This window comes from Leucobacter chromiireducens subsp. chromiireducens (genome assembly GCF_016758255.1).
Classification (GTDB): Bacteria; Actinomycetota; Actinomycetes; order Actinomycetales; family Microbacteriaceae; genus Leucobacter; species Leucobacter chromiireducens.
On sequence record NZ_QYAD01000006.1, the window covers coordinates 1 to 114946 of the forward strand.

Below are 114946 nucleotides of genomic sequence, written 5' to 3' on the forward strand. Positions count from 1 at the left end.
TAAGGCTGACTGCGCCGATGGTACTGCACTCGGGAGGGTGTGGGAGAGTAGGACACCGCCGGACACCTTTTATAGGGGGTCGTATTCGAGGAAGAAGCACCAGTGATGGTGACTCGTTCCACGAATACGACCCCCTTTTTTGTTGTATAGAGTTTTTGCGAATAGCGCGCACCTGGAGGTAGCACATGAACGATCGGGACCGACGAGAGCGCCCGGACGACGGTGCACCCCGGCAGCGTCGCGAGGGCTCGCCGTACCGCGGTGACCGCAACGACGGGCCTCGCTCCCGCCGCGACGACTCCGGCGGGCGCTTCGAGCGTCGCGACGGTGGTCAGGGCCGCAGCGGCGGATACCGTGGCGATCGTGACGATCGTGGACCCCGCCGCGAGGGCGGTCAGCGTGAGGGCGGTTACCGTGACGGTGGTCAGCGCGATGAGCGTCGCCCGTACCGCGGTGACCGTGACGACCGTGGTGGCCAGCGGCCGCAGCGTGATGGTCAGCGCCCCCAGCGTGATGGTTACCGCTCCGATCGTCCGTTCCGTGGCGACCGCGACGACCGTGCGCCCCGCCGTGAGGGCGGCCAGCGCGAGGGTGGCTACCGTGGCGGTGGGCAGCGTCGCGAGGGTGGTTACCGTGATGGCGGGCAGCGCGATGAGCGTCGCCCCTACCGCGGTGATCGCGACGACCGCGGGCCCCGCCGTGAGGGCGGCCAGCGCGAGGGCGGTTACCGTGACGGTGGGCAGCGTCGCGAGGGTGGCTACCGTGATGGCGGGCAGCGCGATGAGCGTCGCCCCTACCGCGGTGATCGCGACGACCGCGGGCCCCGCCGTGAGGGCGGCCAGCGCGAGGGCGGTTACCGTGACGGCGGTCAGCGTCGCGAGGGCGGTTACCGTGATGGCGGTCAGCGTCGCGAGGGTGGTCAGCGTCGCGAGGGTGGTTACCGTGATGGCGGGCAGCGCGACGAGCGTCGCCCCTACCGCGGCGATCGCGACGATCGTGGGCCCCGCCGGGAGGGCGGCCGCGACGGTGGTCGTGATAGCGGCGGTCGTGGCCAGGGACCGCGCGAGACGTACGGCCGTGGTGGCACCCGTGGCGGCGGCCGGAGTGACCGCGGCGGCCAGGGTCGTGAGTACACCGAGGCCGAGCGTCTGCAGCACGAGCTGCGTCCCGTCCGCGCGGAGCACGACGATCCGATCCTTCCGGACGAGGTCAGCGCGAAGGACCTGCACCCGGCGGCTCGCAACGAGCTGAAGACCCTTCAGGTTGATCTGCAGGATCGTGTCGCACGCCACCTTGCGATGGTCGCCTTCCTCATCGACGATGACCCCGAGCTCGCACACCAGCATGCCCTCTCGGCAAGCCGTCGCGCGGGGCGCATTCCGGTGGCGCGCGAGACGCTCGCGATCACCGCGTACCGTACGGGCGACTTCGCCCTCGCCCTGCGCGAGCTTCGCACGCACCGCCGTTTGAGCGGCCGCGTGGAGCATGTGGCGCTCATGGTCGACTGCGAGCGCGGTCTCGGCCGCCCGGAGAAGGCGATCGAGACGGGCCTTGAGGTCGACACGAGCACGCTTGAGACGGAGGAGCGCGTGCTTCTCGCGATCGCGATGTCGGGTGCCCGCCTCGATCTGGGCCAGACCCAGCAGGCGCTCTTCGAGCTCGAGATCCCCGAGCTGAACCCGAAGAAGGGCTTCTCCTGGAGCCCCGACCTCTTTGCTGCGTACGCGGCGGTGCTCGAGGATCTGGGGCGCACGTCTGAGGCGAAGCAGTGGCTGGCGAACGCGGACCGTGCCGCGGCGGCGCTCGAGCATCACCACGGTGGACGCGACGAGCTCGAGGTCTTCGAGATTCTTGAGGAGGAGCCCGAGCCGGAGTACGACGCTGAGGCTGAGAACACGGTGTCCCCGGAACCCGAGGCGGAGCCCGCCGAAGCGGAGCCCGCCGAAGCGGAGCCCGCCGACACCGAGTCTGCCGACACCGAGGTTGCGGACGCCGCGGCCAACGCTGACGAAGTTCCGGCAGCTGACGATGCCCCGGCAGCCGACGATGCACCGGCCGCGCCCGAAGACCAGATGTCGTTTGCGGACGCCATCGAGGCCGAGGTTGATGAGCTGTTGGCCGAAGCCGGCATCACCGGCGGCGATGAAGACGCATCGGAGGAGAGCGCACAGTGAGCCTGTTTGGTCGGCGTCGGACGCCGATGGGTCCGGCGCCGATCGAGGGTCGCGACCTGTTGCTCGCCGACCTTGACGGCGTGGTCTACCGCGGCCCGGGCGCGATCCCGGGCGCGGTTGCGGAGTTGAATCGTGCCGCCGAACGCATGCCACTCGGCTACATCACCAACAATGCATCGCGCACCGACCACGCGGTCGCCGCGCACCTGCGCGATCTCGGCCTGAACGCTCAGCCGAACGAGGTGGTGACGTCCCCGCAGGCCGCCGTCACGCTCCTTCGAGAGACGATCGCCCCGGGCGCCACAATCCTCGTGATCGGCGGCGAAGGCCTGACCGACGAGCTCACGAAGGCCGGCTACATCGTGACCCGCAGCGCGGACGACAACCCCGCCGCAGTGCTGCAGGGCTTTGCGCCGGAGGTGGGCTGGACGGAGCTCGCCGAGGCCGCCTTCGCACTCGCGGAGGGCCCGAACGGTGAACAGCTGCCCTGGATCGCAACGAACACGGACTGGACTATTCCCGTCGCCCGCGGGCTTGCACCCGGCAACGGCACGCTCGTGTCTGCAGTGCACACCGCGGTGGCGCGCCTCCCGGTGTTTGCAGGCAAGCCGGAGACACCGATTTTCGAGACAGCGTTCTCGCGATTCGGCACCCGCAATGCGCTGATGGTGGGCGACCGACTCGACACAGACATGAAGGGCGCCCGCGCCGCGGGGATCCCGTCCGTGCACGTGCTCACGGGCGTGGACCGGCCGAAGCAGCTCGTGGCGGCTTCCCGGGACATGCACCCCGACTTCATCGTGGCAAGCCTCGCGGAGCTGCATGAGCCGTACCCCAGCACGGTGCAGTTGAAGGACGGCTCGATGCAGGTGGGCACCGCGCGCGTAGGTATGGATGGTCACATTGTGCGCATCGATGCGGAGGGCGACTCGCAGATCAACCTGTTGCGTGCCGGCTGCGCGGCGATCTGGAACTCTGGCCTGGCGATCTACGGTCTGAAGGTGCCTGAGGCGCTATACGCGGATCACTGGCGGTAACCCACAGATTGGGATCCCGGACGATGTCCGGAGTGCGGGCTAGGCTGGGAGACATGAGCAGTCCCGACACCCCTGTGCCCGGGGCCACGCCGGCCGCGAGTGATCCCACCGATGGCCTGCTGAGCCGCGTGGAGCTGATCGAGGCGCAGCCGCTGCCGGAGCGGGCCGCACGCTTCGAGCAATTGCACGACGAACTTCTGACGGACCTGCAGCGGGGCGACCTCGGTGACATCTGAGGACCAGCGCCGCGCCGCGCCGTGGCAGGGGAGCAGCGCGGAGCGGCTTGACCGCGTGCTGCCCGAGCTCGGCCTCGCGCGCTCACGCAGCCGTGCCGGCGAGCTTATCGCCGAGGGGCGTGTCAGCATCGACGGCCGTCCGGCGCGAAAGCCCGGCGTGAAGGTGAACGTGGGAGCGCTCGTCGAGGTGACTGGCGACGACCACTACGTGGGCCGCGCGGCGCACAAGCTGATCGCCGGTCTCGACGAATTCGGGATTTCCGCGGAGGGCGCCCTGGCGCTTGACCTTGGCGCGTCGACCGGTGGGTTCACACAGGTGCTCCTTGAGCGCGGCGCACGGCTCGTGCAGGCGATCGACGTGGGCCGCGACCAGCTCGCGCCGAGTCTCCGCGCGGACGACCGGGTGCGGCTCGTCGAGGGGCGCAACGCGCGAGAACTCACCTCCGAGAACCTTGCGGCAGACACGGGCATCGCGGAGCGGCCCACGCTCGTGGTGGCCGATCTCTCGTTCATCTCGCTCACGCTGATCCTGCCCGCGATTGCGCGGACCGTCGCCGCCGACGCGGAGCTCGTGCTGCTGATCAAGCCGCAGTTTGAAGTGGGCCGGGTGAAAGACGGGGTGGTGACCGATCCCAAGCAATGGGCCGAGGCGATCCGCCTCGTGCTGCGCGCGGCCGAGGCAAATGGCTTCGCCGCACGCGGGCTCGCAATCTCTCCCATCGCGGGAGGAACGGGGAACCGAGAATTCCTGGTGCATTTTGCGCGCGGCGCGGAACCGCTTCCGACAGAATGGGAGGAGCGGATCGCGGCCCTCACCGGGCCCGAAGCCCCGAACGAGCGCGCCGAGGCCGGCCCGCGGAAGGAGCGTGATGACCACGGTGCATGAGGAGGCCGCACGGCGGATCCTGATCGTCTCCCACACTCACCGCGACGAGGCGATCGCGGCGACCATTGAGGCGGTGGCTGCCCTGCAGGTCGCCGGCGTCACCCCGGTCTTCCACGCCGAGGACCGCGCGGAGTTCGCGCCGCACCTCGACGTCTCCCGTGTTGCGACGCTCGACGATGGCGTCATGCGCGATGAGCTCGAAGTGGCGATCGTGTTGGGCGGCGATGGCACGATCCTGCGCGCCGCGGAGCTGCTCCGCGGTTCCGAGTGCCCCATCGTGGGCGTCAACCTCGGCCACGTTGGCTTCCTCGCCGAGATGGAAAGCTACGATCTCGCGTCCACAATCGACCGCGTGCTCAAGCGCGACTACACGGTTGAGGAGCGGCTCACGCTCGAGGTGAGCGCGAGCCTGGACGGGGAGTCCATCGCCGAAACGTGGGCGCTTAATGAGGCGAGCGTCGAGAAGCGGCGCCGCATGCTTGAGGTCGAGATTGGGGTCGACGGCCTGCCTGTCTCCTCGTTCGCGTGCGACGGAATGGTCGTGGCGACCCCCACTGGGTCGACGGCGTATGCATTCTCTGCGGGGGGCCCTATCGTGTGGCCCGGCGTGCAGGCCATGCTCATGGTGCCCATCGCGGCGCACGCGCTCTTCGACCGGCCGCTCGTCACCGGCACCGACTCGGTGCTGAGCGTGCGCATCCTGCCCGAAAATGTGGGGCCCGGGGTGCTGTGGTGCGACGGTCGCCGCCGCACCGAATTGCCCGCCGGGGCGGTCGTTCGGGTGCGCCAGTCGCCACTCTCGGTGCGCTTGGCGCGCCTCAGCACCGCGCCGTTCTCGGACCGCCTCGTGAAGAAGTTTCACCTCCCGGTCTCGGGGTGGCGGGGCAACGGACGTGGAGGGCGCGCATGATTGACGAACTGCGGATCCGGGATCTCGGGGTCATCGCCGACGCCACCCTGCCGCTCGGCCCCGGCTTCACCGCGATTACCGGCGAGACCGGCGCGGGCAAGACGATGGTGGTGAGCGCGCTCGGCCTCCTCATGGGCGAGCGCAGCGACGCGGGCGCGGTGCGCACGGGGGCCGCGCAGGCCCGTGTGAGCGGTGTGGTTCGCACCGCGGACCCCGAGGCTGCCGAGCAGGTCGACGATCTCGGCGGTGACATCGAGGATGGCGAGCTGGTGCTCAGCCGCACCGTCAGCGCTGAAGGGCGTAGTCGTGCCAGTGTGGGCGGGGCGAACGCGCCCGTTGGCAGCCTCGGGCGGCTTGCCGAGCGGCTCTTTGCCGTGCATGGCCAGTCTGAGCAGTTGCGTCTCCGCTCGACCGTGGCGCAGCGAGAGACCCTTGACCGCTTTGGTGGGCCCGCGCTGGCAGCGGTTCTCACGAACTATCGCGACGCCCATCGAGCCCGGCGCGAGCTCGGCGAGCAGGTCGCCGAACTGACCGCCGCGCGCGACGAGCGCGCCGCCGAGGCCGCGCGTCTGCGCACTGAGCTCGACGAGATCGCCGGCGTCGACCCGCAGCCGGGCGAGGACGCCGAGCTGACCGCTCGCATCGAACTGCTCAGCAACGCCGAGGCTCTGCGCGCCGCGACCGCGACCGCGCACGAAGCACTCGCAACCGAGTCCGACGATCCAATGAGCCGCGACGCCGGCAGCCTCGTGGATGGTGCCGTGCGCGAGCTGGAGCGCGTTGCAGAGCATGATCCGCGACTCGCCGCCGTGCTCGACGCGCTGCGCAGCGTGAGCTTTCAGATCGCCGATGGGGCGCGCGAGCTCGCCGCGTACGTGGATGATCTCGACCAGGACGGGCCGGGGGAGCTGGCGCGCGCGAACGAGCGCCTCGCCGCTCTGAACGGCCTGTTCCGCAGCTATGGAGTGGACGCTGCCGCCGTGATCGACTATTCGTCAACCGCAGCGACCCGGCTCACCGAGCTCGAGGGAGACGACGAACGGATTGAGGAGCTCGCCGCAGAGCTTGAGACGGTCACCGCACGCGAGCGCGAGCTTGCGGCGGAGCTCACCGAGCTCCGCACGGCGGCCGCAGCACGGCTGTCCGAGCTGGTCACTGTCGAACTGCGGCAGCTCGCGCTGCCCGACGCCGAGTTCCTCGTGACCGTTGCCCCGCTCGATGCGCTCGGCAACGCGGGCGGCGATGAGGTGCAACTGCTCCTTGCCCCGCACCCCGGCGCTACGCCGCGGCCGATTGCGAAGAGCGCGTCCGGTGGCGAGCTCTCCCGCGTCATGCTCGCGCTTGAGGTGGTGCTCGCGGGCGTCGACCCCGTGCCCACATTCGTGTTCGATGAGGTCGACTCGGGTGTCGGCGGCGCCGCCGCGATCGAGATTGGGCGCCGACTGGGCCGCCTCGCGCGCACCTCGCAGGTGATCGTCGTGACCCACCTCGCGCAGGTGGCGGCGTTCGCGAACAACCACCTGCAGGTGGTGAAGGATTCTGCGGGCGGATTCACCGAGTCGAGCTGCCAGCGCTTGGACGGCGACGCGCGTCTCGCGGAAATGGCGCGTCTCCTCTCTGGGCTCAGCGATTCCGAGAGCGCGCTTGAGCACGCCGCGGAGCTGCTCGCGCTGCGCGAGGAAATCTAGCCGCGTCTCGCGCAAAGCGCTGTCACACGCAGGGAGGTTCCGCCCGGTGTCCACGGTGGGTGCTACGCTCCCACACATGGCGAAGATCTTCCGACGACGGCAGCAGGCTGCCCCGGTCACCCCTGATATTGGGGCAGGTGAGGCGGCGAAGGCTGCCTACCTCGACTCGCACCCGGCGGTGAAGCACGCGGACATCGAGCAGATGGATGCGGACACTCGGGAGATGTACCGTGATGCGCGCGAGGCCGCCCTCGACGCCCAGGAAGAGCGGGCGAAGAGCCCGGCCCGCGAATTCGTGGTGCGCGGCCCGTTCCAGCTCGGCTTCACGGTGACACTCGGCGTGCTCGTCGCCATGCTCTTCGGGGGCATGGTCGAGCAGCTCACCACCATCATCATGTACGTGGTGGCGGCGCTGTTCGTGGCGCTCGGCCTCGACCCCGTGGTGCGCTGGCTGGAACGGAAGAACATCAAGCGCGGGCTCGGCATCGGCATCGTGTTCGGCGGCTTCGTCGTCGTGATCGCATCGCTGCTCAGCATCGTCATCCCGATGATCGCGAACCAGATCTCGCTGCTCGTGAAGAGCGCGCCCACCCTGTTTAAGGACATCACCACGCAGGCGTGGTTCATCGACATCAACGACCGCTTCGGGCGCTTTGTCGACTTCGACGAGCTCCTCAAAACCGGGCAGGATCTGGTCAGCCGCCCCGAGAACTGGGCGCAGGTCGCCGGTGGGGTGTGGCAAGCCGGCGTTGGTATTGCCAACGGCCTCACGGCTGCACTTATCGTGCTGATCCTCACGCTCTACTTCCTCGCCTCCCTGCCCACCATCAAGCGTGCGTTCTACTCGCTCGTTGCGCGTTCCGGCCGCGCGAAGGTGATGGACATCACCGAGCAGGTCACGAAGTCGGTGGGTGGCTACATCAACGGCATGGTGGTGCTCGCGTTCGTGAACGCCGTGCTGGGCTTCATCATGATGTCGATCGTTGGCGTACCCTTCGCGAGCTTGGTCGCGGTCGGCGTGTTCTTCCTCGCACTGATCCCGCTCGTCGGTTCGGTCATGGCCACCGTTCTCGTCTCGGTGGTGGCGCTCTTCAACTCGCCCACCACCGCACTCATCGCCGCCGCGTACTACCTCGTGTACATGCAGATCGAGTCGTACCTCCTCACGCCGCGCATCATGAACCGCGTGGTGTCTGTGCCGGGCGCACTCGTGGTGATCGGCGCGCTCGCCGGTGGCACGCTGCTCGGCCTCCTCGGCGCGCTCATCTCGATCCCGGTCACCGCGATGGTGCTGATGATCATCAAGCAGGTGTGGGTCCCGCGGCAGGAGATCCGCTAGGGGAGAACACTTTCGCACCACGCACCCGGACACTACTGATAGGATCGAAGCCCGTGGGAACAGAGCAGCGCGCGGAACAGACCAGCATCACTAAGCACATCTTCGTCACCGGGGGTGTTGTCTCCTCTCTCGGTAAGGGCCTGACGGCGGCAAGCCTCGGCAACCTTCTGACAGCACGTGGTCTCCACGTGGTCATGCAGAAGCTGGATCCGTACCTGAACGTTGATCCGGGCACGATGAACCCGTTCGAGCACGGTGAGGTCTTCGTTACCGACGACGGCGCGGAGACCGACCTCGACATCGGACACTACGAGCGATTCCTGGGCATCAACCTGTCGCAGGCCGCAAACGTGACGACCGGGCAGATCTACCAGCAGGTCATCGCCAAGGAGCGCCGCGGCGAGTACCTCGGCCAGACCGTGCAGGTGATCCCGCACATCACGAACGAGATCAAGCGCCGCATGCGCCTGCAGGCTGAGCAGACGCCGCAGCCTGACGTGATCATCACCGAGGTTGGCGGCACTGTCGGCGACATCGAGTCGCAGCCCTTCCTCGAGGCCGCACGCCAGGTGCGCCACGAGCTCGGCCGAGGCAACGTGTTCTTCGTGCACGTGTCGCTCGTGCCCTTCATGGGTGCTTCGGGTGAGCAGAAGACGAAGCCCACGCAGCACTCGGTTGCGGCACTGCGCTCGATCGGCATTCAGCCCGACGCGCTCGTACTGCGCAGCGACCGCCCGGTCACCGAGGACAACCTCCGCAAGATCGCCCTCATGTGCGACGTTGAGGAGCGCGCCGTGGTGAACGCGATCGACGTGCCCAGCATCTACGACCTGCCGACCCTGCTGAACGATCAGGGCCTCGACAAGATCATCACCGAGACCCTCGGACTCGAGGAGCGCGCGCACGACGTCGACTGGACCGGCTGGCAGCCCGTGCTCGACGCGGTGCACCACCCGAAGGGCGAGATCACGCTCGCGCTCGTTGGCAAGTACATCGACCTGCCCGACGCGTACCTGTCGGTCACCGAGGCGCTCCGCGCAGGCGGCTTCGCGCACTCCACGAAGGTCAACATCCGCTGGGTGCCCTCCGACGACTGCGAGACGCCCGAGGGTGCGCTCGCTGCGCTCGGCGACGTGCACGGCATCTGCGTGCCCGGTGGATTCGGCATCCGTGGCATCGAGGGCAAGCTCGGCGCGCTCCGCTTTGCGCGTGAGAACGGGATCCCCACGCTCGGCCTGTGCCTCGGCCTGCAGTGCATGGTCATCGAGTACGCGCGCAACGTCGCCGGCCTCGAGGGTGCGTCCTCGACCGAGTTCGATCCCGAGACTCCGGTTCCCGTCATCGCGACGATGGCTGAGCAGGTCGATATCATCGACGGCGGCGACCTGGGCGGCACCATGCGCCTCGGCCTCTACGAGGCTGCGCTCGCGGAGAACTCGCTCGCGGCCGAGCTCTACGGGGCGCCGACCGCAACCGAGCGTCACCGCCACCGCTACGAGGTGAACAACCAGTACCGCGACGAGATCGCGGCCGCAGGCCTGTCGTTCTCGGGCACCAGCCCCGACGGATCGCTCGTCGAGTACGTTGAGCTGCCGCGCGAGAAGCACCCGTTCTACATCGCCACGCAGGCGCACCCCGAGCTCCGCTCGCGTCCCGGCACCCCGCACCCGCTGTTCGCGGGCCTCGCCGGTGCCGCGATTGAGCGCCGCGACGCTGCGCGCCTCTTCGAGGTCAACGGCGGTGAGTAACCAGCCTCAGCAGGCAGGCGCGCCCCTCGCGGACGCGCCTGCCGAGGTCGAGGTGCTCGCGAGCGAGCTGCTCGTCCAGGGGCATGTGTGGGATGTGCGCCGTGATCGCTTTCGCTTCGGCGATGGCGAGCTGGTGCGAGATTATCTCGATCACCCCGGCGCGGTCGCTGTCCTCGCGATCGACGACGCCAACCGTGTGCTGCTCATCCAGCAGTATCGCCACGCGATCGCGCACCGCGACTGGGAGATTCCCGCGGGGCTGATGGATATGCCGGGGGAGTCCGGGCTTGCTGGCGCACAGCGCGAGCTGGCCGAGGAGGCTGATCTCCAGGCTGAGCGCTGGGATCTGCTGCTCGACCTGTACCTCTCGCCGGGCGGCACGAGTGAGGCCATGCGCATCTTCCTGGCCCGTGGTCTGCGGCCCGCCGAGCACGACTACGTGCGCGGCGAAGAAGAAGCCGAGCTGGTGCCGCACTGGGTGCCCCTCGAGGAAGCGGTCGCCGCGGCACTCGATGGTCGGATCCAGAACGCCGTGACCGTGAGTGCGGTGCTTGCCGCCGAAGCCGCGCGCAGCCGCGGGTGGGCGACGCTGCGCGATCCCGAGCAGCCGTGGACCGCACGCGCCGCAGCACGCGGAGAGCGCTCGCGCTGATGGCACTTGGCGCAGCGCAGGGGGCCGAGCGGTTCCTGCGGCACGTTGCGCTCGAACTCGGGCTCTCCGCGAACAGCCAGGCCGCGTATCGGCGCGACCTCACCGCCTATGCGGGCTGGCTTGAGGGGCGCGGGATCGCGGACCTCGCACAGGTGACGCCTGCAACGCTCTCCGAGTACGTCGCCGAGCTGAGCGGTGTGCGCGATGCGCCGGGAAGTGATGCCGCACAGTCGGGCGATGGCGAGGCGGCCGCAGGCGCTGCTGCCGGACCGCAACCACTCGCGCCCGCCTCCATTGCGCGTCGCCTCTCCACCGTGCGGGGGATGCACCGTTTCCTGTTCGAGGAAGGCCTGCTCGACACCCACGCGGGGAGCGGCGTGCGCACTCCGAAGCGGGCCCAGCGCCTGCCCAAGGCGCTTCCCGTTGCAGACATCGAGGCGCTGCTCGCGGCGGCCGGCGGGGGAGACGAGGACAGCGCCGCGGATCCTGTCGCCCTGCGCGACCGTGCGCTGCTCGAGCTGCTCTACGCGAGCGGTGCGCGCGTCAGTGAGGTGTGCGCGCTCGATCTGGATGACCTGCTGATGACCACCGGTGGGGATGCGTGGACGGACCCCGTTGCCGCGCTCGGCGAGGGCGGGCTGCTGCAGGTGACCGGCAAGGGCGCGAAGCAGCGAATTGTGCCGTACGGCAGCTATGCGGGGCGCGCGCTCGCTGCATACCTCGTTCGTGCGCGCCCACACTTGGTTGCGGCGGGCCGCGGGACCCCAGCGCTCTTTGTTGGCCCGCGTGGTGGCAGGCTGTCGCGGCAGAGTGCGTGGTTGGTCATTCGCGCGGCCGCTGAGCGTGCGGGGATCACCGCCGAGGTCTCGCCGCACACGCTGCGCCACTCGTTTGCGACGCACCTGCTCGCCGGTGGCGCCGATGTGCGCACGGTGCAGGAGCTCTTGGGCCACGCGTCGGTGACGACGACGCAGATCTACACGCAGGTGACCGCGGACACGCTGCGCGAGCACTACCTGCTGGCGCATCCCCGGGCCCGCTAACCCCGCCGCCCACCCTTCGCCCACCCTTCGCCCCGCCTCCGCCCCCTCGGGATCGGGGTCACTTGGGCAGGGTGTCGCGTTCCCCGCATCCGCAACACCCTGCCCAAGTGACCCCGATTCGTGGGGGGAGGCGGGGTGCTCGGTTTTCGGGAGCGGGGTTGGCGTGCTACATTTTTGTCATTCGATCGATCGATCGATCGAATGACACGACGTTGGCCGAGCGGCCCGCGGGGGAGCGACCCCACTGACAAAGGAGTGAGTGAGATGACGAAGCACGCAACCACACGAATCGGCGCGATTGCCCTCGCGCTCGCCGCAGGCGCACTGGGCCTCACCGCCTGCAGCCCGGCGGCCGGGGCGAACACCGGATCGAGCGACGGGAGCGCAGGCGCGCTCCCCACGATCGAGGCGGGCAGCTTCACCTGCTCGATGAGCGGCGAGTACCGCCCCTTCAATTACTTCGACGAGACCGGCAAGGTTGTCGGCTTCGACGTCGACATGTGCACGGCGATCGCCGATGAGCTGGGCCTGGAAGCGAAGCCCGTCACAGCTCCGTTCAACTCGCTGATCGGCGGTCTGTAGGCGGACCGCGCCGACGCGATCATCGGCTCGCTCGCCGCGACCGAGGAGCGCAAGCAGCAGGTGCTCTTCACCGAGCCCTACTACGAGACCGGCGCCTCGCTGTTCGTTCCCGCCGACTCGACGGTCACCTCGATCGCCGACCTTGACGCTGCGAAGGTGGGTGTCACCCTCGGCACCACCTTCGAGGAGTACGCCCGCGAGCAGGCGAACATCGCCGAGGTGAAGACCTACCAGGCCGACCCCGACGCGCTGAAGGACCTCGAATCGGGCCGCATCGACGGTGTGATCACCCAGGGCTTCATCGGCAACTACCTCGCGAAGAACGCCGGCTTCAAGGTGAAGGAGGTGGGCGACGTGCTGATCCCCGACGTCGCCGCCATTGCGGTGGGCAAGAACAACCCCGAGCTGCGCGACGCGATCGACGCGGCCCTCGTCACGCTGCGCGACAACGGCACCTACGACGCGCTGAGCCAGGAATGGTTCGGGGAGAGCTTGGGCTAAAGCCCCAGCTCACACTACGAAACGAAAGAACGAGAACACACAGATGGAATTCCTCCAGTCGCTGCTGTCGAGCTGGCCGGTGTTCGTGCAGGGCCTCGGGGTCACGCTCGCACTCACGGTGCTGACCCTGATCTTCTCGCTGATCCTCGCGGTGCTCATTACCGCGATGCGGCTCAGCGGCAAGAAACCGCTCGTCTGGTTCGCGACGGCGTACCTGGCGATCATCCGCGGCGTGCCGCTGATCGCCCTGCTCTTCGTGATCTACTTCGGCATCGTCTCGGTGGTGAAGGTCGAGGCCTTCACCGCCGCCGTCGTCGGCCTGAGCATTCACACTTCGGCATACGTCTCCGAGATCCTCCGCTCCGGCCTCGCCTCGGTGCCGAACGGCCAGGTGGAGGCAGCGCGCTCGCTCGGCATGAGCCGAATGCGCACACTGCAGAAGGTCGTTGGGCCGCAGGCGATCCGCGTCGTGGTGCCGGCCCTCGCTAACCAGGCGATCATCTCGCTGAAGGACAGCTCGGTCGCCGCATTCATCACGGTTGGCGAGCTCTTCATGACCGCGCAGCGCCTGTCCGCTGCCTCGTTCGAACCGCTGACCTACTACAGCATCGTCAGCCTGTACTACCTCGCGATCGTGGGCCTCATGACCCTCGGTGTGAACCGCGTCGAGGCCTACTTCCGGAAGCGAGGATAACCCCGTATGCACACGACACTCCAGGCTCCCTCAGCCACCGACACCACCCCGCGGGTGCGCATTCGCGACGCGGTGAAGCGCTACGGCGACCACACCGTGCTCGACGGCGTCAACCTCGATGTCGCCTGCGGCGAGGTGACCGTGCTGATCGGCCCCTCGGGCGCCGGCAAGAGCACGCTGCTGCGCTGCATCAACGGCCTCGAGCGCCTCTCCGCGGGCTCGGTCGAGATCGACGGCGCGCACCTTGACTACCGAGAGCGCACGCTGAACTCGATGCGCCAGAACGTCGGCATGGTGTTCCAGTCGTTCAACCTGTTTCCGCACCTGACCGTGCTGCAGAACATCACGCTCGCGCAGCAGTGCGTGGCGAAGCAGGGCCGGGACGTCGCCGAGGCCACGGCGCTGGGGCTCCTCGACCGGGTGGGTCTCGCCGCGAAGAAGGATGCCTACCCGCGCTCGCTCTCCGGCGGGCAGCAGCAGCGCGTCGCGATTGCCCGAGCGCTCGCGATGAGCCCGAAGCTGATGCTGTTCGACGAGCCGACCTCCGCGCTTGATCCCGAGCTGGTGGGTGAGGTGCTCGCGGTGATGCGCGAGCTTGCACAGGACGGCATGACCATGGTCGCGGTGACGCACGAGATGCGATTCGCTCGGCAGGTCGCCGACACGATCGCGCTCGTCGCCGACGGGAACATTCAGGAGCAGGGACCGCCCGAGCGCGTGCTCGACGACCCCCAGTCGGACCGTGGGCGCGCCTTCCTGCGTCAGATCACGGAGGAGGGATGACCCCCGGCGCTGCGGGGGCGGCTGACCCCGGTCTCGATCGGGATCCCGACCCGGATCCCGGCGCGCTCTTCTCCGACGCCGCAGCGTACCCCGGGGCGAGCGAGCTCGTCACCTGCCGGATCGCGGGGGAGACTGCCCGGATCGAGCTGAACCGGCCCGAGCGGCTGAACGCAGCGTCGGCCGAGCTCATCTGGGGCCTCGCGCACGCGCTGCATCGCGTGCGCGAGGCGCGGTGCCGCGTGGTGGTGTTGAGCGGTGCCGGTCGTGCGTTTTGTGCCGGGCACGACCTCAAGGCGCCGCCCCTGCCGCGCCACTCGGAGGCCGCGTGCCGCCATCTTGATCGCCTGCAGTTCGTCAGTCGAGCGCTGCGCGATCCCGAGCTGGTGTCTGTGGCGAATGTGCACGGCTTCGCCTACGGGGCGGGCATCGAACTGGCCCTCAGCTGCGACTTTGTTGTGGCGGAGCGCGCCACCCTGTTCCGCTTCCCGGAGGTGTCGGTTGGCCTGTCGGTGACGGGCGGGATATCGTTCTACCTTCCGCAGGCAATCGGAATGCCGCGGGCAAAGGAGCTCATCATGCTGGGGGAACCGTTCGACGCGCAGACGGCACACACGCTCGGCATGATTACGCGCGTGGTCGATGGCGACGCGCGGCATGAGCTGAGCGCGCGCATCACCGGGCGGCTGCTCGAGCTGCCGCACGAGGCGCTCGCGCTCGCGAAAGGCACGATCGAGCGCGTGTTTGCTGACGTCGCCGCGCGCGCGATGGCGCTGGAGATCGAGAATGGGCTCGACACCGGCGGTGCCGCGGACGCGGAGGCAGCCCGAGCGCGGTTCAGCGGGCGCGCGTGAGCACCGCGCAGCTCCCGGCGCTCGCCACGCGGGTGGTGGAGGATCTCGCACAGCCCCCGCGTTTCGCCCGCGTGCCGCTCGATGAGGCTACTGACATCGGTGGCCTCATCGAGCGCGCCGCGCGCCTGTGGCCGGACCGCGTGGCCTGGCGGTTTGACCCGGGCGGCGATGCGCTGACGTTTGCCGAGGTGGAGACCCGCACGCGCGCCCTCGCCGCCGCGCTCGCCGCAGACGGGATCGGGGCCGGCGATCGGGTGGCGCTGCTCGCCCCGAACACCGCCGCGTTTCCGCTGTGCTGGCTCGCGCTCGCCCGGCTCGGCGCCACGACCGTGCCGGTGAATGTGCGCTATCGCCGGCGCGACCTCGCGCACGTGCTGCGCGCGAGCGCACCGAAACTGTTGCTTGCTGACCCGAGCGCGCTCACCACCGCGCACGCCGCGGCCGAGTACGCGGAGAGCCACGTGCGCGTGGTGGCGCTCGATGCGTACCTCGCCGCCGCAGCCGCGCAGTCAGGGCGCGAGCCCACGCTCGAGCTGCCGGCCGCACCCGGCCCCGACGCGGTCGCGAACATTCAATTCACCTCGGGCACCACTGGGCCGCCGAAGGGCTGCGTGCTGAGCCACCGCTATTGGCTTGCCCTTGCCTGGACGTTGATGCGAGAGGCGCCCGGCATCTCCGGATCGGATGTGCTGTTCACCGCGCAACCAATGTCGTACATCGACCCGCAGTGGAACGTGATTGTTGCGCTCGCGGCCGGCGCGGAGCTCGTCGTGGCCGACGGGTTCCACCCCACGACCTTCTGGCAGCGGGTGCGGCACTACGGCGTCACCTACTTCTACTGCCTCGGCCTCATGCCCGTGCTGCTCGAGCGCATGCCCGCCAGCCCACTTGACCGCGAGCATCGCGTGCGGCTCATCCAGGCCTCAGCGATTCCGCCCGCGCTGCACCGCACCCTCGAGGAGCGGTGGGGCGTGCCGTGGCTGGAGGCGTTCGGTATGACCGAAACCGGGTCTGACCTGTTCATGCCCGAAATCGAGGGCTCCCGCTTCGCCGCGAGCGCATGGATCGGCGTGCCCCGCGCGCACCGCGAGGCCGCCGTCGTCACCCCCGAGGGCGCGGTCGCCCGTGCGGGGGAACCCGGCGAACTGTGGATCCGGGGGGACGGCCTGTTCCTCGGGTACCTCGGGGAGGAGGATCGGAGCGGTGCTCCTGACACCTGGTTCCGCACGGGCGACATCGTGCAGCACGACGGCGCCGGCCGCATCGCGTACGTGGGGCGCACGAAAGACATGATTCGCCGGGCGGGTGAGAACGTCGCCGCGGTTGAGGTCGAGAGCGTCATCACCGCGCACCCGGCGGTGCAGGTGTCCGCCGTCACGGGACTGCCCGACGAACTGCGCGGTGAAGAGGTCGCGTGCTTCGTGCTGCGCGAGCCCGGCGACCCCCGCGACGACGACACGCTCTTCCGCGATCTTGTTGAATACTGCGCCGCGGAGCTCGCGAGCTTCAAGATTCCCCGATACTGGAAGTCGGTAACAAAGCTCCCGCGGACGGCTTCCGAACGCGTGGCGAAGCACAGGCTCGCAGAGTCGCTCGATCGATCGAGCTTCTGGGACCTGCGAGGCGAGAGGTAACCCGAGATGACCAGCACTGCCATGAATGAATTGCAGGAACTCGCCGTCCCAGCCCTGCCGACGGGCACGCATCTGCGTGTGCTTGAGGCCGCACTTCACCTGTTCGCGCGCAACGGCTACAACGCCACCGGCATTCGCGAGATCGCCACGCACAGTGGGCTCACCTCCTCGACTCTGTACCACTACGCGGGCACGAAGGATCAGCTGCTCGCCCAGATTCTCAGCGACTCGCTGGAACGCTACACGATCGCCTCCGAGTTCTTGAACGAGCACTGCGACGACCCGGCAGAGCTGCTTGCGCACCTCGTCTGGCTGCACGTCGTGACACACGCGATTCAGCGCGACTCGGCGCTCGTGGGCGACACCGAGATCGACAACCTCGGGCCGGCAGATCGCGAGCGCGTGGTGGCCCAGCGAGACCACTACGAACGGATCTGGCAGGATGCGATTCGCCGGGGCGTCGCGAGCGGCAGCTTCACGGTGCGAGACGAGCGGATTGTGCGCCTCGCGCTCTTGGAGACCTGCACGAGCGTGTCGCACTGGTTCTCGCGCGACGGCGAGCTCTCGGCGGCCGAGGTGGCCGACCGCTTCATCGACATTGCGTTCGCCATGCTGCGCCACGAGGCGAACGCAACCGAGATCCCCACGGGCGAGGATCATCTCGCGGGCGCGCTGGTGAGCCGCGTGTGGGGCATCAGCGCCGACGAGTACACGGGTCGGGCGGCGCCCGCCGGTACGACCACAACACACCCTGACGCGACCTCCGCACACTGACGCGACACCCAACGACGGGAGCTCCTCATGACACCTTCGACAGACTCCGCTGCAGGCCCCACCACCTCGGGCTCCACGACCTCGAGCCCTGCAACTCCGGCGGCGGCCGTCGCTGGCCCGGCTCCTGGCCGCTGCGCGCTCGTGACGGGCGGCGGGCGCGGGATCGGCCGCGCCACCGCCCGCGAGCTCGCCGCCCGCGGCTGGGCGGTGGCGCTCTTCGACCTCGACGCGGCGGCGCTCGCCGAGACCGCCGAGCTGATCCGTGACGCCGGCGGCACCGCGGCGGGCTACACAGTGGACGTGTCCGACGAGGCGAGTGTCGCCGAGGGCGTCGCAGCCGCGGCGGCGGAGCTCGGCGCCCCGCTCGTGCTCGTCAACAACGCGGGCGTGCTGCGCGATGACTTCCTGTTCCGGGCCACGCTCGACGACTGGGACCTCATCATGAACGTGCACCTGCGCGGCGCGTTCCTGATGAGCCGCGCCGTGCAGCGCTTCATGGTGGAGGCTGGCTGGGGGCGCATCGTCAACCTGTCGAGCACGTCCGCGCTCGGCAACGCCGGCCAGAGCAACTACTCCGCGGCAAAGGCCGGGGTGCAGGGACTCACGAAGACGCTCGCGCTCGAACTTGGCAAGTTCGGCATCACCGCGAACGCCGTGGCCCCGGGCTTCATCGCGACCGACATGACGCGCGCGACGGCTGAGCGGCAGGGCATCACGTTCGAGGAGCTCGCCGAGCGGGTGTCCGCCGCAACCGCCGTGCGCCGCATGGGCGACCCCGCGGATATCGCCAACGCGGTGGCGTTCTTCGTGGCAAACGAGAGCAGCTTCGTGTCGGGCCAGGTGCTGTACGTCTCCGGCGGCCCGAGTGTGTAGTGCGCAGGCGGCTCCGGATCCCACGCGAAATCTCAGTTCCACGCAAGAAACTGCGCGGGATCCGGGCCGCGCGCCGCTCGTGCTGCACGGCCTCGCCGGGGTGCGCGCGGCTGCCGGCGCAGAGCTCGGCCCCACAACGTGGTTCGAGGTCACGCAGGAGCGCGTGGACGATTTCGCCAGGGTCACTGAGGACTGGCAGCCCATCCACTGCGATCCGGAGCTCGCTGCAGCAAGCATGTTTGGCGGCACGATTGCGCACGGCTACCTGACGGTCGCGCTGCTCAGCCGTTTTGCGCGTGAGCTGTACCGCATCGAGGGCACCCGCACGGTGGTGAACTACGGGCTCGACCGGGTGCGCTTTCCCGCGCCGCTCCGCGTGGGTGGCCGCGTGCGTGCGCGTGCGCGAGTGGGGGAAGCGACGGCGCGCGGTGCCCTGCTCGACGTGCCCGTCACGTACACGCTCGAGGCGGAGGGGGAGGCGCGCCCCGTGCTCGTGGCGGAGACCCGCATCCTTGTCGACGCCCCGTAGCTCCGCCCCGCGCTCCGTCCCGCGCTCCGTCCCCGCGCCCCCGCCTCCCCAGCGGATCGGGGTCACTTGGGCAGGGTGTCGCTCCGCCCGCCCGCGCGACACCCTGCCCAAGTGACCCGAAACCGGGGGAGGGGTGGGGTCGCGGTGCACGATAGGATGGAGCGTTAGCGAGGCAGGCGAAAGGAGTCCGGGAATGGCGAAGCAACAGGTCGAGCTCGGTCCAACCGGCCGACCAGAGCGTGTCATCCCGGCACCCCAGAAGCTGGACCGCCACGGCCCCGCGCGCATCATCGCGATGTGCAACCAGAAGGGCGGCGTCGGCAAGACGACGAGCACCATCAACCTGGCTGCGGCGCTCGCGCGCTATGGCCGCCGCGTGCTGGCCGTCGATTTCGACCCGCAGGGGGCGCTCTCCGCGGGCCTGGGCGTGCCCGCGCATGACGTCGTGACGATCTACGACCTGATGCTTGGCAAGGAGAGGGATCCGCACACCGCGATCCAGCAGACCGCCACGCCCGGCCTCGACGTGATCCCCGCGAACATCGACCTGTCGGCGGCAGAGGTGCACCTCGTCACCGAGGTTGCCCGCGAGCAGATCCTCGGCGGCGTGCTCCGCAAGGTGGCCGACGACTACGACGTGATCCTCGTCGACTGCCAGCCGTCCCTCGGCCTGCTCACCGTGAACGCGCTCACCGCAAGCCACGGCGTGCTCATCCCGCTCGCGTGCGAGTACTTCGCGCTGCGCGGCGTCGCGCTGCTCGTCGAGACGATCGACAAGGTGAAGGATCGCCTGAACCCGGCCCTCGAGCTCGACGGCATCCTCGCAACGATGTACGACTCGCGCACGCTGCACGCACGGGAGGTGCTCGAGCGCGTCGTCGACACCTTCGGTGACAAGGTGTTTGACACCGTGATCGGCCGTACCGTGAAGCTGCCCGACGCGCAGATCGCCGCGCAGCCCATCCTCGACTACGCGCCCTCGAACGCCGCATCCGAGGCGTATCTGAAGCTCGCTCGCGAGCTCGTGCAGCGGGGCGTGGTCGCCTAACCACGATCATGGCAGCGCTCGACACGAACCAGGAGCCGGGCGTGCGCGATGCGCCCGGTGAGTCGAGCGCGCCCGGCACCGAGTTTCGAGTGTCGCTCGAGGTGTTCGATGGGCCGTTCGACCTGCTGCTCAACCTGATTGGCAAGCACGAGCTTGACATCACGGAGGTGTCGCTCAGCCTGGTGACGGACGAGTTCATTTCCTTCCTCTCCTCGTTCGAGGGGCAGGGGCTCATCGAGTTGGATCGCGCATCGGAGTTTCTCGTTGTCGCCGCCACACTCCTCGATCTGAAGATCGCCAGCCTGCTCCCGCAGGGCGAGGCGGTCGACGCCGAAGACATCGCGCTGCTCGAAGCGCGGGATCTCCTCTTTGCGCGCCTGCTGCAGTACCGCGCCTTTAAGCAGGCGAGCGCCTGGTTTCAGGAGCGACTGCTCGCGGAGGACGCGCGCCACCCACGCCTCGTGCCGCTCGACCCGAAGTATCGGGAGCGCGGGCCCGAGCTGCAGTGGACGCTGTCGGCGGCAGACTTCGCCGCGATCGCAACACTTGCTTTCGCGCCGCGTGAGCTGCCGATGGTCGGCCTCGACCACCTGCACGCTCCGCTCGTGTCGATCCGCGAGCAGGCGGCCATCATCGTTGCTGAGCTGCGCAATTCGGGTGCACGGAGCTTCCGCGAACTGATCGCGGGCGTCGACGAGCGCGGCGTGATCATCGCGCGCTTCCTCGCCATCCTCGAGCTGTACCGCCGCGCGGCGGTGCTCTTCGAGCAGGCCGAGCCGCTCGGCGAACTCATCGTGCAGTGGACGGGCGAGAACTGGTCAGATGACGAACTCGCGACCCTGGGGAGTGACTATGACTGAGCCAGACGCACAGCCCGGAAGCGCCGCGGAAGAGCTGGCCGCTGCCCGCGCCGACCACACGCTCGCGCAGCAGCTCGAGGCACTCCTCATCGTCGCCGACGAGCCGCTCAGCGCGGTCTCGCTCGCCGCCGCGACCGAGAAGCCCGTGCGCGAGGTGCGCGAGGCCGTCATCGCGCTCGCCGCGGAGTACGATGGGAGGGATGGGGCTCCCGGATCCCACGCCCGCGGTTTTGAACTGCGCGAGGTGGGGGGCGGGTACCGCTTCTACGTGCGTGCGAGCCTTGACCCGCTCGTGGCCGACTTCGTGCACCAGCAGACTCCGTCGAAGCTGTCGCAGGCGGCCCTCGAAACGCTCGCCGTGATCGCATATCGGCAGCCGATTGCGCGCGGCGCGATCGCGTCGATCCGTGCGGTGAACGTGGATTCCGTGGTGCGCACGCTGCTTGCGCGCGGACTCATCACCGAGGTGGGGCACGACCCGGAGACCACCGCAACGCTGTACGGGACATCCGAGTCACTGCTCGGTTATCTCGGTATCGGAGACATTTCGGAGCTGCCGCCTATCGCGCCGCTGCTCGACGATCCAATGGAAGGTTTTACACATGAAGAACTCTGATCAGGGAGCCGGCGGCTCGTTCTCCGTCGATGGCGGAGCCGCTGAGGTCGACCTCGCGGAGTTCGGGTGGGATCCCGAAGAGCGCGCACGCGTACTCGGCGACCGGGCTGAGAAGCCGGAGGATTTTGGCGATGAGCCCGGCCGCGGTGTGATCACCGAGAACGATGACGACGGCAGCGTGCGCCTGCAGAAGGCACTCGCGCACGCGGGGATCGCCTCGCGCCGAGCGTGCGAGACGCTCATCACGAGCGGCCGCGTGTGGGTGAACGGCAAGCCCGAGCGCGAACTCGGATCCCGCATCGTGCCGGGCACCGACGAGGTGCGCGTCGACGGGGTTGTCGTGCAGCTCGACGCGACAAAGCGCTACTTCGTGCTGAACAAGCCGACCGGCGTCGTCTCGACCATGAGCGACGAGCACGACCGCCCCGACCTGCGCGAGTTCACCGACCAGTTCGAGGACCGCCTGTACAACGTTGGCCGCCTCGACACCGACACGAGCGGTCTGCTCATCCTCACGAACGATGGCGAACTCGCGCACCGCCTGGCGCACCCGAGCTTCGGCGTGCAGAAGACCTACGTGGCGAAGGTGCGCGGTCAGGTGACCCCGGCCGTCATCCAGCAGCTGAAGGACGGCGTCGAGCTGAAGGACGGCCCGATCAAGGCCGACCGCGCGAAGCTGCTGCCGGGTGGCGCGGGTAAGTCGCACTCGCTTGTGGAACTCACTCTGCACTCGGGCAAGAACCGCATCGTGCGTCGCATGCTCGCTGAGGTGGGCCACCCCGTCGACGAGCTGGTGCGCCGTCAGTTTGGTCCGCTGCACCTCGGCACGCTGCGCGTGGGCGAGATGCGTGAGCTCGCAGCCGCTGAGCGCGGGGCGCTGCTGTCGGCTGGACCCGATGACTGGCAGGGCGACGACGCCGAGCAGGAGAAGAAGAAGCCGCGCTCGCGTGTGGGCTGGGCGAAGAGCTCGGTCACGGCGGGCCGTCCCGGCGACGGCAAGGGCGCGAAGGGCCTGCGCGGCGTTGCAGCGCGTGGCAACCCGCACGGGCGCCGTGCTGCGGACGCCGAGCGCGGCGGGGAGCGTCGCGGCGCTGACCGGGATCGGGATCAGCGTGGCGGTCGCGATCAGCGGGACAACCGTGGATACGACCGGAACCGTGACGACCGTGGCGGTCGCGATCAGCGGGATAACCGTGGGTTCGACCGGAACCGCGATGATCGTGGCGGTCGTGGTTTCGATCGGGATCGGGATCAGCGTGGCGGTCGTGACCAGCGGGATAACCGTGGATACGACCGGAACCGCGACGAGCGTGGCGGTCGTGGTTTCGATCGGGATCGGGATCAGCGTGGCGGTCGCGATCAGCGGGACAACCGTGGCTACGACCGGAACCGTGACGACCGTGGCGGTCGCGATCAGCGGGATAACCGTGGGTTCGACCGGAACCGCGACGAGCGTGGCGGTCGCGACGAGCGTGGCGGGCGTGGTTTCGATCGGAACCGCGATGACCGCGGTGGCCGTGGTTTCGATCGGGATCGGGATCAGCGTGGCGGTCGCGATCAGCGGGACAACCGTGGCTACGATCGCAACCGTGATGACCGTGGCGGTCGCGATCAGCGGGACAACCGTGGCTACGACCGGAACCGTGATGACCGTGGCGGTCGCGATCAGCGGGATAACCGTGGCTACGACCGGAACCGTGACGACCGCGGCGGTCGTGACCAGCGCGGCGGCGGGCCCCGCGGGTACCGAGGTCAGCGATGAGTGGCAACGGCACCCGCAACGGGCTCTACGGTGCGCAGCCCGCGGCGCGCACTCGTGGACCCGTGCACGTGATCGGTTCGGGGCTGCTCGGTGCGAGCGTCGGCCTCGGCCTGCGCGAGCGCGGCGTTGACGTGACCCTCGAGGACCTCTCGCCCACTACCGTTGCGCTCGCCGCAGACTACGGTGCGGGCCGGGTGCGCGCGGCAGACGACGCCGAACCCACCATCGTGGTCGTCGCGACCCCGCCCGATGTGACCGCCGACGCGGTCGAGCGGGCCCTCGCCACCTACCCGAACGCCGTGGTGACCGACGTGGCAAGCGTGAAGCTGGCCCCGCTCGAGGAACTGCAGCGCCGCGGCGTCGACCTCACGAACTACGTTGGCTCGCACCCGATGGCAGGCCGCGAGCGCGGCGGCGCGATCATGGCGCGTGCCGACCTGTTCACCGCCCGCCCGTGGGTGATCTGCCGCGACGCGGAGACCCCGGCCGAGGCGCTCGCGCACGTGGAAGACGTGGCGCTCGACCTCGGCGGCGTGCTGATCGAGATGACCCCCGAGGAACACGACCGCTCGGTGGGACTCGTCTCGCACCTCCCGCAGGTGGTATCGAGCCTGCTCGCCGCGCGTCTCGTGCCGGCAACCGAGCAGGCCATCGGCCTTGCGGGGGCGGGGCTGCGCGACACCACGCGGATTGCCGCGAGCGATCCCGAGCTGTGGATCCAGATTCTTGGCGCGAACCGCGAGCCCGTCACCGAGTTGCTCGACGCGCTTGCCGGCGACATCGCCGACTTTGCTGACGCCCTCCGGGATCCCGAGCGAGTCGGCACGAAGCGGCGCATCGCCGATCTGCTGTCGGCGGGCAATGCGGGTGTGGCGCGCATTCCCGGCAAGCACGGCTCCTCCGAGCGCTTCACCACGATCACGGTGCTCATCGACGATACGCCGGGCCAGCTGGCGCGACTGCTCACCGAACTCGGAGAACTGGGCATTAACATGGAAGACTTGCGTCTGGAGCACTCGCCGGGCGCGCAGATTGGTTTTGCGGAGATCGCGGTGCTGCCCGAGGTGGCTGAGCGCGCGGTTGCCGACCTCGTTGAACGCGGATGGAGGACGCTGTGATGAATGCTGAGCACGAGCCGGGCGCACCCGCACCCATCCTCGTTGCAATCGATGGGCCCGCGGGCAGCGGAAAGTCGAGCGTGTCACGCACCGCCGCCGAGGCTCTCGGCTTCGGCATCCTTGACACCGGCGCTGCCTACCGTGCACTCGCGTGGACGGCGCAGCGCATCGGCCTTGACCTCGATGATGCTGCCGCGATGGAGGTGCTGCTCGACAACTGGGTGTACCGCATCACGCTGCGCGGCACGCAGCAGGTGACGGTCGCCGTACCCGGTGGGGTGGGGGCTGCCGTGCCCGAGCTCGCCGAGGGGGTCGACGTGACCGCCGCGATTCGCGAGCACTCCGTCAGCGGCCAGGTGAGCCGCGTCTCGAAGCACCCCGCGGTGCGCGAGCGGCTCAACGAGATGTTCCGCCGCACGGTCGCCGAGTCGGGCCTGCCCGGCGTGGTGATCGAGGGCCGCGACATCACGACCGTGGTGGCGCCCGACGCGCCGGTGCGGATCCTCCTCACCGCGTCGCCGGAGGTGCGCGCCCAGCGGCGCGCGGGGGAGCTGCCCGGGCTCACGCCCGAGCAGGTGCTCGCCGATCTCACTGCGCGCGACGCAAAGGACGCCCTCGTGGTGGACTTCATCAACCCCGCACCCGGGGTGACGCTCGTCGACACGAGCGACCTGAACTTCGAGCAGTCGGTGCAGGCTGTCGTCGACATCGTACGAGCGGCGCAGGGCGCTGCGGAAGAGAGCAAGAAATGAGCACGGAACAGAACGGCGCACCAGGCGCCGCCGAGAACGAGACGGAGGTGTTCGACGTCTCGACCGTTGACTCCTCCGAGGTGATCGTGGGCGAGGGCTTCGACCCCGAGCTCGACGGGGTGACCGACGAGGAGCGCCTGCGCGCCATGCGCTCGAACCTCGACGGCTTCGACCTCGAAGACGACGACATGGTGCTCGTCAACGAGGACGGCGAGTTCCTCGGCTTCGCCGAGCCCGCCGCCGAGGCGCTGCCCGTCGTCGCGATCGTGGGCCGCCCGAACGTGGGCAAGTCCGCACTCGTCAACCGCATCCTGGGCCGCCGCGAGGCCGTCGTCGAGGACCTCCCCGGCGTCACCCGCGACCGCGTGAGCTACCCCGCCGAGTGGACGGGCAAGCGCTTCACGCTCGTCGATACGGGCGGGTGGGAGCCCGACGCGAAGGGCCTCGACGCCTCCGTCGCGCTGCAGGCCGAGGTGGCCATCGAGCTGTGCGACGCCGTCATGTTCGTCGTCGACTCGCGCGTGGGCCCCACCGCAACCGACGAGCGCGTCGTGCAGCTGTTGCGCCGCACCAACAAGCCCGTCTTCCTTGTCGCGAACAAGGTGGACGACATGGTGCAGGAGCCCGAGGCAGCCCAGCTGTGGTCACTCGGCCTCGGCGAGCCGCACGCGGTGTCGGCCCTCCACGGTCGCGGCGTCGCCGACCTGCTCGACAAGGTCATCGCTTCGCTGCCCGACGAGTCTGCCGTGGCGCAGCCGAAGCTCGCCGGCCCCCGCCGCGTCGCGCTGCTCGGCCGCCCGAACGTGGGCAAGTCGAGCCTCCTGAACAAGGCTGCGGGCGAAGAGCGCGCCGTCGTGTCTGACATCGCCGGCACCACGCGTGATCCCGTGGACGAGCAGGTCGAGCTTGCGGGCCGCGTGTGGACCTTCGTCGACACGGCAGGCATCCGCCGCCGAGTGCACCTGCAGAAGGGCGCCGACTTCTACGCGACGCTCCGCACCGCCGCCGCGCTCGAAAAGGCCGAGGTGGCCGTCGTGCTCATCGACGTCACGCAGGAGATCAGCGACCAGGATCTGCGCATCATCGACCTCGTTCTCGAGTCGGGCCGCGCGCTCGTGCTGGCCTTCAACAAGTGGGACATGCTCGACGACGACCGCCGCCGCTACCTGGAGCGCGAGATCGAGCAGGATCTCAGCCACGTCGACTGGGCACCCCGAGTCAACATTTCCGCGCGCACGGGCCGCCACCTCGAGAAGCTCGTCCCCGCTCTGGAGACCGCGCTCGAGTCGTGGGACACCCGTATTCCCACGGCGAAGTTCAACGCGTTCATCGCGGAGCTGGTGCAGGAGCACCCGCACCCGCTGCGCGGCGGCAAGCAGCCGAAGATCCTGTTCGGCACGCAGGTGCAGAACCGGCCGCCCACGTTCGTGCTCTTCACCTCGGGCTTCCTGGATCCCGGCTACCGCCGCTTCATCCAGCGCCGCCTGCGCGAGACGTACAACTTCGAGGGCAGCCCCATCGTGCTGAACATGCGCATCCGCGAGAAGCGTCAGCGCGTGTAACGACGCCGGGTTCTTGCCTCGCGCAAGGAATTCAGCGAACCGCAGCGCCCCTCCCACGGGAGGGGCGCTGCGGCGTTTTCGGGGACTGCCACGGCCGCGATCCCGCGCGAAAATCCCAGCCGCGCTGCCCTACGCTAAACGGATGCACGAAGAATCCGGCGCCGAACGCGGCCTGACACCGCTTGAGCGGGCCATCGATCGGGCGGCGAACCGGCTGCTCGAGGGGGCACCCGCGCGCGGGGCCCGGGCCGTGCTCGTCGAGTGCGCGGTGTTCGTGATGAAGCAGGCGTGGGCGTGCGTGTTCGGTGCGCTGCTGCTCGCCGTCATCGTCGCGGCACGGCTCTGGTACCCGGACGACGCCGCGCTGGCGCGCAACGACGCCCTCACGATCGCGGCGATCCTCATCCAGATCGGCATGCTCGTGTTCAAGCTCGAGACCGGGCGCGAGCTGTGGGTGATCATCCTCTTCCACATCACGGGCACGGTGATGGAGCTCTTCAAAACCGATGTGGGGTCGTGGTCGTACGAAGCCGCGGGCGTGCTGCACATTGGCGCCGTGCCGCTCTTCAGCGGTTTCATGTACGCGGCCGTCGGCTCCTACATGGTGCGCGTGTACCGGCTGCACCGGCTGCGCTTCACCAACTATCCGCGGGTGTGGCTCACCACGATCGTTGCGGCCGCGATCTACGTGAACTTCTTTTCGCACCACTTCATCGTCGATTTGCGGTGGGTGCTGCTCGTCGCCGTGGTGGTGCTCTGGTGGCGCACGACCATGCACTTCCGCGTGTACCGGGTGACGCTGCGCGCGCCCCTCCTGCTCGTGTTCTTCGGCGTTGCCGTGTTCATCTGGTTGGCTGAGAATATCGCGACGTGGGGTGGGGCGTGGCTGTACCCGCATCAGGAGGGCGGCTGGGAGCTCGTCTCGCCGCAGAAGCTGATCGCCTGGTTCCTGCTTATGATCATCTCGGTCGTCATGGTCACGTGGGTGTACCCGCCGCGCGACGTGGATCCCGCTCCCGATGGCGAAGCTGATCCGGATCCGGACATCGAGCCCGAGCGAGACGCTGCGCCGAGCCCGGGTCCCGCGGCGTGAGGCGGGTGTTCAGCTCGGCCGGTGGCTGGGCGCTGATCACGGGTGCGGTCGCGGTGCTGTGGGCGCTGCTTGGTGACGGGACCGCGTTCGGGCCGATGGTCTTCGCGCTCGTCGCCGGGTTCTTCCTCGGCTACGTGGTGCTCGGTGCGTTTCGCCGAGGCCTGTCTGCGCGGGCGGATCTTCTGCTGCACATCCTCCTCGCGGCGCTGCTCGGCCTCGTGGGAATGTTCATCGTGCCGCGCTTGGCGGAGATCATGCCCTGGCTGCGCAGCTGGGCGCCGCAGCCGGTGCTTGCACTCGTGCCCGTTGTCGGTATGGTCGTGGTGAGCTTCACCGCTGTGGTGTGGTTGTTGCTCCTCTCGCGGGCGGTGGCGGCGATTCCGAACCGCGACCCGCGGGATCGCCCGGCGCCCGAGTGGGAGGTCCGCACCTCGTCAGGCACCGAAGCGTGGGTCACCGCGGTGCCCATGACGCGCCGCGCGTACGGCTGGGTGGTCGCGCTGGTCGGTGTGCTGATCGGGCTCGCGCTGTGGGCGGTGTTCGCGCTGGGGTCGCCGAAGATCTGGTGGTGGCCGCCGAAGCTCGTGTTGCTGGCGCTCGGGATCGGGATCGCGCTGCCGATCGTGCTCGCCGCCCGCGCAGCCCTGCGCGCACGCACGCGCCAGTGCCGTGTGGAGTTTGCGGGCTCCCGCGTGACGCTGTGGGTCGCGGCGCGACCGGGCGCGTGGCGCGGAGAAGAGTTCGCCAGTGCCAGTGCCAGTGCCAGTGCCAGTTCCAGTGCCAATGCTGACGCCAGCGCCAACACGGTGGAGCGCACTTCGTTCGCGTTTCGTGAACTTGATGAGTTCGTCTGGTGTGCAACGGGCGACGGTGCCCGACTCGAACTTCGTTCGGGGGAGCGTCACACTTCGTTGCTCGTGGGTATCGCGCGGCCGCGACCCGGACTGAGCGCGGCGCTGCCCCCGCTCTCGCGCCGGGTACGGGCGGAGCTCGCCGAAGCAGGGCTCGCGGAGGTCTCGCCTCGCACACCGGGCCGCGCTCGCGTCCAGCCAACGCCGGCCCGACCTCACCCCGTGCTGCGCTTTATCCGAGACGCCGCGCCAGCAGCCTCCGCACACGTCTGAGGCCCCCGGGAAATCCCGGGGGCCTCACACTCGCTGCCCGCTGAGCTGCATGCTGTGCGGGCGAGGCTCAGGCTAGAGCCACGCGAACGGCAGGGCGAGGAGCCCGGCGCCGAGCGCGACCGCACCGATCAGAATGCCGATCGCGGTGAACGCCAGCATGATGCTGTTCAGCCACACACCCCAGAGCGCCAGCGTGCGCTCGGTGGTGCCGCGACGCAGCGCGAGGATGCTGAGGATGAGGCCGGCGATGGGAGCGATGAACGTCCAGCTGCTCACGATCGAGGCGATACCGAGCACGAAGCCGACGATCGCGAAGACGCGGCTGTTCTCGCTCGGGGCAGCGGGGACCGGCTGCGGACCCTGCGCGGGAGTGCCCTGCGAGCCGTCAAAGCCGTACTGTCCGTACTGCGCGCCCGCCTCCCACTGTGCGCCGGGGGTGCCCTGTGGTGCCTGGCTGGGAACCTGCTCGCCCTGCATAGCGAAGGCCTGGGCGGAGGCAGCATCGTTTGTGATGGGAGCGGTGCCGGGGAGGATCGCGGTGGTGTTCATGGTGCTCTCCTTTCGAGCGTCGGCGGGTGATTCTGGTGTCGGCCCGTCCTGATGCTTCAAAGGTATGCCGGCACCCGGGTGCGGCGCGTCCTCCCGCGGTGCCGAGCGCCTCATACCCCGGTACTGCCCTGCCTGCCTTGCCCCTCAGGGTTCCCCTGACCCGCTCGCCCCAACGGTTCGGGGTCACTTCGGCAGGGTGTCGCGCGGTGCAGCGAGACGACACCCTGCCGAAGTGACCCCGATTCGCCGGGAGGCGGGGGGAGGCGGGGGATGCGGCTAGTGGGAGACCTCAGAGAGGTCCGTGCCCTTCGGGGCGAGGAGGAACACCGCCACAGCCACCGCGAACATGATGATGCCGCCCGCGATTCCCGTGGTTTGCAGCGAGTGCGTGAACGCCACCCCGGCCTCGTGCGCGAGATCGGGCAGGCGCAGCTCCTCAGCGATCGACACCGCGGCACCGAGCGACTCCTGCGCCTGCGCACCCAGCTCGGGATCGACGCCCGCGAGTGCGCCCGACTTCAGGAACTCCGCGCGGTACAGCAGTGCGGAGATGCTGCCCAGGATCGCGACACCGAGTACCGCGCCCAGCTCGTACGAAGTCTCCTCGATCGCGCCAGCGCTGCCCGCCTTCTCCTCGGGGGAGCCGTGCATGATCATGGCCGAGCCGATGGCCAGCGAGCCGCTGCCCGCGCCGACGAGCGCGAGTGCGACGATCACCGTGGTAGTCGAGAGCGTGCCCGGCTGAATGCCGACGAGCATCATGCCGACGCCCGCGAACGCAATGCCGCCCGCGAGGACGGTGCGCGCGCCGATGACCCGTGCCAGCGGGGGAGCCGCAAGCGACGCGATCGCGCCGGCGATGGCGATCGGGAAGAGGCGGATGCCAGCCTCGACTGGGGACGCGCCGTCGACGAGCTGCATCCACTGTGCGATGAGCAGCAGCGCGGCGATCATGGCGAAGGTGGAGCCGAGCGCGGCGAGAATGCCCGCCGAGAACTCGCGGTTGCGGAACAGCTTCAGCTCAAGCAGCGGCGCATCGCTCCGGATGCAGCGCACGACAAACCAGACGAGCAGCGCGGCGCCCGCGGTGAACGCGATAAGCGCCTCGGGCACGAGGAAGCTCGCCTCCTTGCCGAAGGTCTTGATCGCCCACACGAGCAGCGTCATGCCCACGAGCGAGAGCGCCGCCGCGAGCGCGTCCCAGCGGCCGGGGTGCGCAACACGCGACTCGGGCAGGATCAGGATGCCCGCGATCACGCCGGCGAGCATGAGCGGCACGTTGATGAGGAACGCCGCGTGCCAGGAGAAGTGCTCGAGCAGCACGCCGCCGATGAGCGGGCCGACGGCAGCGCCGAGGCTCGACACGGCGGCCCAGATGGACAGTGCGGTGGCGCGCTCCTTCGGGTTCGTGAAGATGACACGAATGAGCGACAGCGTGATCGGCATGATCATGGCGCCGCCGACGCCGAGCAGCGCGCGGATGCCGATCACGCCCTCGGCGCTGTTCGCGAAGAGGATGAGCAGCGATGCGCCGCCGAAGATGGCGTAGCCGAGGAGCAACATGCGCTTCCGGCCCCAGCGATCGGCGATCGCGGCGAACGACACGAGCAGGCCCGCGAGGACAAGGGAGTAAACGTCGATGATCCAGAGCTGCTGGTCAGAGCTCGGATGCAGCTCGGCCGACATCTCGGGCAGAGCAATGTTCAAGATCGTCATGTCCATGGTGATCACGAGCAGGCTGGCCGTGAGGACCGCGAGGGCAGCCCAGCGACGGCCGCGGCTGAACTGCTGCGGGGGTGCCTGGGGTGCGGGGAGGGTGGACATGTGTGGTGCCTTTCTGGGCGAGAGATGTGATGCGCGCCAGGGTTGGCGCGCAGGAAGCCGCGAAGTGCGGGGGCAGCGGCTCAGTGAGGGCGCGGCTACCGAGGGATCCTGGGGTGGGGCCGCCGCGCGGTGCTGGGTGCGTTCGGGTGTGTGAACGCCCAGCGCCTAGGAGTGCGCGGGGCCCGAAGTTCGTCGAAGCTCGGGAACGGCTTCGGGGGCGGGAGCTGCGGCCGTGGGGGCCGCCGACTCCGTCGGGAAGCTCGGAACTTCAGGGAGCTGGGAGAGCGCGAGGAACGCGCGGGTGAGGTCGTCGCGGGTGAGCGGCTCGTCGCGGAGGCTCGCGTGCACGGTTGCCCCGTCGAGGTAGACCGAGAGCGCAAGCGCAGCGGCGCGGCCGATGTGCTCGGTGAGCATTTCGATCAGGCGGTCGTTCCAGCGGGTCGCGAGTGCGCGCAGCCGCGGATCGGTGGTGCCGCTGGTGATCAGCGCGATTTCTGCCTGCACGGCGCGACGATCGCCGAGGAACGCGAGGATTTCGGTGACCGCACGGCTCGGATCTTGCGCCATGTCGGACACGAACGGCTCGATCGATTCGAGCGCCTTGTCGATCTCGTTGGCAAGCTGCTGGAGGGCTGCCTCCCGGAGCTCGTCGATCGAGGCAAAGTGCTGGGTGGTCGAGCCGAGGGGGACCTCCGCGCGTGCGGCGATCGCCCGATGAGTGAGCGCGGCGACGCCTCGCTCTGCCACGAGCGCGGTGGCCGCGTCGAGGATGGCGCGGCGCCGGCCCTCGGGGTCGCGACGGCGCGGGGTGGTGGCCGGGGCGGAGCCGGTGCTCGCGGGAGTGGGATCGCTTGACTGCGCGTGCGTGCTCGTCACGGTGTCCCTCCACTCCCCGGCGGGTGGCGCGAGGCCACCCGGTGATGTACTTCTGTACATGTACTTTTGTACATTACCGGGTGCACTTTTCGCAAGATGACAGTTTCGTGGGATCTCGCCCCGTTTGTCGGTCGATGCCGATAGCGTGGACGGTGCCCGGCCACCGCTCGGTAGCCCGGCCCCAAGGAGGAAACGCACAATGGCTCAGATCAGTACGGCAGACCTGTACGACGAGCGCGGTGAGGAGCTGCAGTCGGTTGCGCTGCAGTTCCAGAACATCGGCGGCATGAGCGGCTTCACCGGCGCGGTGCGCACGGTCCGCTGCTTCCAGGACAACGCACTGCTCAAGCAGATTCTCTCGACGCCCGGCGAAGGCGCCGTGCTCGTGATCGACGGCGGGGGATCGCTCGCCACCGCACTCGTGGGCGATGTGATCGCCGGCCTCGCGGTTGACAACGGCTGGTCTGGCCTCATCGTCAACGGCGCGATCCGCGACCGTGTGGCGATTGGCACGCTGCCGTTCGGCGTGAAGGCGCTCGGCTCGAACCCCGCAAAGTCCACCAAGACGGGCGCGGGCGAGCAGGATGTGCCCGTGGAGATCGCCGGCGTCACCTTCCGGCCCGGCGCGCAGGTGTGGTGCGACGAAGACGGGATCCTCGTCGAGCGTTAAGGTCGCCGTGTGAACACTCGACTGCGGGCGGCGTTGCCCTTCGTTCCCTACATCGTGGTGTCCATTGTGCACGTGACGGCTCGATTCCTCGAGCATCCTATCGATGCGCCAACGAAGCTGCTGCTCATGCCGGCGCTCGCGCTCGGCGTGCTGTGGGCGTCTGCGGGGATCCGGCCGTGGCCGCGCGGTGTCATTGTGCTGCTCGTCGCGTCGATCTTCTTCTCGTGGCTCGGCGATGGTTCGGCGACGTTCTTCCCCATGTTCGAGAGCGAGCTGCCGATGATGCTGGCCTGCTTCGGTCTCGCCCACGTGGGGTACGTGCTGCTCATGTGGCGCGCCCGCGGAGTGGCCGTGCGGCGGGTGCCGGCCTGGGCGCTCGTGTATGCGCTCGCCTACGTTGTGATGATCGCGCTCCTCGTGCCGCACACGGGTGCGCTCACCGTGCCCGTCATTGTGTACGGCCTGCTCCTCGCGGGCACGGCTGCGATGGCGTCGCGCTGCGGCCCCGTGATCGCGTGGGGCGGCGCGTGGTTCCTCGTCTCCGACGCGATCCTGTCGTTCCGCATCTTCCTGCCCGAGGTGATGCCCGACTGGACGAGTGGCATGGTGATGCTCACCTACACGCTCGGACAGGGGCTCATCGCCGCCGGAATTGTTACGGCGCTGCGGCGGCGGGCGGCGGGGTCGATGGCTGCTCCGGGAGTTCCGGGAGCACCCGCAGCAGCTTCTTCGCGCCCCGCGTAGTCGCCGCGCCAGCAACGCGCACGCGCACCTTCAGCTCGGCATCGCTCGTAACGACGGTCACGATGGCACCCTGCTCGGCGGCGCGATCCACCTCAGCGACGATCGCGTCGTCACCGACCTCCGGCGCATCGACGACGCGCACGTGGGCGCCATCGCCGATCCCGCGCGAGATGCCCTCCGTGACCATCACCCACTCGGGAAACGCCTGGGCGAGGCCCGCGACTCGGGTGTCGGGGAGGTCGAGGAAACCGGCGCGAATGCCGTTTCCGTTCGCGACGAAGGCGTCGAGCCGATCGCGTAGCCGAACGGCGGCCCCGCGACGGTCCTTCCACCAGCCGTCGGGCACGGCGCCCACCACGTTCGCCGCGTCAACGATGACCGTTGGGATGCCGCCCACGAGCGGTTTGAGTAGCGCCCAGCTGCTCGCGAATGCGGGGTGCAGCGTGAGCTTCTCGACCTCGGCGACCGGCACCCACTCGAGGGCGTGGCTCTCGGGGTCGGTGATCTCTGGCTCGAACGGAGTGGCAACGTCCGCGATGAGGGTCGTGTAGCTCCAGCCGCCGCGGTCGAGTACGTGCGTGAAGCGCGGGATCATCGAGTGATCCGGCACGCCCGCCTCCTCCTGCGACTCGCGGAGCGCCGCCTCGATGGGTGTCTCGTCGGAGTGCCGTGCACCGCCCGGGATGCCCCAGGTGTCGCCGTGGTCGCTCCACGTGACGCGGTGCTGCATGAGGATCGCGCCGCGCGCCCGGTCGAAGGCGAGCAGACCGGCTGCGCCGTAGCGGCCCCAGTAGCGGCCGCCGTCCTCGGCAGTGACCCACGCATCGCCAGAATCTCGGAGGTCGCTCATGCCTCCAGCGTAGTCGCGCGAGCTGCGTGCCCGCCCGGACTCATCCGAAACGCCGGCGCACCGGGATGTGCGAGGGCGGCCTCCCTGGCCCCGACTCTCTCTGTCCCGCTCCCTTTTCTTGCCGCCCACTCCCCGCAGGGTAGGTTCGCTGCGCGGGGGCAGGGTATCTCGCGCCGCAGGCTGCCCTTTCGTTGGCAAACTGCCCTCCGGGGAATGGGCTGACGCGCTGGACGAGGGGTGGGCGGGACAGACGGTGGGCGGACGGTGGATGGGCGGGGCGCCGGGGCTGAATAGGCTGGTCTCTATGACGGCAACTCTTGTGGCGCAGGGCATCGCGGGTGGCTACGCCCACCGCACCCTGTTTGAAAACCTCGACCTCACAGTGGCGCCGGGTGACGTGGTCGGCGTCGTCGGGGTGAACGGTGCGGGGAAATCGACCCTGCTGCGCATTCTCGCGGGCGAGCTCGCGCCCCAGGAGGGCACCGTGCACCTCGCGCCGCTCGACGCGTTTGTGGGCTGGCTGCCGCAGGAGCACGAGCGTGTGCCGGGGGAGACGGTGGCCGCCTACGTCGCCCGCCGCACCGGCTGCGCGCAGGCCACGCTCGAGATGGACGCCGCGGCGGCGGCGCTTGGCGACCCCGACGCAGTGGGGCCGGATGGCGCTGACCCCGCTGATGTGTACTCCGCGGCGCTCGAGCGCTGGCTCGCGAGCGGTGCGGCAGACCTCGACGACCGTCTGCCCGGCGTGCTCGCAGAACTCGGGCTCGACGGCGGGGCAGGATCAGGGCCCGCGAGCGTCTCTGCCGAGTCGCTCATGACCTCACTCTCAGGCGGGCAGGCTGCCCGAGTGGGGCTTGCTGCGCTGCTGCTGTCGCGCTTCGACATCGTGCTGCTCGACGAGCCCACGAACGACCTCGACCTCGATGGGCTGGAGCGGCTCGAGCGGTTCGTGCAGGGGCTGCGCGGCGGCGCCGTCCTTGTGAGCCACGACCGCGAGTTCCTCGCACGGTGCGTGACGCGCGTGCTCGAGCTCGACCTTGCGCAGCATTCGAACCGCGTCTACGGCGGCGGCTACGAGGCATACCTCGAGGAGCGCGAGATTGTGCGCCAGCATCAGCGCGACGCTTACGACGAGTTCGCCGAGACCAAGGCGGACCTCGTGGCTCGCGCACGCACGCAGCGCGAGTGGTCGAGCCAGGGCACGCGGAACGCGCTCCGCAAGGCCCCCGACAATGACAAGATTCGCCGCCGTGCCGCGAGCGAGTCGAGCGAGAAGCAGGCGCAAAAGGTGCGCCAGATGGAGAGCCGCATCCGCCGGCTCGAAGAGGTCGAAGAACCGCGCAAGGAGTGGCGCCTCGAGTTCACGATCGGCGCGGCGCCCCGATCGAGTGCAGTCGTTGCAACGCTCAACGAGGCGATTGCGCGCCAGGGTGACTTCACGCTCGGCCCCGTCTCATTGCAACTGAACGCGGGGGAGCGCGTGGGCATCACCGGGCCGAACGGTGCGGGGAAGTCGACGCTGCTGCGGCTGCTGCTCGGCCGCCAGGCCCCCGACGCGGGCACGGCGACGATCGGCACTTCCGTGGCGATCGGCGAGGTGGATCAGGCCCGCTCACTGTTCGACGGCAGTGCGCCGCTGGCCGACGCGTTCGAAGCGCTTGTGTCGGAGATGGCCTCTGCGGAGGTGCGCACGCTGCTCGCCAAGTTCGGGCTCAAAGCCGACCACGTGCTGCGCCCGTGCGGCGAGCTGTCGCCGGGGGAGCGCACGCGCGCGGGACTCGCCCTATTGCAGGCGCGGGGAGTGAACGTGCTCGTGCTCGACGAGCCGACGAACCACCTCGACCTGCCCGCCATCGAGCAGCTGGAGCAGGCGCTCGAGACGTACGAGGGCGCGCTGCTGCTTGTGACCCACGATCGCCGCATGCTCGAGACCGTGCGCCTCGACCGCCGCTGGCACGTCGAGGCGGGCCGCGTTACGGAGCGGTAGGCGGGTCCGCGGCGCAGCTGCCGGGCGCGGGTCGGGCGTCCTCCGTGGGTCGGGCATCTCGCGTGGGATCTGCTGCGCAGGCCGGCGCTGAGTTCGGCGTCGGCGCGGCCTGCGCTTCTGCAGTCGGGTCGAGACTCGTGAGGATCGCGTAACTCGTATCGGCGAGCTGCGCGACTCCGTCGCCTGGCAGGCGCGCGAGCCCGGGCAGGATCAGCTCGCGCACCGCGGCGGCGTAGGCCTCGCGGGATCGGGCGAGGGTCTCAACGCCCTGCGCGGTGAGCACGGCGTTGGTTGCGCGGCCGTCGAGCTCGCACGCGGCCCGCGCAATGAGCCCACGGCGCTCAAGCGCCGAGGCGACCCGGGAGAGGCGGGGGAGCGTGGCGTTGGTGCGGCGGGCAACAGCGCTGAGGCGTGCGCGCTGCTCCGGGCTCTCGGCGAGCGTTTCGAGCACCGTGTGCTCGAACGAGGTGACGCCAGCGTCTGCAAGACGCTGGTCGAGCGCGGTGGGGAGGAGCTCGAGCAGTGCGTGCAGGCGCGCGACGGCCACGCGCTCCGGGTGCGTCAGCTGAGAGGTCATGCAGCAATTCTCGCACATTACTTGCAGCTACAACTAAAGTGTGCCTATTATTTAGTTAAAGCTACAACCAATGCACCGCGGGTCCGTCCCACGGTCGAGAACGGAGAGCAGGATCATGGCGAACTACACGATTTTCGGAACCGGCAACATGGCGACCGCGATCGGCGGCGTGCTTGAGGCGGGCGGCGCCGCCGTTGACCACATCTCGCACGATCAGGGTGCGGGCGCCACGGTGGCGGGCGACGTGGTGGTGCTCGCGGTGCCGTACCCGGCCGTCGCTGAGATCCTCGGCGCATACGCCGATCAGCTCGCGGGGAAGACCGTGGTCGAGATCACGAACCCGCTGAACTTCGAGACCTTTGACGCGCTCGTGGTGCCCGAGGGAAGCTCCGCAACCGCAGAGATTCAGCGCGCCCTTCCCGACTCGGCCGTGCTGAAGGCGTTCAACACCAACTTCGCGGCCACCCTCGCGACCGGTGCGGTGGGGAATGCCACCACGACCGTGCTCATTGCGGGCGACTCGGGCGACGCGAAGGCCGCGCTCGCCGCAGACGTCGTCGCAGGCGGCCTCCGCGCGATCGACGCGGGCTCGCTGAAGCGCGCGCACGAGCTCGAGGCGCTCGGCTTCCTGCAGCTCACCCTCGCCGCGAGCGAGAAGATCGCGTGGACCGGCGGCTTCGCCGTCGCCGAGTAGGTCATCATGAGCGCGACACAGAATAGCTCGGTGGACGATCGGGTGCTCTCGGCTGATCTCGCGATGGACGCGGTGACGCTTCGTGTGGGGGATCTCGAGCTGATGAGCGGCTACTACGAGCAGGCGCTCGCGCTCGTGCCCATCGCCGAGCGCGCGGACCGCACCGAGGTGCACCGCGTGCTCGGCCGCGGCGATGTGCCGATGGTGCGGCTCATTCACACCCCGGACCTCCCCGCGGCGAGCCCGCGCGAGGCAGGTCTCTTCCACACCGCGTTCCTCTTCGACGACGCCGCGAGCCTCGCCGCCACCGTCTATCGAACAGCTCAGGATCAGCGCAGCCGCTTCGCGGGCTCGGCGGATCACCTCGTGAGCGAGGCGTTCTACTTCACTGACCCCGAAGGCAACGGCATCGAGCTGTACGTCGACCGGCCGCGCGACACTTGGCAGGTGGCGGACGGCCAGATTCGCATGGACACGCTGGCCCTGGATCCCAATCGATACCTCGCCGAGCACCTCGACGAACAGGTGCTTGCGCAGGTCGAGCGCCAGTCGGGCGGCGTGGGGCATGTGCACCTGCAGGTGGGGGATGTGGTCCGCGCCCGCGAGTTCTACGTCAACGCGCTGGGTTTCGAGGCCACCGCCAGCGCGCACCCGGGAGCGCTCTTCGCCTCCGCCGGCGGGTACCACCACCACGTCGCGATGAACACGTGGAACAGTCGGGGTGCGGGGCCGCGCGCCGCGGCGCTCGGGCTCGGCGACGTGGCGATCACGCTGCCCACGCGGGAGGATCTCGACGCGGTCGCTGCGCGCCTTGCCGGGCGTGGGATCGCATTTGCCGATACCGGGGCGGCGATCGAGGTCGCAGATCCGTGGGGCACCTCGGTGACGCTCGCGCTGCCGGGCGCGGGGGCCGAGGAGATGCTCGCGCGGTAGTCCGTGTGGGGTGGCGGCGGGCGCGATGCCGCGCGAGGTGATGGAATGGGGGGCATGACAACCTCCGCTCCGCGAATGACCGCGCAGGAGTCGAGTGCCTGGCTGGGGCTCGTGACGGTTTCGCAGCTCCTGCCCAACGTGCTCGACGCGCAGCTCTTGCGCGATTCGCAGATGACCCACTTCGAGTTCACCGTGCTCTCCTCCCTCTACGTGGCGCCAGAGTCGACGCTGCAGATGTCGCACCTGGCCCGAGAGACCGCGGCGACGCTGCCGCGACTCTCGCACGTGTGCACGCGGATGGAGAAGCGCGGCCTGCTCGAGCGCATGCCGTGCCCTGACGATCGGCGGGCCACGAACGCGCGCCTCACCTCGCTCGGGCGGCGCGCGTTCATCCGCGCGATCCCACAGCACATCGAGCTGGTGCGCGAACTGGTAATCGACGCGCTCAGTTCGGATGAGCTCGATGCGCTGGGCGCGATCTCCGCGAAGATCAACGCGCGCCTGGCGGAGCGCCAGAGCTAGCGTCGCCCGCGTCGCACCCGGCGTCTGTTCAGCGTCTGGACACGAAACTCCCAGCCGCGTTCGAAAAGCTTGTCGCAACAACCAATTGCGAATGCGGGGAAGACTGTGGCGGAATCCACCGGGCGAACGACGAACAAGGAGCAGCGGGCCGAGCGGCGCGCTGAGAAGGTGCAGCAGTACCAGCGCGAGCAAGCGGCGAAGGCGCGGCGGCGCAAGATCGGCATCGTGAGCGGCGCGGTGGGCGGGGCCGCCGTGGTTGCGTTGCTCGTCACGTTCATCGCCACGGCCTCCGAGCCACGGCAGCGCCCGCAGGACATTGCGATCGAGGGGCTGCAGGAGTACCCGAACCTGCCCGCAGTGCACGTCGGCCCGGACCCGGTCGACTACGAGGCCGAGTACGACATGAGCCCGCCCGCGGGCGGCAACCACTTCCCGGCCTGGCTGAACTGCGGCGTGTACTCCGCGCCGCAGCCCAACGAGAACGCGGTCCACTCCCTGGAGCACGGTGCCGTGTGGGTCACCTATAACCCCGATACCGTCACCGAGGAGGAGCTCGCCGAGCTGCGCAGTAGCATCCCGGAGCTGTACACGATCATCTCGCCCTACCCCGGGCTCGAGTCGCCCTTCGTTGCGTCCGCCTGGGGTGCGCAGATCGAGTTCGAGACCCCGAGCGATCCCCGTCTCGGCCAGTTCGTCGACCGCTACTGGAAGTCGGCGGATGCGCCCGAGCCCGGCGCCTCCTGCTCCGGCGCAGTCGAGGGCATCGGCCGAGTCGCTTCGTGAACGAAGTTCGCGCTCGCCGCAGCATCGGCTTCACGGTGTTCATCGGCACCATGCTCGCGCTGGTGCTCGTGGCAGCCTCGCTGATGATCGGCCGGGTGACCGCGACCACCGAGGCGGTGCCCTCGACGCGTAGCGCCGAGGCCGGCTTCGCCCGCGACATGCAGACGCACCACGACCAGGCGGTTGAGATGTCGATCATGGTACGGGATCGCACCGACGATGCCGCCGTGCGCCTGCTCGCGTACGACATCCTCACCTCGCAGGCTCGCCAGTCCGGCCAGATGTACGGCTGGCTCGCCACGTGGGGGCTGCCGCAGGCCTCGCCCGAGCCCGCGATGACGTGGATGCATCGCCCCATTCCGGGGGAGGGCGGCGCCCACGCCGGGCATGCGGCGGGGAGCGAATCCGGCGTCGATCCCGCGCTCGTGCCCGAGACGATGCCCGGCATGGCCACGCGCGCGCAGCTCGACGAGCTCGAGTCGCTCTCGGGGCGGGCGGCCGAGCGCCGCTTCCTCGAACTGATGATCGCCCACCACGAGGGCGGCGTCGACATGGCCGAAGCGGTCGTGGCGCGCAGCTCGCTGCCCGTGGTGACCGACCTCGCGAAGAGCATGGTCGCCGCCCAGCGCAGCGAGATTCAGCTGATGCAGGACATGCTCGCCGAGCGCGCGGCCTAGCGCAGCATCTGAGACGTACATCCCGAACGAAAGAGACCTCACCACCATGCCCGCACCCACCGGCACCACCCAGCGAAATCCGCGCATGCGCGCCGCGATCATCGGCGGTGCGATCATCGTCGCGCTCGCGATCGGCGCGATCTGGTGGTTCGCCGCCCGCGCCACCCCCGCCGAGGCCGAGGCGACGACCACCTCGGGTGAGGTGCGCGGGCCCGCCGGTGCACCGCGAGAGCGCGCCGAAGGCCTGCCCAAAGAGACGCACATGTCGGTGAACGAGCTGAAGGTGCGCGACCTGGCCGCGGTGCGCGGCTTCTACGAGAACGCCGTGGGCATGACAGTGATGGAGGAGCAGGGGGATGAGGTGCTCCTCGGGCTCGGCGACGAACCGCTGATCAAGCTCATCGCCTCAGACCAGCCACTGCCGCAGCCGGAGGAGGCCGGGCTCTACCACACGGCGATTCTCTTCCCGGATGAGGCGACGCTCGCGAACACGCTACTCCGCGTCGCGCAGCAGGCGCCGAACAGCTACCAGGGCGCGGCCGACCACGCCGTGAGCCGCGCGTTCTACTTTGGTGATCCCGAGAACAACGGGGTGGAGCTCTACGTTGACCGGCCCGAGGACGAGTGGGTGTGGCAGGACGGCAAGGTGGTGATGGGTAGCGAGGTGCTCGATCCCAATCAGTTCATCGACCAGTACGGCTCCGGCGACGCGAGCGGCACGGCCACCGTGGGGCACGTGCACCTGAAGGTGGGCAACCTGGATGAGGCGCGCGCCTTCTACGCCGACACTCTCGGCTTCGATGTGGTGTCGGAGGCCGACGGGGCGCTGTTCTACTCGGCGGGCGGCTACCACCATCACCTGGCCACGAACACGTGGATGAGTGCGGGGGCGGGCCCGCGCAGCACCGAGGTGGGGCTGGGCGCGGTGACCGTCGCGCTGCCGGACGCAGCGAGCGTTGACGCGGTGGCCGATCGGCTTGATGCGGCCGACATCGAGGTGACGCGCATCGAGCGTGGGATCGCCGCCGCCGACCCCTGGGGCAACCAGATTCGACTGGTCGCCCCGGGGGAGTAGCGCCGCCGAGTAGGCGACGGGTGAGTAAGCGACGGGCTAGTAAGCGACGGGCTAGTAGGCGACAGTGAAGCGCTGGCGCGAGTGCGCCGGGCGCTCGATCTCGTCGACGAAGGCGTGCGCGAAGTCGGCGCCCGAGATGCTTGACTCGCCCGCCTCATCGGTGAGCAGCACGTCGCCGCCAAGTCGGAAGGTGCCCGTGTGCTCGCCCGCGGCCCAGGCGCCAAAGCTCGCGGCGGGGCTCACGTAAAACCAGTCGAGCGTCTCGTCTCCGGCGCGGAGGTCTGCGAGCACCTCGCCCATCGTCTCGGCCTCGGCCTTGAACGCCTCGGGGAAGTCGGGGCCCGAAGAGACCGTGGGGCCACCCTCTGCGACGAGCAGTGAGCCCGCGCCGCCCACCACGCCAAGGCGGGCGCCCTGTGCCTGCGCTGCAGCGGCCAGCGTGCGCATCACGTCGGCAAGCTTGCCCTCGAGTGCGCCGCGCGGCGAGAGTGCGCCAACCACGATCTCGGCGCCGTCGATCGCGGCGGTGAGTGCGCCCGCGTCGAGCACATCGGCCGTCGCGTAGGTGACGCCATCGACGGGGGTCTCGGGCAGTGAGCGGGAGACCGCGGTGACCTCGTGGCCGCGGGCTGCCGCCTCGCGCACGATGTTCTCGCCTGCGTAGCCGGTGCCGCCGATCACAGTGATGCGTGCCATGTGTTCTGTCCTCTCATCGTCGGGGCTTCCCATCGAAGCCGCCAATACTTACGATAAGAGAGTATGTTTATTCTCGAAAGTAGGCACTTTGCGGTAACCAAGGTTCCGCGCGGTGCCGGAGAGGACGCGAGGCGTGACTGATCAGAGCTGGGATCCCTACGAGCGCGACTGCCCGACCCGGCAGCTGCTCGACCGCATTGGCGATCGCTGGACCGTGCTCATCATCGGCGCGCTCGGTGATGGGCCGCTGCGTTTTGGCGAGCTGTCGCGCCGCGTCGACGGGGTCTCGCAGAAGATGCTCACCCAGACCCTGCGCGCGCTCGAGCGCGATGGCCTTGTCACCCGCACGCTCTACCCGCAGGTGCCGCCGCGGGTGGAGTACGAGCTGACGCAGGCGGGGCGCACGCTACAGGGGCCGCTCGGCGCGCTCGACGACTGGGCGCGCACGCACATGGTGGGTGTGCTCGCCGCGCGCGAGGCGTACGACCTGAGCGTGTAGCGCACCGCCGGCGGGGCTACTGCAGCTCGGCGAGGCGCAGCTGCAACCAGAGCGCCAGTGTGCGATCGGGGTCGTCGAGGTCGATGTCCAGCCGGTTCGCCACCTGCCGCATCCGGTACCGCACGGTTTGCTCGTGCACGTTGAGCCGCTCGGCCACGCGGGGCGCGCTGCCTCGCTCCTCGAGCCAGGCGAGCAGCGTCGCACGTGTCTCGCGCTCGTCGGGCCCGAAGAGCCGCTCCGCCTCGGGGAGCTGCAGGTCGGTGGCATCGAGCGCGTCGGCGCACGCGCGCAGGATCAGCTGGGGCTGCACCTCGTCCGGTGTCGCGATGGCCAGCTGCATCGAGCGCGCGCACTCCGCCACCCGTACGGCGCGTGCCGCATCGGCCGCGAGCGTGGCGCTCGGCTTCCGCGGATAGCTCAGCCCGCAGTGCGCGGCGCTGCCGACGAGACGCGTGAGCTCGGGCAGCAGTCGCTCAAGCGAGCGCACCACGGGTTCCGTGGCGCTGCTCGGCAGAAGCGCCACAACCGCGCCGTCCATCACCGCGCACACGCTGCCCGGAAAATACACGGAGAGGTGGCGCGAGGCCGCCGTGCGCACCTCGGAGAGATCACCCTCGGGCACCGTGCCGCAGTCGACCGCCAGCACCAGGTAGTTCTGATCGGGCCGCACGCCGAGCACGGTCGAGTCGTTCTCGTGCGGCGTGCCCGAGAGGAGACGCCGCAGTGCGGTCTCGCGCGAGCGTTCATCGCCGTGATCAAAGCGCCACGCGTCAACGATGTACCCGGCGGCGAGCTCGGCGGCGCTGCGCAGCACCTCCTCCTTCTCTGGCGGGATCGGGGTTGCGAGATCGTCGCCAAGCGGATCGATCACCCAGATCGAGCCGAGCGGAATGTTGCCGGCGCGCAGGGGGAGTGCCGCGCGCGGGGCGAAGCCGTTCTCGGTGGGGAAGCGGGAGATGCCGTCGGCGGCAAACACCTGCCGGTAGCGAATCTCGTTGAGCGGGCCGTCCGGGGTGCGGCGGGTGAGGATGCCGTTCGCGCGCAGGCTGTCGATCGCCTGCCCGGGCAGTGCTGAGTACGCGAGGATGTTGCGGCGGTGATCCTCGATCGCCACCGAGCCGCCGAACGCCTGCGCCACCGAGTTCGCGAGCGCAAAGAGCCGGTCGCCCGAGTTCGTGCCGAGCTGCAGGCCCGCACCGTGCTCGCCGAGCAGGCGGCTCACCAGCGCGTCGAACTCGCGCCAGCCGACGCTGGGCGCGATCCCAAGCAAATGTATGCCGTGGCGCACGCACGCGCCGATGAGTCCAGCGGCGCCCTGCTCATCTGCCGAGCGCACTACGATGCCGCTCGCCTTTGCCGCAGCGAGCCGCTCGCAGAGCAGGTCGATGCGCTCCGGGCTCAGCTCGGCGTGCGCGGTGAGCATGATGAGCTGGCCCGCGAGCTGCTGCTCGAGCAGATCGGTGTCGTAGTAGCTCACCCCGAGGAGGGCCGCGGGGTGCTGCGGGGCGTGCAGCACCGTGAGTACGCCGTGACCCATCTGTGCGACGAGGCTGCCGATGGGCAGACCTATAGACAGCGGGGATAGCGTACTCGTGCGCGAATTCGATAGAGACACGGGTAAATATTAGCGAGTTCGATAAAAGCGCGGGGCTTTTCGCTTTCTACAGTCGGTACTGACGAAAACAAAGGAGTGTCGAAGTGGCAGCTAGCGGGTTCCACGATCCCCGGTTCGAGCGGATCTTTCCCCCGAACGCGGAGGTCAACGCCGAGGGCGTTCTCGAGGTGGGCGGCTGCTCCGTCCCGGCACTCGCCGAGCAATACGGCACCCCGCTGTACGTGATTGACGAGCAGGGCCTGCGCGATCGCATGCGGGCCTACCGCGAGGGCCTCGCCGCCCGCTGGCCGAACAGCCAGGTCGCGTTCGCCTCGAAGTCGTTCCCTGTGCTCGCCGCCTACGCGATCGCCGCAGCCGAGGGCCTCGCGATCGACGTCGCCGGCGCCGGCGAGCTGCTGCTCGCACTCGAGTCGGGCGCACCGCCCGAGCTCATCCACCTGCACGGCAACGCGAAGAGCCACGAGGAGCTTGTGCTCGCGGTCGACGCCGGCATCGGTGCGATTGTGCTCGACGGTGAGGCCGATGTGGAGCGCCTCGACGCGCTGCTCACCCGCCCGCAAGACGTGCTGATCCGCATCATCCCGGGCGTCAACCCCCGCGTGCCCAAGGCCATCTCCACGGGCGGCGAGACCTCGAAGTTCGGTCTGCCGATCCCGCAGGCAAAGGAACTCATCGCGCGGCTCGAGAGCCACCCCTTCATCAACGTTGTGGGCCTCCACCTGCACATCGGTTCGCAGGTGCTCGAGGTCGAGCCGTTCGAGCGCGCGGTGGAGGCGGTGCGCGAGCTCGGCGAGTTCCCCGTCTACAACATCGGTGGCGGCCTCGGCGTGAACTACAACGTGAAGCACGATGCGCCGAGCCTCGACGAGTACCTCGACGCGATCACCGCCGCCGCGAAGCGCGTGCTTCCCGAGGGCAGCCGCCTCATCATCGAGCCCGGCCGCTCGCTCGTGGCCCGCACCGGCATGACCGCGTACCGCGTGAACAACGTGAAGCGCACGGGCGCCACCTTCGTGGCCGTCGACGGCGGTCTTGCCGACCAGCTGAACGTCGCGCTCATGAACATGGAGTTCACCCCCATCGTGGCGAACCGCGCGAGCGCGCAGCCTGATACCGTGGCACAGCTCGTGGGTCGCCAGTGCGAGTCGGGTGACCTGCTCGTCGACCAGGCTGAGCTCGCCGCCCCCGCGACGGGCGACACGATCGTGCTCGCCGCCACCGGCGCGTACGGCTACACGCTCTCCAACAACTACAACGGAGCGCTGAAGCCCGCCGTGGTGTTCTGCCGCGACGGTGAGAGCCGCCTCGCGGTGCGCCGCCAGACGTACGCCGAGTTCCTCGGCCACCACGTCGGCCCGAACGAGGAGGCCTGGGCCTCCTGATCCCGCACTGATTTTCCGACCTCAGTTTCCACCCCACCGACCACGATTCCCCAAGGAAGAGGAACCCACCATGAAGAAGCTCATTAAGATCTCGGCCGCGGCAGCGTTCGTCGCAGCGCTCGGCCTCACCGCCTGCTCCGGCGGCGGCACCGGCGACTCCGCTCCCGCGAAGGATGACACTGCGGCGCTCACCACGGGCGTCGACAAGGCCGCTGAGGCAGCCCTGCCCCAGTCGATTCGCGATGCGGGTGTCATCCGTGCCGCAGCCGGCATCCCCTACCCGCCGTTCATCATGCTTGAGGGGGAGAAGCAGACCGGCCTCGATCCCGATCTGGCTCAGGCACTGGGCGAGAAGCTGGGCGTCGAGTTCAAGATCTCGCACCAGGCGTTCGAGACCGTCATCCCGTCGCTGCAGGCGAAGAAGTTCGACATCATTATGTCGGGCATGAACGACACGGTGGAGCGCGAGGGCACCCTCAACTTCATTGAGGAGATCTACGCAGGCTTCACGATCGTCGTGAAGGCGGGCAACCCCGAGGGCATCACGGGCCTGCAGGATCTCTGCGGCCACCCGGTTGCCGTGCAGAAGGCGAGCGCGCAGCTCGACCTGCTCACCGAGCTCGCCGCCACTTGCAAGGCCGAGGGCAAGGGCGAGCTGACCATCCAGCAGCTGCCCACCGCGCAGGATCCGCAGACTGCGCTCAAGGCCGGCCGCGTGGTCGCGTACCCCGTTGACGCGCCCGTCGCTGCCTACACCGTTGCCACCGCAGGCGACGGCAAGGACTTCGAAATGGTCGAGGATCCCGAGTACCCCGCTGGTGTGAACCCCGTGTACACGGGCATCGGCACGCTCAAGGAGAACACCGAGCTCACCGAGGCGCTGCGCCTCGCGCTCCAGTCGCTCATCGACGATGGCGTTTACCAGGACATCCTCGAGAAGCACAACCTCGGCAACTTCGCGACCGAAGAAGCGATCGTCAACGGCGCATCGCTGGAGGGATAAGTACCACCATGACGCACGCAACTGTGACGGCCCCGGAGCAGGATCGGAGCTTCGACATCGAAGCCCTCCCGCTCCGGCGGCCCGGCCGGTGGATCTGGGCGATCGCTCTGATCCTGTTCGCCGCCTGGTTCATCCAGGCACTCTGGACCAACAAGAACATCGACTATTCGGTGGTGGGCCAGTACCTGTTTAACCCGGAGATCGTGTCCGGCGTCGGCGTGACGCTGCTCATCACCGCGATCGCGATGATCATCTCCACAGTGCTCGCCGTGATCCTCGCGGCGATGCGCCTGTCGGGCAACCCCGTTGCAGTCGCGTTCTCCTCCTTCTACGTGTGGCTGTTCCGCGGCACGCCGCTCCTCGTCCAGATCGTCATCTGGGGCTACTTCGGCCTCATCTTCGAGAAGATCTCGCTCGGCATCCCGTTCACCGATGTGGTGTTCTGGTCGATCGACACGAACGTGCTGCTCACCGCCTTCGTGGCCGGCATCATTGCGCTGACGCTCAACGAGGCCGCGTACTCGGCCGAGATCGTGCGCTCGGGCATGCTGTCCGTCGACGCTGGCCAGAAGGAGGCCGCGGCGTCGCTCGGCATGAGCCCGCTCGCCACCTTCGTGCGGATCCTGCTGCCGCAGGCGATGCGCGTCATCATCCCGCCGCTTGGCAACGAGCTCATCTCGATGATCAAGAACACCTCGCTGCTCTCGCTCATCGCGGTGATGGAGGTGTACACGCGGGCCACGCAGATCTCGGCGCAGAACCTGAAACAGGTTGAGCTGCTCATCGTGGTGAGCATCTGGTACCTCCTCATCGTGTCGATCCTGTCGATCCCGCAGCACTACCTCGAGCGCTACTTCGGCCGCGGCGTGGAGCGCAATGCGCCCACCTCAACGCTGCAGAAGGCGCGCGAGATGACCGGCGCGATCGCCGTCCAATTCCAGGGTAAGAAGAAGGGGGAGCGCCGTGGCTGATCTCACCACCCCACAGCTCAGCGATACCGCCCTCGTGCAGCTCCGCGGAGTGCGCAAGCACTTCGGCAGCCTCGAGGTGCTGAAGGGGATCTCGATGGACGTGCACGCCGGTCAGGTGTCGGTGCTGCTCGGCCCGTCGGGGTCCGGCAAGTCGACGCTGCTGCGCTGCATCAACCACCTCGAAACGATCGACGGCGGCCGCATCTCGGTTGACGGTGAGATCGTGGGCTACCGCCCGGAGGGGGATCGCCTCCGCGAGATGCACCCCCGCGAGGTGGCCAAGCAGCGCCGCTCCATCGGCATGGTGTTCCAGCGCTTCAACCTGTTTCCGCACAAGACCGCGCTCGAGAACATCATCGAAGCGCCCATGGTCGTGTCGAAGCGCAACAAGGCAGACGCGGTTGCCGAGGCCCGGCAGCTGCTCCGTCGCGTGGGGCTCGACGCGTGGGCAGACCACTACCCGTCACAGCTCTCGGGTGGCCAGCAGCAGCGCATCGCGATCGCCCGCGCGCTCGCGATGAAGCCGAAGCTGATGCTGTTCGATGAGCCCACCTCGGCGCTCGACCCGGAGCTCGTGGGCGAGGTACTCGACGTGATGAAGGAGCTCGCCAACGAGGGGATGACGATGATCGTGGTCACCCACGAGATCGGCTTCGCTCGCGAGGTGGCTGACCAGGTCGTGTTCATGGACGGCGGCGTGGTGGTCGAGGCTGGCGCCCCGGCCAACGTGATCGACAACCCGCAGCACGCCCGCACGCAGGGCTTCCTCCAGAGCGTGCTGTAGCTGGTGCGGGGAGTGGTGTGGCCCTGCCGCGCCTCCCCACCCCGCTCGGTGTGTGTGCCCCGGTCGCCGTTCTGGCGACCGGGGCACTGCCGTTTCAGGGCACGACGCGCCCGGCCTTCCGCCGTGGTCAGCGGCCACCAAAAGTATGGGTAAGATAGAGGAGTTGTCCACGAGTAATCGTGACCAACGGGCTGTGGCGCAGCTTGGTAGCGCACTTGACTGGGGGTTACAGGCAATAGCCTCCCCAGTGGCCCGAAACAACAGAACAACGGGATGTGGCGCAGCTTGGTAGCGCACCTGACTGGGGGTCAGGGGGTCGCAGGTTCAAATCCTGTCATCCCGACGAAAAAGCCCTGATGAGAAGCCAATTCTTGTCAGGGCTTCTCTCGTTTTTGGTGATCTTCGCCGAGGCTCTGGCCGGGTCCGAAACCGGGTCCGCGATCTGCGTCTTACTCCGGTCGCTGGCCGGTCGGATTTTGCTCTAGTGGGCCAAAAAGTGGAAATCTAGTGGGCCAATTTTCTGGCTCGGCAAGTCCCGGTCCCTCTCGGAGCCGGGGTCGGTGGGCTGTCCATCAGAGCTGCGGTCCTGTGCGTCGGGTTGGCTCCTTCCTGCGCTGCGTGGTCTTCGGACGTGCGAGGAATTGGTTCGCGAGTTGGGCTGCCTCGTTCAGCTGCCGGTGATCGGGATGCAGGTAGCCCTTGGTCGTCTCGATCGAAGCGTGACCGAGGATGCGTTGCAGCACGTGGAGCGGCACCCCGGCATCTGCGAGCCAGGTCGCGCCGGTGTGACGGAGGCCATGCCGGGTGAGATTCGGCAGGCCGAGGTCGAGCACGATCTGGTCCCAGTTCGTCGCATCTCGGACGGTCGCGGTCGTGAGCACGCCGCCTCGTGGCCCGCGGAGGAAAGGATCGCTGGGCTTCTTTCCTGCGGAGAGGCGTACGAGCACTGGTTCGAGCTCATCGAGGATCGGCACGAATCGGGTCTTGCGGCCCTTGGTCTGCTTGCGAACGAGACCTCCCTTGCCGGGGTAGATTTGCCGTTCGATCTTGACGATGCGGTTCTTCCAGTCGATGTCTCCGACCTCGAGCCCGGAGACCTCAGAACCGCGGGCGGAGAGCAACGCGCAGAGCATGACGTGATCCGAATAGCTCTGGTGCACCTCCGCGCATTTCGCTGCGAGGGCGTTCAGCGTCTCTACATCGTGGATCGCGAACGCGCGCATGGAACCCGGTTCGAGCGCCGGGACGTGGTTGAACGCTCGTCGCGCCCGGTTCTTCGCGGGGTTCGACGGGATCACTTCGTCGCGCACGGCAACGTCCAGGACGCGGACCAGCACGCCAATGGAGGTTTTGATCGTGGATGGCTTGTACTCGTTCTCCCACTGGTCGATGGTGCGATCTATTAGGCCGGTGCTGATCTTGCTGACCTTGAAATGACCGAACGCTGGCACCACACGAAGCCGGAGGCTGGCGCCGTATCCCGCAACGGTGGACGTCACGTCGAGGCCGCGTTCCCAGCGGTCGCCGATCGACTCGACGTAATCTGCGAACGTGACGAGCAGATCGGCGCCCGTCTCGGTCGCCTGCTGCATCGTCGCGAAGAACGCCTCCGCCTCTTCCGGGGTCGCGACAAACTCGGAGCGGCTGGGCCGTTTCTTCGTCTGCGGGTCGGTCCAGCGCACGCGTGCGAGATATCCGCTGCCGCGGTTTTCGATGCTGGTGGAGAGCTTCACGCCGATCGGTGGCATCTTGTGCTGGCGCGGGTCAGCCATGCTCGCGCTCGCGTTCCAGTACCCAGGCGCGTACGCTCGGCGGGTTGTAGCGGGCGATACCGCCGACGCTCACGAACGGTGGCCCGTCGTGCCGTCTTCGCCACCGCGACAGGGTCGCTTGCGAGACGCTCAGGAACTCGGATGCTTCACGCGAGTTCCACAGCGGCTCAACTTCGCTCGTCGTTGCGGGCACGATCAGCCGCTCGCTTCGCACGAATGAACTCATCCTCGATGCCCTGGCGCACCTGCACGTCGGCGGCCACGAACGCGATAAAGTCCTCCATCCGGTTCGCGATCACCTCATCCTCGATAGGCGGCTGCGGCGTTTCTCCCGGCCAGGTGGTCTGCCGGGTGGGGCGGTCGCGGTCGAGGCGGGTGCCGCAGGTCGCCACCCACTCGCGGAGCCGTTCGCGTGCGAGCGCGAAATCGGTGTGCCAGGCAATCGGACCCGAAGCGTCCTGCTCCGGGTCGTAGCTCGCGATCCAGTGCAGATGCAGTGCGGAGAGCTCCCACACGAGTTCGGGGTGCCGGTACCAGAAGGGTGGGATCACCGAAGCGGGCAGCCCGTAGGTGCGGCGGATCTGGTCGACCCACTGGTTCAGTGCCAGCCATTCTGCCTCTGCGTCACCGGACGAGAGCAGATTCCAGTTGATCGGGCGGGGCGGTTCCGGCAGCGTCGTGCTGGCCATGACCAGGTCGTACATGTCCTCGTCTTCGAGTTCGGCATCAATGTCGTCGCCGAGCTCATCCTCAGCGTGAGGAACGTCGGGAGCACTATTCATCTCGCTTACCGCCCCAGTGCTTGAGCAGAGGCGGGCTGAGCTGCCCGGGACTCGACCGCGGCCGATATTGGCAGTTGTTCGCGCGCGACCTCCATGCGGCGCCGGGGCTTCCGTTCGACCTGGTAGCGAGCGCGCGTGGTGTCGAAGAGGAGCTTGACGGCCTGGAACTCGCGTTCCTCGACCTTCTGCGCGCGGTGCTCGTAGCTGCGCGTCTTGAAACCGCCGATGGCCACCACGTCGTCGCCCTCAACGAAGTCGGCGAAGGCTTCCTCGGCGTTCTCGCCGAGCAGGACGAGTTTGATGTAGTTGGTGCCGAGGAGCGTCAGACTGCCGTCTGCCTCGTCTCGGTACTGCTTCTGGCCGAGCTGGCCAATGAACAAACCAAGTCCATCGGGAAGACGCTTGAGCTGCGGGGTGCGGGAGAGGTAGCCCGTGAGAGCCGTCTTGGTGCGCAGTTCCATTGCCTTGTCCTTCTCATTCACGGTCGCGCGCTCTGCACGACATCCCTACGAGTCAGGTGCTCCCTCAGTGCCTCACGAGCCCTCGGCACCCCGCTCACCTGGGCCGGTCGTGCCCTGCCGGTAGTGGAGTTGTGCTTCGACCTCGCGCCGGTCTGCGATGAGTTGTTTCCCGTCGGGGCGTTGGGTCCAGCGGCGCAGGCGGGTCACGATCGGGGGTGCCGCGCGCAGGAGCACAAGACCCGTACCGAACGGGAAGCGGCGGATCGCGTCGGGCGGCATGATCGGCACGCGGCGTATGGAGCGTTGCGCGCTGCGGGAGCCGTGGTCGCCGACGGAGGTGGAGTCGGTGATTTCGTCGCGTTCCCCGATGAGGGTGGAGAGGTCTTGGAGATCCTTGCTGTTGGAAGCTCCGCCGAGGATGATCTTCACGATCGCGGCATCCCAGATCGCAGACGCGGCGTTCTCCGACCATTGCTCGCGGGCCTGCGCGAGGGATTGCAGCACGGGCATGGTGGTGATGCCGGTGCCACCGCCTTCGGCCATGAGCGTCGGCAACGACGGCAACGGCGAAAGGTTCGCCACCTCATCCAGCGCGAGCAGCAGCGGCGGATCAAGCCTGGCCCCCGCGGACCGGGCCGCAAGGCGGCGTGCGGCCTCGACCACATCTTCGATGAGCGCCGCGACCAGCGGAGCACTGTTGTTCGCTCCCGCCGCAGTCGCCAGCAGATACAGAGTGCCGCGCTGTGCGAGGAACGCTTCGGGATCGAACACCTCATCCGGCCCCGGCGTGACCGCATCGAGCACCCGCGGATCGGCGAGCGCAGCGAGAGCGAGCGAGACGCCCTGCCAGATGGAATCTCTGGTGCGGGGGTCGGCTTCGATCATCGCCTGCATCGCTTCTGCCCAGCCTCCTGCAGCGTGTGGGTGCGTGGCGAGGATGGATACGGCGTCGCCGGCGGCGGACGGGTCGAGCGTCCACCGGAACAGATCGGCTGGTTGTCGCTGGTCGAGGGCGGCCGCGTGCAACAAGCATTGGAGCGCGACCCGTGTTTTTGCTTCCCAGAAGTCGCCGCCTTCGACGCCGCCTTTCCCGAGCCCGGTCGCGGAGGCGAGCCCCGCAGCGCGGATCATGGCGGTGAGGGGGTCGGTGCAGCCGCGGACGGGCGACCAACGGAGCCCTGCGGGGATGCCGTCGGCGAGGTGCTGCGGATCGAACACCGCAACCGGGCCCACCTGCTCCCTCGCGCGGATCGTCGCCGTCACGTTGTCAGGGCGCGTGCTGGTCGTCACGACCGCGCCGGGGGCGTCGAGGATCGAGTTGATGACGACATGCACGCCCTTCCCGGACCGGGGTGGCCCGATGAGGAGGATCGAGTCTTCGACCGACGCCCACACCTCGACCCCGCGCGACGCCCCAACCCGGTAGCCGACATCCACTGGGGCGGGGTTCTCGAGCGAGGGGCGCAGGTTCCCCGCCCGACCGAGCAACGCACGCGGGGAACCTGCCTTTGCGACTTCGGCGCGGCTGGCGATCCCGGCGATCCGGTATGGGTCCATCGCGTGCCGTCGCCCGTGATGTCGAAGCCTCGACCACACCCACCACGCGCCAATCGCCGCGCCGAGGAGCAGGAAGCCGGCGACGAACCAGTACACGACCACGTTCAGCCCCGGAGCGTCCAGCGCAGCTCCCGGGTCGCCGGGATGAAGGAGCACACCGGCACCGGCACCGAGGCCAGCCCCGGGCTCGGGGAGGCTGGTGAGGAACGCGGCGATACTGCCCGCGGCGCGGAGTAGCACGGCGACCACCGCGAGGGCGGCGATGCCGACGAGTGCGGCGTTGGTGAGTTCGTCGCCAAGGCTCCTCGTCGGGCGGAGTTCGCCGCTCATTGCGGTCTCCCGATGCAGACGGTGGCCGAGATGCGGCCGAGGAGGATCGCTTCTCCCGTGGGCGCATGGTCGAGGTAGCGGGAATCGATCAGGGCGCGGGCGATGCCGTCTGGCCCGGTCTCGGTGTGGGCGATGACGATTGCGACCGCGACATCCTCACCCGGCACCATCCCCGATCCGGCGAACTGCACCAGCCGCGGCGGCGGTGTGACCGGGGCAGCCGCGACCGCCGGCGCGTGCTGAGCGTGCTGCGCCGCCATCTCCGCCGACGGTTCGGCTCGGCGGCGGGGTAGGCGCGAGGTGTAGAAGTCGGTCATGACACGGCCGTCGGTCTCGATGACATCGACGCGGAGGGTGCAGCCAGTGTGCTGACTGATCGCGTCCACGATCGCTGGGAACGATCCCCGCTGCCACGGCGGAGAAAACTCCGGCGGCAGATACGGTGCCCCGTCGACAGTGACGGCCAGACTGCCGTCATCCCGGACCGTGATCCTCACCATCACCACGGACAGATCGGCGGGTTTCGAACGATCACGCTTCGACATACGACAGGTCTCCAATCACTAGCAGCCAGGGAACAGCCCCGAACTGTGGCCTGGGGTGAGACGAGGCCCGCTCGAAACGAGCACGCCGGAAAGGTGCACCCGGCGGGGCGGCGTTCAGAGCGCGGGCCGGCCGGTGACGCGGCCGGGGGCGGCGCGGCGGGCGGCCTGTTCGTAGGCGGGGCCGAGGCGGAACGGGCGGGGATTGAGCATCTCGGTGACGTCCCCGGTGCTCGTGACGAGTTCGGCCATTCCTTCCCGGATGAGCCGGTGGCATCCAGACGATGCCGCACTCGTGAGCGGACCCGGGACCACGCCGACGGGCCGGCCGAGTTCGTTCGCGCGGGCGGCCGTGAGGAGCGACCCGGAACGGTACCCGGCCTCAGGAATCACGGTTGCCCCGCCGAGGGCTGCGAGCAGGCGGGCGCGGGCGATGAACCGCCACTTCGTTGGCATGACCTCCGGAGCGGTCTCGCTGACGAGCACACTCCCGGCTGCAGTGATCTGCCGGAACAGCTCGGCGTGCCCTGATGGGTAGGGGCGATCCAGCCCGCTTGCGAGGACCGCGATCGTTGACTCGGGGCGGGTGCCAAATGCCGCACGATGCGCGGCGGCGTCGATGCCGTAGGCACCACCGGAGACAATGATCAGCGGCTCAGCGGCGAGGTCCGTGACGATCGACAGGGTGACTTCCTCCCCGTAGGCGGTCGCCGCGCGCGCCCCGGTGACGGAGACCCGTGAGGAAACCGAGGAGGTGAGAAGTTCGGGGTCTCCTAAGGCCCAGAGCGCGACCGGTGCACGGTCGCCGAGGTCCTGAAGCGAGACCGGCCAGCCTGCCCGCCCCGGAGTGAGGAGCCGCAGCCCGTACTGCTCAGTGCGCGCACGCAACTGATCGGCGAAACCAGCACTGAGATCGGCGCTGAGTCCTGCGGTCCACCTGGCGGTCGGGCCCTCCCGCCAGTGCTCCCCGTCGAGCGGGTCGACCTGGACCGGGAACGGGCGTCCGGGGTCACGGATCAGCTCCACGGTCTCTGCCGCACCGATCAGGCGGACAAGCTGCCCCGTCAGAGCGTGCCCTGGTTCCACGAGCGCGGCCAGCAGCATCCTGGCGGTCTCGTCCTCCGTGTACCTCATGCCCGGCCTCCTCCGAATCGAACCGTCAGAGAACAGGTGCACCCGCCCAGACACAAGGACGGGCGGGGCCGGCAGACCTGGGGATGGTCCGCCGGCCCCGCCCTGAGGGGTGCGCTACTCGTTCATGAGTTCTTCGATACCTTCGTCCTCCTCTCTGACGTCGCCGACGCGCTCCCGAAGCCGCGTGAGCCTGCGCCCGAACCACAGCGTGATCCCGGCCACGAGGAGCGCCGCCGCGCCCCCGGCGCCGATCAGCCACGGGAACCCGGAACCACCCGTGACAGCGAGTTCGGTGGGCTTTTTCGGCAGCTCCGGCACCTCGGGCGTCGGGGGCGTCTTCGGCGGCGTATCCGTCACAACAGTCGTCTCACCGGGTGTCCCGCACTTCCCTTCGGCGATGATCTTGCCGTCCTGGTTGTAGAGGGTTTCGACCCAGTACACGTTTCCGGCCCGGTCAACGCTGGTGGTGCCGGAGCGGTAGATGCCAGTCTGGGTGACCGGGATCTTCTCCGACGTGAAGAACGGCGTCTCGCACACTGGCGCAGCGTCGGGATCGTGGGGACCGTAGGCGCGGAACACGAGGTACGCGCCGTCCGGGATTTTCGACCCTTGCACGAGCGCCGCATCGTCGAACTCCTCACCGACACCTGCAGCCGGGGTGGCCTGCGTGATCATCGACACCGGCTGCCCGTCTTGCGGGACGTAGAACCGCTCCCAAATGTCTGCGGCCGAGCTCTGGAACGGCTGCACCCGGTCATCGCCCGTGAAGGTGGTCACGACGACGTAGTAGCCGGGGTCTTCGGGCTGGATGCGGTCCTCGTCGGTGTAGCCGATGTCGTAGACCCCGTTCTTCGCCGGCGTCGTGATCGTCGTCAGCACCGGCGCGGTGTCGAGGTCGAGATCCTCGGTGAGTATCGTGTCGGTTTTGAACGGTCCGTAGATGGTGTGGGTGAGCTCCTGTTCGTCTGCTCCCCAGTACCCGTCGCCTGCGAAGTCGGGGTGGTTGCCTGGGAACCCGGCCACGGTGATGCGGTCGAACGCGCGACCGCCTGGGTGCACGTTGTACTCGCGCACCTCCGACATGATCGTGAGCGGCCACCGGACGGAGTGCGATTCGATGTTGATGCCGTAGTCGTCCTCCCAGTCGTCGGCGATGTAGGGTCGCACCCACTCGGGCTGCGACGCCTTCTTCACTTCCCACACCCAGGTCACAAACCCCGCATCCGGGAGGGGCACTTCGGGAGATTCGTACTCGCCAGGCCCCGTCGCGGTGACCTGCACGGTCCCGACCGGCACCGCGCCTGCTGGCACCGATTCGCTCTGTGCAGGTGGGAGGGCGCCGGGCACCTGGTAGGCGGTGCCCTCGAAGACCACAGGGATCGGCTCGCCATTGTGTTTCAGCCAGGCCCCGTTGGTCGAGGACACCGTGATCGTGTCCGTCACCGCATCCCCCGGCCTCACGAGACGGCCGTTCGCCTTCGACACGGCTCCGGGCTGAAACGGCGAGACCGAGGTCTCAGTGACCCGGCCGAACTTGTCCGTGAAGCTATCGGTGAGGTACTTCGCGTTCCCACCCTGCGCGTCCCTGTCGATCTTCCACACCCACGTGTAGAACCCCGACTCCGGTGCCGTGAGGGTTCCCGGCGACGTGTAGCTGCCGGGGCGGGTGAGCGCCAGGGATTCGGTTCCAAGCACCGGGGCGCCTTGCGGGGGTGCGTTCGCTTCGGCGGGTTGCGCATCGAACGGCCCGTACAGGGTGCCCTCGGCTACGACCTCGACCGGGGCGCCGTTCACGCTAATCCAGGAATGCTTCGTCACCGACACGTTCAGGTCATCCAGGAACGGGTCACCGGCCTGCACGAACTTCGCCGACACCGCCGTTTCGATCACGGGCTGGAAATCCAGCGGGATCACCGGAGACTTCGCGATCGCCGACAACGGTTCGAACGATGCACTGCCGAGGATGCGCTGCTCGCCCGGCGTGTAGAACAAATCCACACCGGCCCCGTACCCGACCGCGGGAGCCTGCATCGTCGCGGTGATCTGGTAGTCCGGGGTTGTCGCCGGCGGGGTACCGACGATTTCTTGCGTCCCCGCCCCGAGCGTTGCCGACGCGGACCCGTCGGGGAAGGTCGCGTTCGTGAGGGTCACGGTGCCCGTCGCAGAGGCCGGGTTCGTGCCGACGGTGAGCGTGCCTTGATACTGGTCGCCCATCGCGATCGACAGGGAGACCGACGGGTCCGTGACCGCGTTCGCGACTGCCGAGTCGCGCATCCCGGCCAGATTTGAAAGTACAGTGCTCTGTGCGTCAGCCGGGACGCGGGTCACGAGTTGGGCATCCCCGCCACGGTCGACGTAGGTGTCGTGGTCAGCGACATCCCACACGTATAGCTGCACTGCGGCGGTCACATTCGGGTCCCGCGATTCGCCCCATCGGCCCATGACATAGTTCAGCCGAGCGAGTTCGCTCGCGGTGAGATCGTCAAGTGTCGTGGTCAGAGCGGGGTGCTGCGTGGTTCCCCACGGTGCGAGCGCTCCGAGGTCCATGCAGTACGCCTGCCGGCCATGCGAGGAGAACGATCCGAGCCATAGGTCTTCGTTGCCGTACCCGACGCCGAGGGTCGCGGCCTGCGCTGGCAGAGTGGTGAAGAAGAGGCCGCTGATGAGCATGAGCAGGATCGTGAGCAGTGCGGCGGCACGATCGGTGAACCGGCCGGGCGGTCTCGCCGCTCGGCCGGGTTCGAGCGCTGTGGACATAGGAACTCCTGACTAGTGAAACGCCGACGCCAGGATCGACGGCGGCCACTAGTCAGGTGCGTCCCCCGTCACCACCATTCGTGGGCTTGGCGGACTCAAGCGCTCCTATCTCATCAAGCGAGGCTAAGGAAGAGTTTCTCCAGCTCATCCTGATCGGACGGCTCCCCATCCGGGGCGGTGAGGCACTCCTTGAGCGCACTGGAGATAACAAGAAAGCCCGCGCGATCGAGTGCTTTCGTGACGGCCGCGAGCTGGTGGACGACATCTCGGCAGTGGGCGTCGTCTTCGACTGCGCTGATCACAGCGGCGAGTTGTCCGTGTGCACGACGGAGACGGTTCACTACCTTGCGTTTGGCTTCCTCGTCACGGGAAGCAGTGCTGAGGAGGGTTGCGGGCATGTCTGACATCGCTGCCTGCTTTCAAGTGTCGAACCGGGTAGGACTTGACAATCAGGATACCCCATGGGGTATAGTTTTGACTATTGAAGAATACCCCCAGGGGTATCTGAGTTTGGTTTGAAAGTTGAGGAGCACGGTATGTGTCGAGCGACGAAGTGCCGCACCTGTGGGAAGACGACCTGGGCGGGCTGTGGCCAGCACGTAGCGATGGTGAAGACGAGCGTGCCGGCTTCCGATTGGTGCAACGGTAAGCACTCGCGGGCCGAGGTCGACGCGGCGAAGGCCGAACGTGGCGGGTTCTTCTCCCGTCTCTTCGGGCGCTGAACCGCTGAAGGACAGGAGCAGGATTATGGCGACGAAGAACCTGACTCACACCGACTTCGCTGAGACGGTCCGTGAAGGGATCGTGTTCGTGGATTTCTGGGCGGCGTGGTGTGGGCCGTGCCGGGCGTTCGCGCCCGTGTTCGAGCAGGCTGCTGCGCAGCATCCGGACATCGTGTTCGGCAAAGTCGATACCGAGGTCGAGCAGCAGCTTGCGGCCGAGTTCCGCATCACGTCGATTCCGACACTGGTGGTGTTCCGCGACGGGATCATGGTCTACTCGCAACCGGGCGCGCTTCGCGCACCGCAGCTCGATCAGCTGATCCAAGGCGCCCGCGATCTCGACATGGAAGACGTGCGCAGGCAGCTCGCCGACCGCGACGCGCAGCCTGCATCCTGACCACCCACCCCACCGGCACATCGTTTGAGAGGACCCCATCATGTGCGCTCGAATCACCTGCTCGACCTGCGGAAAGCCCACCTGGACCGGTTGCGGCCAGCACATCGAGGAAGCTCTCTACGGGGTTCCCAAGGCCGACCGCTGCACCTGCCGCTGACGTACTCCACCCGTTTACGACATAGGAGGATCTGATCATGCTGCTGGAACGCATCTACGACGAAGATCTCGCGCAGGCGAGCTACTTCATCGGCTGCCAGGCGAAGGGCGAGGCGATCGTCGTCGATCCGCGCCGAGACCTCGATATTTACCTCGATCTCGCCGAGAAACACACCATGAGGATTGTCGCCGTCACCGAGACCCACATCCACGCCGACTACCTTTCGGGCACGCGCGAGCTCGCCGCGAGGGTCGGGGCGCGGATGTACATCTCTGACGAAGGCGGCCCGGACTGGACGTACGGCACCGACTTTGACGGCGCAGTGCGGATGAAGCACGGCCAAAGGATCCGGCTCGGCAACATCGCGGTCGAGGCGGTGCATACTCCCGGCCACACCCCCGAGCATCTGTCATTCCTCGTCACCGACGGTGCACAGTCGGCGGAGCCCGGGTTCATGCTCACCGGCGACTTCGTGTTCGTCGGCGATCTCGGCCGACCAGACCTGCTCGACGAGGCCGCGGGCTTCGTCGATACCCGCTTCCAGGGTGCGAAGGATCTTTTCGCGAGTCTCAAGCACCGCTTCCTCACGCTGCCCGACTACGTGCAGGTGCTCCCCGCCCACGGCTCCGGCAGCGCCTGCGGCAAAGCGCTCGGCGCGATCCCCTCCTCGACCGTCGGCTACGAACGCAATTTCTCCTGGTGGAGCCAGTACCTGAGGAACGACGACGAACAGGGCTTCGTCGACGAGCTCCTCAGCGGTCAGCCCGATGCGCACGCCTATTTCGGGCGCATGAAGATGGAGAACAAGGTCGGGCCCGCGGTGATCGGCGAGGCGCCCGCGCTCGTCGAGTACACGACCGAGCAGCTGTCGACGGAACTTGCCGCCGATACGGCCATTCTCATCGATACTCGGCACAACAGCGAAGTGCACCTGGGCACCGTGAAGCGTTCGCTCAACATTCCAGGGGTCGACAAGGCCGCGAGCTACGGTGCCTGGGTGGTGGATCCGTTGGTCGAGCAGCGCCCCCTAGTGCTGCTCGCCGCCGACCTCGAAGAGGCCGAGGCGATGCGGGATCACCTGATCCGCGTCGGGATCGACACCGTGCGGGGGTACATCACCTCGTTCGACGGTCTCGAATTGGTGACTCCGAGGCTCGTGCAGCCGGAAGAGCTTGACAGCATCGAGCGGGTCATGCTGCTCGATGTGCGCAACAAGACTGAGTATTCGGAGGGGCACCTGCCCGGTGCGCGTCAGGTCTCGGGCGGGAGGGTGATGTGGAATCTCGATCTGCTTCCCGATCCCGGAGCCGGGACGATCGTGTCGTACTGCCAGAGTGGAGTCCGCAACAGCGTTGCGGCCAGCGCGCTGCGCCGGGCGGGCTACGACATCGCCGAGCTCAACGGCAGCTACGCCGCCTGGACCGCGGCAGGCAACACCCCCGAGACCAGCACGCCGGTCCCGGTCTGACCCGTCTCATAGGCTGCAGCCTTTCCTCACTAGGAGTCCGTGCATGGAACTGACGCTCGTCATCGCGCTGCTGCTCGCGGTACTCGTCGGTCTCTCGCTCGGGCTCCTCGGCGGGGGCGGATCCATCCTCACTGTCCCGATCCTCACCTATGTGCTGGGGATGGAGCCGCGCGCCGCGATCGCTTCCTCCCTGTTCGTCGTCGGTGTCACCAGCGCTGTCGGTCTGATGACGCATGCACAGGCAGGGCGCGTGCAATGGAGAGCCGGAGCCTTGTTCGGCGTCGCGGGCATGGTCGGGGCACTCGCGGGCGGCTTCATCGGTGACTGGATCCCCGGGCCTGTGCTGATGATCTTGTTCGCAGTCATGATGATCGCGACTGCCACCGCGATGATCCGCGGACGCAGAGCACCCGCAAACGACGAGCAGACGCAGAACGACGGGGTCGGACCGCCACTCACCCGGATCCTGCCCGTCGGATTCCTCGTGGGCCTCGCGACCGGGCTCGTGGGGGCCGGCGGAGGGTTCCTGATCGTGCCCGCTCTGAACCTCCTCGGCGGGCTGCCGATGGCCGCTGCGGTCGCGACTTCCCTGCTCGTGATCGTCATGAACACCACCTCCGGGCTCACTGGGGCGCTCATGTCTGTGCCGCTCGACTGGCCGATCGTGCTCGCCTTCACCGGTGTCGCGGTCGCCGGTTCTCTCCTTGGTGCCCGGCTCACAGGCCGTATTCCCGAACGGCCCCTCCGCCGCAGTTTCGGCATCTTTGTACTCGCCATGGGCGTACTCGTCCTCGCCCAGGAAGCTCCGAATCTGATGGCAGGCCTCACGTGACCCGCGCACCCGGAAGCGCGCCGGCAACTCCGTGGCCGCGCATCGGCCGGATCGTCCCCGGCTACGCCGTCCCGGTGATCAACGAACGCGAAGCCAGAGCCGCCGCAGGTCTCCTCTTCCTCCCCGGAATCGTGCTCTACCTCACCGCCATACACGCAGGTACTGCCCAACCGCTGAAGCCCTTCGGCGCCGTGTTCGTGCTCGACATGCTGATCCGCGTCCTTGTCGGCGACAGATACGCGCCCTCCCTCGCGCTCGCACGCATCATCGTCTCCCGGCAACAGCCCGAATGGGTCGGGGCGCCCCAAAAGCTGTTCGCCTGGTGGCTCGGCTACGGCATGGGACTCTTGGCCTGTCTCGCGACCGGCCTCCTGCAGGCCCCGCTCTGGGTGACGCTCGTCCTCTGCGGTATCTGCCTCACCATGCTCTTCCTTGAAACCGCGTTCGGCATCTGCGTCGGTTGCAGACTCCAATCTCTCCTCACCAAAACCCCACCGAAGTATTGCGCAGGCGGTACCTGCGAAATCCCGGACGACATCGCACCCGCATCAACACTCACCACGCTCCCTCAACATCCAACCGCACGATGAAAGGACCGCTCATGCGCCATACACTCTCGAAAATCGCCCTTCCCCTGGCCGCTGGAGCGCTCGCGCTCGGCCTAGCCGCCTGCACCAGCGCACCCACCCCCACGGAAGCCGCCGATATCCCGGCGGACGCCATCATTCTCGATGTGCGCACCCCGGAGGAATACGCGGCAGGGCACCTCGACGGAGCGAAACTGCTCGACTTCACCGCTGGCGAGGTCGCTGAAGCCATTCCGAACCTCGACCCCGACGCGGACTATCTCATTTACTGCCGCTCCGGGAACCGTGCAGGCCAAGCCATCTCTCTCATGGAACAGGCCGGGTTCACCAGTCTCACGAACCTCGGCTCACTCGAACAAGCCGCGGAGGTCACTGGAACCAGCATCGTGCGGTAGGCACTATTTTCAGGTGCCTACAAGCTAGCGACATCTCTCCGACCTCCTGCCTCAACTGCCGTGAGTTCGGACATGCGCGTCACGCTCTGAGTTCTTCAGGTTCGTGAGGTGCGCTGGGCTTCCACCGCCCGTGAGTTCCCGCTGCTTCAGGGTTCACGATTCGTGAGCCTACGGGGTTTTGTCTCTAGACCCGCATCTAGCTGAGCCGGTTCTCGGCGCTTCTGGCCCGCCGGGCCTGCGGAGGTCTCCACGACAACACAGATCGAGAATCGTGAAGATTGTTCAGGAATTCCGAAGATTTCAGCGTATTCTCGAAATATGATCGCGATTGCTGAAGACGCGGGACGATGAAGCTCGCCGCGGTTCGGAGCATCGGGACTGCCCGCGGGTGGCAGACCGAGGCCGACGCCGCGGATTTCGAGCAAGAAATCATCGACCAGTTCGCGCTCGCGATGGCCGCTGCCGGGCTGAGCGATGGGTACATCTCGCAGTGCCGTTCGGTGGTGTTCGAGTTCCGCCACCACTTCGGGTTGCCGCTGTGGCAGGCGAAGCCAGCCGATGCGGATGCCTACCTCGCGGGCCTGCGCCGGGCGGGACTCGCCGCCTCGACGCGGGCGAATCGGGCTGGTGCAATCGCGCAGTTCTACGACTTCACGATCGCCCGCTACCAGGCCGACATCAATGCACTGACGGAGTTCGTGATCGAACAGCCCGTCGACGAGTTCAACCGGCAGTCTGGGGCGTCGCTGGGCAAGGTCCGGGTTCCGCCATCTGACGTAGAAGTCGAGAAGCTGTTCACGTCCTGGGGTGCCTCGTTGGAGAGCGAGCGTCGCTACCTGCCGGCGGCCCGGAACTACTTCGCCGCGTCACTGTGGCGCAGGGTCGGGATCCGCATTACCGAGAGCACGATGCTCGACTTGCGTGACTGGCGTCCGGACCTCGGTTCGTTGGGAAAGTTGCATGTCCGTTTCGGGAAAGGATCGCGGGGGCGCGGTTCCAAGCAGCGCCTCGTGCCGGCGATCAACGGGACTGATCGCTTGATCGATTGGTGGCTGGGTGACGTGCGGCATCGATTTGGCGATGACTGGGAGAACCCGGATGCACCGATGATTCCGTCCGAGCGCTTCGATCCCGAACTCGCACGGTGCTGCCGCGCGAGCGACGATGTCCTGCGCCGCGGGCTGCGGCAGGCAACGATCCGCTTCCTTCCGGCCTGGGACGGCCGAATGACCCCACATGTGCTCCGTCACTACTGCGCATCGTCGCTGTATCTCGCGGGCATGGATCTGAAAGCGTTGCAAGAACTTCTCGGGCACCAATGGCTCTCGACCACAACGCAGTACATACACGTCTCGGATGGGCACGTGGAGGAGTCATGGATGAACGCGAACCAGAGACTTGAAGACCGATTTGAGGGGATGAGCTGAAGCAATGAAATGGAATCTCCGAGTGCAGGCCGCTGAACGCGGGATCTGGAAGTCCGCCGAGCTACGACGGATGCTCGCGGACGCGGGACTCGAGATCAGTCTGGGAAAGATGTCGGCCCTCTGGACCGGCACCCCGACCACGATCCGGCTGGACGACCTCGATGTCATCTGCCACGTCCTCGGCTGCCAACCCACCGACCTCCTCGTCCCCGAACCCGACAAAGTCGCTTCGCAGAAACAGCAGCCCGCAGACAAGGGCGCGGTGAACGACGCACCGGGCGTGGTGAAGCCCCGGTTCGGACCGACCGACCGACCAGCACCACCGGTATGAGTCCCGCCCGCGGCCGGGACGGGCCGCTCAGCCCACCCTTGGCCTGCACCGCGTGCGGGGTCAATCCGGCCGCGTGGCTCACGCCCCGAGTCGACTACTGCTACGACTGCCTCCCGGGCGGCCCCTTCACGCCACCGCCCTGCCGGAAGTGCGGGTCAGCGAGCTACTACAGCCAGGGGCTCTGCGCGCACTGCCATCCCGGCAGCCCGGGTTTCGTCGGCTCCTGCCGAGACTGCCTCGCCTACGGCGTCTATCGGCAGCACAACTGGCGTTGCTGGAAGTGCCGATGGTGGTTCCAGCACTACCCCCTAGGCGAGTGCTCCTCCTGTCACCGCACGGTCACGACCGGCGAGCAAGGCTACTGCCGGCTCTGCCTGGAGACCGCCCGCTACCACCAACAGCCCGGCGAACCACTCGATCTCGGCGCCGCACAGAAGTGGGGACAGCAACTCTTCTTCGCGTCGATGAACGACCCTCGCCGACCTGCCGCGCTCCGAACGCGGCCAGCGATGGGCATCGCCGAGGCGCTACTCCTCATCAACGCGCCGCCACCGCCCGAGAGCACCCAGCAGGTCCTCTTCCACGTCGACCCCGACCCCGAGTTGCTGCGGCAGCGAGCGAACGAGGTCGCCCATCGCGACATCACCTCCCGAACCGAGCACTTCCTCACCGCCCGCGCCAGCGAGTACGCCTGGAGCAAACGGCAGACGAATCAGGTTCGGCGCACCCTCAAGGTCCTGCAACTCGTGTTCCCCGGCGCGAACCTCCAGTTCCGGGCATCCGACATTCTCGCGCTACGCAGCTACAACGACCACAACGTCCGCTCCACGATCGAAGTCCTCGAAGACGCCGGCCTCCTCATCGATGACCGGGCCCCCAGCTTCGACCTGCTCTTCGCGCGCAAGACGGTGGATATCCCGGACCCGATGCGCACCCAACTCGAGCTCTGGCGAACCATCATGGTGAACGGGTCATCGAAGCCACCGCGCAGGCAGCCCCGCGAAGCATCGACAGTCAAGGCCCAGATGTACGGCATCCTCCCGGCCGTGACCACCTGGGCCGAGAATGGGCACACGAGCTTCGCCGAGATCAGCACCGACGACATCCGTGCCGTGCTGCCCGACGAGCCATCAGCACGGCACCTCATGCTGCTCGGCCTACGCACGTTGTTCAGCATCCTGCACGGGCAGAAGCAGATCTTCCACGACCCCACGAAGCGAATCCCGCTACGTCCAGCGAAGCGCAACGCACCGCTCCCGATGCACCCGAACTCGATCCGCGACGCCCTCACGAGTCCCGACCCAGCAGTCGCGTTCGCCGTCTCCCTCGTCGCGTTCCACGCGCTCACGACCCGGCAAGTCCAGCATCTGCTCCTGACCGACGTCGCCGACGGACGCCTCACCATGCCAGACGGCCGCATCATCCCGCTCGCGAAACCCGTGCTCGTGCGGCTCACGGCGTGGCTCGACCACCGCACCCGAAGATGGCCCGAGACGCGGAACCCGTATCTGCTCGTGACTCAGCAGACCGGACCCAGGCTCACCCCGCCCGGCCGCAACTTCCCCTGGAAGAAGGCCGGAATCTCCGCTCAGTCGCTCCGCACCGACCGCATCCTCTACGAGATCGAGCAGACCGGTGGAGACGTTCGTCGGGTCTGCGACCTCTTCGGCATCACCATCGCCACCGCCCTCCACTACGCCCGCACCGTCGCGGACCCGCCCAACACCACGGTCGACAGCGCATAGCCGCCGCTGAAGGTGAACCTTCGGCAAACACTGGCCCTCAAGCGGCTCCTCGACTTGCCGACTAATTCGATACACGTCAATATAGAAGTATGTCGAATCAAGAAGTCGAACTGATCATTGTCGGATCCGGCCCCGCCGGGTACACCGCGGCGGTCTATGCCGCGCGTGCGGGTCTCGCGCCGGTCGTGATCGCGGGCTCAGTGACCGCGGGCGGTGCGTTGATGACGACGACCGAGGTCGAGAACTTCCCAGGCTTCGTCGATGGCGTGCAGGGCCCGGAGCTGATGGAGGCGATGCGGGCGCAAGCGGAGCGGTTCGGCGCCGAGATCGTCTACGACGACGCGACCCGCCTCGATCTCGACGGCGACGTGAAGACCATCGAGACCGGCGCCGACGCGACGTACCGCGCGCGGGCGGTGGTACTGACGATGGGATCCGCCTACCGCAAGCTCGGCCTCCCCGAGGAAGAGCGCCTGTCGGGGCACGGAGTGTCCTGGTGCGCGACCTGCGACGGGTTCTTCTTCCGCGAGCAGGAGATCGTCGTGGTCGGCGGCGGGGACTCCGCGATGGAGGAGGCCCTGTTCCTCACCCGGTTCGCATCGAAAGTCACCGTCGTGCACCGCCGGGACGAGTTCCGGGCGTCGAGAATCATGGCACAGCGCGTGCTGGACGACCCGAAGATCGAGGTCGCCTGGAACAGCGAGGTCGCCGCGATCCTCGGCGACGAGCAGGTCACCGGGCTCACGCTGCGCGACACGATCACCGGGGCTGAGCGCACGCTCGACGCGACGGGGGTGTTCGTCGCGATCGGTCACGACCCGCGCTCCGAGCTCGTGACCGGGCAGGTCGACACCGACGCGGACGGGTACGTGCGAGTCGCGCACCCGTCAACGCGGACAAACCTGGCCGGGGTGTTCGCAGCCGGGGACCTCGTCGACCACACATACCGGCAGGCGATCACGGCCGCAGGCACCGGTTGCGCGGCCGCGCAGGACGCCCAGCACTACCTGTCGAACCTCGCACCCGCCACCCCTTCCGAGCCCGTTCGGGAGGTCTCCGCATGAGCACCGTCACTCCCGTCACCGACACCACCTTCCAGGCGGAGGTGCTCGAGTCCGAGCTGCCCGTCGTGGTCGACATTTGGGCGACCTGGTGCGGCCCGTGCAAGGCGATCGCCCCGATCCTGGACCAGCTCGCCAGCGAGTACGCGGGCCGGGTGAAGATCGTGAAGGTCGACGCCGACCAGAACCCCCAGACCGTAACCGCGGCCGGCGTGACCTCGATCCCGACCCTCGGCTTCTACCGGAACGGGGAACGTGTCGACGTGCTGATCGGCGCGCACCCGAAACCCGTCTACATCGCGAAGATCGAGGAGCTGCTCGCATGACCGGCGCCCTGACCCGTACCGCCCCGAAGCGGCTCTCCACCCTCGACAAGTGGCTGCCGCTGTGGATCGGCCTCGCGATGGTCGCAGGCCTCCTGCTCGGCCGTTTCGTGCCCGCACTTTCAGATGCGCTCTCGGCGATGGAGGTCGGCGGGATCTCGATTCCCATCGGGCTGGGCCTGCTGGTGATGATGTATCCGGTGCTCGCGAAGGTCCGCTACGACAAGGTCGCCGCCGTCACCGGAGACAAGAAGCTTCTCGTCTCCTCGCTCGTGCTGAACTGGCTCGTCGGCCCCGCGGTCATGTTCGCTCTTGCGTGGATCTTCCTGCCCGATCTGCCGGAGTACCGGACCGGGCTGATCATCGTGGGTCTCGCCCGCTGCATCGCGATGGTGGTCATCTGGAACGACCTCGCGTGCGGTGACCGTGAGGCGACTGCGGTGCTGGTCGCGATCAACTCGGTCTTCCAAGTCGTCATGTTCGCAGTGCTGGGCTGGTTCTACCTGACCTTGCTGCCGGGCTGGCTGGGGCTGGATACACAAGGGCTGGAGATTTCGGTCTGGCAGATCGCATTGAACGTGCTCGTGTTCCTCGGCATCCCGCTCATCGCGGGCTTCGCCTCCCGCTTCATCGGTGAGAAGCGCAAGGGGCGCGACTGGTACGAGGAGAAGTTCCTCCCGAAGATCGGACCGTGGGCGCTGTACGGTCTGCTGTTCACCATCGTGCTGCTGTTCGCACTGCAAGGTGAGCAAGTCACCTCCCACCCGATGGACGTCGCCCGTATCGCGCTGCCGCTGCTGGTCTACTTCGCGCTGATGTGGTTCGCGGGCATCCTCCTCGGGAAGGCCCTCGGCCTGGGCTATGCCCGGTCGACAACGCTCGCGTTCACTGCCGCTGGCAACAACTTCGAGCTCGCGATCGCTGTCGCGATCGGAACCTTCGGCGCCACGTCCGGGCAAGCGCTGGCCGGTGTCGTCGGCCCGCTCATCGAGGTGCCAGTGCTCGTGGCCCTGGTCTACGTCTCGCTCTGGGCTGCGCGAGCCTGGTTTCACACCAACCCTTACGCTACCGAATCGAGGACGTCATGACCGACACTACCGTCATCGCCGACGCCGACGCATGCGCTCCTTCCGCATCGCACGCGATCGGCGCCGAGACCGCGACCACCGTGGCCGGGGCACTGAAGGCGCTCGCTGACCCGCTGCGGTTGCGGATGCTGTCGGCGATCGCGAACGGGCCGCGCGGCGAGTCCTGCGTGTGCGACCTCGCGGAGCTGGCCGAGGTGTCTCAGCCCACCGTCTCCCACCATCTAAAGGTGCTGAAGGAGACCGGGATGCTGCTGTCGGAGCGGCGCGGCACCTGGGTTTGGTACCGGATCGCCCCAGGCAAACAGCGCGCCGTCGCCGCCCTCCTCGATGCCTTCGCACCGGCTGCAGTTTCCGGTGAGCCTGAGAGCCCCTCCGAACGAGCCGAAGCGCTGCAGCAGATGGACGCCCGGGTCACCCGCCTCGCCGACGAGCTCGCGGATGAACTGACCGGACTGAGCAGGGATCTCGTGATCGCGATCGTGCGCGAGTCCTACGCGGGGCTCGTGCGGTCGGCAAAGCTGACGCAGCACATGATCCCGCTGACCGAACGGTTCGCTCGGCAGCGTCTCACCGACCTGGCCAAGGATCGCTCCTCTGGGGTGCCGCAAGTGCTGTTCGTCTGCGTACAGAACGCAGGACGATCCCAGCTCGCCGCCGCCATCGTCAACCAGCTCGCTGACGGTACCGTCATCGCACGGTCGGCGGGCTCCACCCCTGCGTCGGAGGTGCACCCGCACGTGCGCTCTCTGCTCACCGAGATCGAGGGCGAGCAGGAGGCTGAGACGGCGTTCCCGAAGCCGCTCACCGATGACGCCGTGCGCGCGGCCGACGTGGTGATCACGATGGGCTGCGGCGACGTATGCCCGATCATCCCCGGTGTCCGCTACGAGGACTGGGCCGTGGGCGACCCGGCTCTTGCCTCCCCCGAAGGGATCGAAGCAATCCGCGACGATATCGAGGCCCGGGTTCGTGGCCTCCTCACTACTCTCACCAGCCAAGCATGAAGGAAACAAGAATGACCGAAACCCAGAAGCCCTCCGTCTTGTTCGTCTGCGTGCACAACGCGGGCCGCTCGCAGATGGCCGCCGGCTACCTCCGCCACCTCGCGGGCGACCGCGTCGAGGTCCGCTCGGCCGGGTCCATGCCCGCTGAACAGATCAACCCGGTCGCGGTCGAGGCGATGCGCGAAGAGGGCATCGACATCACCGCCGAGGCGCCGAAGGTCCTCACCACTGAGGCCGTGCAGGACTCGGATGTCGTGATCACGATGGGATGCGGGGACGCCTGCCCGTTCTTCCCGGGCAAGCGCTACGAGGACTGGAAGCTCGACGACCCAGCCGGGCAAGGCATCGAGTCGGTGCGCCCGATCCGAGACGACATCAGGGGCCGCATCGAGACCCTTCTCGCAGAACTGCTCGTCTGAGAAGCTACGAGCACCGGAGGGGCAGAAGCCAATGGCCCTGCCCCTCCACTGTGTTTCTGGGTTCTCGATCTCTGCGGCGAACACCGTTGTGCCGTGGTGTGACCCAGTGATCGCGTCACCGATCATTCCCTCTCTATCGAGATGCGCCCCGCAGCGCTGCTTCGATTTGCTCCGGTGTGGGCGCTCCGGCAAACCCGCTCTCGGTCGCGTAGACCCGGCATGCGAGCGAGCGAACCGGGGCCGTCGGGAACAAGTCGACGCCATCGACGAGGATCGTGGGCGACCCTCCGAACTGAGTGCTCGCCGCCTCTGCCTCCGTCCGGATCGTCACCACCTCGACAGGAACGCCCCCAAGCCCGAGAGCGTCCAGCGCCGCGCGTGCGTTGGCTTCGGCGATGTCCGTGTTCGGGCAGTCGACGATGTGCAGCAATTCGACCTTCATGAAGCGGGCTCCGTACGTTCGCTGTCCGCTTCCGCGCGAGGGGTAGATCCGAGGAGGTTCAGGCAGACCAGTCCGACCCCGATCACGACGAATACGTCGGCCACGTTCCCGACGAAAAGGTCGCCATAGGCGAGGAAGTCGGTCACGTACCCGCGCCCGAACGCTGGCTGGTTCAGCATCCGGTCGATGAGGTTGCCGACCGCGCCGCCGAGGACCAACCCCAGCGCGAGACCCCAACGGACACCACGCAGCCGCACGGCGAACACGATCACAGTGACGGAGGCGAAGAAGCCGATGAGGGTGATGATCCAGGTGGTCCCGGAGCCGAGTGAGAACGCGGCTCCGGGGTTGTAGACCAAGGACAGGCCGAACAGGTCGCCGACCAGCGGGACCCGTTCGCCCGGCGTCAGCTGCGCTACGGCGAGGGCCTTTGAACCCTGGTCGAGCACCACAGCGAGCACGGCCACAACGAGGGCGATGCCAAGGGCTTTCCTCTCCCGCGGCCGTGTCCGCTGGTCCGCGTACTCTTCATTGACCGTCCCAGCGACGTCCTGGGCGGTCACGCGCTGACCTTGCGTGTGCGGGCGGCTCGCAGGCCATTGAGGATCACGATCACCTCGGCGATCTCGTGCACGAGCACCACCGCGGCAAGTCCCAGGACGCCGAAGAGCGCGAGCGGGAGCAGGGCGGTGATGATCAGCAGCGACAGGATGATGTTCTGGTTGATGATGTGGCGTCCACGACGGGCGTGGTTGAACGCGCGCGGCAGCAGGCGCAGGTCGTGGCCGGTGAACGCGACATCGGCCGACTCGATCGCCGCATCCGACCCGGTCGCGCCCATCGCGATCCCGATGTCCGCGGCGGCCAGCGCAGGGGCGTCGTTGATGCCGTCCCCGATCATCGCGACCGACCCCTTCGCACTGAGCTCTGCGATCGCGGCGGCCTTGTCCTCCGGGCGTAGCTCGGCGCGCACGTCCTCGATGCCGGCTTGGGAGGCGAGGGCGCGGGCGGTGCGGGCGTTGTCGCCGGTGAGCATCGTGACCCCGACGCCCTGCGCGGCGAGCGTGCGCACGACCTCGGGGACCTCGGGGCGCAGCTCGTCGCGGACGCCGATCGCCGCGACAGACTCGCCGTCGCGGTGCACGATCACGACCGTCATGCCCTGCTCCTCGAGCCCGGCGACCCGGTCGCCGAGGAGTCCGGCGTCGAGCCAGCGGGGGCTGCCGACCGTGATCCGGGCCCCGTCGAGTTCGCCTTCGATGCCGTGCCCGGCCTGCTCGGTCACGCCCTCGGCCGCGGGGTCTCCCGGTGCGGCGGCGGTGATCGCGGCGGCGAGGGGGTGGGTGCTGTGCTGTTCGAGCGCGGCCGCCCAGGCCAGCGCCTGCACCTCGGTGACGCCGTCGGCGGTCAGCACGGCGGTGACGGCGGGCTCGTTGCGGGTGAGGGTGCCGGTCTTGTCGACCGCGACGTGGCGGATCACGCCGAACCGTTCGAACACGGCCCCGGACTTGATGATCACGCCGAACTTACTCGCCGACCCGATCGCGGCCACCACGGTCAGTGGCACGGAGATCGCCAGCGCGCACGGAGACGCGGCGACCAGCACGACGAGGGCGCGGGTGATCCACAGCTCCGGGTCGCCGAACAGCGACCCGATGATCGCGACCAGGGCGGCGAGGATAAGCACGCCCGGAACGAGGGGTCGGGCGATGCGGTCGGCGAGCCGGGCGCGGTCGCCCTTCTCCGCCTGCGCCTTCTCCACCAGGTCGACGATCGTGGTCAGCGAGTTGTCCGTGCCGGCCGCGGTCGTCTCGACCTCCAGCGCACCCGCGGTGTTGATCGCGCCGGCCGAGACCGTGTCGCCGGGTTCGACTTCGACCGGGATCGATTCCCCGGTGATCGCGGAGGTGTCCAGGCTGGAACGTCCTGTACGGACGATGCCGTCGGTCGCGATCCTCTCACCCGGCCGCACCAGCATCAGCTGGCCGACGGCGAGGTCCTTCGCGGCGACCTCGACCGATACGCCGTCTCGGCGGATGGTCGCGGTCTCGGGGACGAGCTTGAGCAGCGCCCGGAGCCCGCCGCGGGCGCGGTCCATGGCCTTGTCTTCCAGTGCCTCGGCGATCGAGTACAGGAACGCCAGGGCGGCGGCCTCCTCGACGTAGCCGAGGATCACCGCGCCGACTGCGCTGATCGTCATCAGCAGGCTGATGCTCAGCTTGCCCTTGAACAGCTTCCGGATCGCGCCGGGGGTGAAGGTCGACGCGCCGAGCAGTAGGCCGATCCAGAACAGCGCCAAGGCCGGGATCTCCATCCCGGACCACTCCAGGGCCAGGCCGGTGAGGAATGCGATGCCGGAGAAGACCGGGACCATGATCCCGCGGTCCCGCCACCAGGGGCGCTCCGCCGCCTCAGTTTCCTCGCCGACTGTGGTCTCGGGCTCGTCGTGCTCGCAGCCGCACGCCGCGCTCACTCGCCCGCTCCGGTGCCGCAGCAGCCCGGTACCGTGCACGAAGCGTCCACGCAGGGCGCGTGCTCGTCGACCGCGAGCGTTACGTCCACCAACGCGGTCAGTGCCGCCGCGAGGTGTGGGTCGGCGATCTCGTAGCGCGTCTGCCGCCCTTCGGGCTCGGCGACCACGATCCCGCAGTCGCGCAGACAGGTCAGGTGGTTCGAAACGTTTGAACGCGTCAGCTCCAGCTCGCGCGAGAGCACGGCGGGGTAGCTCGGGCCGCCGAGCAGGGTCATCAGGATCCGGGAGCGCGTCGGGTCCGCCATCGCCCGGCCGAGCCGGTTCATGACGTCAAGACGAGAAGCAATAGTCAGCACACACTGACTATACAGCCAGGACTGACGCAAAGCGAGCGAGCGGTGACCCTACGACACTGGTTCCACGCCGAGCTGGATGAGTTGCGGGACAGGCGCGCAGCACGATCCCGCACTGGCAGCCTCGTCCGGCGCGTCGAAGAGTCCCGACCCGCCACACACGCCGGTATCGGGGAGCACGAGGTCCACCCGCTCGGCGGCTTCGCGGTCGCCTGCGATCGCGGCGACGACGCTGCGGACCTGCTCGAACCCGGTCAGGGCCAGGAACGTCGGCGCGCGCCCGTACGACTTCGCCCCGACGATGTAGAACCCTGGCTCCGGATGCTCCAGGTCGGCGGCCCCGGTCGCGCGGATCGAGCCGCAGGAGTGCAGGTTCGGGTCCACCTCGACCGCGACCTTTACCGGCGCCTGCAATCGCATGTCGAGCTCGAGACGGATCTCGGATAGGAACGACAGGTCAGGGCGGAACCCGGTCGAAACGAACACCCGGGACGCCGGAGCAAGCCGGCGTCCATCTTCCGCGACGAGAACCGCCTGCCCGCCCTCAATGACCACCTGGTCGGTGCGGAACCCGGTGACGAGGTCCACGAGCCCGTCTTCGACTGCCTTCTTGGCCCGCTGGCCCAGCGCCCCGCGTTCGGGCAGTTCGTCGGCGGTCCCGCCGCCGAAGGTGTTGCCGACCGTGCCGCGGCGCAGCACCCAGCTGATCTGCGTCCCCGGCTCTCGCTTCGCAACCCTGGACAGGATCCCTATCGTCGTCGCGGCAGAGTGCCCGTTGCCGACCACGACCATATGCTGTCCGGCGAGACCTGTGGCGTCTTCGATCGTGGGCATCCGGTGTTCAACGAGTCCCGCCTCGGCGGCGGCTCGTTCCCCGAGCGCGGGGAGACCGTCCGCGCCGACCGGGCTCGGGGTGTGCCAAGTGCCCGAGGCGTCGATCACCGCGCGTGCTTCGATCCGCTCCTCGCTACCGTCCGCACGCTCAACGTGCACGATGAAGGGCTGCTCGGCACGCCCGGCATCGACCGAGAGATCCCGGCCCTTGCGACCGACGCCGACGACCCTGGCCCCGCACTGGACGCGGTCGCCGAGCGTCTTCGCGAGCGGGGCGAGATATCCCTCGATCCACTGCGCCCCGGCCGGGTATCCCTGGGACGGTGCCGCCCATCCGGTGGGCTCCAGCAAACGACGCGACGCCGCATCGGTGAGTTCCGTCCACGGCGAGAACAGACGCACATGCCCCCATTCGGCCACCGCCGCAGCTGGACCAGGACCGGCTTCCAGAACCAGCGGGTTCAGGCCGCGCTCGAGCAGGTGCGCAGCTGCCGCGAGTCCCTGCGGGCCCGCACCGATGACGACGACGGAATCCATACCAACCTCCACACATTGACGTTCTTCGATATGAAGAGTCTGCTCGTCGTATCGACATCTGTCAATATGTGAGGCAGAATGGGGGGCATGACCACTCTTCCCGTGACGATCGACGCGGCACCCGCGGAGGCGTCGTGCTGCGCCCCTGCGACCGACGCGGTGGTCGATGACGCGACCGCGCATCAACTCGCGAAGGTGTTCAAAGCGCTCGGCGACCCGAACCGAGTGAAGCTGTTCTCGCTGATCACCGCGAGTGCGAGCGGGGAGATGTGCGTGTGTGATCTCACCGAACCCGTCGGGTTGTCGCAGCCGACGGTGTCACACCACATGAAGCTCCTTGTCGAGGCCGGGCTCGCCACCCGTGAGCAGCGCGGCAAGTGGGCGTACTACCAGCCCACGACCGGCACCCTCGCCGACGCGGCACGGGCGTTCACAGCCTGATGGGACCGATCCTGTTCCGGCCGATGGCCGAGTCCGACTGGGCCGAGGTCGAGAGCATCTATCGGGCGGGGAGCGCCACCGGGCACGCCACCTTCGAAACCGCCCCACCCGCGACCTGGGCCGCATTCACTGCAGGCAAGCGCCCGGAGCTCAGCCTTGTCGCCATCGACTCCACCGGCCGGGTCCTCGGGTGGGTCGCCGCGTCTCCCGTGTCGACACGAGCCGTGTACGCGGGCGTTGTCGAGCACTCGATCTACATCCACCCCGACGCGGCCGGTCACGGAGTCGGGCGCCGCCTTCTCGCAGCGTTCTTGGATCTCACCGACCAGCACGGGATCTGGACTGTGCAGTCATCGATCTTTCCGGAGAACACCGCGAGCTTGCGCCTGCACGAGCGGGCAGGGTTCCGCGCTGTTGGACAACGAGAGCGGATCGCCTGCATGGCCTACGGGCCGCACGCCGGCCAATGGCGCGACACGATCCTCGTCGAACGCCGCACAGATGGAGAACGAAGTGAGGGTGCATCTTCTGCGAATACGCACCCTCACACCCAGTCCAGCGCCCCGTCGACCCGCAACTTCACGCCGAATCGTCTTCAGGAATCCTGAACTTGCGGGTTTCCTATAGCATTCGTGCGCGGGTGTCGAAGAGCTCGAGTTCGGCGGGATGGAGTTGGTGCTGCACGACGAAGCTGCGGTCCTTGATCTTCCAGAGGCCCTGCCCGATGCCGAGGCCCGGGAGCAAGGATCTCTCAGTGCCCGTGAGGCCGAGGGTCTGTGCCGTGACGCCGAGCTGGTCGGACTCTTGCCGGTAGACGATCCGAGTCTCAGCGTTCGCGAGGAGCGACGAAGCGAGGCCTCGCATCCGCGATCCCTGATCACCGACGTTCTCAAGGTCCGAGAGCTTGTGGAAGACCAGCAGGTTTGCCAGCCCGTAGTGCCTGGCGAGCCGCCACTGCGCATCCATGCGAGCGAGAAGGCTCGGGTAGGACATGAGACGCCACGCCTCGTCGTAGACGACGAAGCGTTGCCCGCCGGCCGGGTCTTGGAGCGCCGCTTCCATCCACGCGGCCGCGCAAGTCATCAGGACCGCAAGCAGTGCCGAGTTCTCGGCCACTCTTGAGAGATCGAGCGAGAGCATCGGCAGGCTGGGATCGAACTTCTCGGTGCTGGGACCGTCGAACATCCCGGAGAGGTCGCCGGCGACGAGCCTGCGGAGTGCGTGTCCGACCATGCGACCGTCTTCCGCGAGCCGGCCATCGGGATCGTCGGTTTTCGCGGGTGCGAGGATGCGGTTGACGACCATTGGCAGGATTGGCACTTCTGCGCAGCGCACCGCATCGGCGAGGGCAACGTCGATCGCGGTGTGCTCCACGGGCGTGAGGCGGCGGTCGAGCATGGTCTCCGCGAGCGCCCCGATGAGATCCCGACGACGGGCTGCGACCTGTGCCGCCAAGTCCTCATCCGGGATGCCGCCCGCCCGGTAGCCCTCGTCCAAGGGGTTCAGCCGGGTTGGGAGCGACGGGCCGAGCACGATGGCGCGGCCGCCGACGGCCCGGGCGACGGAAGTATGCTCGCCCTTTGGATCTCCCGGGATATAGACGCGGCGCCCGAACGGGAGTGCCCTGGTGTAGAGCGCTTTCGCGAGTGAGGACTTCCCGCTCCCGACGATGCCGGCGAGGATCATGTTCGGGGCGGTGATGACCCCTTGCTTGTAGAGCTGCCAGGGATCGTAGACGAAGGAACCGCCCGAGTAGAGGTCTTGCCCGACGAAGGTTCCGGCAGAGCCGAGCCCGCCTTCCGCGAGGAACGGGTAGTGCCCCGACAGGGTGGCAGAGGTGTCCTGGTGGCGCGGGAGTCGGAACCGGCCAGGCGTGCGCAACGCTGCGGGCCCGTCTTCGCCAGCCCGCGGCAGGTAGTGGATCGCGCGGCGAGCTTCGCGTTCCTCGTCTGATTGGGCTCGGGCGGCGACGATCGCGGCGGTTCTCGCTTCGGCTTGGATGCGGGCTGCGGCTTGCGCACGGGCTCGGCGATGCCTGCGCAGTTCCCCTTCCGGGCCGACGAGCACGGAGGTATGGAGCCGCCCGGGCTCGGCCTCGCCTGATTCGTGGCTCATCGTCCGAGGCCTCGCAGTGTGGGGTGGTTCACGTAGTTTTGTCGGTTGATCGTCGGGGTGCCGAGACGTTCCCGCCGCGCTCTCCGCGAATCCGCCGCAGCACCGTCGCGTTCCAGGGTGCCGGCTGGTGCGGCATGGCGGGGGTCAGCGATGCCGAGCAGCACTGAGCTGGGCAGGCTGTCTTCGGCCCGGTAGAGGGCCATGTGCCGATGGTCATGGTTGTAGACCAGGGTGTAAGCGTCGAGCGTTGCCACACGGTTGAGCGAAGCAACGGGAACCTTGTCGTAGACATACCCATTCTCGAGCGCAGCATCGGCGGTCTCGTCGCCGAAGTCGTAGCCTGCGAGCTCCTGTACCGCAGCATCTGTGCCCCCGGCTTCGATCAGGTCGAGCGCGTGGCCGGCTTCGTCGCCCTGCAGGAACACCACGTTGATGAGCCGCGAAGGGGCTTCGCTCGTCTGAAGCGTGGGCTGCCAGGCGATCCGGCCGGCCGCAGCCTTACCCGCGTCGAGCCGCCGCTCCGCTTCGCCGATGAGGGAGGCGGCCTGGCGAAGCTCGGCCGCTGCGGTGAGCGCCTCCTGGGTGCCAGCGGCACGATCACCGGCGTCATTCGCTGCGCGCCCGCGGGCGTCGGTGTGGCCTTTCGCGAACTGGCTGAGCACCTGTTCGAGGGATCGCACCGCGCCGAGCAGGTCGCCGAGCATCCCGTACATGCGCTCGGGCTGGTCGAGCACGATGCTTGCGTGGGCGAGGCCGCGCATCGCCTCGTACATCTCGGCCGCGTCGGCGGCAGGATCGGTGAAGGCCGGCATGATCGGGACTCCAATTGAGAGAAAATGGCGGCGGTCAGATGGATCGGCACAGCGGCAGTGCCGCTGCGGTGAAGGCCTGGGCTTGCTGCCCGACGAGCCTCCTCGTTTCGCAGGAGGCCTGGATCGCGGCCTGTTCGATCTGCGACGCGGCAGCATCGAGCTCGCTCGCGGTCGGCGCCGAGACGGATACGAGGCCGACGACGCGCAGGACGCCGTGACCTGCGGTGAGCTCCGATTCCTGTTGCAGGACATCGCTGTACTCGGCGGAGGCTTGCGTGTCTTCGACCTGGCCGATCTTCCGACGTTGCGCGGCGTCGGCGATCATCTCGGTCTTCTTCTTCCGCAGATCGCGCGCTGCCTGGTCAGCCCGGACCGGGAGGTAGTGCAGCGAGAGCGAGCGGAGCACGCCGCCGGTGAGGACGAGCGGGGCGAGGAACCCGGGGAAGGTCTGCGCTCGGGGCCATTCGCTGATCCACAGCACCGCATGGTGTGCGCTGTCGGAACGGAGCCGATCCCATGATTCGTTCACCGCGACCGGGCCGGCGATGGCGAGAACCCGGCCCAGCTTGCCGTGCCGTTCCAGGGCGGGACCCGCAGCGGGATCGTAGGCGGTACGGAGGATGAGGGCGACATCGCCCGGGGTGAGCCAGCCGGTCATGTGCAGCTCGGCGCTGCGGAGCGCGGTCTGGAACGACTGCATCTCCTGACGCAGTACCGCTGCCGTGCCCTTCATCCCGCCGCCTGCCGAACGGATCTGCCTGGCGGCGGCGCGCATGTCGATCGACAGCGACACCGTGGTGGCGTGGCGCTCGCCTGCGGGGCCAGCCCGCTCGATGAGTTCCCGGTAGGTGGTCGCCGCCCAGGAGCCGTCGTCGGTGCCATGCTGCCGCCACCATTCGGTGAGCCCGGATCCGGAATCTGGGAGGGTGCGCTCCATGACCTGAATGCGGGCGATGCGACCTGAGCGGCAGGCGGCGGCGAGCACTCGGCCCCAGCCGGTGACGCGGCGCTGCTGCTCGGCGGGGTCGAGGAGCACGAACGCGGGATGCTGCACCCCGCACACCGCGGTGAGGGTCTGCGCGTGGGGGTCGTGGATCATCGCCGCTCCCGTTTCGGGGTCTACCCATTCCCGGAGTGCCGCCATGTCGCCGGGGAGCGCGAGCGTGCCGGCGGGGCGGGGCTTCACGACGCGCCTGCGGTAGCGGGTCTGCTTCGCCCGGGTGCGGAGTATCCAGCGGGTGACGATGGGCGCCCACTCGATGACCTTCCGCCCGCCGACGGGCACCCAGGCGATCGCGACGAGCGACGCCCACGCGGGCGACGCCCAGGCGAGGCCCGCACCTCCGTTCGTGTAGAGGCCCGCGACGACGATGAGCAACGCGACCGCGAGCACGATGAGCTGCGGAAGGGAGAGGCCGAGGAGGATGCCGCGGCGCGTGAGGCGGGAGAACTGCACCGGCCGTAGCTCGAACCTCTCCGCTGCAGCGGTGGTGGACGCGTGCGAGGTCATGGGTTCATTCCTTCCCGCTTGGTGCGGGCGGGGTCTGCGGCGTTGCTTGTGGGAGCGTTGCGGGCGGCTGCTGCACCGGCGAGCTTGCCGGTGGCGGGGTCGCCTGCTCGGACGCGTTGCCGACGTGGGAGTCTGCGGCATTCCCGATCGCTCCGCCGAGCTTCGGCCCGGCGGTCGCGGTCTCCTTCACGACGATCGCCCCGGCCACGACCGCGGCAGCGGGTCCTGCTGCGGCGGCCCCGCCCGCGGCACCGCCGCCTGCGGCCGCACCACCGGCAGCACCGCCACCACTGGCAGCCCCACCGCTGCTTGCGGCGGCGCTGCCGCCTGTCGCAGGAGCCGCATGAGCCGGTGCTGAGGCTGATGCTGATGCGGGGGCGGTCTTCGGTGCGGCCGTGCCTGGGTCTGCGCCGTCGAGGACTTGCTTGAGTGCGGGACCGGATGGTTTCGACGGGAGCGGGATCGGCCGGTTGAGGGCGTTCTTCGCTTCCTGCTCCATTGACGCGGCCTGGTACATGTCGAAGCCGACGAAGCTCAGGAACTTGTACGCCATGTACGGTGCGAAGGCTGCGACGAACAGCAGCACGATTCCGGCGATGGGTTCGGAGAGGGATTTCAAGTCGAGGCTGATGGGGGCGGCGACCTGGGTGGTGGCGATGAGGAAGATCACCACGATCACGAGCTTCGACGCGATGAGCGCTATGACAAAGGTCGCCCATTTCCCGAACCAGCCGCGCGAGGCCTCCCAGGTGAGGCCGGCGAGTGCGATCGGCCCGAACACGATGGCGACGAGGAGGAGGGCTTTGCGGATGAGGAGGGAGAACCAGAGGATGAAGATCGCGGCGATCATGAGGCCGGCGAGGAAGATCGTGAGCAGCGCCCCCGCCCCGCCCGCCACGGTGGTGATGGTGACGGCGGTGATGAGGAGGGCGAGCCGGTCGCCCATACTCTCGATCGTCTGCCCCGTGGCTTGAATCACACCGACGCAGAGCTGGTCGGTGATTTCAAGCAGCAGACCGGTGCAGGTGATGAGCACGAACGATCCCAGCACTGATTTGGCGACGCCGGTGGCGGCGCGGGCGAGGGCGGAGGGGTCGCGGCGGGCGAGGCCAGCGATGAGTTGGAAGCAGAAGAACAGCACGGTGATGAACACGGCGATGCCGAACAGGATGTTGTAGACCTTGACATACCCGTCGGAAGTGACATCGACCGAGGTGGTGGTGGAGAACACCTCCCACATGCCCTGGAACAGGGTGGACACGGCGAGGCCCATCGCGGACGCGATCCATCCGAAGAAGAGCCCGGCGGGGCCTTCACCGATCATGGTGCAGACGGTGGAGATGCCGGGGATGTCGCAGATACTCACCCTGGATCACCGCCGACTAGTTGACGGCCTGGCCAACGGTCCAGAAGAAGTTGATCAGGGTGACTGCCGCCCCGCACAGCACGGCGGCACCGCAGGAGACGAGCACGCCAGTCTTCCCGCGCGAGGCGAGGTGGGGGTTCGAGGAGTTCGCGCCGAGACCCCAGACGATTGCTGAGACGATCAGCGCGAGGACGCTGAGAATCAATCCCACGGTCATCACGGCGCCCACGATGTCGCGCAGTTGCGCGATCCCCGGAAGCCCGTCGCTGTTCGGGTCGATATCGATCATGGTGAAAGTGCTCCTGCCAGTCAAAGGGGGTGGACGCGAACCGTCCAACAAGCAGGTGCACCACAGCCCACGGGCGGCCGATTCCCGTCGGGGTCGGCCGCAACCGCTCGTTCCAGCGCAGGAACCGGGCACCGGCGAGCAAACGGCCCGCCCCGGGCCTCAGATGTGGTCGCCGATGGTGAGGAGGAAGTTGGTCCAGGCGATGCCGGCACCGGCGAATGCTGCGGTACCGAGGGCGACGAACACACCTATGCAGGCTTTCTGCGCTGTGTACGGGTTCCCCGTCGAAGACGACATCGCCCATACGATCGCGGAGACGACGAGGGTGAGTACGGCGCCGATGAGGACGATCGTGAGGAGCGCGCCAATCACGGACGCGAACTCATCGGATGCGCCGACGGCTCCGAAATCGGGAAACACGTTCATCACAGGCCTCCCACGTTCGCGCGGCATCCGACTGCGGTGCTCGTGCCGTCGCTCGGCACTGCCCCGTGCTGGGCGAGCCACTCGATCGCGTTCACGGGCGGCTGCGCTTGCCCGCCGGGGCGGATCTCGACGTGCAGGTGCGGGCCGGTCGAACGACCCGACGACCCGACATCTCCGATGTGCTGCCCGGCCGTCACGGTCTCGCCGGCCGTGACGTAGATCCCGTGCTGCCACATATGCGCGTAGTAGGAGGCGACGCGGGCACCCTGCACGGTGTGCTCGATCACGATCAGGCCGCCCCACCCGGCACTGAACTCCGCGACCGTGACGCGGCCGTCTGCGATAGCGAAGATCGGGGTGCCGTCTCCTGCGGCGAGATCGGAGCCGGAGTGGAACTCGCTCTCCCCGGTGAAGGGGTCGCTGCGCCACCCGAAGCTGTCGGTGCTCGTGTAGCTGCCCTCCGGGAGCGGGAACACGATCCGCGAGGTCTCGGGCACCGGCCCGCCGCCCCCGTTGCCGCTGTTGCTGTCGGGGGCGGGGGTGGTGAGGGCGGTGAGGATCGCATCGGCGACGGGCTGCCAGTTCCGGTACCGGTCGGGAAAGGCACTGACTTCGACCGCCTGCGCCGCAGCGCCCGGGTCCATGGACTGCCAGCCGGGGATGTCGAGCAGGCCGCGCGGCGAGGGATAGTTCGGTCCGTCCTTCCCGCCATAGAACGCCTGGGCCTGATACACGGGGTTCATGAGCTCGGCGACGGTGCCCCAGCCGACGGCGGGACGCATCTGGAACAGGCCCAGCGAGTCGTGATCTGAAGCGTCACCGTCGTTCGGATAGTTCCCGGACTCGGGGTAGGCGCCAGTGTTGGCGAGCATCCGCAGCCGCGATTCGGTGAGCGCGGCCATCAGCGCAACACGAACCCCGGCCTGCCCGACGCCGGGGATGCCTGCCCCGGTGGTGATGATCGTCGCCGCGTGGGTCAGTTGCCGCTTGTCGAGCGTGACCGAGGTGCCGTCAGCGGTGATGGCGGTGAGGCTGTCGGGGATCGGGCCGACCACGAGTGAGCCGGTGAGGCAGAATCCTGCCGGCCCCATGAACGCGCCCAGGCCCACGAGCGCGGTCGACGGGCCGATGCAGAACAGCACCAGCAGGAGGACGAGCAGCTTCTTCGCCATAAGCTACGGCATGGGGGTATCGGCGGCCGAGAGCCGCAGCAGCCGACAGGAATCCCCGGTCGGGCAGGCGGCGAAGATCGTGAACGACACCGGCCTGGCATCCGAAACGTCTCGGTCTTCCCAGGAGCCTACGCGGTGCCGGGTACCAGTGATCGTGTAGGCGGCCGCACCAGGTGGAAGCGTGCCGGGCCGAGCGTTGGCGACGACCCCCGGCCATGTCCCGGGGACGGTGATCGTGTCGATGATGAGCCATTGCCGGGTCTCGTAGTTCCGCAGCTCACCCCAGGCCGCATCGTCTGGGAAATAGGCGCGGAGGTCCTCGGCAAGGCCAGGCGCTTCCTCGCGATCAGCGACATCGACGATCGCTTGCATGTACTCGTGCGCACCGTAGCCAAGGCCCGTATCCCACGCGAACAGCCCCTCCGCCACCGAGCGGACGAACCGCTCCGGACCGGTGCTCGTCGGCAGTTCGCGCGGCGCGAGACTCTGGCCTGGCTGTGGCTCCGTCGTCACGGCGGGCGACGCTGGCGTGCGCGGAGCAGGCGCAGGGCCACGCAGCAGCCCGTAGACGCCGACACCGACGAAGAGCGTGAGGGTGAGACCTCCGCTGAGCAGGGCAAAGCGAAGGCGGCGCGATCGCTGATCCGGTGCGGTGGTCTGACGCATGGAGTTCCTTCCGAGGACCGGGTGGATTCGGTACTCGGAAGGTGCACCCGCACACCCGCGGCGGAGAGAGCAGATGTCGCGGCTGCCGTCGTCAGATCGCGTGCGCAGACGGGGGGACAGTGTCGGCGGTCTGGGCGCGTGCGGTGCGGATGAGGGCGAAGAAGGCGACGGTCTCGGCGAGCACCGCTTCGGCGCGCTCCCACTCCGCCGCCGTGAGTTCGGATGCGAGGACGACGGGATCGTGCTTCTTCGTCCATCCGTCCATGTCGGCCCAGAGCGCCACGAAGGCGCGCGGCGGCAGCACGACGAGCGTCAGCCTCGGACGCTCCACCGTTCCCGCCCGCTTCTTCCCCTTGCCGCGACCTTCGGCGGTGACACGGGCGATCGCCGCCGAAGCGAGTGCGGCGAGCTCCGCCGTGCGCGCCTCCTGGCTGGCCGCCGCCCGCACTTCAGCCGCCGAGGAGACGGCTTGTGCTCGCACGGTCTCTGGTTGGGCGGGGTCGGCGGCGATCCGGTCGAGCTCGTCGAGGGAGAGGGCGGTGTTCATGCGGAGGTGCGCGCCGTGCACTTTCCCGCCCGCCTCGATCCGGGCGACCTCTTCTGCGGCCTGGGCGCGGATGTGCGCGGGGCGGCGCTCGTCGTGGGCGAGGTCTTTGAGCCTGCCGAGCTGTTCGAGCATGTTCTGGGACTTCTTGCCGGTGACCATCAGCGCGGCCTGTTCTCGGGTACGGCCTTCACCGTTCCACGGTGGAGTCGAATCGACTCCACCGTAAGCTTCCGCAGAATCCTGCGACATCCCGCCGTCGGCGCCGAACCTCGTGGCGGCTTGCCGACGGGCGGCGTCCTCTGCGAGGACGACTTTGAGTTCCCGGTACAGGGATTCCGCTTCGATCAGGGAGAGGGGCTTGTGCAGGGCGTTGTCGTTCTGCTCGGCGAGGAGCTGGGAGAGCCGGTCGGAGAGGTTCGACCGCACCCACACGTTCGTGGAACGGTATCCGAGCAGGCGCAGCGCTTCGAGCCTTCGGCGCCCGCAGACGAGCGTCCCGTCCGGGGTGATTGTGATCGGTTGCAGCAGGCCTTCGTTGCGGATGGAATCGGCGAGCTCTGGAATGTCGCCGAGGTCGGTGCGGTGGCGCACCCCGATGCCGATGGAATCAAGGGAGCGTTCCAGCTCGATGTGCCCCGGACTACTCGCAGCCACGACACCCACCCCCGTCCGGAGCCGACAGCACCACCTCCGACAACACCACGTCATCGACGAGGAGCGCGCGGAGCGGTTCACCTGTGACGAGGCGGTGTAGCACGCCCCGCGCGGCGCTCGTGTGCGCCTGGTTCGGGTCCGGGCTGCCGAGCACCACCCTGAGCATCGCGAGCCACGAGGCGGCTGGGATGTCGAGGAGGGCGCGGGCATGGTAGTCGCGGCGGAGCGACTCGAACGCCTGAGCGCGGGACGCCGACTCTGCGAGCCTCGTCACGAGGTACTCCATCCCGCCCCGTGCGGCCTCGACCGGCCAGCCGAGCAGATGAAACAAGGCGACGGCGTCCTCGACCGCCTGCCCGACCCGCGCCGACGCCTCACTGGCCTCGGGCTCTGCAAAGTAGTCCGGGGCCGGGATCGCGAAGCTTTCGTGGTAGTCGGTGAGCGGGTTCTCCCGGTCGCTGAAGCGTTCCGCGTCGTGATGCGCGGAGAACTTCGGCCTGCGCGCCTGATGCACGGAACAGAGCAGCCCGTTCGCGCGCTCCTCGGCGATGCAGGTAACCTTCACGGCGCGGGTGACGACCGCCCACGGGTCGTCGGCGCGGCGGACGGCGCCGGTCCGCATCGCGTCGAACGCCGCGGCCGCTGCCTCCCACGGGTCGAGCCCGTGGCGGCGCGCGAGCGCGGCGTACTTGTCGGCTGCATACTGCATGAGCGTGGCGACTTCGGGGTCGTGCCGCCACGCCCACCGGCCCTCCTCGTGCAGGCGGATCAGCAGGGCGCGGAGCCCTTCGGAATGCTCAAACCCCCACCGGGAGCCTCTTTCGGGCTGCGCGGCAGGGGTTGTCGTGTTCTGGTTCATGGTCGTGGCACCTCCTGGCAAGCAGGTGCACCCGGGGTGCATCGGCCCTGGGAGGTCCTGCGCGAACCGGCAAGTCGCTGCGTGCATGGCGGATCACCTCAGACCCATCCCCGAACGCGCCAGCTCCTGCCGCCGCGCATTCCGGCGGCGGCCAGCGATCGACAGGTCCGGTAGCCGTGATGCCCGTTCACTCCGTTCCGCACGGCGCTCGGTGCGGTCCTGCGGGCGCTCCGTGCGGGCGTCGCGGAGCCGCTGGGCGAGGTCGGCCCGCAGATCGAGCCCCCAGCCCGTTGCCCGGGCCCCGCCCTGCATCGCCAGCTCGGTCGGACGCACCCACCGGACCTGCGTCCGACGCTTTGCCTCCGTTGCTGCTTCGGCTGCGGGCGTCTCCGGCTCCGCAGCGTCGGCCTCCGGAGTGTCGTGCTCGGCCTGGTCGCGTGCGATCAGAGAGGGGTCACGGTGCACGGCGAGCATCGACCGCTCCACCTCCGGAACCGTCGCCTCCGGTGCGGGCGTGCGTTCGGTGTTCATCGCCGCCGCGAGCGCGGAATGCAGACGCGCCCGCGCTGCCTCCGTGCCCTCGGGCAGGTGTGCTTCGGTGTTCATGAGGGTTCCTCCTCGTTCTCGGGTACTGCCGCCGTCGGTACCGCTGGCGCAGCTTCGGGATCTTTGCCAGCCTCCTCTGGCAGTTTGGCGTCGGGCTCAGTCGTTGGCTTGGGGGCCTGTGGGAGCCAGCGGCCGATGGTCGAAGGGTGCACGTCGAGGTAGCGGGCGATCTTCTTGTTTGACCAGCCGCCCGCTCGCAGCACCTCCGCGACCTCACGTCCCGACCAGGTGCCCCGCCCCGTCGCCTCGCCTGGTGCGGGCATCGCCAGATCGTCCCGCTCGGGCTCTGGTGGGGCTGCGAGTATCGGCACCCCGAGCACTGGTCTCGGAGACATCGCTGCCACCGGCACTGCGGCTGCCTCGGCGTGCACCACCTCAGTATCCGCACTCGCGCCTTCCGTGGCTGCCGCATTTTCTTGGGGTTGGTGGCGGGTGAGGATCACGGTGAGGTGCGTGATTGCGAGCAGCACCAGAGGCGGCACCGCCGCAACTGATGCGGCGAGCACCGCGGGTACGTCGGCGTCGGCGGCGACGATCGCATGGATAGAGTTCGCGGCGACCGACAGCCCGGCCCCGCAGATCAGCAGCAGCCACGGATACCAGGCGGCCCGGTTCCCCGCGAGGGCGACGACGGCGACGGTTGAGACGACGATGATGCCGTCCACGATCAGCGGCCACGCCCACGCCTGCCCGGCCTCGATCCCAGACCTGCGGGCGAGATCGGCCAGTGCGGTGAAGCTGAGCCAGAACGCACCGGCCGCAATCAGCACCGTGCCGGCGACCGCGGTCATCACGGCCAGCCTGCCACCCCGGCGTGTTCTCGTGTCGTTCATGCGAGCACCCGCCCTCGATCCACCGGGACGCGCTGCGCGATCGACCGCGACCTCTCCGCCGTCGATGCCGACGGCGAGGGGGCGGGGTCGCGGTAGGCGGAGCGGATCGTGCGTGCGATTTCCGGAGGTGCGAGCCCGATCTGCTCGGCGACCGGGCCGAGCGCCGAGAACGCCTCGCCGAGGGTGGCGCCGTTCTCGGCAAGACGGCAGGAGGCCCAGTAGAGGCCCTGATTCCGTTCGCTCTGCTCCCGCCCGCCAAGCCACGCCGCAATGCGCTGGGTGCGCTCTTCCAGGGTGCCCCGGAACGGCTGCCCCTGCCACGTCGGCCGCACCGGGCGAGGATCGAGGAACTCCCGCAACGCTGTCGCATCCACCGGCTGCACTTCGCCGGTGGCGAGATCGAGGAGCTGATACGCGACCACCTGCCCGTCGATGAGGGTGCGCGATGGCGGGGCGACGATGTAGCCGGCGGTGCCCCGGAAGTCGAGCTGCGCATTCCCCGACGCCCACGAGCGCTGCTCGATGTCCGCCGCCGGATAGTAGGCGTGCAGGCCGCCCGACGGGGTGACGATGTGCGCCGCCCAGCCGTCAAGGAAGCCGGCCTGCGTGGCACGCTGCCACGAGACGGGCCCGCGCGGCTCATCGCCCTTCACATCAACATCGACGACTTCGATCCCGGAGGCAGGGCCGGTCGGGATGCCGATGTTCGCCTCCGGCCAGCGCCGCCACCACGCACCCACCTGGGCCGGGTCAGCGGTCGCGTCCTTGAAGCCGTGCGCCACGAGCGGCCGCTTCTCACCCGGCACGCACGGGAACACCGGCACCCCGAGACTCGCATAGTGCTGCGCGGCATCCGCCAGCGACAGGCCGGCCACTGGGGCGAGGAGCTGTTCGGCATCCATCACAACCCCCGAACCGCGGCCAGGGGCCGCGCCACCTGTGCTGGTTTCCGTGCAGCGGGGCGTGCCGGGGTTTTCCGTTCGGCCTGCTTCGCAGTCGCGCGCTCGGGGTCGTTTCGGGTGAGACCGGGCGGGGTGCCGTCGCTGATCTGCACGGTGTCGAGCTGGTCCAGGATCTCGAGCGCGACTTTCCGCACGCGCTCGGCCGTGGCCTGCACGATCTGGACCGGGTTCTTCCCGTCGGCGGCCATCGCCCACCCCGACACATACGGGATCGTGTAGACGCTCGTATCCATGCCGTGCGCGGCACCAACCATGAGCGCGACCGACTCGGCCTCCACCTCACCAATCCCGCGATGCTGCCGCGCCTCCACCTGGTCGGGGCCGTGCATCTTCACATGCGCGAGCTCGTGCACGAGCGTCTTCACCTGAGCCGCATCGTCCATGTTCGTCCGCACCGCAACCTGACGATCATCGAACTTGGTGATGCCGTTCGCGCCGTGGATCATGCCCTCGTGCGGCACCGGCAGAAACTGGAACCCGGCCTCCTCGACCTGCCGGATCAGACCCTCGCGAAGCCTGGCCGGCGCCTCGCCTGCGAGGAGCTGCGGTGACGGCGGGAGGGGTACCTCGGGGCCGGTGGCCTGGGAGATGTCGAAGACGTAGGCGACTTTCGCGCCGACCATCTCCGACTTCACCTTCTCACCCGGCAGCGGTGCCTCACGCGGGGCGAGCCTGCGCCACGACATCGGATTGGCCGGGGTCCTCGACGCGAACTTCCCGATCACAGGGGCGAGGATCGCATACCCCTTCTGGCCCTTCTCGACGTGGCGGCCGAGCTGTTCCCACTGCCGGAACCCCGCCACATACGTGGGCATCGGCTCGGGCACCCGGCCCGCCTCCCACGCGGCCTGGTGCTGTGCGAAGATCAGCCACGAGTTGTTCACTGAACGTGAGCGGAACTTCGCCGCGAACGACAGCGCACACTTCCAGTCCTCGCCCGTGACAAGCTTCTCGACCTGCGCGTTCAACGCTTCGCGCACCTCATCGAGCTTGGCCTCGCGTGCCGTACGTGCTCCGCTGTCTTGTACGTTGCCAGTCATGCAGTCATCTCCTCCCGTCATGCGGGGGGTGCGCGCAGCAGGAAGCCCCCGTTCACCTGTGAGGTGCGCCGGGAGACGCCGAACCAGTATCGTGAGGCGGGCGCGCGTGTCGCGAGTCCGTCAGGCTCGACGCTGAACCCGATCAGATACCTCCCGGCCTACCACCCTCCCTGCCAGGATCGCGAGTGTCATCGGTGGAATAGGGTGTCTGCCAGACGCATGATGCGCGAACACCAGACTGATACCAGACCCGAAGTCGCACCCGTCTCTCCCGAACCGCTCGGCATGCGGGGTCCCGAACTGCCCCCGGGGAGCGTTCCCTCCACAAAAGTCAAAGATGCGCGTTTACCAGACATTCGGCGTGTGGCCCCGCGTGTTTGTCCTGAATGTCGCGGATTTCTGGATCTCGGAGGGTGCTGGGCGTGCGTATCTTCACCCGGTCGTTCACCCTGGGAATTCTCAGGTTCGAGTTATCATCAGAGCAGAAACGGCGGGATTCCGGGGGTTGTTGACGGAGTGCTGAGCGGTAGGGGTGTGTCGCAGAGTCGGGGAGGTGTAGGCGTTATGAGTGATGCTGCGTTGCGCCCTTCAGAGCCGCACCCCTTGCCTCGGGTTGAGGTGCAGGCTTTGGATGACCGTTCGTTGTGTGATCTGGTACGTGCCGGTGCCGACACGGCTACTGGGCGTGCGGCGTTTAGTGAGTTGTATGCCCGGCATCAGGATGCGGCGTTCTCGCAGGCACTCGTGATGGTGCGTGACCGTGGCAAGGCCGAGGATCTCGTGTCGGAGACCTTTACCCGGGTGTTTCGGGCGTTATCCAACGGGAAAGGGCCTACGGATTCGATGCTGGGGTATGTGCTGATCTCGTTGAGGAGCGAAGCGATCCGCACCAGCCAAGTGGACGCGGGGACGGTGACGGTCGCCCCGGACGTGTTTGCCGAGTTGTTCGACGAGGCCGCCGAGTCCGGGGTCGAGACGCTTGGGGAGCGAGATCAGATCGGCCGCGCTTACCGGACGCTCGCCGGCGATGCCCGCCGGGTGCTGTGGCTGCTGGAAGTCGAGGGGGTCACGGCGGAGTCCGCGTCCGAGTATCTGGGCATGCAGGCCGGTGCGGTGCGGGTGATCGCGCACCGGGCCCGGAAGAAACTTGCCGCAGCATACCTGCAGCAGTACGTCGACTCCCGCGATCCCGGGTGCGCGGAAACCGCCGGCCTCCTCGGTGAGCATGTGCGGGGCGAACTCGGCAGACGCGATACCGGCAGGGTGGAAGGGCACCTGCCCGGCTGCCCGGATTGCAGGGTCCAGGTGTCGCGGTTGCGAGACCTCGGACAGCAGCTGCGTGCCTGGGCAGGACCCCTCATCGCCGGCACTGGTATCGCCGGCGCCGTCACCCTCGCGGGCGGTGAAGCGCCAGCCGCGTCGGCGGCAACCCATGCGCAGCGGTCGGCGGAAGCGGGGCCGACGGCGGGGACGGTGAGCGGCAGCAAGATCGCAGGCTGGGTGGGACTTGCCGCAGGCATCGCCCTTTTGATCGCCGGCGCGTTCACTCTGTTCCCGATGGACGCCACCGGCACCCCCACTACCCCGACCACGGGCACCGAAACGGCCGATGCTCCGGCCATTGACCCCGGAGAGCAGGAAACGACGCCGTCTTCCGTCCCGGAACCCGACGAGCGTCCCCCCGGCACCAGTACTACTTCGGATGATGACGCTCCGGAAGAGGGAGGTCCAGAACTTCCCGAGGGTGAACCCGTCGTGTCGCCCGACGATACGACACCGAACTGGATACTCAGGGACTAGGGCCAGGGAATCTCGATGGCGAGCCTTCCGCGCGTGACGACGTGCGTCCCGCGCGGGCAAAGATTTCCGGTGAATATTCCAGAACCCTGTAACACTGCGCACCCGATGGGGGTCTTTACGTGTGAAGGGATACCCGTCTGCGTGCGCTCTGGTGTGTGCAGATTCCGTGGAGAGCAGGCCCCTGGCGGGGGATCCGCTTCCTACACGCCCTGTCGTTGTATGGAGAGAACGAGGAGACACAGTGCACATCAGTAACCAGTCGCCGGGTCCACGCCCCGCGAGACGACCCCTCATTTTCGGGGGGGGGGGGGTAAAGTCCTTGCTTCCGTGCTAACGGTCGCGTTGGCGTTCACCCTGACTCCCGCGACGGTGTCGTGGGCAGAAGACCCCGACACCGCGACCGAGGCGCCCACGACCAACGCCCCGCAGACCGACTCCCCGGCAGGAGATGCACCCAGCCTGGACGTTCCTGAGGGTGACGCTCCCGTGCAAGGGGACACAGGGGACGCGCCTGCCAGTGATGATGCCGGCGATGATGTCCCGGTCGTGCCGCTCGATATCGACGACCCCGACCCGACGCTGCCGACGCTCGCACTCGATGTGCGCATCAAGTCCGACGGCACCCCGGGCTGGGATGCCGATAGCAACGCGGGTAACGACTCGGGCCCGAACAACGGGGTCGTGCGCGTGAACGATACCGTCACCTACGAGGTCGAGTACGCCGTCCCTTCGAGCATGGCGGAGAACACGACGTTCACGATCACGTTCCCCAAAGGCATGGAGATCACCGAACTCCCCGGCTTCTGCCAGGCCGACGGGTCATCGATCACCCCGGCGACTGCGGGTGAGCCTACGATCCCGCTGACCGCGGACTCGATCGATGAACTCGAAGAGCAGACCCTGGTCTGCAACCGTGGCACGATCGTGTCCGGCACCGACATCGTCGACGTGACCGTGAAGGTCCTGAACCTCGCCCACCAGGGCGAGGACCTCCCCATCACCGCGGCACAGATCGTCGCCGACGGGTACAACGGTGTCGCGATCGACACAGCTGACCTTCCCAACGTGAAGGCATCGGCGCGGTTAATGTGGGACATCTCGAAGAATGGTGTCGCGCTGCAGGAGAACACCGGATACCACTATGTTCCGATCAATACTCAGTGCCCCTGGGACACGGCTCGTACGTGCAAGCAGACCACTTACCACGTGTTGTTCTCCGCTCCTGCAGGTGGCAAGGGGGCCATGCCGGCGATCGGCGATATCACCTTCACCGATGATCTCTCGCCCGCGGCGATGTATCCGTCGCTCTCCGGGACCGACATCGATGCGATCGAGGCCGACCTCGAAAAGTACGGCTCTCGTGCGTACAACGGGGGGACCGGTTACGGCGTTCCCGGCGCCAATGCCACTGGAGTGCAAGAAGGGACGTCTCGTAATGAGACGAACTCGGTACGTGATTCCGGCACGATGAGTATCTTGCAGGCAGGCCCAGGAACACCTGTCGCGCTCACCATCAAGGCTCCCGACATGAGCCTGCGTACCTATCCCAGCGAGGCTCTACGCCCGGTCGGTACCGCTCTGCCTGGAGACGCAGCCTACGCTATTGCGCAGGCAATTAACGTGTACACCCCGGTGGATGTCATCCGCGACTTCGGTACCGAATCCTCGACACATACCTCTTGGACACTCCCGACATTCAACTCATACACCGACCTCGACATCAGAGGCTTCGATCCGGTCAGTGACGTGCAGACCTCGGTCGATCAGCCCGGCGAAAACGCGACGAGCCTGCCAACTGGGGTCACTGGCCCCGTGCATTGGAACGATTACCGCACGACGACGCCCATCGTCGAGCTCACGGGGGGATTCAGAAAGCGGTTCGCTGGGCTCCCCGGCGCCGAGGGCAACATGACCTCGACGGAGTTCTCGCCAAGCAACAATATCCATGGTGAAGGACCTCCTGGGGGAGCCACGATCAACAGTGGTGGTATCACCGTGGCGCCGACGCAGACTGTGACTTCGCAGCTGTTCTTCCGAGGAACCAGGCCGGATGCGCCTGCGCCGGTGAGCGCGATTGGATGTGATGCGTGGGACAATACGAAACTCAACCTGCACGCGGTGGATGCTCCCGCGGCTGTGGGCGCTGGATACGTCTCTGCAATGCAGCGAGTGCCTTCAGAAGGCGAAGCGGTCTGGGTCTCCGGCTACAACAATGTGCCCGGAACATACTTCGCGACGCAGAAGAGCCAGGTGCCGAACGTGACGTTCCAGTACTCGGCTGCTCCCGGCGCTGAAGGCGCGGCTACCGAGTGCGGCGATGCGCAGGGGCCCTGGTACGACGACCCTTCGGAGGTTCCCGGCAACGATACTGCACTTGCCGCAGACGGGATCTATACCGCTGTGGCTCGGGTCCGCGCCTTCGTGAACCTGCCTGAACCGGTCTCCAACAACGCGATCCTGGGCGACGGGGTCTACCTTGTGATCTCGATCGCGCTTCGCGCAGCTGACAACGGCATGCCCACGGGAACGACCCTGCCGAATTACGGCGGTGTGAAAATGGTCATCGGCGAAGAACTGACGTCTGAGGAACTCCTCGCGCATGCCAATAACTGGTCGCAGGCGACTTACAATCCTGAGTCGCATGCGGGTTCGGGCGGTGACCGTCTCATCCTTGCCCATGCGCAGGCCCGTATCGATAAGCAGGTGCGCAAGGGTGACAGTGGCCAGTTCTCGGATACTCCTCCCCAGACTACGGGCGGTGATCTGGTGCAGTACCGTTTGCAGCCGTCTTTGACCTCGGGTGCCGCCACTCCAGGCATCTTGAAGGATGTCTGGGTCGAGGATTGCCTCCCCGGATCTCAGAACTACGCCTCGGCGTCGCTCACACCGGTACTCGTGCAGTCCAGCACGCCGGCGGACGCGAAGCGCCCCGCCTGCGCGACCGGTGAAACATACATTCGCTGGGTGATTCCGCAGCACGAGGTCAACAAGGCGATGGATCCGATCATCATGTCGGTGACCGTCGACCCGACCGCCGAGGACGGCGTCTACGAGAACACGGTCGTAGTGTGGGCGCAGGACGACGCGTCGACGCTCGCGCAGCGTTCGGACGAGGCGCAGATCCAGATCTCGAACATCCGCGGTGTGCGCATCACGAAGCAGCCGCTGACGCCCGTGGTGCAGGTGAACCGCGCCGGGCAGACGAACAACGAGCTGAACGAGTGGTCGGTGAGGTTCTCGAACCGCCTGCCGGGCAATGCTCCGGTGCCGAACGATCCGGACATCATCGACGTGCTCCCGAAGCAGGGGGTGCTAGGGTCTGATTTCCATGGTTCATTCACGTTCCACTCTGCCGAGGTGACCGATGGCAGTATTCAGGGCCAGCAGGTGCGTATCCTCTACACAAAGAACGCGAACCCGTCGGAAGACCCGAGGAACGCGCGGAACGGTGCGACGGGGAACATCACCTGGTGTGATGCCGATGCTGGCGGTGCTGTGGCATCCGGCAGCGGGACAGTGGCTGATTGCCCGGCGTCTGCATCTGAGGTGACTGCAGTGCGTGTGCAGCGTCCTGGCCCATTCTCCACGGGCTCCGCGATCGAGTTCACGATCCGTATGGTCGGTGTCGATAACCGCGGCGGGGACGTGTACGTGAACCGGGCGACCGGGTACGCGGACGGCCTGGAGAACGCGGTGCGTTCGGCGGAGTCCCCGGAGGTCGCGATCGAGTCCTCGATCGGTGACACCACGTGGTGGGACTTCAACCGTGATGGTGTGCAGAACCAGTGGCAGGGATCACCCGAGCAGCCCGCGACCGGCATTCCCGTGCGCGTCACGGGCACCGACGATCTCGGGAACTTGGTCGATATCTCCACCACTACCGGCGATGACGGGAAGTACGTCTTCGAGCAGTTGCGTTCCTCGAACGCGGACGGCTACACGGTGACGTTCACGAGGCCCGACGGGACGGAGTTCACGGTGAAGGCCGCGGGCGACGACCGGGCGGCCGACTCGAACGCCGACCCCGCAACGGGCACGGCAGACGCGCTCGTCCTGGGCCGTGACACGCACGATCTCACGATCGACGCGGGCCTGCTGCCCTATGGCGGGGTGCAGATCAACAAGGCGCTGACGGGGGCCGGGGCGGGCGAGTTCGCAGCCACCGACGTCCTGAAGTTCCAGGTCGTGTGCACCTTCGACCCGCAGCTCGACGGGGTCGCAGCTGTCGAGGTGCTGAATCAAGAGGTCACGCTGCCGGTGAACGGTGCGAACGCGGTCACCAGTGACGTGATGGCCGGCCTGCCGGCGTTCTCGTCGTGCACGATCACCGAAACCGACCACGGTTCCGCTGACGCGCCCGCCGCGCCGGTCACGGTGACCGTGCCGTGGGATGCGGTCGAGGAGCAGTCTGGGACCGTGACCGGTTCCATGACGAACTTCGTCTCCGCAGGCTCCGTGCAGGTGTCGAAGACCCTCGCGGGCGACGACATCGCGGTTGCGGCCGCGGCGGATCGCATGTTCGAGATCCTCACCACCTGCCAGATCGAGGAAGAGAACGACCTCGGCGAAACGATCCTCACGGACGTGTACTCAGGTGTCGTGAAGATCAAGGGCGGGCAGACGAAGTACCTCGTCGACGACAACGAGCAGCCGCGGCTGCTGCCGCTTGACGCTCGCTGCTTCGGCGAAGAAGTCAACACCGGTGGTGCTGCAGAGTCCACTGTCGACTTCGACTCGTGGGAGAACTCGGTGCCCGTCACTTCCGGGACCCCGGACGAGTTGCAGGTCCTCACGATCTCGGCCGTCAACACCTTCGAGAACGCGGAACTCACCGTCTCCAAGAAGGTCGAAGGCCCCGGCACCGGCGGCTTCTACGACTTCACCCTCGCCTGCACCATTCCAGGTGTTGGCGAGAACGGTGAGGTCGCAGACGGCGAGTACGTGCTCCCTGCGGCAGACGCCAAGTTCCGTCTGAAGGATGGTGAGTCGCGTACGATCCAGGTGCCTGCCGGGGTGTCGTGCCAGGTGAAGGAGACCAACGTCCCGGACGGGGCGAAGGTCACCATCACCGACAGTGACGAGTCGACCGAAGGCGGGGCAAGCGACGGCATTCTCGTGAACCTCACCGGTTCGGACAACACGGCGAAGGTCACAAACACCTTCCCGCCGAAGCCGCCGCTCGCGATCACTGGCGGGCAGATGCTCGGTGCCGCAGGCCTCCTGGGCGCGGGTCTCCTGCTGGTGGGCGGGGCACTGTTCCTGCTCCGCAACCGACGCAAGGAAGACGACCCCACGGCAACCCCCGCACACGGGTAACCCAACACGCGGCCCCACCCCGTCTCCGGCGTTGAAAAGCGCCGGAGACGGGTACAAGGACCCCTGGAACTCGTGGACGACTGAACGTGGCGCTGCGGGTTCTGGCCACCCCCGGAACACTGTCTCGCATGCGGGGCGAGCCGCCAGAACCCACCCCATCCCAGCCGCCCGCACCACATGCGAAAGGACAGCTTTCCTCAAGAGCACGCATTCTTCGCACCGCTCCCACTTTCCTTAGATTCCCTGGACCCCGGTTCCCCCCGATCCGGCGTTCAAGACCAGACCGCCCGCACCAGAGATGGTGCAGGCGACCGGCCCGTCACCCCCTTTCCCGGGTCTCCCTCCCGCCCCGCACCCCAGGAACCTTCCGCGCCACCCTCTCCCTCCCCCTTCTGGGAGGCGCGTTTTCTCCGAGGTTCCGGTGGTCGCGGGGAGGGGTGACGGCCGCCGTCGAGACTCCCACCGATGCCCTACAGGGTCATGACAACCACACACGGCATCGCCTCGGCGGCACCCCACGGTGCGGCTCTGGACCCCGATGACTCCCCTCACGGAGACGAGAACCCAGCCCCTTATCGGGGAGGAGAGGTCTCTGACTCCGTCCCAGGGAGACGCCGGGCTTCCAGAGCCGCACCACCCCCAACCCCAGAACGCCCCGAAACGCCTCCCCGCGCAGACACACGCCAGGACAGCGTTCTCCCCGGTGGCACCGACATACGAAGACCGGAGAGATGCACCAAGACCCCTCCCAACGGCAGGACGAGACCGCTCTCGCCCCCGGGATGGACGGAGCCTTGCCGCACCGTTTCCTCGCCACCGGTGGCGATGTCCTTCCAGCAGTCCGGGGAGTGCCGCTCACGATCGTCACCACCGTGATGGATGCGCCCGCGCGCCTGCAGGACCCGAGGATCGTGTACAAGTTCGTTCGGGCCGGGAGGGCGCAGTTCGCGTCCCCGGCCGGGAAGCTGCCGCTTTCCGCGGGAGACGTGCTCGCTATCGACGCGGGCGTGAGCTACCAGATCACCCCAGGCCCCGGGTACGAGGTGACCCGGGTCGGGTTCGACCGCCGCTATATCATCGACGAGCTCTACTGGCTCTACACCGGCCTCCTCCCAGACCGTGCCGCAGCGAAGCGCATGCTCGACGCCATCTACCGCGCCCCGATCCACGAGACCCGCCTCACCGAGCCGGTCCTTCGCCGGGTCTGCGACGTCCTCGACCGCCTCGACGACGCCCTCTCGCTCCCTCTCGGCCTGGAACACCATGCGCAGGCGATGAGCTTGTCCTGGACTCTCATCACCGAACTCGGGAGTCTCCACGCCACCCCGCCCGCGGATCCCGGCATCCCGGCCACCGCACACGCTCTCGATCTCGGGGCACGCCGTGCCGGGCCGAGACCCGAGGCTCGCATGGTTGCGGAACTCCTCGCTGCAGAGCCCGACGCCCGCTGGACGACCGTAGGGCTCGCCGCCCGCGTGCATCTGTCCCCGTCGCAACTGCGGCGCGTGTTCACTGCCACCTACGGGATACCTCCCGCTACCTATCTCGCCCGCGCCCGCGCCTACCGCATGGCCGCCCTCCTTAGCGAACACCCAGGCGTCAGCATCGCAGAAGCCGCGAGGCTTGCCGGATGGCACAGCCGCACCCACGCCACCGCCGCATTCACCAGGCACCACGGCATCACCCCCACCCAGTACCGGGCCCGCCACCGCGACGCTTCCTGAAGTCACGAACGGCAGGCGGCGCGCACAGGCGAGAGCCTGCGCCATGCCGCTGGCGAGGCGTCGCAGACGACTCATTGCTCGAATTCGGCACCCCGAAGTTGCGTAAAACAGACTTTACATGTCAAGCTGTTGATGTAAAATACACTTTACGGAATGGAGCAATGTGGGCACGGACGAGTACCGCGAGAACCAGGCCAATGGGAGCGATCGGAGCCGCTGGGGCCGCGTAAAGTTCGGCGGCAGGAGACTTCCCGCACTGTGGGCCGCCGCACCGTTTGGCGCAGCGGGCGCGGTCGCCCTGGCGCTGATCGCCGTCGCGACAGAGAGCGCGAGTTCCCGGCCAGTCCTGGGCGGGATCGCTATCGGGCTGGTGTCGCTGTGGCCTCTCACTGGCATCGTATGGGGGCTGATCGTCGACCGCAGCACCCTGCGGGGCGCGACCGCGAATCCGGAGCAGTCCGTCGAATCGCGCTGGCACGAACGCGCAGCCAGCGGCGCGTTCACCGATACCCTCCTCATCGGCGGGCTGGGCACCGTGGCGATCACGCTGAGCGGGAGCGAGCTCTCCGCCGTGTACGCGGTCGCCGCCGTGGTGCTGCTCTCGATGGCGTCCTTCGGGATCCGCTACCTCGCTCAGCGCAGGCACGGCTGAGTCGTGAAGAACAAGCTCCCTCACCTGCGCGCGGAACGAGAATGGTCACAGCAGCGCCTCGCTGAGGAACTCGGCGTCTCCCGTCAAACCATCATCTCGATCGAGCGCGGACGGTTCGACCCCTCGCTCCCGCTCGCGTTTCGCCTGGCCCGACTCTTCCACCTCCCGATCGAGGAGATATTCGAGGACGAACAATAAGAACCACAGCCCCACATACCTCGCGCGGCGAAGCACCCAGGAACCCTTCGCTCGGGTCGCTTCGGCCAGGCATCGTGGAAGCGGCCGTCGCCGGCAGGCTTCGCTCCGTCAGCGCTTCTGCCCTGAACCGCAGAGCGGGCGCCACGATTCGGTGGCTACGGGAAAGATGCGGGTGAGTGTGGTGAGCGCGGCGACGGCTTGGAGAGGAAGCACCCCGTTGCCGAGCGCGGTGAGCTGCTGATTCGCCGTCAACCCGATCCCGGGGCCGGTCACCCACCCCGGCGGGAGGCCCATGAGCCATTCCACGAACCCCGGCGAGGGACGTAACCCCTGCCCTGCCCGGTGAATGGCGGGGACTGGAGCCGTCATTCCGGTGACGTGCTCCCACCTGGCGATGGCGGTAGCGTATCGTCCCCAAGCTCGAAGATGTGCCCGACCAGGGACCACAGCATCTCCGATTCGTCCATACGCCGATTCGAGGTATCGGGCCCGTTCAGTACGAGGTCGATGACCTGATGGGAGAGCGCGATCGTTCCCCGCCTCGCCCGCACCTGATCGAGGCTTTCCCCGCCGCGAGACGAATCCGACGCCAGCGGCGTCCGGAGCAGCGGCACGGGCGAGGATGAACACACGGAACCTGGGATGCGGGGCACCGACACTGGAAGCGGGAAGGCCGAGCCATGCCGCGTCGTACCCGAGGTCGGCCAGGTCGCCAAGAACGGCGCCAAGCGCCCGGAAAGGTCGACCTGACTCGTCTCCCACACCCCACATGCCGGGTTCCAGATCGCGAAGGGTTGCAGCGGCAGGGCTTGCATGATCGTCTCCTCCAAGGGTTGCAGCAGGCGGGGTTGCATCAGCAGGGTCCGGGACGCTGCGGACTGCGGGGGCGGAGAGCAGACCGCGCACGTTCTCAATGACGACGAACCCGGGGCGGAGCTGGTCGATCGCTTCGGCCATGTGCGCCCAGAGACCGGAACGAGTGCCCGGTGCGAGGCCAGCCATCTTCCCGACGGTCGAGACATCCTGACAGGGGAACCCGCCGCAGAGAATATCCACCGGCGACACGGTGCTCCAGTCAACGGCGGTGATATCGCCGAGGTTCGGGGCATCCTGCCAATGGTGGGCGAAGACACGCTGCACGGGGCTGATCTCGGAGAACCACATCGTGCGGGCATGGAATACGTGCTCGACGGCGAGATCGAGGCCCCCATAGCCGGAGAACAGCGACCCGACACGCAGCGGCTTGAGGTCGGCGGGCGTGGCGGGGTCTTCTCGCATCGGGGCTCCCGGTGATGGGTGATCCCGGCACGCGGTGCTGCCGGATGGTCACCTCTCAGGTGCACCCGGCCCACACCCGAGAACCCACCCAGCGCCCGCGGTCAGCACCACCTATGCCCGCCACGGCAGCCCAGTCAATCCACCGCCGGCCGCCTCGTCGTCGGCCTTGCTCCCGAGCTACCACGCGTCTTGCATCTGCGGTTTACCGTAAGCGTGAATCGACCCAAGAGACGCAGACTGCAGCGGCTTTTCGATTCGTCCCGCCATAGCCAACTGTGAGCACCTTCTTCCTGCAAGAGAGAACATGAAGGAAGGGAACGTGTGATGAGCGGTTGGCCATCTGGGTGCTCTCTTTCCAAATCGTGACCTCGGTTTGAGAGCCCCACACGCTGGCGTGCAAGGTGCCGCTCGTGAGCTCAAGATTGCGGTTCACAGCGCACTTGGATTTCGACGGCCTTGGCGAAACTCAGCCCTCCTCTCCGCAACAAGGCACCAGATTCTCAGAGCTATGCGCCGAGAGCGCGGTCTTAGTGAACGAGTCACCAGCGAGGTCTGTATCGTGGCATGAAGCAAATGTGTACTGAATGCTTGCCTCCGCATAGAACACAAGCGCAACCGGTCCGGCAGAGGACGCCGAAGCGCCTGACGCTCTTGTCAGCCTGGCCCGAGTTGCACGCAGACACGAGTGCAACCCTGTGCGCAACCCCAACTGTGTGGGCGCGCATTGCCGCAACTGCATCCATCCTTTGTGATGGTCCCGAGCAGTCGGGGCTTGATGATGGCATGCCAGCAATCGTGACTCAAAACTGACCTGTTATCTTCTGGCGTGACGGGCGCTTGGGATGAAGCTCAGTGATCCGCGACTCGTACCCGGGTTCCTGCAGCTTGCGATCCCGCCCCGAACTCCGGATCGAGCAGGAAAGCGGTTGGGGCTACATTTGCTCATTTCGTTTCAGCGGCAAGGAGACGGAGGAACTCGTCCGCCATCTTGAGTTGCTCTACGAGCTTTTCGCGTCGCTCCATCGCGTCTTGCCGGAAATCCACTAGCGTGCGGCGCGCGTCCTCTTGGTCGGCGCCAGAAGGTGAAGCGCTTTCGATAGCGTGCAGGAGATCGCCCATCTGGTCGAGAGAGTAGCCGAGGGGCTTCATTCGGCGGATGAGCATCAGTCGGTCGTAGTCGCCCTCGGTATACAGTCGGAAACCTCCCTCAGAACGTCCCGAAGGTGCGAGGAGGCCGATCTCGTCATAATGACGAATGGTGCGCAGGGACAATTCTGTGCGTTCGGCGAGGTCTCCAATATGCATCATTCCCGTATCGCTCATCCCGAAGTTGTCCTCAATTCTTCTTCGCACCAACTCTCACGTTACGTTAGGGTTGATGGGTGTGACCACTAGCACCACTGTAGAAGACCGCAACCGGTATCGCCCTGAACCTTCCGTGCGCACGGCGCTTAAGACCCCGCGCCTCCTCACCCGCGAAGCGCTCGCGGGGCTGGTGGTCGCGCTCGCGCTGATCCCGGAGGCGATTTCGTTCTCGATCATTGCTGGCGTTGACCCGAAGGTCGGGTTGTTCTCGTCGTTCATCATGGCGATCACGATCGCGTTCGTTGGCGGTCGCCCCGCGATGATCACCGCAGCCACCGGGGCGATCGCACTCGTGATCGCCCCGGTGGCCCGCGAGTACGGGATGGACTACTTCATCGCGACCGTCCTCCTCGCGGGCGTGTTGCAGATCGTGCTTGCGGCGTTCGGTGTGGCGAAGCTGATGCGGTTCATCCCGCGGAGCGTCATGGTGGGGTTCGTCAACGCGCTCGCGATCCTGATCTTCACTGCGCAACTCCCACACCTGATCGATGTGCCATGGGTCGTGTACCCGCTGGTCGCGCTCGGTCTGCTGGTGATGGTGTTCATGCCGAAACTCACGAAGGTCATCCCCGCCCCGCTGGTGTCGATCGTTCTGGTCACCGCGATCGTGGTGGTGTTCGCCCTCCAAGTGCCGACGGTCGGCGATCAGGGCGAGCTCCCGAGGAGCCTGCCGGAGTTGTTCATTCCGAACGTGCCGTTGACCTGGGAGACGCTCACTATCATCGCGCCCTACGCACTCGCGATGGCGCTGGTGGGGTTGATGGAGTCGCTGATGACGGCGAAGCTCGTCGATGACGTGACTGACACGCATTCGAACAAGACGCGCGAGTCCTGGGGGCAGGGCGTCGCGAACCTCGTCTCCGGCTTCTTCGGTGGCATGGGCGGGTGCGCAATGATCGGGCAGACCATGATCAACGTCAAGGTCTCCGGGGCGCGCACCCGCATCTCTACTTTCCTCGCGGGCGTATTCCTTCTTATCCTGATCGTCGTGCTCGGCGATGTGGTCGCCGTGATCCCAATGGCGGCGCTCGTCGCGGTGATGATCATGGTGTCGGTCGGCACCTTTGACTGGCATTCCATCAAGCTTTCCACGCTGAAGCGGATGCCGAAGAGCGAGACCACGGTCATGGTTGTGACCGTTGCGGTCGTCGTCGCGACCCATAACCTCGCGATTGGGGTCGTGGTCGGGGTGTTCGTCGCGTCGGTGATGTTCGTGCGCCGTGTTGCGCACTTCGTGACCGTCAATCGGGAAGTGATGGAGCACTTCGGTGAAGAGCGCGCCTATTACACAGTCGTCGGTGAGTTGTTCTTCGCCTCGAGCAATGACCTCACCACCCAGTTCGAGTACGCCCAGGATCCCGGCCACGTCGTGGTCGATATGACGCAGTCGCATATCTGGGATGCCTCGACTGTGGCCGCGCTCGATGCGATCGTGACAAAGTACGAGCAGCATGGCAAGGCGGTCGAGCTGATCGGGATGAATGACTATACGACCGCGTTCCACACGAGGCTTACCGGCGGACTCGGCGCCGGACACTGACCTCTATCTGGCTACCCGATGATAGGCCGCTCGTCAGGGAGCCGGAAGAGTTCTCTGCGCTGTCGCACGGCGAGCGCCGACGCGAGTGCGATCGGGCCGACGCGACCCACGAGCATGAGCGCAGAGAGCACATATTTTCCGAACGGTCCGACTTCCGCAGAGATCCCGACGGACAGACCGCAGGTCGCGAAGGCAGAGACGGTCTCAAACAAGAGACGATCGAGCGTGGCGTTGCTCACGGTAGTGAGCAGGGCGGTGGCGGTGAGCACGAGCGTGGCCCCGAGGAATACGACGCTGATCGCGAGCCTGAGGGTGCTGTTCGGGATCCTGCGGCCTGCGGCATTGGTGTGCTGGGTGCCTTTCGCTTCGGCCCAGATCGCGAGGAATAGCACGGCGAGGGTGGTGACCTTGATGCCGCCTGCGGTGGAGCCGGATCCACCACCGACGAACATGAGCGCGTCGCTGAGCAGCATCGTCGTCGCTGTCATAGATTCCGTGTCGATGACAGCGAAACCACCGGAGCGCAGCATCGCCGATGCGAAGAACGCGTTTCCGATCTTCGCCCACCAGGTCTCGCCGCCGATCGTGGCCGGGTTCGCCCACTCGAACCCCGCCCAGGCGATCGTGCCGAGTACGAACAACACGATGGTGGTGATGATCGTGAGCTTCGTGTGGAGCGTCCAACGCTTCCGCGTCCACTTTGCACGGATCAGGTTCAGGAACACGGGGAACCCGAAGCTCCCGACGAACACGCCGATCGCAAGTGAGGACAAGATCCAGGGGTTGTTAGCGAACTGGCCGATGCCGCCGACATGCGGCGTGAAGCCCGCGTTCGCGAATGCCGAGATCGCATAGAACACTCCGTACCAAAGTCCCCAACCGAAGGACCCTTCGACGACGATGAATGCAGGGACGAGGACTAGCATCAGGACGAATTCGATCGTGAATGTCGTGACGACTACGACCCGGAGGAGGCGCTTCACGTCCCCGAGCCCGGTGGTGCCAATGCTCGACTGCGCGAACACCCGGCCGCTGACCCCGAGTCTGCGGGTCACCATCCGTGCAAGAAGCAGCGCGATCGTAACGACCCCGAGCGCGCCGGTCTGGATCGCGGCCAAGATCACGACCTGCCCGAACATCGACCAATGCTCGCCCGTGTCGACCGTCGTGAGCCCGGTAACGGTCACCGCCGACACCGCCGTGAACAATGCATCGGGGAGCGCGGTTATTGTGCCGGTGCGCGATGCGATCGGCAACATGAGCAGCGCCGTGAACAGCAGCACCGCGGCGGCGAACACCAGAATCGCGATGCGGGCTGGCGAATGGCCGGCGAGATACCGGGTGCGGGCAATGACGCGGTGGGCAAGGTCGCGCACACGTGCTAACGCGATGCTCCCGGTGCGCGTATCCATAGGGGTGTCCTCAACATTCATGAACACCACCCGGACAGGCGGTGTGCCGACCAGACTTCCCGGCGCACCGCACTCGACTCTACTCCGCAACACCAGAAACATTGAAGTCTCTTTCCACGGCAGGTCTTGCGCGTGGAGAGCAGCGAGAGCGTAGAGTGGGAGACCGCTGCGCGGCACTGCCGCATCCAGCGGATGGTGTGCCGGGAAGTCTGGTCGGCGAAACAGTACTGACCCGACCCTCTGAGGAGACTTGCGTGCCCATCTCGTTCCTGGTTCGTGGCGACCCCTTGCCGCACGCACCACACACCGATGCTGATCTGGAACATGTTCCGTCACGCGGAATGCTCTGGGGTGCAGATCTTCGGGGCTGTACGACGCGGAAAACTGCGCGTGCCCGCTGGCACGACACCATCCAAGATCTGAAACACGAACTCGATACGCATCCCGCCGTCCGCAGGGTCTGTATCGCTTGCCTTCTACCGACAGGGTTCCCGCAATCACTGCTCGTGAACCTGCCGACGGGCCTCGCCTCGCGGTTGCATAACGACGTGGAACGCGACCGTGCCCGATACCTGCAAGTGCTCGTGCTCGACCTCACGGACTGCGCTGATCCTGCAGTGCTGCATGATCGTCTCGAGGAAGCCCTCGGGCCGGGACACGGGTCATGGACTGACGTCACTCTCACCTGGAGCGATATCGAGGAGTGTGGATTCACCGAAGCCTGGGCAAGAGGCGCACTGTGACCCAACAGGGGGCGCTGATACCCTTGACAGTGATGACGCAACATCGGTTCCACGCGGCTTTCATGCCGGCGGGCTGGGTGCTGCCGCATCCCGGCACGAACGGGTACATCTCCTCCTGGGGTGCGATGCTCTCTGGCACCACACCCACGACGCCTGCAGCCTGATCCAGAATCGATCTCCTCGTCCCGACGCGGCGCAGGGGTCTGGTTCTAGCTGATCTCTCTCAGCCTGCAAGCCCACTCCAGGAGATGACTTGAACGCCACCCAAACACCACCCGATCGAACCTTCCCTCGCTACGGCACATTCGCCGAGGCGACGCGCATCGGCGCGCTGCTGCGCAAAGAAGCCGTCGGCGGCATGCTGCTCGTCGCCGCCGCACTCATCGCGATCATCTGGGCGAACACTCCCGCCGCTGACGCGTACTTCGCACTGCGGGATCTCAAGATCGGCTACGAGCCCTGGCACCTGAACCTCAGCCTCGGGGCATGGGCCGCTGACGGGCTCCTCGCGATCTTCTTCTTCCTCGTCGGCCTCGAACTCAAACGAGAGTTCGTCGCCGGCGACCTCAGGAAGTTCCGCACCGCGATCGTCCCGATCGCGGCCGCCGCAGGCGGCGTGGCCGTGCCCGCACTCATCTACGCGGCGATCGTCTGGCAGCAGCCCGAGCTCCGGGCGGGGTGGGCGATCCCGACCGCCACGGATATCGCGTTCGCCGTCGCTGTCCTCGCGATCATCGGCTCCCACCTGCCCCCGGCATTGCGGATCTTCCTCCTCACCCTCGCCGTCGTCGACGATCTGCTCGCGATCAGCATCATCGCCGTGTTCTACACCGACCACATCGAGATCCTCCCGCTGCTTCTCGCGTTCGCGGTCATCGCGGTCTACGGGTTCATCGCGCAACGCTACCGAGCCTTCTTCGGGATCCACCCATTCGCGGCCTGGCTGATCCTGCTCCCCATCGGAGTCGTCGCGTGGGCGCTGATGCACGCCTCCGGCGTGCACGCCACCATCGCGGGCGTGCTGCTCGGATTCACGATCCCGGTGCTCCACCGCCGCGCAGACGGGGAGGCGGCCTCGGGCCGTCCGGGGCTCGCGGAGGAGTTCGAGCACCGTTTCCGCCCGCTGTCGGCCGGGATCGCGGTGCCGGTTTTCGCGTTCTTCGCCGCCGGGGTCTCGGTCGGCGGGCCTGCGGGGATCCGTGACGCGATGACGAATCCCATTACCTTCGCGATTGTGGCCGCCCTCGTCCTAGGCAAGCCGCTCGGCATCGTGACGACGACGTGGCTCACCACGAAGGCGCTCCGCACGAAGCTCGACCCGGAGTTGCGGTGGATCGACATGATCGGAGTCGGGCTCCTCGCCGGCATCGGGTTCACCGTGTCGCTGCTCGTCGCCGAACTCAGCTTCCCCGCCGGCGCAGTGGAGCACGACTACGCGAAAGTCGCGATTCTCACGGCCTCCGTGATCGCCGCAGCGGGCGCGGCGATCCTGCTCGGCACCCGCAACCGCCGGTACCGGCGCATCGCGCTGCGCGATGCGGTTGATGCGGACGCAGATGGCATCCCTGACGTCTACCAGCAGGGACAGGAACCTGATTGGTTCAAGCCCAGGCCAGGCCCACGCCGGTAGCGGTCACGGTCACCCCTGCCGCTGCCCCCAGGAGGACGGCGATCCATGCGGGAAGCTTCCACACGGTGAGGAGCAGGAAGCATGCTGCGGCGATGCCGAGGGATGGGATCCCGGTGATCGCGGAAGTGATCACCGGGGTCCAGAGCGCCGCGGCAAGGATTCCGACGACGGCCGCGTTCGCGCCCGCGAGCGTCGCTCGGATGTTCGGGTTCTGGCGCACACGATCCCAGAACGGCAGAGCCGCGACCAGCAGGAGAAGGCCGGGCACGAAGACGGCGATCAGCGCGAGCAGCGCTGCGACGGGGGCGAGCGCGCCAGGCACCATGTCAAAGCCGAGGTAGGCGGCGAAGGTGAAGAGCGGGCCGGGAACGGCTTGGGCTGCCCCGTAGCCGGCGAGGAACTGTTCGGGAGCAATCGAACTGGCAACGGCGGGTTCGGCCTGCAGCAACGGCAGCACGACATGCCCGCCGCCGAACACGAGCGCCCCGGCGCGGGTGAATGCGTCAGCGATCTGGACCCAGGTGTTCTGGGTGAGCGCGGCGAGCACCGGTAGGCCCACCAGCAGGCAGCCGAAGACGACCAGCGCCGCGATCCCCGTCTTACGGGAGACGCGCAACGTGAGTGCCTCCGCGCGAGACACGGCCGCACCGCGGCACCACAGCACCCCGGCGACGAGACCGGTGAGGATCGCCGCGATCTGCCCGAGGCTGCCGGGGAGCAGGAGCGCCAAGCCTACGGCGGCAAGACCGATCAGGATGCGCCGCAGATCCGGTGTCAGCGTGCGCGCCATGCCGATCACTGCGTGCGCGACGACCGCGACCGCGACCGCCTTCAACCCCACGATCAGGCCCTGCCCGATTATGCCCTCGAGCCTGACGGCGCCGATGGCGAAGAGCACGAGCAGCAGCGCTGAGGGCAGTGTGAACGCTACCCACGCGGCTACCGCGCCGCGGAAGCCGGCGCGGATCAGGCCGAGCGCGAACCCGACCTGGCTCGACGCCGGGCCCGGGAGGAACTGGCACAGCGCAACCAACTCGGCGTACTGGCCCTCGCTCACCCACTTGCGGCGGGCGACGAGTTCCTCGCGGAAGTAGCCGAGGTGTGCGATCGGCCCCCCGAACGACGTGACACCGAGCTTCAGAAACGCGCGGAACACCTCCGCGGCGCTCCCGGACGGCCGCGCGGGTGCTGCGGGCGCGTCATGGGTCACGGTTCGAGCAGTTCTGAAATCAGCGTCTCGACCCGCGTCTTGATCTCGTCGCGGATCGGCCGCACCGCGTCGATGCCCTGGCCGGCGGGGTCGTCGAGTTTCCAGTCCTCGTAGCGTTTGCCGGGAAAGAACGGGCAGGCGTCGCCGCAGCCCATGGTGATCACCACGTCCGAAGCTTGCACTGCCTCGGTGCTCAGCACCTTGGGCTGCTCGGCGGTGATATCGATGCCCGCCTCTCGCATGGCCTCGACCGCGATGGAGTTGATCTTGTCGGCGGGCATCGACCCGGCAGAGCGCACCTCGATGCGGCCTGCCGCGAGGTGGCGGAGAAAGCCGGCGGCCATCTGGGATCGTCCGGCGTTGTGCACGCACACGAACAACACGGAAGGTTTCTGATCGGTCATATTCAGTTCGCTGCTTTCAACTAGGTGAGGGTGGCGAGGAGGGTGCGCACGCGGCGTTCGATGTCGTCGCGGATCGCGTCGATGCCTTCCGGGGAGGCGAGTGCGGGGTCTCCGACGGCCCAGTCCTCGTAGCGGACGCCGGGAATGATCGGGCAGACGTCGCCGCATCCCATCGTCACGACGACGTCGGCGGCACGCACGGCGTCGTCGGTGAGCGGCTTCGGGAACGCAGCGACTGCGTCGTGCTCATCCTCGATCTGGGTGAGCAGCGACCGGACGCGCGGGTGCACGTCCGTGGCCGGGGTGGAGCCCGCGGAACGGGCGATCACGCGACCGCGCGCGAGCTGGTTCACGATTGCGGCGGCGAGCTGCGACCGCCCCGCGTTCTGCACGCACACGAACAGCACCTGTGGCACCCCGGACGACCTGTCGCGGGCGAGATCGGTGAGGCGTTGACGGACGAAGCGCTCGGTCAGCGGGATCAGATGACGGGTGACCTTCGCGGATCGCACGAGGCTCGCATAGGACTCGCGGACGATCGCGATCACCAGATCCCGGCTCAGCCCGGTCAGTTCGTCCGCGAGTTCTTCGCCTAGGCGCGTCACTCGTCCATCCATGTCGCGCAGGGTTTCCGCACGAAGCAGAGCATCCTCTGAGTCTTCGGGATCCCCGAGGTTACCTGTGATCGCGGCGGGGGCGAAAGCGTCGAGGAGCGCTGCGACTGCCTGCTGCTTGCCGGCCGCGATCCGGTACCACACCCAGGTGCCGCGCCGTTCGGACTGCAGCATCCCCGTGTCTTTGAGGACCTTCAGATGGTGGGAGACGGTCGGCTGGGACACGTCGGAGAGCTCCGCGAGGTCGCACACGCAGGACTCGCCCCGCGGGTCGGCCGCGATCGCCGACAGCATCCGCAGTCGCAGCGGATCCGCGAGCGCCTTCAGCGCGCCCGCCACGGTGACGGCCGCATCTGTGCCGATCGCGTGCGTCACCGACGGTGCGCAGGAGTCAGCTGCCGGAAGGGAGGTTGTGTCGGTCATGAAACCCTCGATTCAAGTGATCGGGTGGTGTAAGGGTCGATATGGAACCAGGCTCGCGCCGCCCACAGGGAGACGTAGACGAGGGCGACGAGCACGGGCACCTCGATGAGCGGTCCGACCACACCTGCGAGTGCCTGCCCGGACGTGGCGCCGAAGGTGCCGATAGCGACCGCGATCGCCAGCTCGAAGTTGTTGCCGGCGGCGGTGAACGCCAGGGTCGTCGACTTGGCGTAGCCCAGGCTGAGCACCTTGCCCAGGAGGAGCCCGGCGAACCACATGAGGGCGAAGTAGACCAGCAGCGGCACAGCGATGCGGGCTACCGCGAGCGGGTTCGACGTGACCGCTTCTCCTTGCAGTGCGAACAGCAGCACGATCGTGAACAGCAACCCGTACAGCGCCCACGGCCCGACAGCGGGGAGGAACTTTTCCTCGTACCAGGCCCGGCCGCGGCGCCGCTCGCCGATCCAGCGGGACGCGAAACCCGCGAGGAGGGGGATGCCAAGAAACACCAGCACGTTCACCGCGATCTGCCACACCGAGATATCGAGGCCTTGGGTGTCGAGGCCAAGCCAAGCCGGGAGCGCGGTGAGGTAGAACCATCCGAGCACGGAGAACATTACGACCTGGAAGACGGAGTTGATCGCGACGAGCACTGCGGTGGCCTCACGGTCTCCGCAGGCGAGATCGTTCCAGATCACCACCATCGCGATGCACCGCGCCAGCCCCACAATGATCAAGCCGGTCCGGTACTCGGGAAGATCCGGCAGGAAGACCCAGGCGAGCGCAAACATCACCGCGGGCCCGACGACCCAGTTCAGCACCAGGGAGGAGACGAGGAGCTTCGTATCGCCGGTGACGGCGGCGACCCTGTCGTAGCGCACCTTGGCAAGCACCGGGTACATCATCACCAGCAACCCGATCCCGATCGGCACGGAGATGCCAGCGACCTCCAGCCGAGCCAGCAGACCCGACAACGCAGGTATGAAACGGCCCAGCGCCAGCCCCGAGATCATCGCGAGCCCGATCCACAACGGCAGCCACTTGTCGAGCGTGGATAGCCGCTTCGGAGCGACGCGCGGCGTCACGGCGGTCATGCGGACACCTTGAGGGTCGGATCTGCGACCGCGATTACCGGCGCGACCGGGGCAAGGTTCGAGAGGTAGTGCTGCGCGTCCTGGGCCGCGGCGCAACCTGTGCCTGCAGCGGTGATCGCTTGCCGATAGGTGTGATCGACCAGGTCTCCAGCGGCAAATACGCCCGGAAGATTCGTTCGAGTTGAGGGATGAGCAACGGTCACATACCCATCCCTGTCAGTCGTGACCTGTCCGACCACGAGCTCCGACCGCGGGTCATGACCGATCGCCTCGAACACTCCCGCCACGTCCAAGACCCGCTCCGCACCCGTCGTCGTGTTGCGCAGACGTAGCCCGGTCACCTGATCGTCGCCGAGAATCTCGGCGACTTCGCTATTCCATGCGACCTCGATCTTGGGGTGGTCGAGCACCCGCTGCGCCATGATCTTCGAGGCCCGGAACTCATCTCGCCGGTGCACGATCGTCACTTTCGACACGAACCTCGTCAAGAACAACGCCTCCTCCATCGCGGAGTCTCCACCGCCGACCACCGCGATCTCGCGGTCCCGGAAGAAGAACCCATCGCATGTCGCACACCACGACACCCCATGACCAGACAAGCGATCCTCCTCAGGGAGGCCGAGCTTCCGATACGCCGACCCCATCGCCAGGACCACCGCCCTGGCCCGATAGGTGCTGCCGCCACCGGTCACGATGGTCTTCCACTCGCTCGCGAGATCCAACCAGGTCGCGTCGTCGTACACGATCTGTGCTCCGAATCGTTCGGCTTGCACGCGCATCGACTCCATCAGCTCCGGGCCCTGCACACCGGCGAGAAAGCCCGGAAAGTTCTCAACCTCAGTCGTCGTCATCAGCGCACCTCCCGCCGACACCGACCCCGCAACCACCATCGGGGCGAGCCCCGCACGAGCGGCGTACAGCGCCGCAGTGTATCCGGCAGGACCCGAACCGACAATGACCAGCTCTAGCTCTTGAATCGACATGTTTCTATATTGATGAATATCGAAACATGTCGCAAGTCATGATGACGCAGTTCGCCAAGAGTTCATCTCTCGACTATCTATTTTCCCTCTCGCCCGTCAACGAGGGGCTATCTCCCCACAGGGGACGGAGCCCTACCTGACAAGTGATGACGGTATCGATGCGGGTGATGAGTGCCGGGGATGGCTACAAGTACCTCCTGCGCTCCGTCGTCACCGGCGATGGCGATCGATCCCTGTCCACCCCGCTCACGCGGTACTATGTCGAAGTCGGCAACCCGCCCGGCAGTTGGCTCGGCGCCGGTGTCGCGCATCTCGTCAATGGCCAGATCGCGACCGGGGATGAGGTGTCGGATGAGCAACTGCAGTTGCTCATCGGCATGGGCCGCGATCCGGTGACGGGTGATCCGCTCGGGCACGCCTACCCGGTCTACTCGACCCCATCCGAGCGTATTGAAGCCAGAGTTGAAGCCCTCGACCCCGAGCTCGGCCCGGCCTCCCGTGCGGAGGCCGTCGCGCTGATCGAGGACGACGAACGACGCCGGGGCACGCGGAAGGCCGTCGCGGGGTACGACTATACGTTCTCGTTACCGAAGTCGGCGTCGGTGCTCTGGGCGGTCGCCGACGCGGGCACACAGGCCATGATCGCTGACGCGCATCATGCGGCGATCACGGAGGTGATCGAGTTCATGGAACGCGAGGTCGCCGCCACCCGCATCGGATCGACCGGCGCCGACGGCGGCGCGGTCGCCCAGGTCGATACTTTCGGGATCGCGGCGACCGCCTACGACCACTACGACTCCCGAGCCTCCGACCCGCACCTGCACACGCACGTCGTCGTCTCGAACAAAGTGAAGACCGTGCTCGACGGGCGGTGGCGGTCGCTCGACGGCCGCCCCATGCACGCCGCAACCGTCGCGCTCTCCGAATTGCACGAGGCGATCATCGCCGACCACCTCACCCGCCTCCTCGGCGTCGAATGGGAAGCACGGGAGCGCGGCCGGGACCGGAACCCGGCCTGGGCGATCACCACGGTGCCCGAAGAACTGGTGCTCGAGTTCTCCACTCGCGCCCATCAGATCGACGCTGCGAAGGATCGCCTCATCGCCGACTACGTGCAGTGGCACGGCCGTCAGCCGTCGGCGGCGACGGTCATCAAGCTCCGCGCGCAAGCGACCCTCGAAACCCGACCCGAGAAAACGGTTCGTTCCCTTGCGGACCTCACGGCTGAATGGCGTAGGCGTGCTTCGAGGAAGCTGGGGCGTGACGCCGGCGCGTGGGCGCGTGACGCGATCCCTGCCGGTGAGGTGCGGGTGCTGCGGGCGGATGATGTGCCGCTCGACCTGATCGAAGCGATCGCGCACTCCGTGGTCGAGGCCGTGGTCGCGAAACGGTCGACGTGGCACAGGTGGAACCTGACCGCGGAGGCGGCGCGGCAGACGATGGAGTATCGGTTCGCGACGACCCGGGATCGGGAGGCCGTGACCGGCCTGGTGGTCGATGCTGCCGAGCGTGCCTCGCTTCGCCTCACGCCGCCGGAGCTGGCCTCGACGCCAGCCAGGTTCCAGCGGGCTGACGGGACGAGCGCGTTCCGGCCCCGCCACTCAGCCCTGTTCTCCTCGACCGAGCTGCTGGAAGCCGAAGCCCGGCTCTTAGAGCGCTCCCGCACGATGACCGGCCCAACCGTGCCGCTCTCGGTGATCGAACGAGTGACGGGTGCACCGGATCGAGAAGGGCGGATGCTAGGCCCCGACCAAGCCTCCGCCCTCACCAAGATCGCAGTCTCGGGTAGGATGCTCGATCTACTGGTCGGCCCCGCCGGGACCGGGAAGACCACCGCGATGAACGCCCTACGCCACGCCTGGGAACAGCAGCACGGGAAGAGCTCGGTGGTGGGGCTCGCACCGTCCGTGGTCGCTGCGGAAGTCCTCGCCGACGACCTCGGTATCCAGACAGAGAACACCGCGAGATGGTGGACGCTACACCAGATAGGGCGTGCCGAGTTCCGTGCGGGGCAGTTGGTCATCATTGATGAAGCGAGCCTCGCCGGTACTCTCTCGCTTGACCGTATCACGCGCCTCGCCGCCGACGCGGGTGCGAAGGTGTTGCTGGTCGGCGACTACTCCCAGTTGCAGGCCGTGGAAGCCGCCGGAGCGTTCGGCCTCCTCGCCGCCGATCGCGACGATACCCCGGAGCTCTTCACGATCCACCGCTTCACGCACGAGTGGGAGAAGCGAGCGTCACTCGGGCTCCGCCTCGGCCACACCGACGTGATCGACACCTACCAGGATGCCGGCCGCATCACCAGCGGCGAAACCGAGGACATGACCGCACGAGCGTATGAGGCGTGGCGAGCCGACCGGGAGACCGGTGTTGCGTCGATCCTCGTCACCGACGCCTCAGAATCCATGACCGCCCTGAACCTCCGCGCCCGCACCGAGCTCATCCTCGCCGGCATCGTCAAGCCCATCCGCGGCGAAGTCACTCTCGACGGCGGGGCGACCGCCGCAGTCGGCGATGTCGTCATCACTCGGAAGAACCGGCGGGATCTTCGCTCAGGCTCGGCATGGGTGCAGAACGGGAACCGGTGGATCATCACGAAGGTTCGGTCCGACGGCTCCTTGACGATCCGGCCCGCCAACCGGGATCGCGGCGGGTCGATCGTGCTGCCCGCCGACTACGTCGCCGAAAACCTCGACCTCGGCTACGCCGTAACCGCTTACCGCGCCCAAGGCGTCACCGTCGATACGGCACATGTGCTGGTCGATCCCTCGATGACCAGGGAGAACCTGTACGTCGCGTTCACCCGCGGCCGCGACGGGAACCACGCCTACGTCGCCGTCGACGCACCCGACGACGCGCACCAGCACCCGCACGAAGTCGAAGACCCAGAAGAAGCAGCACGGCGCGTCCTGTTCGGTGTGCTGAACCACTCTGGGGCGGAGTTGTCGGTGCACGAGACGATCGAGCAGGAGCAAGAACGGTGGGGGTCGATCCGGCAACTCGCCGCCGAGTACGAGACCATCGCCACCGAAGCCCAACACGACCGCTGGGCCACCCTCATCCGGGCATCCGGCCTCACCACCACCCAGGCGGATGCCGTGCTCGACTCCGACGCCTTCGGCGCCCTCGCCGCGGAGCTCCGCCGCGCCGAAGCGAACCACCACGACGTTGACCGGCTCTTCCCACGCCTGGCCAAAGCCCGCGGCTTCGATGACGCCGACGACATCGCCTCCGTACTGCACTGGCGAATCGCGACCGCCACCGAGCACCCCGCCAGCGGCGGGCATGCGGCGCAGGCGCCCCGGTTGATCGCGGGCCTGATCCCGGTCGCCGGCGGGATCACCGAACTGGACATGCGGCAGGCGCTCGCGGAACGACACCAACTCATCGAACAACGCGCCACCGCCCTCGCCGAACAAGCAGCCGCTGAAGGCGCGCCGTGGGTGCGAACGCTTGGGGCGCGGCCCGGTGATCCGCGGAAGCAGGAAGCCTGGGCGCGGTATGCGCGCACGGTCGCCGCGTACCGCGACCGCTACGACATCGCCAGTGGCGACGCCCTCGGCCCGGAGGCGGATGGGATCGCGCAGAAGATCGACCAAGCCCGCGCCGCACAAGCGATCCAACGCGCACGAGCCCTCACAACCCAGCGGGCACGACCGAAGGCCGCCGCGAACGCACTCACCCGCCGGGGCGGACGGTCGTTGTAAGCGACCCGAGGGTTCCGCTTCTCAAAGGCTCGACGTACAGTGGAA

Annotated in this window: 108 protein-coding genes, 1 tRNA gene and 3 pseudogenes; 68 read left to right on the plus strand and 44 right to left on the minus strand. The window is 67.8% G+C overall.

Annotated elements, in window-relative coordinates; translation table 11 throughout:
- The coding region (locus D3226_RS13860) for a hypothetical protein (protein ID WP_202383273.1) at positions 1-1340 on the minus strand (1340 nt) is incomplete at its 3' end.
- Here D3226_RS13860 and D3226_RS13865 point away from each other — a divergent pair.
- From D3226_RS13865 to D3226_RS14000, 27 genes and pseudogenes are all read left to right on the plus strand, one after another.
- On the plus strand, positions 1299-2174 hold the full coding sequence (locus D3226_RS13865) for a hypothetical protein (protein WP_237462942.1): 876 nt from the start codon (positions 1299-1301) through the stop codon (positions 2172-2174). The genes D3226_RS13860 and D3226_RS13865 overlap by 42 nt on opposite strands.
- A complete protein-coding gene (locus tag D3226_RS13870; protein WP_202383207.1) occupies positions 2171-3211 on the plus strand; it encodes an HAD-IIA family hydrolase in 1041 nt (346 codons plus the stop codon). Before D3226_RS13865 ends, D3226_RS13870 begins: the two co-directional genes overlap by 4 nt.
- 53 nt (positions 3212-3264) lie before the next feature.
- Positions 3265-3447 (plus strand): hypothetical protein, encoded by a 183-nt coding sequence (locus tag D3226_RS13875; protein ID WP_202383208.1) that lies wholly within the window; start codon positions 3265-3267, stop codon positions 3445-3447.
- The gene (locus D3226_RS13880) at positions 3437-4333 is read left to right on the plus strand and encodes a TlyA family rRNA (cytidine-2'-O)-methyltransferase (RefSeq protein ID WP_202383209.1); all 897 of its coding nucleotides are present in this window, start codon (positions 3437-3439) and stop codon (positions 4331-4333) included. Before D3226_RS13875 ends, D3226_RS13880 begins: the two co-directional genes overlap by 11 nt.
- Entirely contained in the window at positions 4317-5243 is a 927-nt protein-coding gene (locus D3226_RS13885) for an NAD kinase (RefSeq protein ID WP_202383210.1), read from the plus strand. The genes D3226_RS13880 and D3226_RS13885 overlap by 17 nt, the downstream gene beginning before the upstream one ends.
- The gene (gene recN, locus D3226_RS13890) at positions 5240-6931 is read left to right on the plus strand and encodes a DNA repair protein RecN (RefSeq protein WP_202383211.1); all 1692 of its coding nucleotides are present in this window, start codon (positions 5240-5242) and stop codon (positions 6929-6931) included. The genes D3226_RS13885 and recN overlap by 4 nt, the downstream gene beginning before the upstream one ends.
- Positions 6932-7007: 76 nt before the next feature.
- Positions 7008-8270 carry an AI-2E family transporter gene (locus D3226_RS13895; RefSeq protein WP_202383212.1) on the plus strand — a complete coding sequence of 421 codons (1263 nt, stop codon included), beginning with the start codon at positions 7008-7010 and terminating at the stop codon, positions 8268-8270.
- 53 nt (positions 8271-8323) lie between these two features.
- Complete coding sequence (locus tag D3226_RS13900) at positions 8324-10018, plus strand: CTP synthase (RefSeq protein ID WP_337249009.1); 1695 nt, start codon at positions 8324-8326, stop codon at positions 10016-10018.
- The gene (locus tag D3226_RS13905; protein WP_202383213.1) at positions 10011-10670 is read left to right on the plus strand and encodes an NUDIX domain-containing protein; all 660 of its coding nucleotides are present in this window, start codon (positions 10011-10013) and stop codon (positions 10668-10670) included. Before D3226_RS13900 ends, D3226_RS13905 begins: the two co-directional genes overlap by 8 nt.
- Complete coding sequence (locus D3226_RS13910) at positions 10670-11713, plus strand: site-specific tyrosine recombinase XerD (RefSeq protein WP_202383214.1); 1044 nt, start codon at positions 10670-10672, stop codon at positions 11711-11713. Before D3226_RS13905 ends, D3226_RS13910 begins: the two co-directional genes overlap by 1 nt.
- A 429-nt stretch (positions 11714-12142) precedes the next feature.
- Positions 12143-12796, plus strand: a pseudogene (locus tag D3226_RS13920) (transporter substrate-binding domain-containing protein).
- Positions 12797-12839: 43 nt separating this feature from the next.
- Positions 12840-13490 carry an amino acid ABC transporter permease gene (locus D3226_RS13925; RefSeq protein ID WP_202383216.1) on the plus strand — a complete coding sequence of 217 codons (651 nt, stop codon included), beginning with the start codon at positions 12840-12842 and terminating at the stop codon, positions 13488-13490.
- Positions 13491-13496: 6 nt separating this feature from the next.
- A complete protein-coding gene (locus D3226_RS13930) occupies positions 13497-14273 on the plus strand; it encodes an amino acid ABC transporter ATP-binding protein (protein WP_202383217.1) in 777 nt (258 codons plus the stop codon).
- A complete protein-coding gene (locus tag D3226_RS13935) occupies positions 14270-15124 on the plus strand; it encodes an enoyl-CoA hydratase/isomerase family protein (protein WP_202383218.1) in 855 nt (284 codons plus the stop codon). The genes D3226_RS13930 and D3226_RS13935 overlap by 4 nt, the downstream gene beginning before the upstream one ends.
- Positions 15121-16758, plus strand: a complete 1638-nt coding sequence (locus D3226_RS13940; RefSeq protein WP_202383219.1) for an AMP-binding protein — start codon at positions 15121-15123, stop codon at positions 16756-16758. The genes D3226_RS13935 and D3226_RS13940 overlap by 4 nt, the downstream gene beginning before the upstream one ends.
- Before the next feature lie 6 nt (positions 16759-16764).
- Positions 16765-17532: a TetR/AcrR family transcriptional regulator gene (locus D3226_RS13945; RefSeq protein WP_202383220.1), complete on the plus strand. Its 768-nt coding sequence runs from the start codon at positions 16765-16767 to the stop codon at positions 17530-17532.
- A 27-nt stretch (positions 17533-17559) separates the two neighbouring features.
- A complete protein-coding gene (locus tag D3226_RS13950) occupies positions 17560-18405 on the plus strand; it encodes an SDR family oxidoreductase (protein ID WP_202383221.1) in 846 nt (281 codons plus the stop codon).
- Positions 18398-18934, plus strand: coding sequence for a MaoC/PaaZ C-terminal domain-containing protein (locus tag D3226_RS13955; RefSeq protein WP_202383222.1), 537 nt, complete (start codon positions 18398-18400; stop codon positions 18932-18934). The genes D3226_RS13950 and D3226_RS13955 overlap by 8 nt, the downstream gene beginning before the upstream one ends.
- Before the next feature lie 193 nt (positions 18935-19127).
- Positions 19128-19982 (plus strand): ParA family protein, encoded by an 855-nt coding sequence (locus D3226_RS13960; RefSeq protein ID WP_202383223.1) that lies wholly within the window; start codon positions 19128-19130, stop codon positions 19980-19982.
- Between the two features lie 8 nt (positions 19983-19990).
- Positions 19991-20842, plus strand: coding sequence for a segregation and condensation protein A (locus D3226_RS13965; RefSeq protein WP_202383224.1), 852 nt, complete (start codon positions 19991-19993; stop codon positions 20840-20842).
- On the plus strand, positions 20835-21458 hold the full coding sequence (scpB, locus tag D3226_RS13970; RefSeq protein ID WP_202383225.1) for an SMC-Scp complex subunit ScpB: 624 nt from the start codon (positions 20835-20837) through the stop codon (positions 21456-21458). The genes D3226_RS13965 and scpB overlap by 8 nt, the downstream gene beginning before the upstream one ends.
- A gap of 151 nt (positions 21459-21609) precedes the next feature.
- Positions 21610-22359 (plus strand): annotated as a pseudogene (locus D3226_RS14795) (pseudouridine synthase); the annotation flags it as partial.
- Between the two features lie 857 nt (positions 22360-23216).
- Positions 23217-24338 carry a prephenate dehydrogenase gene (locus D3226_RS13980; protein WP_202383227.1) on the plus strand — a complete coding sequence of 374 codons (1122 nt, stop codon included), beginning with the start codon at positions 23217-23219 and terminating at the stop codon, positions 24336-24338.
- Positions 24338-25090 (plus strand): (d)CMP kinase, encoded by a 753-nt coding sequence (gene cmk, locus D3226_RS13985; RefSeq protein ID WP_237462944.1) that lies wholly within the window; start codon positions 24338-24340, stop codon positions 25088-25090. Before D3226_RS13980 ends, cmk begins: the two co-directional genes overlap by 1 nt.
- A gap of 146 nt (positions 25091-25236) precedes the next feature.
- Complete coding sequence (der, locus tag D3226_RS13990) at positions 25237-26652, plus strand: ribosome biogenesis GTPase Der (RefSeq protein WP_237462960.1); 1416 nt, start codon at positions 25237-25239, stop codon at positions 26650-26652.
- 142 nt (positions 26653-26794) lie between these two features.
- Positions 26795-27745 (plus strand): DUF817 domain-containing protein, encoded by a 951-nt coding sequence (locus D3226_RS13995; protein WP_202383230.1) that lies wholly within the window; start codon positions 26795-26797, stop codon positions 27743-27745.
- Positions 27746-27750: 5 nt separating this feature from the next.
- Positions 27751-28869, plus strand: coding sequence for a hypothetical protein (locus D3226_RS14000; RefSeq protein WP_202383231.1), 1119 nt, complete (start codon positions 27751-27753; stop codon positions 28867-28869).
- 72 nt (positions 28870-28941) lie between these two features.
- Here the strand turns inward: D3226_RS14000 and D3226_RS14800 are convergent, their stop codons facing one another.
- From D3226_RS14800 to D3226_RS14015, 3 genes are all read right to left on the minus strand, one after another.
- Positions 28942-29418, minus strand: a complete 477-nt coding sequence (locus D3226_RS14800; protein ID WP_237462945.1) for a DUF4190 domain-containing protein — start codon at positions 29416-29418, stop codon at positions 28942-28944.
- A gap of 276 nt (positions 29419-29694) precedes the next feature.
- A complete protein-coding gene (locus D3226_RS14010) occupies positions 29695-31242 on the minus strand; it encodes an MFS transporter (RefSeq protein WP_202383232.1) in 1548 nt (515 codons plus the stop codon).
- Between the two features lie 165 nt (positions 31243-31407).
- Entirely contained in the window at positions 31408-32118 is a 711-nt protein-coding gene (locus tag D3226_RS14015) for a TetR/AcrR family transcriptional regulator (protein ID WP_337249010.1), read from the minus strand.
- A gap of 199 nt (positions 32119-32317) precedes the next feature.
- Between D3226_RS14015 and rraA the strand changes: the two genes are divergently transcribed.
- Both rraA and D3226_RS14025 read left to right on the plus strand, forming a co-directional pair.
- On the plus strand, positions 32318-32788 hold the full coding sequence (rraA, locus tag D3226_RS14020) for a ribonuclease E activity regulator RraA (RefSeq protein WP_202383234.1): 471 nt from the start codon (positions 32318-32320) through the stop codon (positions 32786-32788).
- A 9-nt stretch (positions 32789-32797) separates the two neighbouring features.
- Positions 32798-33532 carry a lysoplasmalogenase gene (locus D3226_RS14025; protein ID WP_337249011.1) on the plus strand — a complete coding sequence of 245 codons (735 nt, stop codon included), beginning with the start codon at positions 32798-32800 and terminating at the stop codon, positions 33530-33532.
- Here the strand turns inward: D3226_RS14025 and D3226_RS14030 are convergent.
- The gene (locus D3226_RS14030; protein ID WP_202383235.1) at positions 33444-34382 is read right to left on the minus strand and encodes an NUDIX domain-containing protein; all 939 of its coding nucleotides are present in this window, start codon (positions 34380-34382) and stop codon (positions 33444-33446) included. The genes D3226_RS14025 and D3226_RS14030 overlap by 89 nt on opposite strands.
- Positions 34383-34686: 304 nt before the next feature.
- On the opposite strand from D3226_RS14030, the gene D3226_RS14035 reads away from it, so the two are divergent.
- Complete coding sequence (locus tag D3226_RS14035) at positions 34687-36369, plus strand: ABC-F family ATP-binding cassette domain-containing protein (protein WP_202383236.1); 1683 nt, start codon at positions 34687-34689, stop codon at positions 36367-36369.
- On the opposite strand, the gene D3226_RS14040 is transcribed toward D3226_RS14035, so the two are convergent.
- Positions 36356-36946: a MarR family winged helix-turn-helix transcriptional regulator gene (locus tag D3226_RS14040; protein ID WP_202383237.1), complete on the minus strand. Its 591-nt coding sequence runs from the start codon at positions 36944-36946 to the stop codon at positions 36356-36358. The two genes, D3226_RS14035 and D3226_RS14040, sit on opposite strands and share 14 nt — an antisense overlap.
- A gap of 115 nt (positions 36947-37061) precedes the next feature.
- Between D3226_RS14040 and D3226_RS14045 the strand changes: the two genes are divergently transcribed.
- From D3226_RS14045 to D3226_RS14070, 6 genes are all read left to right on the plus strand, one after another.
- Positions 37062-37640, plus strand: coding sequence for an NADPH-dependent F420 reductase (locus D3226_RS14045; protein ID WP_202383238.1), 579 nt, complete (start codon positions 37062-37064; stop codon positions 37638-37640).
- Between the two features lie 6 nt (positions 37641-37646).
- The gene (locus D3226_RS14050; RefSeq protein ID WP_202383239.1) at positions 37647-38573 is read left to right on the plus strand and encodes a VOC family protein; all 927 of its coding nucleotides are present in this window, start codon (positions 37647-37649) and stop codon (positions 38571-38573) included.
- 54 nt (positions 38574-38627) lie between these two features.
- Positions 38628-39095, plus strand: coding sequence for a MarR family winged helix-turn-helix transcriptional regulator (locus tag D3226_RS14055; RefSeq protein ID WP_237462946.1), 468 nt, complete (start codon positions 38628-38630; stop codon positions 39093-39095).
- 105 nt (positions 39096-39200) lie between these two features.
- The gene (locus tag D3226_RS14805) at positions 39201-39878 is read left to right on the plus strand and encodes a DUF3105 domain-containing protein (protein ID WP_337249012.1); all 678 of its coding nucleotides are present in this window, start codon (positions 39201-39203) and stop codon (positions 39876-39878) included.
- Positions 39875-40555 (plus strand): DUF305 domain-containing protein, encoded by a 681-nt coding sequence (locus D3226_RS14065; RefSeq protein ID WP_202383240.1) that lies wholly within the window; start codon positions 39875-39877, stop codon positions 40553-40555. The genes D3226_RS14805 and D3226_RS14065 overlap by 4 nt, the downstream gene beginning before the upstream one ends.
- A 46-nt stretch (positions 40556-40601) precedes the next feature.
- Positions 40602-41630 carry a VOC family protein gene (locus D3226_RS14070; RefSeq protein ID WP_202383241.1) on the plus strand — a complete coding sequence of 343 codons (1029 nt, stop codon included), beginning with the start codon at positions 40602-40604 and terminating at the stop codon, positions 41628-41630.
- Between the two features lie 51 nt (positions 41631-41681).
- Here the strand turns inward: D3226_RS14070 and D3226_RS14075 are convergent, their stop codons facing one another.
- On the minus strand, positions 41682-42326 hold the full coding sequence (locus D3226_RS14075) for an NAD(P)-dependent oxidoreductase (RefSeq protein WP_202383242.1): 645 nt from the start codon (positions 42324-42326) through the stop codon (positions 41682-41684).
- A gap of 133 nt (positions 42327-42459) precedes the next feature.
- Between D3226_RS14075 and D3226_RS14080 the strand changes: the two genes are divergently transcribed.
- Positions 42460-42825 carry a winged helix-turn-helix transcriptional regulator gene (locus tag D3226_RS14080; protein ID WP_202383243.1) on the plus strand — a complete coding sequence of 122 codons (366 nt, stop codon included), beginning with the start codon at positions 42460-42462 and terminating at the stop codon, positions 42823-42825.
- A gap of 16 nt (positions 42826-42841) precedes the next feature.
- Here D3226_RS14080 and D3226_RS14085 read toward each other — a convergent pair whose 3' ends face one another.
- A complete protein-coding gene (locus tag D3226_RS14085; protein WP_202383244.1) occupies positions 42842-44440 on the minus strand; it encodes a PucR family transcriptional regulator in 1599 nt (532 codons plus the stop codon).
- Positions 44441-44523: 83 nt separating this feature from the next.
- Between D3226_RS14085 and lysA the strand changes: the two genes are divergently transcribed.
- The 5 genes from lysA (at position 44524) to D3226_RS14110 (ending at position 48923) form a co-directional block, all read left to right on the plus strand.
- Positions 44524-45822 (plus strand): diaminopimelate decarboxylase, encoded by a 1299-nt coding sequence (gene lysA / locus D3226_RS14090; RefSeq protein ID WP_202383245.1) that lies wholly within the window; start codon positions 44524-44526, stop codon positions 45820-45822.
- Between the two features lie 70 nt (positions 45823-45892).
- On the plus strand, positions 45893-46825 hold the full coding sequence (locus D3226_RS14095; RefSeq protein ID WP_202383246.1) for an ABC transporter substrate-binding protein: 933 nt from the start codon (positions 45893-45895) through the stop codon (positions 46823-46825).
- 8 nt (positions 46826-46833) lie between these two features.
- Positions 46834-47796: an amino acid ABC transporter permease gene (locus D3226_RS14100; RefSeq protein ID WP_202383247.1), complete on the plus strand. Its 963-nt coding sequence runs from the start codon at positions 46834-46836 to the stop codon at positions 47794-47796.
- Positions 47789-48580, plus strand: a complete 792-nt coding sequence (locus D3226_RS14105; RefSeq protein ID WP_202383248.1) for an ATP-binding cassette domain-containing protein — start codon at positions 47789-47791, stop codon at positions 48578-48580. The genes D3226_RS14100 and D3226_RS14105 overlap by 8 nt, the downstream gene beginning before the upstream one ends.
- A 269-nt stretch (positions 48581-48849) precedes the next feature.
- A tRNA-Pro gene (locus D3226_RS14110) sits at positions 48850-48923 on the plus strand.
- A 229-nt stretch (positions 48924-49152) separates the two neighbouring features.
- Here the strand turns inward: D3226_RS14110 and D3226_RS14115 are convergent.
- The 9 genes from D3226_RS14115 to D3226_RS14155 form a co-directional block, all read right to left on the minus strand.
- The gene (locus tag D3226_RS14115) at positions 49153-50352 is read right to left on the minus strand and encodes a tyrosine-type recombinase/integrase (RefSeq protein WP_130452315.1); all 1200 of its coding nucleotides are present in this window, start codon (positions 50350-50352) and stop codon (positions 49153-49155) included.
- Positions 50345-50578 (minus strand): helix-turn-helix domain-containing protein, encoded by a 234-nt coding sequence (locus D3226_RS14120; protein ID WP_130452316.1) that lies wholly within the window; start codon positions 50576-50578, stop codon positions 50345-50347. The genes D3226_RS14115 and D3226_RS14120 overlap by 8 nt, the downstream gene beginning before the upstream one ends.
- The gene (locus tag D3226_RS14125) at positions 50520-51134 is read right to left on the minus strand and encodes a hypothetical protein (protein WP_130452317.1); all 615 of its coding nucleotides are present in this window, start codon (positions 51132-51134) and stop codon (positions 50520-50522) included. The genes D3226_RS14120 and D3226_RS14125 overlap by 59 nt, the downstream gene beginning before the upstream one ends.
- A gap of 5 nt (positions 51135-51139) precedes the next feature.
- Positions 51140-51595: a single-stranded DNA-binding protein gene (locus tag D3226_RS14130; RefSeq protein WP_130452318.1), complete on the minus strand. Its 456-nt coding sequence runs from the start codon at positions 51593-51595 to the stop codon at positions 51140-51142.
- Positions 51596-51667: 72 nt separating this feature from the next.
- Entirely contained in the window at positions 51668-53482 is a 1815-nt protein-coding gene (locus D3226_RS14135; protein WP_130452319.1) for a type IV secretory system conjugative DNA transfer family protein, read from the minus strand.
- Positions 53479-54027 (minus strand): hypothetical protein, encoded by a 549-nt coding sequence (locus tag D3226_RS14140; RefSeq protein WP_130452320.1) that lies wholly within the window; start codon positions 54025-54027, stop codon positions 53479-53481. The genes D3226_RS14135 and D3226_RS14140 overlap by 4 nt, the downstream gene beginning before the upstream one ends.
- A 114-nt stretch (positions 54028-54141) precedes the next feature.
- Complete coding sequence (gene dprA / locus D3226_RS14145) at positions 54142-55158, minus strand: DNA-processing protein DprA (RefSeq protein ID WP_130452321.1); 1017 nt, start codon at positions 55156-55158, stop codon at positions 54142-54144.
- Between the two features lie 114 nt (positions 55159-55272).
- A complete protein-coding gene (locus D3226_RS14150) occupies positions 55273-57915 on the minus strand; it encodes a hypothetical protein (RefSeq protein ID WP_237462947.1) in 2643 nt (880 codons plus the stop codon).
- 113 nt (positions 57916-58028) lie between these two features.
- Complete coding sequence (locus D3226_RS14155; RefSeq protein WP_237462948.1) at positions 58029-58322, minus strand: metal-sensitive transcriptional regulator; 294 nt, start codon at positions 58320-58322, stop codon at positions 58029-58031.
- A gap of 129 nt (positions 58323-58451) precedes the next feature.
- Between D3226_RS14155 and D3226_RS14810 the strand changes: the two genes are divergently transcribed.
- The 14 genes from D3226_RS14810 (at position 58452) to D3226_RS14220 (ending at position 69871) form a co-directional block, all read left to right on the plus strand.
- A complete protein-coding gene (locus tag D3226_RS14810; RefSeq protein ID WP_130452322.1) occupies positions 58452-58637 on the plus strand; it encodes a hypothetical protein in 186 nt (61 codons plus the stop codon).
- 25 nt (positions 58638-58662) lie between these two features.
- Complete coding sequence (gene trxA / locus D3226_RS14160; protein WP_130452323.1) at positions 58663-59034, plus strand: thioredoxin; 372 nt, start codon at positions 58663-58665, stop codon at positions 59032-59034.
- Between the two features lie 194 nt (positions 59035-59228).
- Positions 59229-60659 carry an MBL fold metallo-hydrolase gene (locus D3226_RS14165; RefSeq protein WP_130452324.1) on the plus strand — a complete coding sequence of 477 codons (1431 nt, stop codon included), beginning with the start codon at positions 59229-59231 and terminating at the stop codon, positions 60657-60659.
- Positions 60660-60702: 43 nt separating this feature from the next.
- The gene (locus tag D3226_RS14170) at positions 60703-61491 is read left to right on the plus strand and encodes a sulfite exporter TauE/SafE family protein (protein WP_130452325.1); all 789 of its coding nucleotides are present in this window, start codon (positions 60703-60705) and stop codon (positions 61489-61491) included.
- Positions 61488-62081 (plus strand): DUF4395 domain-containing protein, encoded by a 594-nt coding sequence (locus D3226_RS14175; RefSeq protein ID WP_130452326.1) that lies wholly within the window; start codon positions 61488-61490, stop codon positions 62079-62081. The genes D3226_RS14170 and D3226_RS14175 overlap by 4 nt, the downstream gene beginning before the upstream one ends.
- A gap of 11 nt (positions 62082-62092) precedes the next feature.
- Positions 62093-62473, plus strand: a complete 381-nt coding sequence (locus D3226_RS14180; protein WP_130452327.1) for a rhodanese-like domain-containing protein — start codon at positions 62093-62095, stop codon at positions 62471-62473.
- A gap of 347 nt (positions 62474-62820) precedes the next feature.
- Positions 62821-63900 carry a tyrosine-type recombinase/integrase gene (locus tag D3226_RS14185; RefSeq protein WP_130452328.1) on the plus strand — a complete coding sequence of 360 codons (1080 nt, stop codon included), beginning with the start codon at positions 62821-62823 and terminating at the stop codon, positions 63898-63900.
- 4 nt (positions 63901-63904) lie between these two features.
- Positions 63905-64231 carry a helix-turn-helix domain-containing protein gene (locus D3226_RS14190; RefSeq protein WP_130452329.1) on the plus strand — a complete coding sequence of 109 codons (327 nt, stop codon included), beginning with the start codon at positions 63905-63907 and terminating at the stop codon, positions 64229-64231.
- A 464-nt stretch (positions 64232-64695) separates the two neighbouring features.
- On the plus strand, positions 64696-65976 hold the full coding sequence (locus tag D3226_RS14195; RefSeq protein ID WP_130452330.1) for a hypothetical protein: 1281 nt from the start codon (positions 64696-64698) through the stop codon (positions 65974-65976).
- Between the two features lie 89 nt (positions 65977-66065).
- Positions 66066-67040: a thioredoxin-disulfide reductase gene (gene trxB, locus D3226_RS14200; protein WP_130452331.1), complete on the plus strand. Its 975-nt coding sequence runs from the start codon at positions 66066-66068 to the stop codon at positions 67038-67040.
- Positions 67037-67363 carry a thioredoxin gene (gene trxA / locus D3226_RS14205; protein ID WP_130452332.1) on the plus strand — a complete coding sequence of 109 codons (327 nt, stop codon included), beginning with the start codon at positions 67037-67039 and terminating at the stop codon, positions 67361-67363. Before trxB (D3226_RS14200) ends, trxA (D3226_RS14205) begins: the two co-directional genes overlap by 4 nt.
- On the plus strand, positions 67360-68448 hold the full coding sequence (gene arsB, locus D3226_RS14210; RefSeq protein ID WP_130452333.1) for an ACR3 family arsenite efflux transporter: 1089 nt from the start codon (positions 67360-67362) through the stop codon (positions 68446-68448). The genes trxA (D3226_RS14205) and arsB (D3226_RS14210) overlap by 4 nt, the downstream gene beginning before the upstream one ends.
- Positions 68445-69452, plus strand: coding sequence for a metalloregulator ArsR/SmtB family transcription factor (locus D3226_RS14215; protein WP_130452334.1), 1008 nt, complete (start codon positions 68445-68447; stop codon positions 69450-69452). The genes arsB (D3226_RS14210) and D3226_RS14215 overlap by 4 nt, the downstream gene beginning before the upstream one ends.
- A gap of 11 nt (positions 69453-69463) precedes the next feature.
- Positions 69464-69871, plus strand: coding sequence for an arsenate reductase ArsC (locus D3226_RS14220; RefSeq protein ID WP_130452335.1), 408 nt, complete (start codon positions 69464-69466; stop codon positions 69869-69871).
- A gap of 133 nt (positions 69872-70004) precedes the next feature.
- Here D3226_RS14220 and D3226_RS14225 read toward each other — a convergent pair whose 3' ends face one another.
- From D3226_RS14225 to D3226_RS14245, 5 genes are read right to left on the minus strand one after another with little or no spacing between them, the layout of a single operon-like run.
- A complete protein-coding gene (locus D3226_RS14225) occupies positions 70005-70313 on the minus strand; it encodes a hypothetical protein (protein WP_130452336.1) in 309 nt (102 codons plus the stop codon).
- Positions 70310-70876 carry a signal peptidase II gene (lspA, locus tag D3226_RS14230; RefSeq protein WP_130452337.1) on the minus strand — a complete coding sequence of 189 codons (567 nt, stop codon included), beginning with the start codon at positions 70874-70876 and terminating at the stop codon, positions 70310-70312. Before lspA ends, D3226_RS14225 begins: the two co-directional genes overlap by 4 nt.
- Positions 70873-72786 (minus strand): heavy metal translocating P-type ATPase, encoded by a 1914-nt coding sequence (locus D3226_RS14235; protein ID WP_198677426.1) that lies wholly within the window; start codon positions 72784-72786, stop codon positions 70873-70875. The genes lspA and D3226_RS14235 overlap by 4 nt, the downstream gene beginning before the upstream one ends.
- The gene (gene cmtR, locus D3226_RS14240) at positions 72783-73142 is read right to left on the minus strand and encodes a Cd(II)/Pb(II)-sensing metalloregulatory transcriptional regulator CmtR (RefSeq protein WP_130452339.1); all 360 of its coding nucleotides are present in this window, start codon (positions 73140-73142) and stop codon (positions 72783-72785) included. Before cmtR ends, D3226_RS14235 begins: the two co-directional genes overlap by 4 nt.
- A gap of 48 nt (positions 73143-73190) precedes the next feature.
- On the minus strand, positions 73191-74510 hold the full coding sequence (locus tag D3226_RS14245; protein ID WP_130452340.1) for an NAD(P)-binding domain-containing protein: 1320 nt from the start codon (positions 74508-74510) through the stop codon (positions 73191-73193).
- A gap of 87 nt (positions 74511-74597) precedes the next feature.
- On the opposite strand from D3226_RS14245, the gene D3226_RS14250 reads away from it, so the two are divergent.
- A complete protein-coding gene (locus D3226_RS14250; protein WP_130452341.1) occupies positions 74598-74951 on the plus strand; it encodes an ArsR/SmtB family transcription factor in 354 nt (117 codons plus the stop codon).
- Positions 74951-75454: pseudogene (locus D3226_RS14255) on the plus strand (GNAT family N-acetyltransferase); the annotation flags it as partial. The gene D3226_RS14250 and the pseudogene D3226_RS14255, both read left to right, overlap by 1 nt.
- A gap of 118 nt (positions 75455-75572) precedes the next feature.
- On the opposite strand, the gene D3226_RS14260 reads toward D3226_RS14255, so the two are convergent.
- The 14 genes from D3226_RS14260 to D3226_RS14325 all read right to left on the minus strand — a co-directional run bounded on the left by D3226_RS14260 (position 75573) and on the right by D3226_RS14325 (position 88808).
- A complete protein-coding gene (locus D3226_RS14260; RefSeq protein WP_130452343.1) occupies positions 75573-77066 on the minus strand; it encodes an ATP-binding protein in 1494 nt (497 codons plus the stop codon).
- A complete protein-coding gene (locus tag D3226_RS14265; protein WP_130452344.1) occupies positions 77063-77878 on the minus strand; it encodes a hypothetical protein in 816 nt (271 codons plus the stop codon). The genes D3226_RS14260 and D3226_RS14265 overlap by 4 nt, the downstream gene beginning before the upstream one ends.
- 34 nt (positions 77879-77912) lie before the next feature.
- On the minus strand, positions 77913-79388 hold the full coding sequence (locus tag D3226_RS14270) for an SCO6880 family protein (protein WP_130452345.1): 1476 nt from the start codon (positions 79386-79388) through the stop codon (positions 77913-77915).
- A gap of 4 nt (positions 79389-79392) precedes the next feature.
- Positions 79393-80754 carry a TrbL/VirB6 family protein gene (locus tag D3226_RS14275; protein WP_130452346.1) on the minus strand — a complete coding sequence of 454 codons (1362 nt, stop codon included), beginning with the start codon at positions 80752-80754 and terminating at the stop codon, positions 79393-79395.
- 16 nt (positions 80755-80770) lie between these two features.
- Positions 80771-81043 (minus strand): DUF6112 family protein, encoded by a 273-nt coding sequence (locus tag D3226_RS14280; RefSeq protein WP_130452347.1) that lies wholly within the window; start codon positions 81041-81043, stop codon positions 80771-80773.
- A gap of 159 nt (positions 81044-81202) precedes the next feature.
- On the minus strand, positions 81203-81469 hold the full coding sequence (locus tag D3226_RS14285; protein WP_130452348.1) for a DUF6112 family protein: 267 nt from the start codon (positions 81467-81469) through the stop codon (positions 81203-81205).
- Complete coding sequence (locus D3226_RS14290; RefSeq protein WP_130452349.1) at positions 81469-82641, minus strand: M23 family metallopeptidase; 1173 nt, start codon at positions 82639-82641, stop codon at positions 81469-81471. The genes D3226_RS14285 and D3226_RS14290 overlap by 1 nt, the downstream gene beginning before the upstream one ends.
- Positions 82642-82644: 3 nt before the next feature.
- Positions 82645-83307 (minus strand): hypothetical protein, encoded by a 663-nt coding sequence (locus tag D3226_RS14295; protein WP_130452350.1) that lies wholly within the window; start codon positions 83305-83307, stop codon positions 82645-82647.
- Between the two features lie 91 nt (positions 83308-83398).
- A complete protein-coding gene (locus D3226_RS14300) occupies positions 83399-84508 on the minus strand; it encodes a ParB N-terminal domain-containing protein (protein WP_130452351.1) in 1110 nt (369 codons plus the stop codon).
- Positions 84495-85367 carry a hypothetical protein gene (locus D3226_RS14305; RefSeq protein WP_130452352.1) on the minus strand — a complete coding sequence of 291 codons (873 nt, stop codon included), beginning with the start codon at positions 85365-85367 and terminating at the stop codon, positions 84495-84497. The genes D3226_RS14300 and D3226_RS14305 overlap by 14 nt, the downstream gene beginning before the upstream one ends.
- A 93-nt stretch (positions 85368-85460) precedes the next feature.
- Positions 85461-85973, minus strand: a complete 513-nt coding sequence (locus D3226_RS14310; protein WP_237462949.1) for a hypothetical protein — start codon at positions 85971-85973, stop codon at positions 85461-85463.
- Complete coding sequence (locus D3226_RS14315) at positions 85970-86764, minus strand: DUF2637 domain-containing protein (RefSeq protein ID WP_237462950.1); 795 nt, start codon at positions 86762-86764, stop codon at positions 85970-85972. The genes D3226_RS14310 and D3226_RS14315 overlap by 4 nt, the downstream gene beginning before the upstream one ends.
- 38 nt (positions 86765-86802) lie before the next feature.
- Complete coding sequence (locus D3226_RS14320) at positions 86803-87708, minus strand: bifunctional DNA primase/polymerase (protein WP_130452353.1); 906 nt, start codon at positions 87706-87708, stop codon at positions 86803-86805.
- Entirely contained in the window at positions 87708-88808 is a 1101-nt protein-coding gene (locus D3226_RS14325; RefSeq protein WP_130452354.1) for an ArdC-like ssDNA-binding domain-containing protein, read from the minus strand. The genes D3226_RS14320 and D3226_RS14325 overlap by 1 nt, the downstream gene beginning before the upstream one ends.
- A 627-nt stretch (positions 88809-89435) precedes the next feature.
- Here D3226_RS14325 and D3226_RS14330 point away from each other — a divergent pair.
- From D3226_RS14330 to D3226_RS14350, 5 genes are all read left to right on the plus strand, one after another.
- Positions 89436-90608 (plus strand): sigma-70 family RNA polymerase sigma factor, encoded by a 1173-nt coding sequence (locus D3226_RS14330; protein ID WP_202383250.1) that lies wholly within the window; start codon positions 89436-89438, stop codon positions 90606-90608.
- Positions 90609-90935: 327 nt separating this feature from the next.
- The gene (locus D3226_RS15115) at positions 90936-95924 is read left to right on the plus strand and encodes a DUF5979 domain-containing protein (protein WP_130452356.1); all 4989 of its coding nucleotides are present in this window, start codon (positions 90936-90938) and stop codon (positions 95922-95924) included.
- 731 nt (positions 95925-96655) lie between these two features.
- Positions 96656-97648 (plus strand): AraC family transcriptional regulator, encoded by a 993-nt coding sequence (locus D3226_RS14340; RefSeq protein ID WP_130452357.1) that lies wholly within the window; start codon positions 96656-96658, stop codon positions 97646-97648.
- Positions 97649-97811: 163 nt separating this feature from the next.
- The gene (locus tag D3226_RS14345; protein ID WP_130452358.1) at positions 97812-98300 is read left to right on the plus strand and encodes a hypothetical protein; all 489 of its coding nucleotides are present in this window, start codon (positions 97812-97814) and stop codon (positions 98298-98300) included.
- 3 nt (positions 98301-98303) lie between these two features.
- Complete coding sequence (locus tag D3226_RS14350; protein WP_130452359.1) at positions 98304-98498, plus strand: helix-turn-helix transcriptional regulator; 195 nt, start codon at positions 98304-98306, stop codon at positions 98496-98498.
- A gap of 108 nt (positions 98499-98606) precedes the next feature.
- Here the strand turns inward: D3226_RS14350 and D3226_RS14355 are convergent, their stop codons facing one another.
- Entirely contained in the window at positions 98607-99776 is a 1170-nt protein-coding gene (locus D3226_RS14355) for a DNA cytosine methyltransferase (RefSeq protein WP_202383251.1), read from the minus strand.
- A gap of 942 nt (positions 99777-100718) precedes the next feature.
- On the minus strand, positions 100719-101099 hold the full coding sequence (locus D3226_RS14360; protein WP_130452361.1) for a MerR family transcriptional regulator: 381 nt from the start codon (positions 101097-101099) through the stop codon (positions 100719-100721).
- Between the two features lie 55 nt (positions 101100-101154).
- Here D3226_RS14360 and D3226_RS14365 point away from each other — a divergent pair, with 55 nt between their 5' ends.
- On the plus strand, positions 101155-102681 hold the full coding sequence (locus D3226_RS14365) for a SulP family inorganic anion transporter (RefSeq protein ID WP_130452362.1): 1527 nt from the start codon (positions 101155-101157) through the stop codon (positions 102679-102681).
- A gap of 11 nt (positions 102682-102692) precedes the next feature.
- On the opposite strand, the gene D3226_RS14370 is transcribed toward D3226_RS14365, so the two are convergent.
- On the minus strand, positions 102693-104093 hold the full coding sequence (locus tag D3226_RS14370) for a TrkH family potassium uptake protein (RefSeq protein ID WP_130452363.1): 1401 nt from the start codon (positions 104091-104093) through the stop codon (positions 102693-102695).
- 506 nt (positions 104094-104599) lie between these two features.
- On the opposite strand from D3226_RS14370, the gene D3226_RS14375 reads away from it, so the two are divergent.
- The 3 genes from D3226_RS14375 to nhaA all read left to right on the plus strand — a co-directional run bounded on the left by D3226_RS14375 (position 104600) and on the right by nhaA (position 106466).
- Complete coding sequence (locus D3226_RS14375; protein WP_202383252.1) at positions 104600-104836, plus strand: hypothetical protein; 237 nt, start codon at positions 104600-104602, stop codon at positions 104834-104836.
- Between the two features lie 32 nt (positions 104837-104868).
- Positions 104869-105000, plus strand: coding sequence for a hypothetical protein (locus D3226_RS14950; protein ID WP_272928720.1), 132 nt, complete (start codon positions 104869-104871; stop codon positions 104998-105000).
- Positions 105001-105089: 89 nt separating this feature from the next.
- A complete protein-coding gene (nhaA, locus tag D3226_RS14380; RefSeq protein ID WP_130452365.1) occupies positions 105090-106466 on the plus strand; it encodes a Na+/H+ antiporter NhaA in 1377 nt (458 codons plus the stop codon).
- On the opposite strand, the gene chrA is transcribed toward nhaA, so the two are convergent.
- From chrA to trxB (D3226_RS14405), 5 genes are read right to left on the minus strand one after another with little or no spacing between them, the layout of a single operon-like run.
- Positions 106438-107676: a chromate efflux transporter gene (chrA, locus tag D3226_RS14385; RefSeq protein WP_241988925.1), complete on the minus strand. Its 1239-nt coding sequence runs from the start codon at positions 107674-107676 to the stop codon at positions 106438-106440. The two genes, nhaA and chrA, sit on opposite strands and share 29 nt — an antisense overlap.
- On the minus strand, positions 107673-108080 hold the full coding sequence (locus D3226_RS14390; protein WP_130452366.1) for an arsenate reductase ArsC: 408 nt from the start codon (positions 108078-108080) through the stop codon (positions 107673-107675). The genes chrA and D3226_RS14390 overlap by 4 nt, the downstream gene beginning before the upstream one ends.
- A gap of 20 nt (positions 108081-108100) precedes the next feature.
- Positions 108101-109117, minus strand: a complete 1017-nt coding sequence (locus D3226_RS14395; RefSeq protein ID WP_130452367.1) for a metalloregulator ArsR/SmtB family transcription factor — start codon at positions 109115-109117, stop codon at positions 108101-108103.
- Complete coding sequence (arsB, locus tag D3226_RS14400; RefSeq protein ID WP_130452368.1) at positions 109114-110211, minus strand: ACR3 family arsenite efflux transporter; 1098 nt, start codon at positions 110209-110211, stop codon at positions 109114-109116. The genes D3226_RS14395 and arsB (D3226_RS14400) overlap by 4 nt, the downstream gene beginning before the upstream one ends.
- A complete protein-coding gene (trxB, locus tag D3226_RS14405; RefSeq protein ID WP_130452369.1) occupies positions 110208-111194 on the minus strand; it encodes a thioredoxin-disulfide reductase in 987 nt (328 codons plus the stop codon). The genes arsB (D3226_RS14400) and trxB (D3226_RS14405) overlap by 4 nt, the downstream gene beginning before the upstream one ends.
- A gap of 146 nt (positions 111195-111340) precedes the next feature.
- On the opposite strand from trxB (D3226_RS14405), the gene mobF reads away from it, so the two are divergent.
- Complete coding sequence (gene mobF, locus D3226_RS14410; protein WP_130452370.1) at positions 111341-114901, plus strand: MobF family relaxase; 3561 nt, start codon at positions 111341-111343, stop codon at positions 114899-114901.
- Positions 114902-114946 lie beyond the last annotated feature (45 nt).

Coding starts and splice junctions, on each gene's coding strand:
- D3226_RS14170 (WP_130452325.1), top strand. CDS start 60,703: ATGGAACTGACGCTCGTCATCGCGCTGCTGCTCGCGGTACTCGTCGGT.
- trxB (WP_130452331.1), top strand. CDS start 66,066: ATGTCGAATCAAGAAGTCGAACTGATCATTGTCGGATCCGGCCCCGCC.
- D3226_RS14260 (WP_130452343.1), bottom strand. CDS start 77,066: ATGAGCCACGAATCAGGCGAGGCCGAGCCCGGGCGGCTCCATACCTCC.
- D3226_RS14155 (WP_237462948.1), bottom strand. CDS start 58,322: ATGTCAGACATGCCCGCAACCCTCCTCAGCACTGCTTCCCGTGACGAG.
- D3226_RS14135 (WP_130452319.1), bottom strand. CDS start 53,482: ATGAGCGGCGAACTCCGCCCGACGAGGAGCCTTGGCGACGAACTCACC.
- D3226_RS14320 (WP_130452353.1), bottom strand. CDS start 87,708: ATGGATGCCGAACAGCTCCTCGCCCCAGTGGCCGGCCTGTCGCTGGCG.
- D3226_RS14225 (WP_130452336.1), bottom strand. CDS start 70,313: ATGAAGGTCGAATTGCTGCACATCGTCGACTGCCCGAACACGGACATC.
- D3226_RS13960 (WP_202383223.1), top strand. CDS start 19,128: ATGGCGAAGCAACAGGTCGAGCTCGGTCCAACCGGCCGACCAGAGCGT.
- D3226_RS14810 (WP_130452322.1), top strand. CDS start 58,452: ATGTGTCGAGCGACGAAGTGCCGCACCTGTGGGAAGACGACCTGGGCG.
- D3226_RS13930 (WP_202383217.1), top strand. CDS start 13,497: ATGCACACGACACTCCAGGCTCCCTCAGCCACCGACACCACCCCGCGG.
- D3226_RS14100 (WP_202383247.1), top strand. CDS start 46,834: ATGACGCACGCAACTGTGACGGCCCCGGAGCAGGATCGGAGCTTCGAC.
- D3226_RS14365 (WP_130452362.1), top strand. CDS start 101,155: ATGGGTGTGACCACTAGCACCACTGTAGAAGACCGCAACCGGTATCGC.
- D3226_RS14390 (WP_130452366.1), bottom strand. CDS start 108,080: ATGACCGATCAGAAACCTTCCGTGTTGTTCGTGTGCGTGCACAACGCC.
- scpB (WP_202383225.1), top strand. CDS start 20,835: ATGACTGAGCCAGACGCACAGCCCGGAAGCGCCGCGGAAGAGCTGGCC.
- D3226_RS14250 (WP_130452341.1), top strand. CDS start 74,598: ATGACCACTCTTCCCGTGACGATCGACGCGGCACCCGCGGAGGCGTCG.
- D3226_RS14035 (WP_202383236.1), top strand. CDS start 34,687: ATGACGGCAACTCTTGTGGCGCAGGGCATCGCGGGTGGCTACGCCCAC.
- D3226_RS13965 (WP_202383224.1), top strand. CDS start 19,991: ATGGCAGCGCTCGACACGAACCAGGAGCCGGGCGTGCGCGATGCGCCC.
- D3226_RS14055 (WP_237462946.1), top strand. CDS start 38,628: ATGACAACCTCCGCTCCGCGAATGACCGCGCAGGAGTCGAGTGCCTGG.
- D3226_RS13950 (WP_202383221.1), top strand. CDS start 17,560: ATGACACCTTCGACAGACTCCGCTGCAGGCCCCACCACCTCGGGCTCC.
- D3226_RS13935 (WP_202383218.1), top strand. CDS start 14,270: ATGACCCCCGGCGCTGCGGGGGCGGCTGACCCCGGTCTCGATCGGGAT.
- D3226_RS14075 (WP_202383242.1), bottom strand. CDS start 42,326: ATGGCACGCATCACTGTGATCGGCGGCACCGGCTACGCAGGCGAGAAC.
- D3226_RS14130 (WP_130452318.1), bottom strand. CDS start 51,595: ATGGAACTGCGCACCAAGACGGCTCTCACGGGCTACCTCTCCCGCACC.
- cmk (WP_237462944.1), top strand. CDS start 24,338: ATGAATGCTGAGCACGAGCCGGGCGCACCCGCACCCATCCTCGTTGCA.
- D3226_RS13865 (WP_237462942.1), top strand. CDS start 1,299: ATGGTCGCCTTCCTCATCGACGATGACCCCGAGCTCGCACACCAGCAT.
- trxA (WP_130452332.1), top strand. CDS start 67,037: ATGAGCACCGTCACTCCCGTCACCGACACCACCTTCCAGGCGGAGGTG.
- arsB (WP_130452333.1), top strand. CDS start 67,360: ATGACCGGCGCCCTGACCCGTACCGCCCCGAAGCGGCTCTCCACCCTC.
- D3226_RS13945 (WP_202383220.1), top strand. CDS start 16,765: ATGACCAGCACTGCCATGAATGAATTGCAGGAACTCGCCGTCCCAGCC.
- D3226_RS14950 (WP_272928720.1), top strand. CDS start 104,869: ATGACGCAACATCGGTTCCACGCGGCTTTCATGCCGGCGGGCTGGGTG.
- D3226_RS14125 (WP_130452317.1), bottom strand. CDS start 51,134: ATGAATAGTGCTCCCGACGTTCCTCACGCTGAGGATGAGCTCGGCGAC.
- D3226_RS14070 (WP_202383241.1), top strand. CDS start 40,602: ATGCCCGCACCCACCGGCACCACCCAGCGAAATCCGCGCATGCGCGCC.
- D3226_RS14280 (WP_130452347.1), bottom strand. CDS start 81,043: ATGATCGATATCGACCCGAACAGCGACGGGCTTCCGGGGATCGCGCAA.
- der (WP_237462960.1), top strand. CDS start 25,237: ATGCGCTCGAACCTCGACGGCTTCGACCTCGAAGACGACGACATGGTG.
- D3226_RS13895 (WP_202383212.1), top strand. CDS start 7,008: ATGGCGAAGATCTTCCGACGACGGCAGCAGGCTGCCCCGGTCACCCCT.
- trxA (WP_130452323.1), top strand. CDS start 58,663: ATGGCGACGAAGAACCTGACTCACACCGACTTCGCTGAGACGGTCCGT.
- D3226_RS14310 (WP_237462949.1), bottom strand. CDS start 85,973: ATGAACACCGAAGCACACCTGCCCGAGGGCACGGAGGCAGCGCGGGCG.
- D3226_RS14195 (WP_130452330.1), top strand. CDS start 64,696: ATGAACGACCCTCGCCGACCTGCCGCGCTCCGAACGCGGCCAGCGATG.
- D3226_RS14295 (WP_130452350.1), bottom strand. CDS start 83,307: ATGCGTCAGACCACCGCACCGGATCAGCGATCGCGCCGCCTTCGCTTT.
- D3226_RS14010 (WP_202383232.1), bottom strand. CDS start 31,242: ATGTCCACCCTCCCCGCACCCCAGGCACCCCCGCAGCAGTTCAGCCGC.
- D3226_RS14190 (WP_130452329.1), top strand. CDS start 63,905: ATGAAATGGAATCTCCGAGTGCAGGCCGCTGAACGCGGGATCTGGAAG.
- D3226_RS14245 (WP_130452340.1), bottom strand. CDS start 74,510: ATGGATTCCGTCGTCGTCATCGGTGCGGGCCCGCAGGGACTCGCGGCA.
- trxB (WP_130452369.1), bottom strand. CDS start 111,194: ATGTCGATTCAAGAGCTAGAGCTGGTCATTGTCGGTTCGGGTCCTGCC.
- D3226_RS14395 (WP_130452367.1), bottom strand. CDS start 109,117: ATGACCGACACAACCTCCCTTCCGGCAGCTGACTCCTGCGCACCGTCG.
- D3226_RS14800 (WP_237462945.1), bottom strand. CDS start 29,418: ATGAACACCACCGCGATCCTCCCCGGCACCGCTCCCATCACAAACGAT.
- D3226_RS14150 (WP_237462947.1), bottom strand. CDS start 57,915: ATGTCCACAGCGCTCGAACCCGGCCGAGCGGCGAGACCGCCCGGCCGG.
- D3226_RS14285 (WP_130452348.1), bottom strand. CDS start 81,469: ATGAACGTGTTTCCCGATTTCGGAGCCGTCGGCGCATCCGATGAGTTC.
- D3226_RS14050 (WP_202383239.1), top strand. CDS start 37,647: ATGAGCGCGACACAGAATAGCTCGGTGGACGATCGGGTGCTCTCGGCT.
- rraA (WP_202383234.1), top strand. CDS start 32,318: ATGGCTCAGATCAGTACGGCAGACCTGTACGACGAGCGCGGTGAGGAG.
- D3226_RS14270 (WP_130452345.1), bottom strand. CDS start 79,388: ATGACCTCGCACGCGTCCACCACCGCTGCAGCGGAGAGGTTCGAGCTA.
- D3226_RS14180 (WP_130452327.1), top strand. CDS start 62,093: ATGCGCCATACACTCTCGAAAATCGCCCTTCCCCTGGCCGCTGGAGCG.
- D3226_RS14030 (WP_202383235.1), bottom strand. CDS start 34,382: ATGAGCGACCTCCGAGATTCTGGCGATGCGTGGGTCACTGCCGAGGAC.
- D3226_RS13875 (WP_202383208.1), top strand. CDS start 3,265: ATGAGCAGTCCCGACACCCCTGTGCCCGGGGCCACGCCGGCCGCGAGT.
- D3226_RS14355 (WP_202383251.1), bottom strand. CDS start 99,776: ATGCGAGAAGACCCCGCCACGCCCGCCGACCTCAAGCCGCTGCGTGTC.
- D3226_RS14045 (WP_202383238.1), top strand. CDS start 37,062: ATGGCGAACTACACGATTTTCGGAACCGGCAACATGGCGACCGCGATC.
- D3226_RS14115 (WP_130452315.1), bottom strand. CDS start 50,352: ATGGCTGACCCGCGCCAGCACAAGATGCCACCGATCGGCGTGAAGCTC.
- D3226_RS14120 (WP_130452316.1), bottom strand. CDS start 50,578: ATGAGTTCATTCGTGCGAAGCGAGCGGCTGATCGTGCCCGCAACGACG.
- D3226_RS14305 (WP_130452352.1), bottom strand. CDS start 85,367: ATGAACCAGAACACGACAACCCCTGCCGCGCAGCCCGAAAGAGGCTCC.
- arsB (WP_130452368.1), bottom strand. CDS start 110,211: ATGACCGCCGTGACGCCGCGCGTCGCTCCGAAGCGGCTATCCACGCTC.
- D3226_RS14220 (WP_130452335.1), top strand. CDS start 69,464: ATGACCGAAACCCAGAAGCCCTCCGTCTTGTTCGTCTGCGTGCACAAC.
- D3226_RS13910 (WP_202383214.1), top strand. CDS start 10,670: ATGGCACTTGGCGCAGCGCAGGGGGCCGAGCGGTTCCTGCGGCACGTT.
- D3226_RS14360 (WP_130452361.1), bottom strand. CDS start 101,099: ATGAGCGATACGGGAATGATGCATATTGGAGACCTCGCCGAACGCACA.
- dprA (WP_130452321.1), bottom strand. CDS start 55,158: ATGAGGTACACGGAGGACGAGACCGCCAGGATGCTGCTGGCCGCGCTC.
- D3226_RS14140 (WP_130452320.1), bottom strand. CDS start 54,027: ATGTCGAAGCGTGATCGTTCGAAACCCGCCGATCTGTCCGTGGTGATG.
- recN (WP_202383211.1), top strand. CDS start 5,240: ATGATTGACGAACTGCGGATCCGGGATCTCGGGGTCATCGCCGACGCC.
- mobF (WP_130452370.1), top strand. CDS start 111,341: ATGACGGTATCGATGCGGGTGATGAGTGCCGGGGATGGCTACAAGTAC.
- D3226_RS14340 (WP_130452357.1), top strand. CDS start 96,656: ATGCACCAAGACCCCTCCCAACGGCAGGACGAGACCGCTCTCGCCCCC.
- D3226_RS14040 (WP_202383237.1), bottom strand. CDS start 36,946: ATGACCTCTCAGCTGACGCACCCGGAGCGCGTGGCCGTCGCGCGCCTG.
- D3226_RS14290 (WP_130452349.1), bottom strand. CDS start 82,641: ATGGCGAAGAAGCTGCTCGTCCTCCTGCTGGTGCTGTTCTGCATCGGC.
- D3226_RS14095 (WP_202383246.1), top strand. CDS start 45,893: ATGAAGAAGCTCATTAAGATCTCGGCCGCGGCAGCGTTCGTCGCAGCG.
- D3226_RS14185 (WP_130452328.1), top strand. CDS start 62,821: ATGAAGCTCGCCGCGGTTCGGAGCATCGGGACTGCCCGCGGGTGGCAG.
- D3226_RS13995 (WP_202383230.1), top strand. CDS start 26,795: ATGCACGAAGAATCCGGCGCCGAACGCGGCCTGACACCGCTTGAGCGG.
- D3226_RS14315 (WP_237462950.1), bottom strand. CDS start 86,764: ATGACCGCGGTCGCCGGCACGGTGCTGATTGCGGCCGGTGCGTTCTGG.
- D3226_RS13885 (WP_202383210.1), top strand. CDS start 4,317: ATGACCACGGTGCATGAGGAGGCCGCACGGCGGATCCTGATCGTCTCC.
- D3226_RS13980 (WP_202383227.1), top strand. CDS start 23,217: ATGAGTGGCAACGGCACCCGCAACGGGCTCTACGGTGCGCAGCCCGCG.
- D3226_RS14215 (WP_130452334.1), top strand. CDS start 68,445: ATGACCGACACTACCGTCATCGCCGACGCCGACGCATGCGCTCCTTCC.
- D3226_RS14165 (WP_130452324.1), top strand. CDS start 59,229: ATGCTGCTGGAACGCATCTACGACGAAGATCTCGCGCAGGCGAGCTAC.
- D3226_RS14325 (WP_130452354.1), bottom strand. CDS start 88,808: ATGACTGGCAACGTACAAGACAGCGGAGCACGTACGGCACGCGAGGCC.
- D3226_RS13925 (WP_202383216.1), top strand. CDS start 12,840: ATGGAATTCCTCCAGTCGCTGCTGTCGAGCTGGCCGGTGTTCGTGCAG.
- D3226_RS14370 (WP_130452363.1), bottom strand. CDS start 104,093: ATGGATACGCGCACCGGGAGCATCGCGTTAGCACGTGTGCGCGACCTT.
- D3226_RS14265 (WP_130452344.1), bottom strand. CDS start 77,878: ATGCCGGCCTTCACCGATCCTGCCGCCGACGCGGCCGAGATGTACGAG.